Genomic DNA, 115,343 nt, shown 5'->3' with positions numbered 1-115,343 from the left:
ACAGGTCAGGTCGACATTGTCATTGCCAACGCGGGAGTGTCGGGGAGTGCGCCACTGCATAAAACCAGCTTTGAAGACTGGCAAAATACTCTTGCGGTTAATCTGACCGGGACATTTTTAACCTTTCGCGACGGGTTGCTGCAGATGCCGAAACAGGGGGGGCGTCTGATTGCGGTTGCTTCCACTGCTGGCTTGAAGGGATATGCCTATGTTGCCCCCTATGCCGCCGCCAAGCATGGTGTTGTCGGGCTGGTCCGTGCTCTTTCTCTGGAAGTTGCGAAATCAGACACCACGGTCAATGCCATCTGTCCGGGATTTCTGGATACAGAGATGACCGAGCGATCTATCGAGAATATCGTCAAAAAAACCGGGTTAACCCCGGAAAAGGCGAAAGAAAGCCTGGCTGGTTATAATCCGCAAAAACGTTTGATTAAACCTGAAGAGGTTGCTGAGACGGCCCTTTGGTTATGTCGGGATGGCGCAAGTTCGATAAACGGGCAGGCGATCGCCCTTTCCGGAGGAGAGATATGACTTTGTTGTCCAGCAAGAGCGATATGTCGGTGAACAAGCGGCGCTTGCGCATGTGGATACGCATGTTGCGGACAACACGGTTTGTCGAGGCCCGGCTGCGCGAGTTTCTACGAGATAAATACGACACGACCTTGCCAAGATTTGACGTGATGGCTGCACTTTATCGCAGCGCAGACGGCCTGAAGATGAGCGAATTGTCAAAACTTCTGCTCGTCTCGAACGGTAATGTTACCGGTATTATAGAACGTCTGGTTACGGATGCTCTTGTCCTTCGGGTGAATGTTGAAGGGGATCGCCGGGCGATGCTGGTGTGCCTGACTGATCAAGGACGCAAGGTATTTGAAGAGATGGCCCGGGAGCATGAAGCCCTTATCAACGATCTTTTTGCTGATCTTGATGGCGAAGATCTTGATGAACTGGTGCCGGTTCTCAGCCGTTTGAAAGCTATAGAGGACAAAAAATCATGACGACAATGGCAGATCTTAAACCAGTTCATTTTAAGTGGCGCATGGAAGAAAGCGTCGCCGTAATACAGCTTGATCGTCCCGAACGTAAAAACCCGCTGACTTTTGAAAGCTATGCAGAACTCAGGGATACTTTCCGGGATCTGGTTTATGCAGAAGACATCAATGCCGTGGTGTTTGCCTCCAATGGCGGGAATTTCTGCTCTGGCGGGGATGTTCATGACATCATCGGACCGCTGGTCGGTATGGACATGAAGGAGCTTCTTGCCTTTACCCGGATGACCGGAGACCTGGTCAAGGCGATGCTAAACTGCGGTAAACCGATTATTTCGGCTGTGGACGGTGTGTGCGTTGGCGCGGGCGCTATTATTACCATGGCTTCGGATTTGCGGTTGGCAACCCCGGAAGCCAAGACCGCATTCCTGTTTACAAGAGTTGGGCTGGCCGGTTGTGATATGGGGGCTTGTGCCATTTTGCCACGGATTATCGGGCAAGGGAGAGCCGCTGATCTGCTTTATACCGGGCGCAGCATGTCTGCACAAGAAGGCCATGACTGGGGCTATTTCAATGCCCTGCATTCTGCTGAGGAATTGGAAGAACAGGCCTTGATACTGGCAAAGCGTATTGCATCCGGACCTACCTTTGCCAACGGGATTACCAAGACCCAGTTAAATCACGAATGGAACATGTCGCCGGATCAGGCGATCGAAGCAGAAGCTCAAGCCCAGGCAATCTGTATGCAGACGCGGGATTTTGAGCGTGCCTATCATGCCTTTGTCGCCAAGAAAAAACCTGTATTTGAGGGAAATTGATGGCTGATACATCATTTCTAAACTGGCCCTTTTTTGAGAACCGCCACCGAGAACTGGCCGAACAGCTTGAAGTGTGGTGCAAAGGTAACCTCCCTGTTGATCACAGCGATGTTGATGCTGCTTGTCGTGGTCTGGTTTCGGCTTTGGGTGCAGCGGGGTTTCTAACCCATTCTGGAACGACCGGGCAGGAACGCCTGGATGTGCGTTCTCTCTGTCTGATCCGCGAGACTCTGGCCCGGTATGATGGCCTGGCTGATTTCTCTTTCGCCATGCAGGGGCTGGGTATGGGGGCTGTTTCCCTGTTCGGTTCCCAGGAACAGCGCGAATGGCTGAAACAGACCCGGGCAGGCAAGGCGATTTCAGCCTTTGCCCTGACGGAACCGGCCTCGGGATCTGATGTCGCGAATATCCAGATGATGGCAAAAAAAACAGATGATGATTTTGTTCTTGATGGAGAGAAAACCTGGATTTCAAACGGAGGTATTGCGGATCTTTACGTTGTCTTTGCCCGGACAGGGGAGGCGGCTGGCGCCAAAGGCCTGTCAGCTTTTCTGGTGCCTGCCACAACGGCGGGTTTGAGTGTGGAGGAACGGCTGGAGGTTATTGCGCCGCATCCCTTGGCACGTTTGAAGTTCAAGGCGGTTAAACTCCCTCGTGCGGCACTGATTGGGGATGCTGGCAGCGGTTTCAAGATTGCCATGTCTGTTCTGGATGTTTTCCGTTCAACCGTTGGTGCTGCAGCACTGGGTTTTGCCCGTCGTGCGCTGGAGGAAACCCTGACCCGCTGTGCTGATCGCCAGTTGTTTGGTGCACCCATGCATGAATTACAGATGATCCAGGGGCATATTGCTGAAATGGCCGTGGATATTGATGCCTCTGCCTTGCTGGTTTATCGCGCTGCCTGGACCAAGGACACTGGTGCCGCAAGAGTGACCCGAGAAGCTGCGATGGCCAAGCTCTTTGCCACGGATCAGGCCCAGGGTGTTATCGATAAGGCGGTACAGATTCACGGTGGCGACGGTGTAAGGAAGGGCAGCGTCGTGGAAAGCCTTTATCGGGAAATACGCGCCCTCCGTATTTACGAAGGGGCCTCAGATGTTCAGAAAATAGTTATTGCGCGGCAGGAAATCAGCAGAAAACAAGGAGAGAACAAATGATGTTGGGACCATCTGCTCATGTTGATAGCTTTACCCGCGATAATTTGCCGTCTCCGGAAAGCCAGCCGGAATATCTGAGGGAAAACTTCCAGTACCCGGAATATCTCAACGCGGCTGTTTGTCTGACCAATGATATGGTTGATAAAGGATTTGGCGACCATACGGCCCTGATTGGCAACGGACGTCAGCGTACTTACAAGGAACTCACGGACTGGACCAATCGCATTGCTCATGCCCTTGTTGAGGACTTTGGAGTGAAGCCCGGGCACCGCATTTTGATCCGTTCTGCCAACAATCCGGCGATGGTGGCCTGTTGGCTTGCGGCGACCAAGGCAGGTGCTGTCGTCGTTAATACCATGCCTATGTTGCGGATGGGCGAGCTGAGCAAGATTGTCGACAAGGCCGAGATTGCCCTGGCGCTTTGTGATACCCGACTGATGGATGAGCTTGTTCTTTGTGCCAAGGAAAGTCGCTATCTCAAAAAAGTTGTCGGCTTTGATGGCACGGCAAATCATGATGCTGAACTTGACCGGGTTGCTCTTGGAAAATCTGTTCAGTTCTCTGCTGTTCAAACCGGACGAGATGACGTTGCATTGCTGGGGTTTACTTCCGGGACGACTGGAAATCCAAAAGCGACCATGCATTTCCATCGCGATTTGCTGACCATTGCCGATGCTTATGCCAAGGAAGTGTTGCAGGTAACGCCAGAGGATGTTTTTGTTGGATCTCCTCCGCTGGCCTTTACCTTTGGCCTGGGAGGCCTGGCAGTATTTCCGCTTCGTTTCGGTGCTACCGCGACGTTGCTGGAAAATGCTTCACCTCCTGAAATGATCAAGATCATTGAAACCTATCGGGCCACGATCTGTTTTACTGCACCAACAGCTTATCGGGTGATGCTCAAAGCAATGGATGAAGGTGCAGATCTTTCAAGCTTGCGTTGTGCTGTATCCGCCGGGGAAACGTTGCCTGCAGCTGTGTTCGATGAATGGGTTACCAAAACCGGGAAACCTATCCTGGATGGCATAGGGGCGACAGAACTTCTGCATATCTTTATCTCCAATCGGCTGGGGGACGCCAAGGCCAGTAGTACCGGGCGTGTACTGACAGGCTATAAGGCGATGATTGTGGATGAAAACATGGATGAAGTTCCACGCGGGGAAGTTGGCCGCCTTGCCGTCAAAGGTCCGACGGGCTGTAGATATCTGGCAGATAACCGACAGCAGGATTATGTCTGCAAAGGCTGGAATTTAACGGGAGACAGTTTCTATCAGGATGAAACGGGGGAGTTTCATTTTGTTGCCCGCTCCGATGATATGATTGTGTCTTCTGGTTACAACATTGCGGGGCCGGATGTCGAACAGGCCTTGTTGCTTCATCCAAGTGTTCTGGAATGTGCTGTTGTTGGGGCGCCTGATGAAATCAGAGGGATGGTTGTTGAAGCGCACGTCGTATTACGCGAAGGTGTTCGCGAAGATGATGACACAGCGGAAATACTAAAAAACCACGTAAAAAAAACCATTGCACCTTATAAATATCCGCGGGTGGTCAAGTTTCTGAAAGAATTGCCAAAAACCCAAACCGGAAAAATTCAACGGTTTAAATTGAAGCAAAAATCGTAGACGATGCTTCAACAAAAATGAGTACGGAAAGTACCAGTTTATCTCAACAGGAGCTCTTAGGGAGACGAGAATGAAGAAATTTGTGAGTGCGGGGGCTTTTGCCCTTATGGCAGCAACGTCAATGACAGCGCTACCTGCTTTTGCCGAAACCAAAGTTGGTATGATCACGACCTTGTCTGGTGGGGGATCTCATCTTGGTATCGATGTGCGTGATGGTTTTATGCTGGCAATCGAACAGTCAAAAAGTGATGTCGAGGTTATAATCCGTGACGATGCCCGCAAACCTGAACTGGCCAAATCGCTGGCGAATGAAATGCTACAGAAAGAAAAGGTTGATATCCTAACTGGCATTATCTGGTCCAATCTGGCAATGGCGGTTATTCCAGAGGTGGTTCGAGGCGGTACAGTCTATCTTTCTCCCAATGCCGGACCTTCTGCCTTGGCAGGGAAGCTCTGTAATGAGAACTATTTCAACGTAGCCTGGCAGAACAATAATCTGCATGAGGCTATGGGTGCATACATGAAGAAGGAAGGCTTGAAAGCCCCCTTCATTGTTGCCCCGAATTATCCTGCTGGTGTGGATGCCCTGACGGGATTCAAATCTTATTTTGGTGAAGTTGAAGGTGAGCTGTTCACTAAGCTTGGCCAGACAGATTATGCCGCGGAAATTGCCCAGATAAAAGCATCCAAAGCGGATAGTGTTTTCTTCTTCCTGCCTGGCGGGATGGGGATCTCTTTCATGAAACAGTATGGTGGTGCGGAGGTAGGTTTACCTGTGTTCGGTCCTGCTTTCTCGTTTGATGAGGTGATTCTTGGTGCGGTTGGTGATGCCGCCATTGGCGTGAAAAATACGTCCCAGTGGGCTTATGATATGGATAACGCGGCCAATGTGGCCTTCGTTAAGAGTTTCAAAGAGAAATATGGCCGGACACCAACACTCTATGCTTCTCAGGGGTTTGATACAGCAAATTTGATGCTGTCAGCGCTTGCCAAGGCAGCCCCTTCTGATGCGGAAGCATTCCGGGCAGCCATGAAAGCGGCTGAGTTTGAATCAGTACGCGGTGCCTTTAAATTTGGGTCAAACAATCATCCGATCCAGAATATCTATATTCGGGAAGTTGTCGCTGGTGCGGATGGAAAACCGACCAACAAACTGGCCGGAATTGCTATTGAAAACCTTCAGGATGCTTATGTATCCGAGTGCAAAATGTAAGCACTGGTGAGTGCTCTCCCGCTCTGCAAACAGAGCGGGAGAACGCATCCCAAAGGGGAGTTTTATGAATATTGCGCTGGTTTTGGAACAACTCCTGAATGGTGTCCAGCTGGGAGTCATGCTTTTTACAATGGCTTCAGGTCTGACACTGGTTTTTGGAGTAATGGGATTGATCAATCTGTCCCATGGGTCTCTCTATATGATGGGAGCCTTTATCTGTGCTTACGTTGCCGGGATTACAGGATCTTTCTGGATCGGTCTTTTGGCTGGTGCTCTTGGGGCAGGAGTAATGGGCGCTATCATCGAACTGGTGGTGATCCGACGGCTTTATGACAGGGATCATCTCGATCAGGTTCTGGCGACCTTTGCATTGATCCTGATTTTTTCCGAGGGTACCAGCTGGATTTTTGGCGCGTCACCTCTCTGGCTTGATATGCCTGATCTGCTCAGTGGGTCTGTATCTCTTCCGGGAGGGGTAACCTATCCGCTCTATCGTTTGATGATTATCGGTGTCGGCATTGTTATCGCTATTGGACTGTATCTGCTGATCTCCCGTACGCGGATTGGCATGCGGATCCGGGCTGGTGAAAACGACAGGGAGATGATCGGTGCCCTTGGGGTGAATATTTCCGCTCTTTATACGTTTGTGTTTGCGGTTGGGGCTGTCCTTGCCGGATTGGCCGGATCTTTGCTGGGGGTATTACAATCCGTACAGGTTGGAATGGGGGAACCGATGCTGATCCTGGCCTTTGTCGTGATTGTTATCGGAGGCATCGGCTCGATCAAAGGAGCGCTGGTTGGTGCTCTGCTTGTTGGTGTCGTCGATACTCTGGGGCGGATTTTCTTGCCTGGTCTGTTCAGCCTGGTTTTGGATAATGCCGATGCAACCAGTGTCGGTTCTGCCCTGGCATCGATGCTGATCTATCTTCTTATGGCCGTGGTTCTTGCGGTAAAGCCAAAAGGATTGTTCCCTGCAAATGCGTAAACTCACTCGTGAAAGCTGGATCAACTCTTCCCTGGTGTTGTTGCTGGCTCTGGCCCCATTATGCGCCAGCCTGCTTGATGAGCCTTATTATGTAAACCTGGCTTCCCGCGTGGTTATTATTGCCATGGCTGCAGTCGGCCTTAACCTTGCCTTGGGCTTCGGGGGGCTGATCAGTTTTGGCCATGCGGCTTTTTTTGGCCTTGGAGGCTATGTTGCTGGTGTTGCTGCCTATCACGCGTTTGATGGCTCTTACTTCATTGGGGTCATCCCCGGCAGTGACCAGATGCCCGTCATATGGCTGGTCGCTGTTCTTGTCGCAGGACTTGCTGCAACCTTTATTGGTGTGATCAGCCTTCGCACCCAGGGGGTCTACTTCATCATGATCACCTTGGCATTTGCCCAGATGATCTATTATTTTGCCATTTCCTTTCCCACCTATGGTGGAGAGGATGGGCTGTCAATTTACGTTCGCAACAGTTTGTTCTCTCTTGATACTTCTGATCCTCTGATCTTTTTTGGCATCTGTTTCTTTTCTCTCATGCTCTCTATTTTTGTCACCCGGAGAATAATGGGATCACGCTTTGGTGCCGCCCTGACCATGGCACGGCTGAATGATATACGCTTGGCAACTTCTGGGGTGGAACCTTTCCCTATCCGCCTGACGACCTTTGTGCTGTCCGCAATGATTACCAGCGGAGCCGGGGCGTTATTCGCTGATCTGAACGGCTTTGTCAGTCCGAGCATGTTGAGTTGGCACCATTCGGGAGAACTTATGGTCATTGTCATTCTCGGTGGGGTGGGCAGACTCTTTGGCCCCGTGGCTGGTGCTGTCGTTTTTGTGTTGCTTGAGACATTTATTGGCGGATTTACCCAACACTGGCAATTTTTTCTTGGGCTGATCCTGTTAAGTGTCGTGTTGTTTGCCAATGGTGGATTGATCGGACTTCTTGCCGGGAGGCCTCGCCATGACTGAAGCCGTCTTACGGATTGAAAAACTGCAAAAAAACTTTGGTGCATTGAAGGCAACAGATGATGTAACCCTTGATCTCAAACCTGGTGAAATTCATGCGCTAATCGGACCAAACGGAGCAGGTAAATCGACGCTGATTGCACAGATATCCGGTGGATTATCTCCTGATTCCGGTAATATTTACCTCGGTCAGGAAAATGTAACTGGCTTGAGTATTGCTGCCAGGGCAAAGAGAGGACTTGGACGTTGTTTTCAGATCTCTTCCCTGGCTATGCCACTGTCAGTCCGTCGCAATGTGATGATGGCCAGTCAGGCCGTTACGGGGACCAGTTTCAGTTTCTGGAAACAGACAGACAATGATCAGAAGCTACTGGAGGCGGCAGAAAAAGTTCTTGCCCGGGTTGGGCTTGAACCTCGAGCTGATGTTCCGGTTGCAGAGCTCTCACATGGTGAACGGCGCCAGGTCGAGGTGGCCTGTGCTCTGGCTTTAAAGCCGAAAGTACTTCTTCTTGACGAGCCTATGGCGGGAATGGGGGCCGGGGGATCAGAGCGACTGACCGGGTTTTTGGAAGAACTCAAACTGGAAGTACCAATCTTGTTGGTTGAGCATGATATGGATGCTGTATTCCGCCTAGCGGATCGTATTTCGGTTCTGGTTTACGGGCAGATCATTGCCCAGGGCAGTGCAGATATGATCCGTCAGGATCCGCTTGTTCGGGAAGCATATCTGGGGACGGAAGAATGATGTTGAAAGTTTCTCAGATAGAGACTTATTACGGGCCGTCCCAAGCATTGTTTGGTGTGGACCTTTCTGTGGATACCGGCGAGCTGGTTGCCTTGATGGGGCGTAACGGTATGGGGAAATCCACGACTATTCGTTCGATCTGCCGTCTGACGCCTGCGAAAAGAGGGCATATTGTTTTTGATGGACAGGATCTGGCTGGACTTCGCAGTTTTCAGGCTGCCCGCCTAGGAATTGGGCTGGTTCCGGAAGGACGCCGTTGTTTTGCCAGTTTGACTGTTCAAGAAAATCTGATAGCGACGGCACGCCCGGGTGTTTGGGATTATACAAAGGTAGTATCCCTGTTTCCTCGACTGGGGGAGCGTGCAGGGCAGATGGCTGATACGCTTTCTGGCGGGGAACAGCAGATGCTGGCAATCGGTCGGGCATTAATGACCAACCCTAAACTGTTGATCCTGGATGAAGCTACCGAGGGGTTGGCACCTGTTATCCGTCAGGAAATCTGGGCTGCTATCCGTCGTTTGAAGGACGCTGGACAGTCTTTGCTGGTGGTCGACAAGACGCTTTCCGAACTGCTGCCGATTGCAGATGCCTGTGTCATTCTGGAGAAGGGTCGCAGTGTCTGGACCGGGCGTCCTTCTGCACTTTCTGGTGATCTTCGTGATCAGTATCTGGGGGTATAATGACTTTTGAACTTCCGGTTACCATTCGTTTTCAGCATTGTGATCCTGCTGGAATCGTCTTTTATCCCCGCTATTTCGAGATGTTTAACCTGACCATTGAAGAGTGGTTCGAGCAGGTTATTGGCAGCAGTTTTCATCAGTTGCATCTTCATCAGAAGATTGCTGTTCCAACTGTTCGAATGGAGACCGAGTTCCGGGCCATGAGCAGGCTGGAAGATATCGTGGTTTTTAACCTCAGGATTACTGCGATTGGTAAAAGCAGTATGGATTGCACCATAGAGGCTGTTTGTAACAATGAATTACGCTGCACAAGCAATATCACTCTTGTTTGTGTGGATATGACCATCAGCAAGGCCAGAAGCTGGCCTCAGCATATCTTGTCTTCGATGAAAAAGTATTTAGAGGAAACCAAATGACCGGGACTGCACACCGACAACTTCAACCTCCGGGATGGCCGGTGGCCAAAGGCTATAGCAACGGAATTATTGCCGCACGAGGACAAACTGTTTATCTCGCGGGAATTATCGGCTGGAATGAGAAAGAAGAGTTCGAGAGCGATGATTTTGCTGCCCAGTTTCGTCAGGCACTTCTAAATATTGTTGCGATTCTTGAAGAAGCCGAGGCTAAACCTGAGCATATTGTGCGTATGACCTGGTTTATCCGGGACAAGCAGGAGTATCTTTCATCACTGAAGGCCGTAGGAGAGGCTTACCGGGAGATTATCGGTCGCCATTATCCTGTCATGGCGGTGATCGAAGTCAGTGCATTTATGGAAGATCGGGCAAAACTCGAAATCGAAACAACGGCTGTTATTCCCGATTAACCTGTTTTACAAATCAAATTTCCTAAAACCAACAACGGCCTCTGATGAAATCAGAGGCCGTTGTTTTATAAAACAGGTTCTTGTACAGAACTTATTCTACGATGGACAGGTTCTCAGCTGAAGCTTTTCCGTTTCTGCCGGTTTCCAGTTCATAGGAAACTTTCTGACCTTCGTTAAGAGTGCTCAGGCCGGCACGTTCAACTGCGGAAATGTGAACGAATGCATCTTTGGAACCATCTTCTGGTTCGATGAAGCCGTAGCCTTTAGTCGGGTTGAAAAATTTAACGACACCAATAGTCATAGTCATAATTCCTCTAACAGGAGGTTAGTATCTGCGTGCGTGATAGTTTCACCACGCTTTGGGTAGCGCTCACACTGTCAGGGGATAACTCAGCAAATCGGCCTGTCGGCTATTGAAGTAACACATAACAAATGTAAAACGATGAGCCGTATTTAGGTGAATCAATAAAAAAGTCAAGATCCCATGAACAAAAATTCAGAGGGAACTTATATAAAAATCTTCAGGGTTCGGTCGGATTTTTCTTTAAGAACAAACTTGGGAAATACAAACGAAACGGGACCAAGCCACTTCCTGTCGAAGTGGTGGTCCCGCAGAGTATACAAAATAAGTTTACCTTATTTTCGGGAAGAAGGTCGGGTTTTGATCCGACAGGGAATGGGTTCTTTTTGCATAAAAAGCACAAGATAGCTCAAAAGACAGATGATGGGTAAGAGGGCCAGCCATTCCATGATTGTCATTCTCCCGAAGTTAAAATTAACGGGTTAAACTCTTTAGTGTAAATTGGGGCTCTAACACTGTGTGTGAGCTGGGATCAGTTTCTTTCTGATCTGGATTCTATTATTGCATTAAATCCTTTCCAGAAAGTTTCCAGAAATACAGTTGTTGTATTTTATCCCCTTCCGATCAATCGGGCGAGGGGCAGCGTAACAGTTGCGGTGGTTCCTTCATCAATTGTGCTTTGTATCTCCAGAGTACCTTGATGAAATTCCACCAGTTTTCTGGTCAGGGCCAGGCCAATTCCTGTGCCGGAGACTTCTGTCGTCATTGTCTGCCCTACGCGGAAGAAAGGTTCAAAGATTCTGGCAAGGTCATGGGGTTCCATTCCGATTCCTGTGTCGGTTACCTTTATCTGGATACCGGAATTTTCCTGGCTGGCTGAAAGGATGACCTTGCCGCCTGCTGGCGTGAACTTGATGGCATTGGACAAGAGATTTAAAAGAATTTGTTTAAGGGCTCTGGCGTCAGCATAGAGGATAAAGGCAGGGATACGGTTTATATCGAACTCCAGGTTTTTTTCTGCTGCGGTTCCTTTGATAATACGGTTGGTCTGTTCAACCACTTCGGCAAGATTGATGTTTTCTTCTTCGAGGGTATAGCGCCCGGCCTCGATTTTAGAGAGGTCGAGAATATCATTTATGATCTCAAGTAAAAGTGCGCCGCTGCTGTGAATGTCAGAGACATAGCCGAGGTATTTTTTGTTTTCGAGCGGGCCGAGCAACTGCTGTTCCATAATCTCTGAATAGCCCAATATCGCATTCAGGGGGGTTCTTAATTCGTGGCTCATGTTTGCCAGGAATTCAGATTTTGATCTGTTCGCCAGATCGGCATTTTCCAGAGCGGTGATCAGGGCTTCCTGATCAAGATGACGTTGGGTTATGTCACGTATTAAAATGACGACACTGGGGCAGGTATTTTCCTTGTCAATGATCAGCGCTGAACGAGCCTCAAACCATCGTGGAGCCCCATCCATGGGCATAAAATATTCCAGGTTCTGCACCTTCTCAGTCGCGATGGTTTTGCCTATGATATCCATCCAGAGTTCGACTGCCTTGCTGCCAGCCATCTCTTTCAGGTTTCGCCCGATCATCTGTTCTTTGTTGAGGAAGAGCAGTTTTTGATCGCCGTAGATATCAATGACATCTCCCTTGCGCGAATAGATGATTCCCAGATCGGGCATGGCCGTAATATGAGCCCGCAGGTTGGCGTCACTTTTGTTTCGGGCTTCTTCGGTATGAACCAAATGGGTGACATCCAGCATGGTTCCTTCATAAAAAAGTATATTTCCCTCTTCGTCCCTGACAGCACGGGCCGTTTCACTGACCCATTTGTCTTCCCGGTTTTTCAGGCTTTTGATCTGGGAAACAAAACCTTCGACATAACCTTCTTTTTCCATTTTCTTTTTAAATTCAAGGCGTCTGTCATTCTCTTTATACCAGCGGTCGTCATTGAAATTGGCAATAAGAATCAGTTCCTCTTCACTCTCACAGGCATTTAGCCGTACAAGATATGGGTTTGCCTGGAGAAGGCGTCCATCTGGCGTGGTTCGGTATATCCCGATGGCCGCGTTTTCAATCATCTCGCTGTAATTTTTTTCCGCCTTGCTCAGTGCCTGGTCACGCAGGGTTAATTCTGTTTCAAGCTGTTTTGCTGTCCTCCGCAATGAGTAGAGATCTTTTTTAAAAAACAGAGCGGTAATTACCATTAATCCAAAGGCAAGGAGGAGGGCGAGTATAATGGCCTGTTGGCGTAATTTTTCAATCGGGCGGGTAATTTCTGTATCAGGCGCGGAAAGGGCAATGACAAGTCGACGCGTATCGATTTTGATGCTGTGCCAGGAAATTAGTTTTCTGACGGTTTTCTGGCTATCCAGACGTGAAGCAGAAAAATAGTATTCGTCCTGGCCAGATGTTTCAGTAACTAGACGTTGGTCTATGCGTTGAAGATCTGGATAGGATTTGTGCAAATCATCAAAAACACTGCGACCAATGATTTCTGTTTCATGGTCATAAATCACAACCCCTTGTTCATTTAGCATAAATGCTGCGCCATATTCTCCTGAACGTAAGGGTTTTATGTATTGTTGGGACAGATAGGAGAGATCGGCGACCGTTACCGAAACCGCTGTGAAGATACCTGATCGACGTATAGGCCGCAGAATAGCAAAAAACTGTTCGTTTTCTGTGACATGAAAAACGGGAACGATTGATGTGATTTCCGGGGAGGCAAGCGCTACCCAGTTTTGTTGTATCCACGCATTAACTGTTCCATAGATGAGAGAGAGGTTGTTATTTTTTTTCTCATCCAGAGTGCTTAGGAGAAGAGTCTGTTGAGCATTGTAAATCAGGACGCCGAGGATCTCCTGTTGAAAATCTTGTGTCTGTAAAAGGCCTGAGTTGAGCTGCTCAGCTGTTCTGGACTTATCCAGGCGATCGATGTCGAAATGACTTTCGAGTTGAAGAGAGAAGCGGGTGATATCATCCAGAATTTGCTGAAAAGCCCGAGCTGCAATTTGTGTTTGCAGGAATTGCTGTTCATTAAAAATCTGTTCCTGCTGGAGAACTGCACGCTGTTCAAGTTTGAAGGTGATACCGACAAAAAAGAAAACCAGAAGAAAGGCGAGGGTGGCATAAAGCAGAGCCGTACTTCGAGCAAACCTTTTCAAAGAGCTTTGAACCACGATGCTCATGCCTGTTTTTCTGACCTTTGATACGATAATGCGAGGCCCTTCGTAATGAAAAGAAGAGCTTAGGAACCTATTGGAGATATAGATTAGAGAGCCAGTTGTTAATTTTAGCTAAATGAGAAAAATAAATTCAAAGCTCTACTTCCGGTTAGTAATTCCTGCAGGTGAACCTAATCGTCAGGATTGTTAAAGAGCTGTCTGTGATAGCTGGAGCACCTCTTCTTTGAAGTGCTTCCGGCAGACTGGTACATAGCGGTCATTCCCACCAATTTCTACCTGGGTGCCCTCCCGGATCGGCTCTCCCTGTTCATCAACCCTCATAACCATGGTGGCCTTGCGACCACAGTGACAAATCGTTTTGAGTTCGTGAAGAACATCAGCCCAGGCCAGTAAACGTTCGCTTCCTTCGAACAGGTTGCCCTGAAAATCTGTGCGAAGGCCATAAGCCAGGACAGGTATGTCCAGGCAATCGACAATTTCACTGACCTGAAATACCTGTTCCTTGGTCAGGAACTGAGACTCATCTATAAAAACACAGCTGATTTGTCGTTTGGCAACTTCTGTCCGTGCCATTTCAAACAAATTATCCTTTCGGCCATATATAAGTGCTTCTGCCTGAAGGCCAATACGGGATGAAATTTTGCCAATACCGTATCGGTCATCCAGAGCGGCGGTGAAAAGCAACGTTCCCATACCGCGTTCCTGGTAGTTGTAGCTTGATTGGAGCAGGACGGTTGATTTCCCGGCGTTCATGGAGGAGTAATAGAAATAGAGTTTTGCCATTCGCAGGAAACCTGTGTTCGGAATTATTTAAGCACTTTGGACACGAGCCAGCAGTTTTAACTTGGTCTTTTGATCTGCGAAAGAGTTTTCAATTGATGTTCGGGTCAGCTGCAGCAGTTCGTCATCTGAAAGTTTGAAATGCTCGCGTGCTATAAGATATTCTTTCCCGATTGAAGTCGCAAAATAAGGGGCATCGTCAGAATTCAAGGTTACCTTGACCCCTGCAGCCTGGAGTTTAAGAAAAGAGTGTTCGTTAAAACTGGTAAAAACGCCAAGGGCAATATTGCTGCCGGGGCAAACTTCAAGAGTAATTTCCTCATCAATCAGTCTTTTGACCAGATCCGGGTCTTCAATCGACCTTACGCCGTGGCCAATCCGTTTAACGGGTAAATGGTCAAGGGCAGCTATGACACTTTCTGGACCCGCCATTTCTCCTGCGTGGACGTTGCACTGTAACCCTGCTTCATCGGCAATGTGAAAGGCTTTGGCAAAATCAGAGGGATGATGAGCATTCTCATCTCCTCCCATGCCGAAACCAACCACAAGGGGGTGAGGATTGGCAACGGCCTGTAGGGCTACCTTTTCTGCCTGAGCAGGGCCAAGGTGTCGAACGCAGGTAACAATAATCCGGGCTTCTATCCCGAAGTCGTTTGTTGCATCTGTAATGCCCCGGGTAATCCCCTCGAGGTGATCCTGATATGTCATTCCGGCCATAGCAGCATGATCCGGGGAAGACATGACCTCGACATAGAGTGTGTCTTCAGCTGCACAGCGTTTAAGATAATCATAAGTTACATCACGATAATCTTCAGGAACTCTGATCACAGCACTGGCCATGTCATAGGCCTTGAGAAACTCGAGAAAGGTGGTCCAGCGAAAGTTGTCGTCACTGGTGAAAAGGTTGTCCGGAAGTGTCATGCCATGTCGGCTGGCAAGTTTCCTGACCAAAGCAGGAGAGGCCGTACCTTCAAGATGGCTGTGGATTTCTGCTTTTAAAACCATGTTTTTCTCTTGTTCATCTGTTGGGGGGAACTGCTAAAGCCTAAATAAAAGACTGTCCGGCTGTTAGGGGGGGCACGCCCAAGAAGCTGGCGACAGATTGTCCGATGTCAGCAAAAGTGCTGCGTCGCCCGATATTTCCTGTGGGCAAGCCCGGACCAAATGCCAGGACGGGGATATTCTCTCGGGTGTGATCACTTCCTGCCCAAGTCGGATCGCAGCCGTGGTCGGCAGTAAGTACAACCAGATCGCCACTTTTCAGTTCAGGCATCAAAACCGCGAGTTTATGATCAAAATCTTCCAAAGCAGCAGCGTAGCCAATCACATCCCGTCGATGGCCATAGAGGCTGTCAAAGTCGACGAAGTTTGTGAAGGTTAATGACCCTTCGGGAGCTGAACGAACCTGGATCATGGTTTTCTCGAACAATTGATCATGCCCACTGGCTTTGATCACCTGTGTCGGACCTTGATGTGCATAGATATCTCCAACTTTGCCAATGGCGATCATTTCGCGCCCGGCATCCCTGACATGATTTAGCAACGTCGGGGCAGGGGGGAGAACACTAAAGTCCCGGCGATTTCCGGTCCGGACAAAGGGTTTTGAATCATTGCCAATAAAGGGGCGGGCAATGACGCGGCCGATATTCAGATCATCAACCAGATCCCGTATGGTCAGGCAAAGTTCCATCAGACGATCCAGGCCAAAGCTTTCCTCGTGTGCTGCAACCTGAAGAACGCTATCTGCAGAGGTGTAGAGGATCGGTTTGCCACTAACCATATGTTCTGCACCGAATTCTTCGATGATCTCTGTCCCGGAGGCATGGCAGTTCCCCAGAATGCCGGGGAGTTTAGCCCTGGTAATAATGTCGGTGATCAGATCCTGGTCAAAGCAGGGGCGTTTGTTGGGGAAATATCCCCAGTCGAAGGTAACGGGGACGCCAGCTATTTCCCAATGACCACTCGGCGTGTCCTTGCCGTTACTGGTTTCACTGGCACATCCATAAAGAGAGTTGGGAGGAGATATTGTGGAGGAAAAACCCTCCGGCAGAAGACCTGTACTGGTTTGGGCTGCCAGACCAAGCCCGAGAGATTCCATAATAGGTAATGCCAGAGGCCCAGATCTCACGCCTGCCTTGTCTGCTCTGCCCGCCGCGCATTCTTTTGCAATGTGGCCGAGGGTGTCAGCTCCTTCATCACCAAAGTTTCTGGCGTCCGGAGCGCCGCCAATACCAAAGGAGTCGAGTAGAAGGATAAATGCTCTGGCCATTTTTTAACTCTGTATCTTGTTCAAAACAGGTGCTGTTATCGCGGGGCAAGTATCCGATACCGTAATTGAGGAGCAGTAATTACGAGCCGCTGTTTCAGCTGCTTCCCTTGTTTTGGCATGTACCCGGGCCAATGGTTGTCGCGGGTCAATTATTGTTCCGACAGGTTGAATATGGCTGAAGCCAACCGAGTGATCTATCTGTTGCCCAGCTGCGGTTCGACCTCCACCGAGGGAGACGACGGCAAGCCCGATCTTCCGGCTATCCATAGCGCCAAGATAGCCTTCTGCATTCATGAATACATCTATTTCTACGGCTGCTTTGGTCAGATGTTTATCTGCTGTAGCGCAGAAATTTTTGGGACCTCCCAGACCGAGAACCATTTCGTCAAACTTTGCGAGAGCTGCGCCTGTTTCCAGCACTTCCTTGATCTTGTCTTCGGCTTCTTGAGGAGATCGGGCCAAACCACCAATCAGGAGGAGTTCAGCGCAGAGGGCCTTAACAATCTCATGCTGGTGACCATGATGATTTTCTCCGGAAAGGTACGTCACGGCCTCCTGAACTTCGAGGGCATTTCCTGCTGTTGTACCCAGAACCTGGTTCATATCAGTGATCAATGCAGAGGTCGGTAATCCGGCGCCAGCCGCAACATCTGTAATACTCTGGGCAAGGGCTTCTGCCATTTCGAATGACTTGGCAAAGGCACCACTTCCCGTTTTGACATCCATCACCAGTCCCTGCAGACCTGCGGAAAGCTTTTTGGAGAGAATTGAAGCCGTGATAAGGGGAATGGATTCCACTGTGGCAGTGATGTCCCTGATCGCATAGAATCGCTTGTCTGCCGGTGCAAGATTCGCAGTCTGCCCGACAATGGCACAGCCTGCCTTTCGGGTAACTTTCTTGAAGTGCTCGATACTTATGTCGGTTTTGTACCCGGGAATGGAATCCAGTTTGTCCAGTGTTCCACCCGTATGACCAAGTCCACGTCCCGAGATCATGGGAACAAAACCGCCACAGGCAGCAATAATGGGGGCAAGCATCAGGCTTAATTTATCGCCGACCCCACCGGTTGAATGCTTGTCGAGAACGGGTCCCAGATCTGAAAGTTCTTGCCAGGTAATCGTCTGGCCGGACGCGATCATGGCTTTAGTCAGGTCAATGGTTTCCGGAAGAGACATCCCCTTGAAAAAAATTGCCATGCCCAGTGCGGCTATCTGCCCTTCACTGACAGTTTCTGTGGTAATTCCCTGTACAAAGAAAGAGATTTCTTCCGGGGTAAGTTTTTCGCCTTCCCGTTTTTTTCGGATGATCTCTTGGGGAAGATACATCAATATCCGCCTTGTTCAGCCGCCAGTTCCTTGTGGCCAAGGATTGACAACAGATCATTCAGGAGGCCACTGGCACCAAAGCGGAAAGTTTCTGGCGAAATCCAATGTTCCCCCATGATTTTTGATGCCAGTTCCATATATTCTACAGCCTGTGCATGGGTGCGGATGCCGCCAGATGCCTTGAAGCCACAGGCTTTCCCGCTGTCGCGGATGGCCTCAAGCATTGTTTGTGCGGCTTCCAATGTTGCTGATACATCTGTTTTACCCGTCGAGGTTTTGATGAAATCGGCACCGGAAGAAATACTGGCCTGGCTTAGTTCATAAAGCTCGGCTTGGTTGGCAAAAGCCCCGCTTTCGAGAATAACCTTGAGGGAAACATTGGCACCACAAACGTCTTTGCAAGCTTTTACCAGGTCAGGAGAACTGGTTTTGTTTCCGGCAATCCACTCTTGATAAGGCACAACGACATCAACTTCGTTGCCGCCCAATTCGATAATTTTCCGGGTTTGCTGGATTGCGGCTTTCAGCCCTTCGTTTCCGGCGGGGAAGTTTGCGACTGCAGCAAAATTAACGCCGGTATTATCGAGGGTTTCACGGCATAGCGAAAGGAACTGCGGGTAGACACAAACGGCGGCAACATGTGCAAAAGGAGTAACGGCTTTTGCACAGAGTGTACGGATACTCTCTTTTGTGTCGCTCTCAGAGAGGCTGGTGAGATCAAGCAGACTCAGGGCAAGTTTTGCAGTATCAGTCATGTGTGTTTCCTAAATCTTCAAGATAGCAGCGTATCAGCTTGATCAGATTATCTGCTGCGATTTTCGCATTGCGCATTGTCTGCTCGTGGGTCAGCGCCGTGTCGCTCATACCTGCACCATAATTGGTGATAATCGAAAGAGCTGCGGTCGGGATCCCGGCCCGGCGAGCCAAAATGACTTCCGGTACTGTTGACATCCCGACAGCATCGGCGCCCAGAATTCCTGCGGCACGAATTTCTGCCGGAGTTTCAAAGTTAGGACCGGAGAACCACATATAAACCCCTTCATGCAGGGTCAGGTGCTGTTCCCGGGCCGTTTGCTTCAGGCGTTTTCTGATTGCAGGATCATAGGCATCCGTCAGATCGACAAAGCGGTCATTGCCTCTGGCGCCAATCAGGGGTGATAACCCTGAATAATTAATATGATCGGTAATCAGCATCAGACTGCCAGGGCCAGCGTCTTTATTTAAACTGCCTGCGGCGTTGGTCAGTATCAACTGAGGACATTCAAGCGCACGGATCACTTCAATCACGGTCAGCATACCACTTGCGTTACCATTTTCATAATAATGGCTCCGACCTTGAAAAACCAACACATCAACGCCATTGATCTGTCCCAGTGTCAGACTCCCGCTGTGGCCTTCGACTGAAGGGCGCGGGAACCCGGGGAGAGCTTCGTACGACAGAGTCGTCGGGTTCTCAACAGCTTCGACAAGAGGTCCCAAGCCGGATCCAAGGACAATTGCAACCTGGGGCTTGGTTCCCTGCAGGGCTGAGCGGATAATTTCTGTTGATTTTGTAATATCAGTCATGTGTCAGATTATGAGGGCCAAATGAATCAGGAAGCAGGTCGTCCATCGTATAGCTTTTACGAATGCCTTCGGGGCCACAGACATGGATCCGGGTTTGTTGTGTGGCAAACTCCCGGATTTTCTGTCGACAACCGCCGCAAGGCGTCACAAGCGCATCCCCTGATCCCATAACATAAATCTCGTTTATCTCTCTGTCGCCGCCCTGAACCATGGAGGCTATGGCACCAGCTTCAGCACAGGTCCCCAGAGGATAAGCCGCATTTTCGACGTTACAGCCGCTATAGCTTTTCCCGCTTTTGCTGAGGATGACTGACGCGACATGGAATTTTGAGTAGGGAGCGTAAGCCCGCTTCATGGTTTCGGTGAGGGTAGAGAGAATGTCGTCTTTGGTCATTCTATCGTTCCTTGACATAAGGGCGGCCAATGGCTTTGGGCGCAATGGCTTTGCCGATGAAGCCAGCCAGAAGAATCACTGTTAACACATAGGGGAGTGATTGCATCAACTGTACTGGAATTTGGCCAATGCCGGGGACAGAAACACCCTCCAGACGAAAGGCGAGAGCATTAAGAAAGCCAAAGAGAAGACAGGCTAAAAGCCCCGGAACCGGACGCCATTTGCCGAAAATCATCGCTGCCAGGGCGATATAACCTTGTCCGGCAGACATTTCACGGCCAAAAGCAGCGTTGTGAGCCGTGGAGAGATAGGCCCCTGCAATACCGCAGAGAATTCCGGCACAAATTACTGCCCTGTAACGGAGAAACGTCACCGAGATCCCCGCTGTATCAACAGCTTGAGGGTTTTCGCCGACGGCCCGTAGTCGCAAGCCAAATCGTGTCTTGTAGAGTATCCACCAGGTGAGGGGGACAGCAAGGAAGGCAACATAGACCAGAAGATTGTGACCGCTCAGCAATTCCGTGTAGATCGGGCCGAGAAAGGGAACTTCTCTGATGATCTCTGCTCCCGGGAGGGTGACAGGAGAAAAACGGGCGTCACCGCTGAGATTAGGTGTTTGTCCGCCTTGGTGGAACCAGGCAATACCAAAGGTAACAGTCAGTCCAGAGGCCAGTATATTGATGGCTAGTCCACTGACGACCTGGTTGCCTTTATGCGTGATACAGGCAAAGCCATGGAGTAAAGCCATAGCTATAGAAGTGAAAATGGCTGCTGTGAGACCAAGCATTGCCGATCCGCTGTAGGCCGCCGCTGCTGCAGCTGCAAAAGCACCGGCAAGCAGTTTTCCTTCCAGGCCGATGTCGATGATGCCTGATCTCTCTGAAAAAATCCCGGCCATGGCACAGAGGATAAGTGGCGTGGAAAGCCTCAGAGTGGAATCAAGGGTGGAAAGGGAAAGGAGAAAGAAATCGTCCATTATCTTACTCCACTACTGCTGTCTTGTTGTTTTGAGTAAAGTTGCTAAACAGCCGTTCCAGTGTCGGTCTGATCATAAGAGCAAGCGCACCGCAAAAAAGAATAACAAGGCCCTGAATTGTCGTTATCATTTCTTTTTGGATCGTTGGTATTTCAAAGGCCAGTTCTGCGCCTCCTTGATAGAGGGCACCAAACAGAAGACTTGCTATGATGATACCTATCGGATGGTTCCGCCCCATTAGCGAAACGGCAATCCCGGTGAAGCCGTATCCTGCTGTGAATTCAAGCAGGATGCGATGATGCACACCCATGATTTCGTTTATACCGACAAAGCTGGCCAGGGCCCCGGAAAGACACATGGTGCCGATAATAACCCGCTTGGTATCTATGCCGCTATATTGCGCGGCGTTTTCATTGTGTCCGAGCATACGGATGGCGTAACCCCAACGGGTGTGCCAGATAAAAAACCATACAAAAACAGAGGCAATTGCAGCCAGAACAATTGAAAGATTGAGAGGACTCCGAGTAATTTCAGCCCCAAACCAGGCGAAAATCTCGTGCATGAAGGGCAACCAGGCGGTCTCTTCAAAGACACGGCTTTCTGGTGATCCGGATCCGGGAGCGATCAGGATATTGACCAGAAGATAGTTCATCAACGCTGCGGCGATGAAGTTGAACATTATGGTGGTGATAACAATGTGACTGCCACGATAGGCCTGGAGATAGGCCGGGATGTAGGCCCAGGCCGCACCAAAGAGACCAGAGGCAATGATGGCAAGCGGCAAAATCAACCACAAGGGAAAATACTGATCAAGCAAAAGGCATAACAAGCCAACGCCCAGACCACCTATATAGGCCTGCCCTTCGCCACCAATATTGAACAGGCTGGCATGGAAAGCCACGGCAACAGCAAGACCGGTAAAGACAAAGTTTGTGGTGTAATACAGCGTGTAGCCAAGGGCTTCATCGTATCCAAAAGCACCATTAATCATAATTTTGACGGCTTCAATGGGATCTTCCCCAATAAGCCAGATGACAAATCCTGAAACCAGAAAAGCCAGAGAGATATTGATCAGCGGGATCAAGCCAACATCAATCCAGCCAGGCAGGTTCTTGTTTGGGCTGCTCATTCAGAAAGCTCCCCGGTCATTATTGTGTTATTTGAGGAATTTCTTTTTTCTTCCGCGCCAGCATTGCCCATTAACAAACCCAACTGGCAGGCATCAGCATCCTTGGCGGTAACCTCACCAACAATTCGGCCTTCAAACATCACGATAATGCGGTCACTGAGGGAAAGGACTTCTTCCAGTTCGACTGAAACCAGAAGAATGGCGCTGCCAGCATCCCGCATTTTTATCAGATTTTTATGGATGAACTCGATCGCGCCAATATCTACTCCACGGGTGGGCTGACCAACCAGCAAGATTTTGGGGGCGCGGTCCATTTCCCGGGCCAATACCAGCTTCTGTTGATTACCACCAGAGAAGTTGGCTGATTTCAGGTTGGGATCTTCGGGGCGAACATCGTATTCCTGCATTAGCTGGCGACAATGGTTTTCGACTGCTTTCTCGTTCATCAGAAAGGCGCCATTATAGGCGCTGTCTTCATGGTAACCCATGATGGCCACTTCTTTGGCGTCAAAAGCGGTGACCATACCCATTCGATGGCGGTCTTCCGGGACATGCGCGACACCAAACTCTCTGATTTCTTTGGCCGAGCTGGGGGAATCGGGGGTAATCTCACGATCCCCAATGGTAATACTGCCCTGATGGAGGGCACAGATACCACTCAGGGCTGCTAGAAGCTCTGTTTGGCCATTACCGGAAACACCGGCGATCCCGACGATTTCTCCGGCACGCAGGGTAAGTGACACATTGTCCAGTCGCAGAATGCCATCTTCATCCCTGTAACTAATCTCTTTTGCTTCAAGCAGGGTTTCCTGGGGAGTGGCCTCGTCTTTGGTGACCTCAAGCAATACCTTCCGGCCAACCATCAGTTCTGCGAGCTCGTTCTTTGACGTGTCTTTGGTTTCTCTTTCCGAAACCATAGTGCCTGCGCGCATAACGGATACCCGATCCGTGATCGCCATGATTTCCTGCAGTTTATGGGTGATCAGGATAATACTGACCCCACGGCTGCGGAGAATATCCAGGATTTTGAAGAGCTGTTCTGTTTCCTGTGGGGTGAGAACTCCTGTGGGTTCGTCAAGGATAAGAATTTCGGCTCCCCGATAGAGTGCCTTGAGAATTTCTACACGCTGTTGCAGGCCAACAGGAAGTTCACCTATCAATGCGTCAGGATCAACTGCGAGACTATATTCTTGCGAGAGCCTGAGCAGTTCATTTCTGGCTAGAGTACTGCTTTTGTTCAGCAGGCTGCCGCCTTCGGCGCCGAGCATCACATTTTCGAGAACAGTAAACGTTTCCACAAGCATAAAATGCTGGTGAACCATACCGATTCCAGCAGATATTGCGTCTTTAGAAGAACGAATATCCTGTTTTTTTCCGCAAATGAAGATATCCCCGGAATCGGCTTCGTAAAAGCCATAGAGAATGCTCATCAGTGTCGATTTTCCGGCGCCATTTTCGCCGATGATGCCATGGATGGTTCCCGGGAGAACTTTCAGGTCAACATCCTGATTGGCTTTTACCGGACCGAAACTCTTGCTTATACCCTTGAGTTCGATAGCGGGGGTTTTACTTGTGGTTGGGGGGGCTGCTTGCCCCCCCGCCACATCAGACCTGCTGGTCGCGATCTGTTCAACAGTCATGCGAAACCTAATATTATGGTTACGGATAAATCAGCGATTACAAGGAAGGACAGCTATTGTCTTCCATATAATCGTGAACAGAGATTTTACCGGCGACAATTTCTTCGCGTGCCTCTTTCACCTTGGCTGTCATTTCATCGGTGATCAAAGATTTGTTGTTCTCGTCAAGAGCCCAATCCACGCCGTTCTCAGCCAGACCAAGAGAAAGAATTCCCGGTTTCCATGTGCCTTCCATTGCGGTCTTGAAAGTATTATAGGCCGCAACATCAACCTGTTTTGTCATGGAGGTCAGCATCGTGCCGGGTTGAAGGTGGTTCTGGTTTGAATCGACACCGATTGCCAGTTTCCCGGCATCTTTGGCTGCCTGGTAAACACCAATTCCAGTTCCTCCGGCTGCAGCAAAAATGACGTCTGCCCCGCGGTCAAACTGGCTCTTGGCCAGTTCACTGCCTTTACCAGGGTCATTCCAGGCGGAGGGCGTTGTTCCGGTCATATTGCTCAGGACACTGGCATCGCCTTTGACATATTTTGCACCTTGCGCATATCCACAGGCAAATTTTTGGATCAGCGGAATATCCATGCCGCCGATAAAGCCTACTGTATTGGTTTCCGAAGCCATTGCAGCTAGAACACCAACAAGGAAAGATCCTTCGTGTTCCTTAAAGACAACGGACTGCACATTGGGAAGATCGACGACAGCATCGATAATTGTAAAGTGGATATCAGGGTATTCCTGAGCAACCTTTGCAATCGCTGCTTCCTGAGCAAAGCCAACGCCAATAATCGGGTTGGAGCCACGTTGGGCCATTTTACGAATGGCCTGTTCGCGCTGTGAGGGGTTTGTAACCTCAAATTCTTTGTATTCAATACCGGTTTCGGATTTGAATTTTTCAACGCCGTTGTAGACGCCTTCGTTAAAGGATTTGTCGAACTTGCCGCCCATGTCAAAGACAACGGCAGGTTTGATTTCATCTGCGTAAGAGGTTGCCGCAGCCATAGCAATGAGTGACGCAGCAGCCGTCTGGAACAGCTTCTTCATTGTGAGAGTCCCATCCCTGTTATTTTTCATTTCAAAAGTTGTCGTTACCGGATTCACACCGGAGTCCGGCGAATATGTTGATCTAAAAGACCGGAATATTCAACCAATCGTTCTCGTACAGGATAAAAATTTGTTCAGTTGGTCAAAATTTTTATTGGTTTAATTGCACTATTTTGTCGCTATTCAATAAATCATTAAGTTTGTTGATTTAAGGTAAGCAACGATTTTGGGGGTATTTGTTGGAGCCTGAATATGAATAAAATTGAGCCTAAGAAGGAATATGCAGCTGAACGGGGGGTTCGTCTCCGCAGGGGACTGCCACCTGATGCCGCTATTTCGAATATGCACCTTTTTGAGGCGATCAACGAACTTCGCCAGGAAATAACTGCGCTTAAGCAGTCCAATGTGGCCGTGCGTCCAACAGCAGAGACCGCTGCAGCAACAAAAAGTTTCAACGATGCCGAAGATGTGCGTCTTGAAATCGCGCAGATGGTCAGAATGATCGGCAAGACAAAAAAAGAAATTGCGGCAATCAAGCATCCTGATGATGTCGACAATCCTTTTGCCAAGTCAACTAATGAGCTTGATGCAATCGTCATGGCGACAGAGTCGGCGACAAACGCAATCCTGGATGCAAACGAGAAGATTGAACATATTGTCAATGAACTTTCCGGGTTGTTGCACGATGATACTGATGTGCAGACGGCTTGCGAAAAAATTGCCGGTAACGTGATCACGATTCTTGAGGCATCAAACTTTCAGGATATTACCGGTCAAAGGATGACCAAAATCATCAATACCTTGCGTTTTATCGAAGATCGTATCGTTGCCATGATCAATATCTGGGGTGTTGAAGCCTTTGTTGATTTGCCAGTAGGGGTCGAGGATGGACGCGATGGCGATGATCAGCTCATGAATGGTCCGGCTGCAGCCAACGAGGGGATTACCCAGGACGATATTGATGCGTTGTTTGATTAGAGAGATATAAGAAATAGAAGGCCTGGCGGACTGCTTCTGAAGTCAGAGATTTTGTCTGAAATGTCTTCCGGAAACGAGAAAAGCGGCAGAAATGCCGCTTTTCTCGCATCTATAAATCAGGTTTTATCTGTAATTCTGGTTTCCTGGGGCTCGCCCAGTTCTTCATCCAGCTGCTCTTTGATGATGGGCGATGAGCTCAGTTGAACAACAAAACCATCTGCTACATGCCGGATTACCCGACCCTCGAAACGTCCAAGACTGTCGACATGAATCTCGATCATCTTCTCGGTTTCTGGTCGCGCCTTTGTTTTAAAGCGTATTCCGCTTCCGGATATATCTTTGCATTCCGCTGGTTGCCAGGAATCGTCAAGAAGAACAAGAGCCTTCAGTTTCCGGGGATGGCGGGTGTAGTCGCGGCGATCTGCTGCGTTTGGTTCCATCTTCTCCCTCCTGTATGGCTTAAATCTGTTTCTTGCTTGTCCTGCTTATAACCTGATTTTGGTTTGCTACTGGTTAATTTTCTTATTCTGTCCGCTGGATCAGATGAAAGCCAAAAGCAGTTTCTACCAGATCACTTGTTTGGCCAGGTTCCATAGCAAAGGTAGCTTTTTCAAACTCGGGAACCATCATACCTGGGCCAAAATGACCGAGATCTCCGCCTTCCTGGGAAGAGGGGCAATCTGAATTTTCTTTTGCGAGCTCGGCGAAAGCAGCGCCATTATCGATCTGGTTTTTCAGATCAGTCATCAAGCTTTCAGCTTCGGCTTTTGTGCGGGTAGCAGTAGAACGCATTGATCCTTCGTACATGAGGAGGATGTGAGATGCGCGTACCTGGTCAGACATAATTTTTCTCCATAAAAAAAACCGCACGTTAGGCGGGGGACGATGCCCTGAACATAACGTGCGGATCTCAATGATCAATGGTGACTTTAAATTATGTTATATTAAATTTGTGCAGAACATCGGCGAGATCGTCACCAAAAGTGTTCCCCCGACGGATGACTCCGACATTCATGGGCAGGGCCTGCATGTCCGGGTGATCCGGTGTCAGGCTGGTGAGAACCGCAACATGGGTATTCCTGGTTGATGGCATTGCCTTGAGCGCACAAGCCAGATCAGCGCCGCCCAGTCGGGGCATAACCATGGAGGTGATAATCAGATCGGGGCGCGTATCCAGTACCATTGTGATGGCTTCAAGAGGGTCGGTTAGCGAAGTTACACGGTATCCGCAGGCCTCCAGCTCTCTTGCAACGACTTTCCCTGCTGTTTTCTGGGGAATGACCAGAAGGACCTCAGTGTTGGTGATTTCAATGTCTTCAACATTGAATGTACTTTTGTGCGGCATACTCCGCACAACTTCGGCAATGGTTGCCTGCGGGAGATCCTCGCCATCCAGCAGAGCAAGAATCCGGTCGCTATAAGTCTGGAGATCTTTAATGTGCTGTGGCTGGAGTTCCGTAACCCCGCCCAGATACTCATCCAGACGATGGGTTATGGCTGCAAAACCGGGAATACTTACTGACTTTGCTTTAAAGCGCAGGTTCGACGAATCCTGGACCAGTTTTTCAGCCGCCTTCTTGCCATCGATATGACCGGTCCGAACCTGTTGAAGTGTAAGCTCGAGATTGGAGGCGACATCCCTTGCTTCATCAAGCATTTCGCTTTCGGCAAGTTTGTCTGCTTCTTCTTCGCTGATCACTGAACCTGATTTATTACTCATCAATCTACCACCTAAATATTCATAATATTTCCAGCACAAGATAACCCCAATGGGTTAATGCTCTGCTAAAATACCTTGATCTGGCTAGATTTTTTAAGAAGACCGGGCTTCTTTAATTTTTACAACTCCAGGGAAAAGGCGCGTTTGCATATCTGGGGCGGGGAGATACTGATGCTTCGTAAAAAAACAGGCTGCCATACTTCATTGATGCCAGCCTGTTTTTGGGAAACTGTCTTTGCCTTTATTAAGAACTTTATTAAGAACCGGAATAAAGAGTTTCCGGAGAAACCGTGACGCCCATGATTTCTTTAATCGTACCTTTGGCATCTACGGATCTATAAAAACAACTGCGTCTGCCTGTGTGACAAGCAACTCCGTGCTGCCTGACTTTAACCAGAATAGTATCACCGTCGCAGTCAATCAGGAAATTCACCAGATCCTGATGCTGTCCTGATGTCTCCCCTTTTTTCCATAGGTTTTTCCTGGAGCGGGACCAGTAGCAAACTCTGCCACTCTGGAGTGTTTCACGTATGGCCTCGGCATTCATCCAGGCCATCATGACGACATCCCCTTTTTCATGATCTTGTGCAATGGCAGGAACAAGTCCCTGCTCATCAAATTTGATCTGGGCAAGAATTGTTACCAGTGTAGCGTCGTCTATTTTTGTCGGCACAAGTTGTTATCCTTCAGTTTCGGACCTTTGGGTCCAGATCATTCTAACGGGATCTTTGACCAAATCCTTGTTATCTGACCATTCTTTTAAAGCCGGCTTCGAGATCGCGAATAAGATCGTCTGTGTCTTCAAGGCCGATATGAAGCCGGAGCAGGGGGCCTTCTGCTGACCATTTGGTTGCTGTACGAATTGAACTTGGATTACTTGGCAGTATCAGACTTTCGTACCCGCCCCAACTATATCCGATACCGTATAGATCCAGATCATTTACCATGGCATTGACCGCAGCTTTATCTACTGGATTGAGGATAATGCTGAAGAGACCCGAGGCACCGGTCATGTCGCGTGACCAGAGAGCATAACCAGGATCTTCAGGAAGGGCAGGGTGGAGAACGCGGGAAACTTCGGGGCGCTGTTGAAGCCATCTGGCAATCTCAAGCGCGCTTTCCTGATGCTGGCGAAGGCGTACAGCCATTGTTCTCAAGCCGCGTTGTGCCAGATAAACATCATCCGGGCCAGAACATTGGCCGAGATGAAAGGTGGTTTCCTTTATTTTCTGGTAACAGGATTCTGTCGTTACAATCAGCCCAAGCATCGCATCGGAATGGCCGACGATGTATTTGGTTCCCGCGTGAACAGAGATGTCCACGCCGAGATCAAAGGATTTGCAAAACAGAGGTGTCGCCCAGGTGTTGTCCATCATAACAAGGATGCCTTTGTTATGTGCAGCCTGTGAAATTGCAGGAATATCCTGCATTTCAAAGCTGTGCGAACCTGGAGCTTCGGTAAAGATAAGTCGAGTATTTTCTTTGATGAGAGACGATATATTTCCTCCGATCAGCGGATCATAATATGTCGTTTCTACGCCCATTCTTTTAAGTACATCGTTGCAGAAGAAGCGGGTCGGAGCATAAACAGAATCTGTAACCAGTATATGATCGCCAGACTGAACAACACTGAGAATGGCTGTGGTTATTGCCCCAAGGCCTGAGGAAACGGCAAAAGCGCCGTACCCCCCTTCCAGTTCTGCAATTGCATTCTCCAGGGAGAAAATAGTAGGCGTCCCCTGGCGGCCATAATTGAGCGTTCCCTTTTCAAACTTGATTGCCGCCCGTGTCTCCATTTCCTCGACGGTGTCAAAGAGGATGGTCGATGCATGATATACAGGGGGGTTAACCACGCCGTAGTTCTGTTGAGGATCACGTCCAAGCTGTGTCACTCGGGTCGTTTGGGAAAATTTTTTGGAGGGGTCTTTTGATGAAGCTGTACCAGTCATGCGTGCTCTCGGGAGAATATACTAAGGGGAGTCATTTTGATGCAGCATCCTTTCTGGCATCGGTCTTGGCAAGCGTTGTGTCGTTTTTTTGCGCCCCGTTTTGCAAAAATATCAGAGTCTTTATCTCTGAAAAAGTGGCTGATGCGGGAATCCTCAGATGGTGGTGTTAGACATAAAAAGGTCTCTAATAGAAGAAATTAACCATAACTGGGGCGCGAAAAAGATTTTCAGGAAAAGAAAATTTTAAAGATAATTATCTGGTTTTGTCTCTAGTCTTTTGATTTTTAATAAAAAAATGAAATCAAGAAAAAATTGTATCCTGACAAAGCAAAAAAGGCGGTTTTCGGAAAGGCTTGTTTAGGTTACTGGTATGGGTATGTTTATTACGTCGGCGATCAAGTCGTATGCCGGTAACGAACAAAATCGGGGCAACTAGATCCTGACGCATTAAACAAAAATAAACGTGTTAAACAGCAGGGAAGACACAAAAAATGAAATTCGGAAAAGTCCTTTTTGCGGCTGCAGCAGCCACAGCGATGTCCACAGCAGCTCAGGCTGGTACTCTAGATGACGTCAAAGCAAAAGGCTTCCTTCAGTGTGGCGTAGCAACACCATTGCCTGGTTTTGCTGCTCCTAACGCTCAGAACGAGTGGGAAGGTCTTGACGTTGACGTATGCCGCGCCGTTGGAGCAGCTGTCTTTGGTGATGCTTCCAAAGTAAAATATACTCCTACCACTTCTAAAGAGCGTTTCACCGTTCTTCAGGCTGGTGAAGTTGATATGCTTTCCCGTAACACCACCTGGACATTCTCCCGTGATGTCAACCTTGGCTTCGAGTTCACTGGTGTGAACTATTATGACGGTCAGGGCTTCATGGTTAACAAAAGTCTCGGTGTTTCCAGCGCGACTGAACTCGACGGAGCTTCTGTTTGTGTTCAGACCGGTACAACAACCGAGCTGAACCTTGCCGATTACTTCCGCTCCAAAGGCATGAGCTACGAGACTGTTCCTGTAGCTACTGCTGAAGAAGGCGCAAAAGTATATGATGAAGGTCGTTGTGACGTTTACACAACTGATGCTTCCGGCCTTTACTCACTGCGTTCGACGCTGTCAGCACCAGCTGATCAGATCGTTCTTCCAGAAATTATTTCCAAAGAGCCTCTCGGTCCTCTGGTACGTCATGGCGATCAACAGTGGGGCGATATTTCCCGCTGGTCTCTGAACGCAATGATCATTGCTGAAGAACTTGGTGTTACATCTGCGAATGTTGATGAAATGCTTTCTTCCGAGAACCCAGAAATCCTGCGTCTTCTCGGTGCTGAAGGTAACATGGGCGAGCAGCTTGGTCTGGATGCTAAATGGGCATACAACATCGTCAAGCAGGTTGGTAACTATGGTGAATCTTTCAAGAGAAACCTTACCGACTCTCTGAACATCGAGCGTGGTATCAACGCTCAGTGGAAAGATGGTGGTCTGCTTTACGCTCCTCCAATGCGCTAAGTCGAGATATTAAAGCCTGATTATATCTGGATGCAGGGCTGCCTTGTTGCAGCCCTGCTACAGATAGTCAGGCTTTAATTTTATAAAATAAAAATAAGCATTTAGGAGGCAGTATGTCGGCTGAAACTGCACAAAATGCCCGTGGGTCGGGTGGAGCTTCGCTCCTATCGGATCAGCGATTCAGATCGCTTTTCTTTCAGGCTCTTGTAATAGGTCTGTTTGGCGCTTTTCTGTTATTCATCATCCTCAACACTGCAACAAATATTGAAAAACGCGGTATCAGTACCGGTTTTGATTTTCTTGGAGTGCCTGCTGGATACGATATCGCCATTTCCCCATTCTTTGAATTCAAGGCGACAGATACCCATGGCACGGTTTTCTGGGTGGGGCTTTTAAACACACTAATGGTTTCCATTCTGGGGATATTTGCGGCGACGATCCTGGGGGTTATTCTCGGGGTGCTTCGGCTTTCTCCAAACTGGCTTATCAACCGAATTGTCTACTGTTATGTCGAAGTAACACGGAACGTACCGCTGCTGTTGCAGATCCTGCTCTGGTATTCAATCTTTCTTGGGTTGCCATCAGTACGGCAGAGCATCTCTATCTGGGATACCTTTATTCTCAACCAGCGCGGCCTGATTGTACCTGAACCGATCCCAACAGCAGGCTTTATGCTGGTTCCAATTTGTCTGGTCATTGCCATAGTCGGCAGTTTCCTCTTTTCAAAATGGGCTCACAAAAAGCAGGATGAAACAGGTAAAATCTATCCCGTTTTGATGACCAGTATCGTGTCAATCCTTGGGTTGCCAATACTGGCGTTTATTGTTGCCGGCTTTCCTCTCGAGTTTTCCTATCCAGAGCTCAAAGGTTTCAATTTTCAGGGTGGTCTTTCAATCAAGCCTGAATTTACGGCCCTCTGGTTTGCGCTGACGCTTTATACCGCGGCCTTTATTGCAGAGACAGTTCGTTCCGGGATTCAGTCTGTTTCCCATGGGCAGACTGAGGCTTCTGAAGCTCTCGGGCTGAAACCCAGCTGGACTATGCGACTGGTAATACTGCCGCAGGCCTTGCGGGTGATCATTCCACCAATGACCAGCCAGTACCTCAACCTTACAAAAAACTCCTCCTTGGCTGTTGCTATCGGTTATCCCGATATCGTCCAGTCATTTGGTGGGGTGACGTTAAACCAGACAGGGCAGGCTATTGAAGTTATTTTCATTACGATGTTGGTGTACCTGACAATCAGTCTGGTAATCTCGGCATTTATGAACTGGTACAACAGCCGTGTTCGCCTGGTGGAAAGATAGGAGGGGCAGATGAGTAGTTTAACTGACCAAAAATATGCTCCTGGTGAGCATCCGGATCTTCCGCCTCCACCTGGCTCTATCGGCGTGGTTGGATGGTTGAGGCACCGATTGTTTTCAAGTGTTGGCAATACAATCCTCACAATCCTTGCCTTCTTTTTTCTATACAAGGTTGGCAATGCGGTTATCTTCTGGGTTTTCACAGGGGCGACCTTTACGGGTGATACTCAGGATGCCTGTACCCAGGGTGGCGCTTGTTGGCTGGTGATCGGAGATCGCTTCCATCAGTTTATGTATGGACTTTATCCACAAGAAGAATATTGGCGCGCTAATATTGTTTTTGTCCTGATGGTTTTTGCTATCGCACCACTGCTGTTTGATAAACTTCCGCATCGCGGAATGTTTCTGATCTTTTCCGCCCTGTTTCCCTTCGCAGCATTCTATCTGTTGAGTGGTGGCTGGGGACTTGAAACGGTTGATACCGCGAACTGGGGCGGGATGCTCCTGACGCTCGTACTTGGTATTACGGGAATTGTTGCCTCTTTGCCGATCGGTATTTTACTGGCACTGGGGCGTCGGTCAAACATGCCGATTGTCAGAACACTCTGTGTTTGTTTTATCGAATTCATTCGTGGTGTGCCTTTGATCACCATTCTGTTCATGGCATCAAACATGTTGCCGCTGTTCCTGCCCGAAGGTGTGAACTTCGACAAGTTGTTACGTGCCCTGATTGGTGTGGCTTTGTTCTCTTCTGCCTATATGGCAGAGGTTATTCGTGGCGGTTTGCAGGCTATTCCCAAAGGGCAGTACGAAGGTGCTGATGCGATGGGGCTGAGTTACTGGCAGTCCATGCGTCTGATTATCCTTCCTCAAGCCCTGCGCATTGTTATTCCAGGAATCGTGAATACCTTCATCGGTCTTTACAAGGATACAACGCTGGTTTCAATCATTGGTCTTTTCGATCTGCTTGGTATTGCGCAGGTTGCTGTTGCCGATGTCAAATGGCGCGGTCTTGCGCCAGAGACCTATGCCTTTATTGCATTGTTGTTCTTCATTTCCTGTTTCTCAATGTCGCGCTACAGCCTCTGGCTTGAGAATAAACTGCACACTGGCCATAAAAGATAAGGAGCGCGTGTTAACATGAGCAACACGAATGTCCAAACTTCAAAGAAAACAGATGAAGTGGCTATCCAGTTAAAGGGTGTTCACAAGTGGTATGGCCAGTTTCATGTCCTTAAGAACATCAACCTGACTGTTGGTCGCGGGGAACGCATCGTGATTTGTGGACCTTCCGGGTCAGGGAAATCAACGATGATCCGTTGTATTAACCGTCTCGAGGAACACCAGCAGGGCGATATTATTGTTGATAATATCGAACTGACGGGGAACCTTAAAAATATCGAAGCAATCCGTCGCGAAGTGGGAATGTGCTTTCAGCACTTCAATCTTTTCCCGCACCTGACTGTTTTGGAAAACTGCACACTTGCGCCGATTTTTGTGCGCAAGATGCCGAAGAAAGAAGCAGAAGAAATCGCGATGCATTATCTTGAGCGTGTGAAGATTCCGGAGCAGGCAGACAAGTATCCTGGCCAGCTGTCCGGTGGGCAGCAGCAACGCGTTGCAATTGCACGTTCATTGTGTATGAACCCGCGCGTTATGTTGTTTGATGAGCCAACATCTGCACTTGATCCAGAGATGATTGCTGAAGTGCTTGATACAATGATCGAGCTGGCGGATACCGGCATGACCATGATTTGTGTAACCCATGAAATGGGCTTTGCCCGCAAGGTTGCTGACCGGGTCATCTTTATGGACGCAGGCGAGATCATTGAGGAAAACAAACCGGAAGAGTTCTTCAACAATCCGCAATCTGACCGGACGAAAAAGTTCCTGAGCCAGATTTTGGCCCACTAGACAATCTTTCGGTTGTTTCAAGTAGAACGGCTGCCGGTGGCAGCCGTTTTTTTATTCCGATTATCTGTTGCCACATGTTCCTGTAGTATATTCTTGGGCCTTTCTCATTGAAGGATGGCTATAATCTGTATCTTGATCAGGGTTCTATCGTGAAAAATATCCATCTTCCGGGCTTTTGGGCAGCCTTAATCGCTGCTTTTTTCCTTGCTTCTGAAGTTGCATTCGCTGGCGAGATCCGAGATGACGTTGAAGACAGGCGATATCTGCGCTGCGGGTATGAAAAGAAAATACTCCCCTTTTCAAAAAAAGATCATCTGGCTGATTTTGCCCAGGAATTGTGCCAGGCATTTGCACTTGCGCTTTTCAGGGATAAAGATGCCTTGAAAAGCGTGACGATCCCTGCAGGAGAAGGAGAAGCTTATCTGCAGGGGCAACGGGTCGATCTTTTGATGCTGTCCCCGAGCCAGAAAGAAAAACCAGCCCAGCTGATGGCGGCACCACTGATTGGTAACCGGTTGACGGTGATGAGTCTGTTTGGGCAAAAAACAGCAGGAGCCCTTGCCGGTAAACGTATCTGTACCCTGTCTCGGCCAGAGTACCGGAGCGGCTTGGCTGTGTTTAGCCAAAAACAGCAGATTAGTTTTAGTGTTGTTGCCTATAAGACAGCTGCTGAACTTCAAGATTCCATCTTGAAACTCGGTTGTACTGCAGTTGCACTCCCTGCTGTTGAGCTGGCCGATTTGCGCAAAGCTATTCGCAGAACATTTCCCCGTCCCCATGTCTGGGAGACAATTTTATCTGGCGGATCTCTGGGTATTGTCGTTGATACAGAAGATCGGGAGTGGCTCAATATTGCCCGTTCGTTCGGGTATGTCTTATTGCAGGCCGAAGTTCTTGGTCTGACAGCCGACAATGTTGACAATACAGCTGCCGTTACACGGAATTCGGTGCTTCTGACCATGCTGGGGATGGAAGGGGATTTGGGAAGCTCACTTGGACTTGATCGACAATGGGCATATCGGGTCATCCAGAGCCACGGTAATTATGGCGAAATTTATAACCGTTATCTTGGAGACGGCAAAGGGCTTGTCCTGGACAAGAAATCCGAAGAGTTGTTGAATGACGAAAGCCTGTTAACGGCTCCGCGGCTTTAATACAGATTTATCCGTCAGTTCCCGGTTGAAAAGAAGGAAGAGATATCAGTCGGGGATCCGAGATTGATTTTGTTTTTTGCTCAACGGGCGTGAATCCACATCGCTGGTAAAGTCCCAAAGCTTTGGGATGGTCTAACGTACAGGTGTTGACGATCAGTTTTTCCGGCGCATAACTCCAGGCGATATCAATCACGGCAGACAAAAGATAGGGTCCCAGCTTGCAGCCGGTAAATTCCGGGATGAGCCCCATATAGGCAAGTTCAATTACGGGTTCTTTTCTGCGATCAAGTTCTGCATAGCCTGCAGGAACGCCTTCAAAATAGAGCACATATATCTCTACAGCTTCATCGGTGATAATGCGTTTTAATTCCTCGTCTGACATGACGCGGCGTTCCCACCAGAGCCAGGGAGAGCCAACTGTATTATAGAGATAGCGATAAAACGAGGTGGTAGGTTTACAGGCTTTGAGCAGCGATGTCTTGTTGTTGTGGGGGGAATTGAGCATCAATTGCTGTGGGCGAGTATGCATTTCAAGATAGGTGATTGTTACATCAAGAAACCCATCAGCTGTACTTCCTGGGGTGATTTTTTTGGGGGGCATCTTAAACTCGCTTTGCCTGATCAGCTATTGTCACTGTTTATGAAAATGGTATGGCAAAATTATTTGTCACGCTTTTTCTCTTCGGCACGCCAGCGCTCTTCAAGAAACCTTTGCCAGCCAAACTGTGATAATACGGCAGGAAGCATGGCGCCAAAATATTGGGGACCTCTTTCTTTTACGGGGCGGTTAACCACCCGATAGGCCACAATGAAACTTATCGTACCAAAGATCACAGCTCCCATGGCCTGACCGGCAATTATGCCTTTGGCTCCGGCATAATAGTCACCTAACCAGATGAAGGGAACCGTACCAAGTGTTGCTTTCCCCCAATTGGCAAAGGTTGACCAGGTGGCCAAATTTATATTGTTGAAGGTTGCATTGGCAATGAACTGAGCGCCAGTAAAGATGAAGCTCCAGGAAACAAATATACAGAAAAATGTTACCAGTTCAGCGCTTGATCCAGTGAGGCTGAACAGTTCGCCAATCTGACTAGCAGAAAGAGCCATCAGGATCGAGGTGGCAAAAACCACAACTGTGATAACCAACAGAGAGCTTTTGAGAGAGTCCTGCACCCTACTTGTAGCGCCTGCACCTATATTTTGCCCGACGATGGGGCCTATCGCTGCCGAGAGGGCAAATACTGCCCCAAAAGCGAAAGGTATGATCCGGCTTATGATCGCTAGGCCAGCAACGGCATCTGAGCCATGGTGGGCAACAGATGTGGTTACGTAGGAGTTTGCAAAGGGTGTTGCCAGACTGGTGAGAGCGGCGGGGATGGCTATTCTGCTAATGGCAAGGATATCACTATACAATCCTCCCTGTGGCCAGAAAACAGAGGCTCCCATATATCGACTCAGATTTACTGCAGCGATTGCGACCATCACCAAGCGAGCAATCAAGGTGGCGGTGGCCGCACCTTCGATATGCATATCCAATGTAAAGATCAGAAAAGGGTCGAGCAGTGCATTTATAACACCCGCAGCAACCGTGGAGATCATCGAAGCCTTGGCCTCGCCAATAGCGCGGAGCACAGCCCCCATAGACATACCAATGGCGATCACGGGAAGGGATGGCACAATGATCTGCATGTATCTGATGCCGTAGTCGAGGGCCTGGCCTTCTGCCCCGACCAACATCAGAAGTTCTTTGGTATAGAAGAACACGGGCAGGGCGATAAGGCCCATCAGTATAAAAGAAACAGCAAGCCCGTTAAAAACTGTCCGCCTGGCCTGATCGCTCCGGCCTTCACCGATTACACGGGCCACCACGGCCGCCAGACCAATGGAGAGGCCGATGCTGATGGAAAAAACAAAGAAGGTAATGGCCCCGGAAAAACCAACAGCAGCGGCAAGAGCTTCCTCCCCCAGAAGGCTAATAAAATACATGTCTGCCAGCTCGACAAAGAAAATTGACATCAGGCCAATTGATGTTGCTGCGGTCATGGAAATGACATGCCGAAGGATGCTCCCGGAGATAAAACGGGCGCTTAATGTCTGGGGCTGCTGTGGGGAGGCAGGTTTCATAAGTAACCGATAGTGCGGACGGACAAAACGATCGAAGGAGACGTAGAAAAAATCTTACGGTCTGGTTTCGACAGGTGTTTCTCCTTCGAGCCCCCATTCGGACCAGGAGCCGTCATAGAGGGAGACCGCTTTGTGTCCGGTAAGTTCCAGCCCGAGGGAAAGCACCGCTGCGGTGACGCCGGATCCGCAAGAGGTAATGACGGGTTTGCTGTAATCCACACCGGCCTTTTCAAATAACTCTTTCAATTCGCTCACGGCCTTGAGGCTGCCGTCTTCCTGATGGAGACGGGTGAAAGGCAGGTTCAGGCTTCCCGGGATATGGCCAGAGCGCAGACCGACTCTCGGCTCTGCTACTGAGCCGCTAAAGCGTTCAGCTGCGCGGGCGTCTAGAACCTGCTCTCGTCCTGTTGTCAGGTTGCGCAGGATTTGTTCCTTGTCACGGACAAGGAAGTTATTGAATCGGGGGGTGAAATGACGTTCTTCCGGGTAAACTCTGTTGTCGTCGACAGGCCGGAATTCCTTGAGCCATTTGGGGAGGCCACCATCAAGAACCGCGACATCCCGGTGTCCAAACAGTTTGAACATCCACCAGACCCGTGCTGCACTGAAGAGCCCCCGCTGGTCATAAACAATAATCCGGTTGCCGTCACCCAGCCCAAGCTTTCGTACCCTGGAAGCAAATTTTATTTCTGAAGGCAGCATATGGGGCAGAGAACTGTCGTCTGCGCAGATATCATCAATATCGAAGAAGACTGCCTTTTCTATATGACTGGCCTGGTAGAGTTCCCGGGCATTTTTGTTCTCGTTGGGGAGGTAGTAGGTCGCGTCGACAACTCTGACATCCGGGGCAGAGAGGTGATCTTGTAGCCATTGTGTTGAAACCAGGGGCGACAGGCCGTCGTGCATTTTTGTTGTTCCTTATTCTTAATTCGTGCTGGCGAGAGGTTAGTCCGCAAAAGTCAGGTTGATGCGGCGGTTCTGTTTGCCCTTGTTTTCAATTTTGCCGATCTTGATCAGACCTATCTCTCCGGTACTTTTCACATGTGTTCCACCACAGGGCTGAAGATCGACAGATGCACCAATCTTGACCAGACGAATCTTTCCAGACCCTCTTGGTGGGGCAACAGACATGGTTCGTACCAGAGAAGGATTGGCATCAAGCTCCTGATCACTGATCCAGTCCTGGGTGATCGGATGATCTTCTTCTATCAGTCTGTTTACGCTTGCCTCGAGGCTTTCCTTGTCTATCTGTGTATCAGGCAGGTTGAAATCCAGTCGGCCTTTGCTGGCACTGATCTGTCCACCGGTAACATCACCGACAACTGACGCGCAGAGAAGGTGCAGGCAGCTGTGTATTCTCATGTGCCCGTAACGATAGTCCCAGTCCAGCTCTGTTATTACATTTGTTCCGACAGCGGGGAGGGGAGCGTCCTCCTTCAGTATCAGGATGATGTCCTCATGGCTTTCGCCTTTTCTGGCTTCGATGATCTCAATACGATCGCCTGTTTCCGTTTCGATCCAGCCGCGATCACCAGGTTGGCCCCCACCTGTGGGATAAAAAATGGATTTGTCCAGGCGGACAATACCTTCCTGAGCGTAGGTTACTGTGGCGCGGCAGGATTTCAGATAGGCATCCTTGTAAAATAAAAGCTCCATGGATTCCTCGGGTAGGTAAAAAGATATGAGTACATCCGCGAGCCAGAGCTGTTGGATACTGTTGGCAACATAAGAAGCGGAAAAGTTATCATGCGATCTGCTGAAGGTGTAGCGTTAATCCCCAAAAAAATGGTGCGTTTTTATTCTTTCCAGCACCGTAGAAACAACAAAGGCTGCAATGATGCAGCCTTTGTTAAGCGGTGTCGGGTGATGATTTTTTTGATCAGGAGACCCATTTGGGCACTGGAAAGCCGTGTTCCTTCAGGAAGGCTGCATTATAGAGCTTGCTGGTATAGCGGGTTCCCAGATCACAGAGCATCGTAACTATCGTATGGCCGGGTCCCATTTGACGTGCCAGCGCCATGGCCCCGGCAATGTTGATGCCGCTGGAGCCGCCAAGGCAGAGGGCCTCTTCTTCAAAGAGTTTGAAAATCAGAGGAACGGCTTCGGCGTCACTGATGCGGAAGGCTTCGTCAATCACTGCACCTTGCAGGTTGGCGGTAATGCGTCCCTGTCCGATGCCTTCTGTAATAGAGGAGCCTTCGGATTTGAGTTCACCGTGTTTGTAGTAGTTGAACAGGGCTGCGCCATGAGGATCAGCCAGGCCAATCACCACATCCTTGTTGTGCTCTTTCAGACCCATGGAAACGCCAGCAAGTGTACCGCCGGTCCCAACCGCACTGACATAACCATCAATCTTGCCGTCTGTCTGTTTCCAGATTTCCTGTGCGGTGGTTTCGATATGCCCCTGACGGTTCGCCACATTGTCGAACTGATTGGCCCAAATCACCCCATTGGGTTCGCTGCCAGCCAGCTCTTGCGCCAGGCGCTGCGAGTAGTGAACGTAGTTGTTGGGATCCTTATAGGGGGCAGCCGGGACCTCGTAGAGATCTGCGCCACAAAGACGCAACATGTCCTTTTTTTCCTGAGACTGGGTTTCAGGAATAACAATCGCGCAGCGATAGCCACGGGCTCTGGCTACAAGGGCCAGACCAATGCCGGTATTCCCTGCAGTGCCTTCAACGATGACACCGCCTGGTTTGAGTATGCCCTTTTCTTCCGCATCCTTGACGATAGCCCAGGCGGCGCGATCTTTAACGGATCCGCCGGGGTTGAGAAACTCGGCTTTGCCCAGGATTTCACAGCCAGTCTCTTCCGAAGCCCGCTTGAGGCGTATAAGAGGTGTGTTCCCGATGCTTTCGATAAAACCGTTGCGAATGTCCATCTTTGTCATCCATTGGTATGGGTTATTGATTTATTCAAATTGTTATAAACGATTATCGTCTTAACGTCTGTCATGGCTTGGTATTTTTTCATGTGCCATTGCTGTGCAGCTGGTCAAACTCTATTGCCATTCTTTGACGAGCTGTTTTTGGTTGAGTTCGAGCCATTGAAGGGCAATAGCCGTGATGGCGTTGGTAATGGCTCCTTCCCGCATGAGCTGGAACGCATCTTCTGCTTTTATCATGTGGGTGCGAATGTCTTCACCTTCTTCTTCCAGGCCATAGGAACTGCGCTGTTCTTGTCGCAGTGTTTCTCCACAGAACAGGGTAATTGTCTCTGAACTGCCGCCGGGCGTCATCAGGAAAGTTCCGATTTTCTTTAATCTGCCAAGGTCACAGCCAGCTTCTTCCTGAGCCTCACGGTGGCTCATGTTTTCGGGCGTTTCGTTCTCCTCGATAATCCCGGCAATGACTTCAAGCAACCAGGGGGGCATGGAGGCAGCCAGCGCGCCAGCCCGAAACTGTTCGATCAGAATAATCTCACCGGTTTTGGGATCAAAAGGCAAAACCGCCGCAGCATGACCGCGTTCAAAAACTTCGCGGGTGATTTCCCCGGATAACCCGCCGTTAAACAGGCTGTGACGGAATCGATAGCGGTCAATACGAAAATACCCCTGGAAAGGGGTGGTTTTCTCGATGACCTCTATTGTTCCCGTTGTATTCATTGTTCCGGTTTCAATAACATTCGTTTTCACATTCGTTTTCATGGGATGAAACTATGGCCTAGCAGATTAAATTACAAGATGTAGTGTGAAAATAAATTATTAACACAAAATTAGTGTTGTTATTGGTTTATGGTAAAATTAATCCTTTGCATCCGCGCAAGTCAGCGCCTGAGAGATTGGCCGTGCGCAGATCTGCTCCGGTGAAGTCAACATCCAGGCATCTGGTGTGAGAGAGATCGGTATCGGTGAGGTTCGCAAGGCGAAGACGGGCACCAGAAAGATCCGCATGGCTGAGGTCGGCGTTTTCCAGGTCTGCCTGATCAAGGCATGCGTTTTTCAGATTAGCAGCAACCTTTTGCCCCTGCGTCCCAAGAATGACCATGGGGGAAAGACGGGCATGGCGCAGGCTGGCCCCGGTCAGATTGGCATTTTCAAGTTTGATGCCCCGCATGTCAGTGTCGCTGAAATCGCTGTTCAGGGCCATGGCATGGGTCAGGTTGGCCATATTGAGGCGACTGGCAAGAAAGGTACAGTTTGACAGGTTGCTAAAGGACAGTTCTGCGGCCTGCAGGTTAATGCCGGCAAAGTCAGTTGCTTGCAGATCATATTTGGTCAAATCAGCCTGTCGGCCCTTTTGCCCAAGCGAATTGATCCAGAGCAGATGACTTTCAAGCAGTTCCCGCAAGGTATGGTCGAGTGTCTCCAGGCTGCGGGGGAGGCTTGTATTGGTCGTGTTCGCATAGCCCAGGTCATTGTTGCTGAAATGGGCGGCAGTAAGATCTGCCCCTTCCAGATTGGTGTTGTTCAGCATTGCACCACTCAAATTGGCGCCATGAAAGACACAACCACTGAAATCTGCATTGGTCAGGTTGGCGCCAATAAAGATCGAACCGCTTACATCTGAATTAGACATGACAGCATCAGTCAGATCAGCGTTGCGAAAATTAACGTTGGTCAGGTTGGTTCTTCGACCGATTACGCGTCCCAGCTTTGCATCGCTCAGATCTGCGTCTTTAAGGTTTATCCCATCGAAACTGGTTGCCTCGTCATTCTTGACCGGCAGGTAGGTTCCATCAGGTTTGCGGATAAGGATAAAGCCATTTCTTACATCTGCCGCAGCAAGTGACGCATTCTCGAGATCCGCATTCTCCAGGCAAACGCCGCGCAGGTCACTTTTGACCAGAGAGCAGCCTTTCATGTTTGCATTCGCAAGATTGGCACCAAAAAGGTTGACACGCGCCAGGCTGGTTTTTTGGAAATTGGCTTCTACGAGTTCAGCCCCGACCATTTCGGCTGTATCCAGGATCTGTTCGGAAAACTTTAATTTCCGGGCATTTTTGAAAGAAAGAAAAAGGCGGGTGCCGCCATTTCTGCCATCCAGGTATTTACGGTGGAGCGCAATGGCATCGTCAACCCAGATCTGGTTGACCCGCTCATGTGTGCCTTTCTGCTCATCCTTCATTCAATAATCCGTTCACTTGGCTTGTCGTGAAGCCGTCCCACTGGCAAGTGTAAGGCTATTAGAGGCGCTGAGGAAGTGTTAAGCTGTTGGCTGGTCAGTAATTCAACTGATTTTGAACTATTTTTGCTGTTTACATAATCTTAGGTTTGTCGTGATATCATCAGCTACCATGCGGAAGTTGTCTTTTTCATATTCCGGCACGTTGTGCCTGCTGTCGCTTTCGATTCTAATGTTGAATCAGGTGAACAGTGCTTTTGCGACTGAAGCAGAGGCAAAGGTCGAAGCCCCGGCAGCGGTTTGGGCTGATGCTGCAAGGCTTCAGCACTGGGATCAATGCGGAGCGGACTATACACCCCCGGCCTGGTGCTCGGATTTGCCTGTTCAGGTAGACGTTGCGAATTCGTTTTCTGAATACAGGGATACGCTTACCCAAAACAAGCAAGCCGAAGCCCAGCGGTTGCTTGAGGCAGCTAAGCTTTTGGAAAAGAAAATCGGGGCCTCAAAAAATATCAAAAGTGGTGTCTTGTACAAACAGGACCTGGAGGCGATTTCCAGGCAAGCCGATTCCGGTGACAAGGATGCTATGGAACTGATGGCCTGGATGTATGTTCAGGGGATGATGCCCAAAACGACGCAGGATATGGATCCCAAGGAAGCTGCCTATATCTGGTACGGGCGTGCTTATCTTTCCGGCGCGAAGGAAGCCAAGGAAAATATGGACAAGATTTGGCCGACTCTGAATGTCACCCAGCAAAGGCGCATTACTGCACTGTTTGATAAAAAGTGATTCCTGAACAGCTGCCAGAAATTCCCAGAAGAGACCCAAGTAAAATAACCGGGATTCTTAGGGCCGAGTGGCCTGAGGCCGTTATTTGATCAGGCCGAGATCCTGCAGTTCTTTTCTATAACGCGGGTCTTGGCGGTTGATGCTGAAAGCCATCTGAAAATCAAACGAAGCGTTGTTGTTGTCACCCAGACCTTTGTAAAGTTTTCCGCGAAGGTAAAAGATCTCCGGGTCGTTTGGAGCGAGGCGCTGTGCATTGTCAAAGGCCCTGATGGCTTTGTCATAGGCCCCTTGGCTGTATAGGATAATCCCTTTTGTTGTATAGGCCTTGAACGAGCGTGGCTCCAGTTCAATGACATATTCCGTGTCAGTCAGTGCCAGATCCAGAAACCCTGTACAGAGATACGCATGTGCCCGTTTTACATAGGCATCAAGGCTGTCGGGTTCTTCCGAAAGAATGGTGATAAAATGGTCAATTGTCGCGGGTTCAATATAATTTCCCAGATATACATTATCTGGCTGAATTAAACTCTCCCCGATTGAAGGCTGTATCAATATAGATTGCGAGATGTCCTGTAAGGCCGCTGCTGTTTCCTGCTTTTCCTTGAATATCAAACCCCGATTCAGGAGCAGGTCCGGATTTTCCGGAGTCTGTAAAAGTGCCTGATTAAGGATATTCAAGGCTTCATCAAAGTTATTCTGTGCTGCATAGAGATTTGTCAGATTGAGATAGGCATCGGCATAAGCGGGGAGGAGTGTGACAGCTTCTCTGAAGTCTGCTTCGGCCTCGGCGCTGTTCCCCAGTTCAAGATGCAATAGACCCAGATTATTGTGGACGTAAGCCTGGAGCTTTGCGGAGAGATCTCCTTCAGCCAGGGCCTGGTTATAATATTTTATTGCAAGAGAGGAGTCGCCGTTATCTTCGGCTTCTTGTGCAGCCCGCGCATAGACGATTCCGTCTGCTGCGGCAGAAAAATTATGCAGGGTCACACAGGCTGTAAGGCTGAGTACAAAAAATAATCTTGTAAATTGCATGTTGATGCCCCTGTCAGGGCTGAAATTCTATGGTTAATTTGTCGGCAGAGTTTATCCAAGGCAGCAGGGAAATGCAAAGCCTCTGATCTGGGGAAGGTGTTTTATCAATAGGTCTCGGGAGAAACAGGATCGACAAAAACAAAACCCTGACCAGTTTCCCGGTCAGGGTTTTTTAAATGGCTCCGCGAGCAGGACTCGAACCTGCGACAAGGTGATTAACAGTCACCTGCTCTACCAACTGAGCTATCGCGGATCAGTGTTTTCGGCCGCCTCGTTGGCGACGGGTTGGGTTATAACAGCGGTCTCTTAACGTGGCAATGGCTTTTATGTATTTTTTTTGATTTTTTTTTATTCTTTTAAAAACAGTGTCTTGTCTGGTGAATTTGTCAAAGGGTTATGGTTGTTTATTCTGTCTCAAGTTTTGGAATCGCTCAAACATCCGGGAAGGATAAGAAGGGGACTTCTTATGGAAGCAGGACAGCCAATCCGAAGATTATGTAATTTTTAGTTCTGCTTTTTTGTCGGGGGGATTTGATGTTTGGAGGCCCGGGCCGGAATCGAACCGACGTTCAAGGATTTGCAGTCCTCTGCATAACCACTCTGCCACCGGGCCGTCCGGACGAACTCTGTTCGCTGGCAGTGCCGGGATGTATAGTGATCAGTGGGCAGGAGGTCAAGTGGGCAATGTCGATTCCAGCCGCAATAATACGGGCCGGGAACTGCCTCATTTCACCGGTAGAAGTTGCTGGATAAAAAAAAACCGCTTTCTCGTAACAAAATGAACTACTTTATCTGGAAAGCATCCGTACTCTTGGGTATGATCCCCGAAATTTATTCTTAATGATCGGTTGTTTCTATGATGGTCAATTTCCAACAAGCTCGCGTGAATATGGTCAACAGCCAGCTGCGCACCAATAAAGTCACCCACGCTGGTGTTCTGGATGCATTTGAAACTGTGGCACGTGAAGAGTTCGTTCCTGAGGCTTCAAGAAGTGTAGCCTATGTTGATGAAGATCTTGCCGTCGGTCAGGGGCGCTATTTAATGGAACCAATGGTTCTTGCAAGAATGCTCCAGATAATCGAGCCACAGGCGCATGAAACGGCATTGGTGGTTGGTGCTGCAACGGGATATGCGGCTACAGTGCTTTCAAAGCTGGTGAATGCGGTTATTGCCCTGGAATCAGAAGAGAGCCTGGTTACGGGCATGAATGAGACCTTCTCACAGCTGGGAGTCGAAAACGCGGTAGCTGTTGCAGGAGCATTAAACGAAGGCTACGCCAAGCAAGCCGCTTATGATCTGATCGTCCTTGGGGGGGCTGTTGCTGAAATTTCTCCCCAGCTATTTGATCAACTTGCAGAAAAAGGCCGTTTGATCGCCGTGGTTCAGGACAACAAAGCCCGTAACAAGCAGGACCTTGGTCATGTAACTGTGTTTGAAAAACATGCAGGGAAAGTGTCCAGCCGTATTGTGTTTGATGCAAATACTCCGCTGTTACCTGGTTTTGAACCCAAAGCTGTTTTCAGTTTCTGAAGCGGGGCTGAACCGGTTTTTTGACTGTTGGGGCTTGTTCTTCAGGAGCTTGCGCCTACCTATCGTTGATATCTGTTGGAATAATTCGGACTTGCTGTGGTTTCGTATATCCAGTGAAATTGTCTCTGGGATTACCTGTCGCGACTCTGTTTGATTTACAACGAAATTTCTCTGGTTCCTGAGTTTGGCGAACCTCTTTTTTTGAACCTGGTCGGACTAAAATTGGAAATAAAATGAACTGTAAGACAAAAAAAACCAAAAAGAGTCTCTTGAATAGAAGTGCACTTGTTGGTCTTGCCGCTTTTGGTGGGGTAAGTGTCTTTGCATTCAGTGCTCATGCCCAAAGTCTGAATGATGCTCTGGTTAAAGCTTATGAAACGAATCCAACCCTTTCCAGTGCACAGACCGGTTTGAAGTCGGTGAATGAATCTGTTCCCCAGGCACTTTCCAATTGGCGACCCCAGGTTACTCTATCCGGCTCTGCGGGTGTTCGGCGAACAGATACTGATGCTCCGTCAGGGGATTCGACTGATACAACCCAGCCTCTCAATGCGACGCTTCAGGTTACGCAATCTCTTTACCGTGGTGGCCGTACTGTTGCTGCAACCGAGCAGGCAGAAAACCTTGTTCTTGCCCAGCGGGCAAATGTTGTTGCTGTTGAGCAGGATGTTCTGTTGAAAGCCGTATCTGCCTATGCCTCTGTCTGGCGGGATCAGGCCGTACTTGAACTTAATGTTAATAACGAAAAGGTTCTCGCACGTCAGCTTGAAGCGACAAAAGATCGTTTTGAAGTCGGCGAATTGACCAGAACCGACGTTGCCCAATCCGAGTCGAGACTGGCGACAGCGACAGCGAAACGAATAGCCTCGGAAGGGACATTGAACACTTCCAAGGCTGCTTATATCGAGATTGTGGGCGCTGAGCCAATTCAGCTTGAACGGCCAAATCCTTTTGGTACACCACCTGCATCCCAGTCTGAGTTGCTTGGTGTTGCTCTTGAGAACAATCCTTCTGTTCTTGCTGCCAAATACAATGAGCTGGCAGCGATTAAGCAGGTAAGGGAAGTGACAGGTGAACTCTATCCCGAAGTTGCTCTGGTCGGGAGTGTCAGTCGTTCAGATGAAACCTCTTCCAAGGATGTGGACAGTACATCGGGCGAGATTATTGCTCAGGTTACTGTCCCGCTTTACCAGCAAGGTCTGGTGAGCAGCCGCGTGCGTCAGGCAAAGCAGGATGCCAATCAGCGCAGAATTCAAATTGCCGAGCAATCTCGTTCGATTGAACAGCAGGGCGTGTCTTCCTGGGAGAATCTTGTAACTGCGCAAGCCCAGATCCAGTCGTTCACCTCAGCAGTGGAAGCAGCTGAAATTGCTCTTGAGGGAGTTAGGCAGGAAGAGGAAGTTGGAGAGCGGACGATTCTTGATGTTCTGGATGCCGAACAGGAACTGCTTGATGCCCAGGTAAATCTTGTCAGTGCCGAACGAGATGAAGTTATTGCGACCTATCAGGTTTTGGGGGCCATGGGGCAGTTGACGGCCCAATATCTGGGCTTGCCGGTCAATCTGTTTGATCCTGCAGCGGATTATAACAAGGTCCGCGATAAGTGGTTTGGACTTGAAATTGAAAAATAGGGGTGCAAAACCCTTTCTCTTTCAATAATATCTAGCGATCAGTCTGTCTTGAATGTCAGCTGAATAGTGTGTTGGCAGAGAAAGAAGCGGTGGGACAACATTTCAATGAGTAATCAAGAAACCCAGGGCGAACCGTCGATGGAAGAAATTCTGGCGTCTATACGCCGGATAATATCTGAGGATGGTCCCGAGGGTGAAGATGCCCCGAAAGCTGCGGTTGCTGCAGAGGAAGAATCCGAGGCTGAGGCAGAAGATGATATTCTTGACCTGACCGAAGAGGTTGTCGAGGAAGAGGAAGTGCTTGCCGCTGATGAGGCTGATGAACCTGAAGAGGAAACAGCCGAAGAGCCCGTGCCCGAAGAAGACTCAATTGAAGAAGATTTCCGCAATACCTTTGAAAACCCAGAACCTGAAGAAGAGATAGAGGAAGAGGATCCCTTTGAGGCGGTTGAAGAGGACCTGTCTCTCGAAGAGGAAAGCCAGCCTGAAGCAGAGCCCGAGCCAGAAGAAGACCTGTCATTTGAAGAAGAAGCTCCTGTTGAGGAATCGGTAGAAGTCGACTTTGACGAAGAAGGCGATGATCTGGATCTCGACCTGGATGTATCTGATGCGGTGAGCATTCTTCAGGAGGAAACCCAGGATAAGGCGGCTTCTGCTCTATCCGAGATTGCGCGTGCAGCGGTTGTCCAACGATCACTGGCGATTGGTACTGGAAAAACGCTTGAAGACATCGTGCGCGAAGCACTGGTACCAGAGCTTAAAGCCTGGCTCGATGTGCGGCTTGGCCCTATGGTCGAACGCATTGTCCGGGAAGAAATAAAGAAAATGGTGCGCCGGGCCGAAGATTTATAAGGCCCGGTCTTTTCTTTTTTCTTTTGAACTGCTAGCAACAACTAGCATTATTTCACATTGAATTATTGAGTAAGAGGAACCCAGCAATGCTGGAGAAAACCTATTGCCCCGACCAGGTTGAGGCGAAGCAGTACGCACGTTGGGAAAAATCTGGTGCTTTTGCGGCCGATCCAAATTCCCAGGCGACCCCCTATACCATCATGATGCCGCCTCCAAATGTGACGGGCAGTCTGCATATGGGACATGCTCTGACCTTTACGCTTCAGGATGTCCTGATCCGGTACAAACGGATGCGCGGCCATGATGTGCTTTGGCAGCCGGGGACAGACCACGCAGGCATTGCCACGCAGATGGTTGTCGAACGTCAGCTGGCTGAAAAAGGTATTTCTCGGCATGATCTGGGGCGCGACAAGTTCCTTGAGAGTGTCTGGGACTGGAAAGAAAAATCCGGCGGGACAATTGTCAAGCAGCTCCGTCATCTTGGGGCCTCAGCTGACTGGCCACGCGAACGCTTTACCATGGACGAAGGTCTGTCGGCTGCGGTGCGCAAGGTTTTTGTCCAGCTGCATAAAGAAGGCCTGATTTATAAAGACAAGCGTCTGGTAAATTGGGACCCCAAGTTGTTGACGGCGATTTCCGATCTGGAAGTCCAGCAGAACGAGGTCAATGGTAATCTCTGGCACTTCCGCTATCCTCTTGAAGGTCAGGACGGTAAATATATTGTTGTGGCAACAACACGTCCGGAAACCATGCTGGGCGACAGTGGTGTTGCGGTTCATCCTGAAGATGAGCGTTATAAGGATCTGATTGGCAAAAATGTCGTTTTGCCGATTGTTGGCAGGCTGATCCCGATTGTCGCAGACGAATACGCTGATCCTGAAACAGGATCAGGCGCGGTGAAGATTACGCCAGCTCATGATTTTAACGATTTTGAGGTTGGCCGGCGTTGTAATCTGGAAATGATCAACGTTTTTGATAAACATGCCCGTATTAACGAGAATGCACCTGAAGCCTATCAGGGCATGGATCGTTTCGAAGCGCGCAAGAAAATTGTCGCTGAATTTGAAGCACAGGGTTTACTGGAAAAAATTGATGACCATCTGCATACGGTCCCACATGGAGATCGTTCCGGGGTTCCGATTGAGCCCTGGTTGACGGACCAGTGGTACGTAGACGCTGCCACGCTGGCCAAGCCGGCGCTTGAGGCTGTCGAGACGGGGAAAACCCAGATCGTGCCCAAACAGTGGGAAAACACCTATTACGAATGGATGCGTAACATACAGCCATGGTGTGTCTCACGACAGTTGTGGTGGGGGCATCAGATTCCGGCATGGTACGGCCCCGATGGCGAGATCTTCGTTGAAGAGACTGAAGAAGAAGCCCAGGCCGCCGCATTGGCTCAGCTCGGTCAGGCTGTTGAATTAACCCGGGATCCCGACGTTCTTGATACATGGTTCTCTTCTGCCCTCTGGCCGTTTTCTACCATCGGCTGGCCCGAACAGACCGCAGAGCTGAAGCGGTATTATCCAGGTGATGTTCTGGTGACCGGCTTTGACATCATCTTCTTCTGGGTTGCCCGGATGATGATGATGGGCATGCACTTTATGGACGATGTTCCTTTCAAAACCGTTTATATCCACGCGCTGGTGCGTGACGAGAATGGCCAGAAAATGTCCAAGTCCAAGGGCAATGTAATTGATCCGCTTGAAACAATTGCAGAATACAGCTGTGATGCGTTGCGATTTACCCTGTCTGCGATGGCAGCGCCGGGGCGGGATATCAAGCTGGCGTCTTCGCGTGTTGAAGGGTATCGCAACTTTGGGACCAAGCTTTGGAATGCAGCACGTTTCAGTCTGATGAATGGCGCTGTCCTGGATCCCAACTTTGACCCCTTGACCTGTAAACAACCTGTTAACCGCTGGATTGTTGGGAAAGTTGCTGCTGCAACAGCTGCAGTTGACAAGGCCCTTGACGACTATCGTTTTAACGATGCGGCAAATGCGCTCTACAAGTTTGTCTGGAATGAATTTTGCGACTGGTATCTCGAATTTACCAAGCCGGTTCTCGCCAGCGGCGATAGCGAAGTCGAAAAAGAGACGAAAGCAACGATTGCCTGGACTCTTTCCCAGATTTTGCATCTGTTGCATCCGATTATGCCTTATATCACGGAAGAACTTTGGGAGACCATTGGCGGAGAGGGGGCTGGCCCCTTGATCTCTGCGGTCTGGCCGACTTTCGACGAGCGGTATATTGATGCCGCGGTTGAAAAAGAGATGGATTGGGTCATTCGCCTGATTACAGATATCCGGGCAACCCGTGCTGAGTTGAACACCCCGCCAGCCCTGAAAGCTCCCTTGTTGCTCAAGGATGGTACCGAGGAGATCAAGGCGCGGATTGCAAGCTATGAGAATGTGATCAGTTGGCTTGCCCGTCTTTCATCGCTTGATGCCATTGAAGGGGATCTGCCGAAAGGGGCGATCCAGATTGTTCTGGATGATGCGACGTTTGCCCTGCCTCTGGAAGGGATTGTCGATGTTACCCAGGAAAAAGCCCGCCTGAGTAAGGAAATTGAAAAGACTCTTTCGGAAATTGAAAAAATCGACAAGAAGCTGGCCAATGAACAGTTCATTTCGAAAGCACCGGAAGCTGTGGTTAAAGAACAGCACAGTCGCCGTGATGATTTTCAGGCGACATTGAACGAGTTGAATGCTGCAGTAGAGCGTTTGGCTGATCTGTAAAATTCTGACTTCTGTGTGATGAAAAAGCCGCTTCTGAAGCGGCTTTTTCTTTTGGCCTTCACAGCCTTTTTGTTGCTGTTTCACTGAAATCGAGGGAGGCGTACCGGAAAATCCGCGTTGTATACGTTTTATTACGTATTTTATCTATCAACAGTCAGCGCTAACCTGCTGTTATGATGACAGAGTTGAAAACGAGCTTCGTTAAGCAAAAAAAACTGGTCAAGAGACGCCTGCCAACTCAGCAGCGCTCGAGAGAAAGTGTTCGGCGTATTCTGGATGCGGGCGCAAGCCTTCTGACCTCGATTAGCCTGGACCGACTGACGACACGTCGAATTGCAGAAGTCGCCGAAGTCAATATTGCCTCGCTCTATCAATTTTTCCCAAACAAGGAAGCAATTATTCTGGCGCTCTACGAGCAGTGGCTTGATGAGGTTGGAGCTGCTCTAGATGAGATTGAAGGTTCTTTTCCACCTGACAAAACGGATATAGCTCTTTTCTGGGGAAATATCTTCAAGGCTTTAGCGAACACAAAGACCAGCGCAATCGTTAAGGATCGCTTGCAAAAGGCTATGGGAACCAACAAGGACCTGGCACAGCTTGATTTGATTCATAGCCAGGTTCTGACCGAACGTATGGCTGGATATATGAAGCAGCAGGGAGCTTCGATACCTGACAGGGAACTGAATGATCTGGCGTTGTTGCTTTTCCATTTTGAGCGGGCACAGGTGGCACCGCTTTCTCAGGTATCCGGTGACGTTCGTTCCAGAATGCTTGATGCAGGACAGGAGGCTTTACTCCGGATTGTGCGCGGTGCTTTCCCAACTCCAGACTAAACCCTGCCGACTATAAAGAATTCAAATCAAAAGGGCCGATGCTATCAAGCACCGGCCCTTTTTAACGTCATTCTGCGTGACGGTTATTCTTCGTCATGCTGGTTTACATCACGATATGCACCCCGATCAGCCGAAGTGGTAAAGTGTGCATAGGCCTTGAGGGCACCACTGACTTTTCTGGGACGAGGTTTGGCTGGCTTCCAGGCGGCTTTGCCCCGCGCATTCATGGCATCCCGGCGGCGTTGTAGTTCCTCGTCACTGAGGAGCACATTGATGGTCCGATTGGGGATATCGATTTCAATGGCATCCCCAGCCTCCACCAGGGCAATCGCGCCACCCTGGGCTGCTTCCGGAGAGACGTGCCCGATGGAAAGACCGGAAGTTCCGCCAGAGAAGCGCCCATCGGTCAGAAGGGCACAGGCTTTGCCAAGTCCCATGGATTTGAGATAGCTGGTCGGATAGAGCATCTCCTGCATGCCTGGGCCGCCTTTGGGGCCTTCATAGCGGATGACGACAACATCGCCCTCGACAACTTCTCCACCAAGTACACCGGCAACTGCAGCTTCCTGGGATTCAAAGATTTTCACCGTGCCTTTGAATTTGAGAATGGAATCATCAACACCAGCGGTTTTAACGACGCAGCCATCCACAGCAATATTGCCAAATAGAACAGCAAGACCGCCTTCCTGACTGAAGGCGTGTTCGCCATTACGAATACAGCCGTTAGCGCGATCATCATCAAGTGAGGAATAGTATCTGTCCTGACTGAAGGCCTGGGTTGTTCTGACGCCGCCAGGTGCTGCGGAATAAAAGGTTTTGGTTGCGGGGTCATCTGAGCGGACAATGTCCCACTTGTCGATGGCCTCGCCGAGAGTTTTTGCATGTACAGTTGGTCGGTCCCGATGGATCAGGCCAAGGCGATCCAGTTCACCGAGAAGGCCCATAATCCCACCAGCCCGGTGGACGTCTTCCATGTGATATTTGGCTGTCGATGGAGCAACCTTTGCCAGCTGTGGTACCTTGCGCGAAAGATTGTCTATATCAGACATTTTGAAATCAACACCACCTTCCTGGGCCATGGCCAGAATATGTAGGATCGTGTTGGTGGAGCCGCCCATGGCAATGTCGAGTACCATCGCGTTCTGATAGGTTTCAAAAGTCGCAATCCCGCGGGGGAGGACGCTTTCATCACCCTGTTCATAATAGCGTTTGGTAATGTCGACAATCCGGCGACCGGCTTCCTTGAACAGTTCACCGCGCAGTTTATGGGTTGCGAGCAAAGAGCCATTGCCAGGAAGGGACAAGCCCATGGCTTCGCTGAGACAGTTCATGGAGTTGGCTGTAAACATACCGGAACAGGAACCACAGGTGGGGCAGGCGGAGCGTTCGATCGCTGCGACATCCTCATCGCTGACGTTAGGGTCAGCAGCATCAACCATGGCATCAACCAGATCAAGCTTGCGTTCTTTGTTGTTGAGAATGATCTTTCCGGCTTCCATCGGCCCGCCAGAGACAAAAATTGCCGGAATGTTGAGGCGCATGGCAGCCATCAGCATGCCGGGTGTGATCTTGTCGCAGTTGGAGATACAGACGACCGCATCAGCGCAGTGGGCGTTGCACATATATTCGACAGCATCGGCAATAACTTCACGGGAAGGCAGACTGTAGAGCATGCCATCGTGGCCCATGGCAATGCCGTCATCCACCGCGATGGTGTTGAATTCCTTGGCAACACCGCCAGCCTTTTGGATCTCTTCAGCAACCAGTCCACCAAGGTCCTTCAGGTGGACATGTCCGGGAACGAACTGGGTGAAAGAGTTGGCAATTGCGATGATCGGCTTACCAAAGTCGTCATCCTGCATGCCGGTTGCGCGCCACAGGCCACGGGCTCCTGCCATGTTGCGGCCATGTGTGGAGGTTCTGGAACGATACTCTGGCACGGCTTTATCCTAACGTTACGTCGTAGATGAGTTTATGGTTGTTGTAAGATAATTAGGAAATCCATGGCTATACGTCCATGGTTATTTCATAAAATAGCGATAAATTTTGCATCCCTTATCTTACACCGGTGATACAGATCCAGAATCATTTCTGCCTGTATCCAGTTTTTCTGATACTTAACCCGCGAGGGAGTTCCTCGGGACTGAGCAGGGGCAAACTGCTGTGTCTGAAAAGAGGGATCAGAGCCATGCCGCTGAAAAAGCCAATAATATGCGCCCACCAGGCAACACCGGATTCATGATTTTCAACGGCGATCAGAGCAGACACAACCTGAAATCCGATCCAGAAGATCAGTAACAGATAGGCCCGAATAAATACAGGAATCGTAAAGATCGGCACCAAAACCTTGGCGCGGGGGTATTGTATCAGATAAGCCCCCAGAATACCCGAAATTGCACCGCTGGCACCAATGATCGGCAATTGGGAACCAGGAGAAAGGACGGCCTGCCCCAGACCTGCTGCAGCACCGCAGGTTGCGAGAAAAAGCAAATACCGGCGGTGACCCATGGCGTCTTCAATATTATCCCCGAAAACCCAGAGGAAAATCATGTTCCCGGCAAGGTGCATGAAGTCGGCATGGAGAAAGTTGTATGTCACAAGGTTGAGATAGGGCGAAACCCAGTTGATGGCATCTGCGCGTTCGGCATTCCCCATAAGAACATCGGGGATTAAGCCAAGGGCAAAAATCATCTGTCCCATTGTCTCTTCCGGCAGAAAAAACTCCAGGGCAAAAATAATGACACAAAGAGCAATACCTGCCCAGTTAACCCAGGGTTTCTCAATCAATATGCGGGGGAGATTGTCAAAAAGCGGGATAAACATCCCCTATCTCACGCTGCTGCTTTGTGGTGGATATCGAGTTCGCAATAAACCGGTGTATGATCAGAGGGAGATTCTTTTCCACGGGGTGTCTTGTCAATTGCTGAAGCTGTCAGGAGATCAGCAGCCTGGGGAGAGAGCATCATCAGGTCAATGCGGATGCCGTTATTATGCTGGTAGGCCTCTTTCTGGTAATCCCAGTAACTGTAGACATGGGCTTCCTTGTTCAGGCTGCGCCAGGCCTCGTTGTACCCCAGATGCTCCAGCGCCCGGTATCGATCACGAGAGGCGGCATGCGTGTGTGCGCTGCCATCAAAGCGGCGGGGATCAAACACATCATCGTCTGTCGGGATCAGGTTGAAGTCCCCGGCAAGGATGGTCGGTTGTTCCGTTTTCAGCAATGCTGCTGCATGCGCATTGAGGCGCTCCATCCATTTTAGCTTGTAAGGGAATTTTGTCGCGTCAGTCTTGTTATAATTGTTATTGCCGTTGGGCAGATAAATCGAGGCAACACGCACCCCAAAGGTTGTTCCTTCGACATAGCGGGCATGATCATCCTCGCTATCCCCGGGCAGTTCCCGAATGACATCGGTAATCGGGGCCTTGGAAATCAGGGCAACACCGTTGTAGCTTTTTTGACCGACAACCTCGACGTGATAACCGAGCTCTTCAAATTCCAGATAGGGGAACTTTTCTGCAACGGTCTTGAGTTCCTGCAGCAGCAGGACATCAGGGGATGCTTCCCGGATCCATTCAAGTACGTTCGGCAGGCGCTTGTTGATGGAGTTTACATTCCAGGTTGCGATCTTGATCATTGGTGTCAGAAACTCCGGGGTCGGGACAGATGTTCTAATTTACAGAATGTTTTACTCAGATGGCGAAGGAGGTACCGCAGCCGCAGGACGCCGTGGCATTGGGGTTGGTGATCCGGAAAGAGGAGCCCATCAGGTCTTCGACAAAATCAATTTCGGAACCATTGAGCAAATCGAGGGACATCTGATCAATAACGGCCGATGTGCCATCAGTAGCGAAGGTCAGGTCGTCGTCATTGACTGTGCTGTCAAAGGAAAAGCCGTATTGGAAACCAGAACATCCGCCGCCTGAGACCGTAATGCGCAGCATCAACCCGGGGTTCCCTTCCTGTTCTGCCAGCCAGGCAACACGTTTGGCTGCACTGGGTGAAAGAGTAATAAAAGGAGATTGTTCTTCTGTACTCATACTTGCTCCGCCGACCTATGAGACGCTGTTGATCCAGATCCTATCCTAATCGTCCAGGCGGATCATGAAAACCGTTATTCACGGATGATCAAAGTCCGACTGTAAAACAAGGATATTATCTATACCTATGTAAGCTGCTTTCAGGGTCTGTCAATCCTTCAGGGTGAAGTCTTGAGAAAAGCCTTTGACGGGATGACTTCCAACAGAGGGACTCCAAGGCGTGTTTTCAATAGAAATCCCTTTGACTAAGTTACGCATACCGCTAGTCTTTGCCGATGCAAAACAGCGATTCGATCAGGCCTTACGCCTCCTTGCCGGAAAACTCAAGAGGCCGTCTTCTCAAGGAGCCGGAGAGCAAAAACCGTACGGCATTTCAAAGAGACCGGGATCGCATTATTCATTCCGTGGCTTTTCGACGTCTTCAGTACAAAACCCAGGTTTTTGTCTATCATGAAGGGGATCATTTCAGAACTCGTCTGACCCATTCACTTGAAGTGGCACAGATCGCCCGGAGCCTGAGCCGAACCCTTGGCGTGAACGAGGACCTGGCAGAGACGATAGCCCTGGCACATGATCTGGGGCACACTCCTTTTGGGCATGCGGGTGAAGATGCTTTGCACGAGATGATGCTGCCTTTCGACGGTTTCGACCATAATGAACAAACCTTTCGGGTGGTGACACAGCTGGAGCGGCGCTATGCAGACTTTAATGGCCTGAATCTTTCCTGGGAAAGTCTGGAAGGAATTGCCAAGCATAATGGCCCAGTTGCAGGGCCGCTCAGTAAAGAAGCGATCGTTCCGGAAAGCATGCGAAAGTACTGCACAAACGCAATCGATCTGGAATTGGCATCATTTGCAGGATTGGAAGCGCAGATCGCCGCAATCTCAGATGATATCGCCTATAATAATCACGATATTGATGACGGGATCCGGGCAGGACTTTTTAAAGTTGGGGATTTGCTGGATTTACCGGTTGTCGGTGATATCTTTCGCGAAGTTGAGCAACGGTATCCGAATGTTGGACAGGAAAGTCTGGTCCATGAAGCGGTCAGGCGTCTTGTTGATCATATGATCAGTGATGTGCTGGCTGAGACAGGGCGTCGGCTTGAGCAGGCGATGCCGCAGTCTGTTATTGACGTTCGGGCGCAGCCACAGGCGCTGGTGGCTTTTTCCGATCAGTTCAAGCTTGCTGAAAAAGAGCTGCGGGCTTTTTTATTCGGGCGTATGTACCGCCATGAAAAAGTCAAAGAGATGCGCGAACGTGTAAAGCAGGTTGTGAGAAACCTCTTTTCACATTATTCAGAGCATCCAGAGGGGCTTCCTGACTATTGGCGTCTGGAAGCTGGAACAAAATTGACAAAGCGCAGCGCACGTTTGATCGCGGATTACATCGCTGGTATGACTGACCGCTATGCTTTTGAACAACACAGACAGATTTTTAATCTGGATTTTGAGATAAAATGAACGTTTTCAAAGACCTGAGAAATAAGATTGTAGCACAGCTTGAAGAGATGGCTGTTTCTGGCGAAATTCCTTCTGGCCTGGATTTTTCCCGGGTTTCTGCCGAGCCGCCACGAGACTCTTCTCATGGAGATATCTCGACCAATGCCGCGATGGTTCTGGCCAAACCTGCTGCGATGAAACCTCGGGATCTGGCCGCTCTGCTGGCAGCGCGTCTTGAGAATCTTGATGTTGTAAATTCTGTCGAGATTGCTGGACCCGGCTTTATCAACCTGCGCCTGGAGGAAAAACTCTGGCTGGAGCAGATCGGAACCATCCTCAAGTCTGGTCTTGCTTATGGTAATTCCGATATGGGGCAGGGCGAGAAGGTCAACGTTGAATATGTCTCTGCTAACCCGACAGGTCCTCTGACGGTCGGACACGCCCGTGGGGCTATTGTTGGTGATGCCCTGGCATCGTTGCTTGCCAAAGTCGGCTATAATGTTTGTCGGGAATACTACATCAATGATGCAGGGAACCAGGTTAACGTTCTTGCTGGCTCAGCCTATCTCAGATACCGCGAGGCACTTGGTGAGGATATCGGGGAAATCCCGGCTGGATTTTATCCGGGTGAATATCTGATTGATGTTGGCAAGGCACTGGTTGCGCGTGACGGGGACAAATGGCTGGGCAAGGAAGAAAGTGTCTGGTTGCCGGAAGTCAGAAAGTTCGCCATTGCCGAGCTGATTGATCTGATCAAACGGGATCTGGCAGCTTTGGGTGTTGTGATGGATCTCTATTCTTCCGAACGTGAACTGGTTGAAGCCGGAGGCGTTGAAGAAGTCGCCAAATTCCTCAAGGAACACAATCTGGTCTATACGGGGGTTCTGGAGCCACCAAAAGGCAAAACACCGGATGATTGGGAACCCCGTCCACAGACGCTGTTCCGTTCAACTGATTTTGGGGACGATGTTGATCGTCCGATCCAGAAATCTGATGGCAGCTGGACCTACTTTGCTGGTGACATGGCCTATCACCTTGATAAATATCGCCGCGGTTTCAAAAACATGATCAACGTCTGGGGCGCGGATCATGGTGGCTATATCAAGCGGATGCAGGCTGCGGTCACCGCCCTTACCGAGGGGCAGGGATCGCTTGATGTCAAAGTCTGTCAGCTGGTCAACCTCTTGCGCGATGGCGAAATGGTCCGGATGTCCAAGCGTTCGGGGAATTTTGTGACCTTGCGGGATGTGATTGATGAAGTTGGGAAAGATGTTGTCCGCTTTATCATGCTGACCCGCAAAAATGATGCTTCGCTTGATTTCGATCTGGTCAAGGTGCTGGAGCAGAGCCGTGACAACCCTGTGTTCTATGTTCAGTACGCACATGCGCGGGCTTGTTCTGTGTTAAAGAACGCCAAGTTGGAAATTCCGACGCTGGATCTGACGCAGGAAAAACTCTCCGGAATTGATTGCTCCTTGTTGAATAGTGATGGGGAACTGGCGCTGGTTCGCAAGTTGTGTGAATGGCCCCGCCTGCTTGAAAGTGCGGGGGAAGCCCACGAGCCGCACCGTATCGCCTTCTATCTTTACGAGTTGGCTGGAGAACTGCACGGCCTTTGGACCAAAGGTAAAGATGATGCAAGCTTGCGGTTTATCCTGGTTGATAACCCTGCCTTGACTGAAGCCAGAATGGCTCTGGTAAAGGCAACATCACTGGTAATTGCGTCGGGACTTGATGTGTTTGGCATTGAACCTGTTGAGGAAATGCGCTGATGTCTTTTAATGATTCTGGTAACTCGTCCAGAGGAACTGGTGACGGTCTTCGCGAGTTTGAAAAAGTCCGCGAAAAAGAAAGCCTGCGTGCGACGACCGATCGCGATGATAGTGGGCGATCTTTTGAAACGGATAGCTTTCCCGATGATGAATATTGGGAAGATGATGTTGATTCTGATCCCGGTGAAGGTTTGTTTCGAAAGCTGATTCCTGTCGGGTTGGGGCTGATTGTTGTCTCCGTCATTGGCGGTGGTATCTTTTTCATCCTTGGGGATAGTAATGGACCTGACCAAACAGTTCCAAATACGATCCCGCTGATCGAAGCTGAAACCACCCCTGAAAAGACCAAGCCGGAAGAACCCGGAGGGATGGCGGTGCCTCATCAGGACAAGCTGGTCCTGAATGAAGAGGACGCTGCAGTGAATTCCGGACAGGTGGAAAAGCTATTGCCGCCCCCAGAGGTTCCCCTGTCGCCAGTTGTGACCGATGTTCCTGTTGAAGCTGAAACGGCTCCGGTGTCTGAGGGAGAAGCGACAGCTGTTGCAGAAATACCCGAAAACCCTGTTGCACTTCCTCCGGAAACACCGGTGGAAGAAGCGCCTGTGGTCTTGGCGCCCCCGCCTGTGGTCGAGGGCACAAAAGAAGTTGAATCTGTTCTGGCACCACCACCAGTTCCAGAAGCAAGTCAGCCTGTTGCCGAGCCGGCTAGTCCAGAAAAACCTGTTCAAAACGCTGCAACGGGTGATTATGTTCTTCAGCTGGCCTCGCTCAAGAGCGAAGCGGATGCGATGACAGAATGGAAAAATATCCAGCGCAAGCTGTCTGACCTTCTTGGTGATAAACAGGCCATTGTTGAAAAGGCCGATATTTCCGGAGTAGGTGTTCGTTATCGCCTTCAAACCGGTCCTTTCGCGGACAAGCAGGCCGCCAGCGATTTTTGTGAAAAGCTGAAGGCAGCCAAGAGAGATTGTCTGGTCAAGAAGGTCAAATAGCATGATAGGGCGGGGGTATTTCTGTGGCACAGAATTCGGTAATCTTCGGATGCGAAGGACATTGTCTGACGGCCTGGGAAAAAGGTTTTTTTTCAGAGACCAAGCCTTATGGCTTTGTCCTTTTTGGCCGAAACTGTGATACCCCCGAGCAGATCAAACGTCTGATCGACGAATTGAAGACGCTGAGCGGGCAGGATGATTTGCCCGTTCTTGTCGATCAGGAAGGCGGACGTGTTGCCCGGTTACGCCCTCCACACTGGCGCAAGACGCCAGCTGCTGCTGTGTTTGGAAAGCTGTACGAGGTGGATGCAGACAAAGCGCGACGTGCGGCTTACCTGAATGCCTGCCTGATTTCCAGTGAACTTACCCAACTTGGCTTTACCGTTGACTGTGCCCCTGTGCTGGATCTGACAATCCCCGGCGCTCACGAGATTGTTGGGGATCGTTCCTATGGGGCTACACCAGAACAGGTCGCTGAACTTGCCCGGTCTGTGAGTAACGGCTTCCTTGATTGTGGCATAATGCCTGTGATCAAGCATTTGCCAGGGCATGGGCGGGCACTGGTGGACAGTCACAAGGAATTGCCTCGTGTCAGTACACCCAAAAGCGAACTTGTCCGCAGCGACTTCGAAGCCTTCAGGCTGATGAAGGATTCTCCCTGGGGCATGACAGCTCATGTTATATATGAGGATATCGATCCGGATCATATTGCAACTGTTTCCCCAAAGATTATCGGCGAGATTATCCGCAAGGAGATCGGTTTTGAGGGGATTTTGCTTTCTGACGATCTTTCGATGAAGGCGATGCAGGGCAGTTACGAGGAAAAGGCACGTTCTTGTCTTGCAGCGGGATGTGACATTGTCCTGCACTGTAATGGCGATCAGGGCGAGATGTCTGGCGTGGCTGCGGGGCTGGCCGAAATAGACGACCAGAAACGATTACGACTGGACCGGGCTTGGAAATTGCGCAGAAGCCCCCCATGTGACAGTCTGCATGCTTCTGCAGAGTTGAACGACCTTCTTTCTCCCTATTGGGTGTGATCTTTTTACATAACCGGAATTTTATCGATGATGGATATTAGTACGTTCCTCTTCGGAGCGTCCGTTTGGGCCTTGCCTGTGTTGTTTGCAGTTACCCTGCACGAGGCGGCGCATGCTTATGTCGCCTACCGTCTGGGTGATGATACGGCCTATAAACTGGGCCGCGTGACCCTTAATCCACTCAAACACACAGATCCTTTTGGTACAATTCTGCTGCCAGCGGTTCTGATTTTCTCAGGGTCGCCCTTTATTCTTGGCTGGGCCAAGCCAGTTCCTGTTAGATTTGGACGACTGGGAAACCCCAAACGAGATATGATCTTTGTTGCCCTGGCTGGGCCCCTGAGTAACCTCTTTATCGCTCTCGTTGCTGCGATTGGTATTGCTATCATCGGCATCATTCCGGATATCGCGACAGCATGGGTTCTTCAAAATTTAAGAAATGCTATCGTTATCAATTTGATACTAGCAGTCTTTAACATGCTGCCGATCCTCCCTCTTGATGGTGGACGTGTTTTGACAGGTCTTCTGCCAATACCACTTGCAATCAAGTTTTCACAGACTGAACGTTTTGGTATGGTGATCCTATTGGTTCTGATTTTTGCACTTCCATTCGTCGGAAGGGAGTTTGGTATGAACCTGAATATTATTGGATATATTATTGGAACAGCTATCGATGGCGCGAGACCTTTTTTTGAGGCGATAGCTGGTCGTAATCTTTTCTAACTATCTTGGAATTCTGTGACAGACACATCGCTTTTCGAAGAAGACAATCTGGATGATAAAGGTGTGGCGCTCTCTGCGTTACACCCGCTTATTCTCGATCTTGAGGGTTTCGAAGGGCCGATTGATATCTTGTTGCAGCTGGCCCGGGATCAGAAGGTTGACCTGACCCAGATTTCCATTCTGGCACTGGCGAACCAGTATATCTCCTTCATCCAGCAGGCACATGAACTAAGGCTTGAGCTGGCCGCGGATTATCTGGTGATGGCGGCCTGGCTGGCCTATCTGAAATCGAGGCTTCTGTTACCTGAACCGCAAAGTGGTGAGGAACCTTCCGGGGCAGAACTGGCCGCGGCGCTGAAGTTCCAGCTCCAGCGACTTCAGGCGATGCAGGATGCCGGGAAACGTCTGATGGCCCGGCCCCAGCTGGGGGTCGATTTTTTTGCCCGTGGCAACCCTGAACAGAGCGGGATTGTCGAACGGACAGATTACGAAGTCTCGCTCTTCGATATTCTGAAAGCCTATGCAAACAACCGGGCAAAAGCAGAACCCTCCAGTCTGTTGATCGAACATATGGAGCTGCATTCGGTTGAGGAGGCGATCAAGCGCCTTTCAGCTTTTCTTGGAACTCTGCCTGAATGGCAGGAACTGAACCGTTTTTTGCCGACACATTTGGGACGTGGCATTATCAGCCGCTCGGCTGTCGCCTCTATCTTTGCCGCAAGCCTGGAAATGTGCCGGGAAGGAAAGATCGAGCTGCAACAGGAGGGGGCTTTTGCACCAATCTATATTCGCGATGGCAAAGGTCACATCACACAGGACTAAGTGGTTTGTTATACAACAAAAGGGGAAACAGGGGATTATGGCGTTAGAAACCAGATATGACTTTCTACGCTTGCTGGAGGCGGTGCTGTTTGCGGCAACGGAACCTCTGTCCATTAAAGATCTGATGCGACATTTCCCGTCGGATAGTGAACTGCCGCTTTTGCTGGAAGAACTCAGGGAGCTCTACCAGAACAGAGGGGTGAACCTGATCCGTATTGAGGAAAAATGGGCTTTTCGGACCGCGCCGGATATGGCGCCGCTGCTTCGGGTCGAGCAGAGTAATGTTAAACGTCTGACGCGCGCTGCAATCGAAACCCTGTCGATTATCGCGTACCACCAGCCGGTAACCCGGGCTGAGGTCGAGGAAATAAGAGGCGTCGCACTTTCGAAGGGGACACTCGACACCTTGCTGGAGATCGGTTGGGTCCGTCCCAAAGGCCGCCGTCGTACACCGGGACGGCCAGTAACCTGGGCGACCAGCGAATCCTTTCTGGATCATTTCGGCCTGGAGAGCCTTGATCATTTGCCGGGGCTTGATGAACTGAAAGCTGCCGGATTGCTTGATCGCCGTCCTGCAATTACGGCGCTTGGGGATCACGGTGATCTTCTGAGCCTCTCCCGGGAAGGAATTGATCTCGCTGCAGAGGTTTCTGATGAGAACCAGGAACCGGAGTTGCTCAGATCCGACTTTGGCGAGGATCTGGATGAAGGAGAAGAGGGGGAGCAGCAGGGGTTTCGGATCTGAACATTTTTTCCTCCATGGGGAATAGTTGAAGGAAACCGGATTTCCTGGAGAGTTTGAGGTCTGGGCGAACTGGTTTGTCCTTGCTGTACAGCTGTCGCTTATGGCCTGTGACGTTGTGTATCAGGGATTATCTGGTTTTTCATGGCCAGTTGATATTGATTTTTAACTGCAGTTCTGCGTACTTTGCAGCATGTATACTCAAGGCTCAGGAACCCGGTTGGTTGATGTCAGCACTCAGTTTGGAAAATGTAAGCCATAATTTTGGCAATCTGGCGGCAGTGAATGATGTCAGCCTCTCTATTGAGGCTGGGGAGTTCGTCTGTCTGTTGGGGCCGTCCGGTTGTGGCAAGACAACGGCTCTGCGTATAGCAGCAGGTCTGGAGATGCTGCAAAGCGGACGCGTGTCCATGGCTGGGAAAGTCGTGTCTGATGGAAAGGTGGATTTGCCGCCTGAGGAACGCAGTGTTGGCCTCGTCTTTCAGGACTATGCGCTGTTTCCCCATTTGAGTGTTGGTAAAAACGTGGCTTTCGGCCTGAAACATCTGGGACGTGCCGAACGCCGGACACGGGTTCTGGAAACTCTTGATCAGGTCGGTATGGCCGATTATCTGGATGCCTATCCGCATACACTTTCCGGTGGCCAACAACAACGTGTCGCTCTTGCCCGGGCTATTGCCCCGCGCCCACGAGTGGTCTTGCTGGATGAGCCCTTTTCAGGGCTGGATGTTCGGCTGCGTAATCAGATTCGCGATGAAACTGTCAGGGTGCTGAAGGAAAACGGTGCTGCGACACTGATGGTGACACACGATCCTGAAGAAGCCATGTTCATGGCCGACAGGATTGCGATAATGCGGGATGGCAGGATTGTTCAGGCGGGACCTCCTTTTGAACTTTACTCTCGCCCGGCAGATTCGTTTGTTGCCCATTTTTTTGGCGATGTGAACGAGTTTGCCTCTGTTTGTAATCAGGGAAACGTTGAAACCCCTTTTGGCCGTTTTGCAACACCGGATCTGATCGACGGGGCCGCTGTTAATGTTCTGGTCAGGCCAGAAGCCGTTGTTGTCGGAGAGAAAATCAACGGCACAGGCGTTGAGGCAGAGGTTCTTCGTACCCGGATGCTGGGACGGACCAGCCTGGTTGATTTTCGGGTTTCTAACGGCAGTAAACATGATCTTTTGATAAAAGCGCGTATGGGCAACCAGTTCTCAGCTGAAGCCGGGAAAAAGATTATTCTTGATCTTGATCGACGTTTTACCTTCGTTTTTCCGGCAGCTCACCCGAAGAATTGAATGTCAGGTCCCTTTCAAGGGGGCATCTGTTGCATGAATCGTTGCTAGAGGGGTTGGTTTTTGCCATAGTCCCTAGCAGATTAAGGGTAAATTGTCTCCAAGGAGCTTGAGTAATGGGTACGTTCAGCATCTGGCATTGGCTGATTGTTTTGGTTGTAGTTTTGGTTCTCTTTGGCGGCGGCGGCAAGCTCAGCAAGCTCATGGGCGATGCGGGCTCTGGTATCAAGGCCTTTAAAAAAGGTCTGAAAGACGAAAAGTCTGATCCGTCAACAGCATCCGTTGCAGAAGAAAACAAGACCATTTCCGAAGAGAAAGACAAGGTCTGATTTCTTTCGAATTCCCTTTGAGGGATTTTTGGACAGATCGGATCTTGTTCCAGGGAGCTGTAGCCAATGTTCGACATCGGTTGGTCGGAGATGATGATTATCGCAGTTCTGGCCCTGCTAATTATGGGCCCGAAAGAGCTGCCTGAAACCCTGCGTACAGTTTCGAAATGGGTGAAGAAAGCCAAGGGACTGGCGCGGGAATTCCAATCCGGCGTCGATGATGTCATTCGTGAAGCTGATCTGCAGGATGCCCGCAAGGCTCTGGAAGGGACGAATAGTGCGTCTATTCGTAAAACTGTCGAGGACGTTATTGATCCAACCCGATCATTGTCCAAGGTACAGCGCGAAGTTAAGGACGCTGCAGATAGCCTTGACGATGATGAGGCGGGGACGATTGAAAAACAGATTACGCCCGAGCCAATTACTCCGGGACAAGCTGCATCAAAGGTTTTTCCCCAATCCGACAGCCCAAAATCGGAAACCAAAGCTTCTGCTTCCAAAAGCAGCATTGAGGTAACGCCTCCCGTGGTGGAAACGGTTACCCCTGCCAATGAAGCCGCAGAACATAAAAGCAGTTAAATATCGTGGCCAATACCTCCGAAGAACAAAAGATGCCCTTGCTCGAACATTTGATCGAGCTGAGAAAACGCATGCTCTGGAGTGTCGTGACGCTTCTGGTCGCGTTTCTGATCTGTTTTGCTTTTGCAGAACAGCTTTTTGAATACCTTGCAGCACCACTTGCTGATGTCATGCGGGAAAATGCGGTGAGCGAACGACAGCAGCGTCTGATCTTTACCGATTTGACCGAGGTGTTTTTCACCTATGTCAAAGTAGCTTTTTTCTTTGGTGCTTTTATCAGTTGCCCTATTTTTCTGACCCAGATCTGGTTGTTTGTCGCGCCGGGGCTGTACAATAACGAAAAATCTGCTTTTGCTCCCTTCCTGATTGCATCGCCGATCCTGTTTTTTATCGGTGGCGCCTTGGTGTATTTTGTTATCTTTCCGATGGCAGCCCAGTTTTTTCTTGGTTTCCAGGTCCAGGGAACAGAAAGCACTATTGCGATTGAACTCGAAGCAAAGGTCAATGAATACTTCTCGTTGATGATGAAACTGATTTTTGCCTTTGGCATCTGTTTCCAGTTACCCGTGCTGATGACACTCTTGGCCCGTGTCGGTCTTGCATCAGCCAAGGGCATGGCGGAAAAACGTAAATACGCCATCGTTGGTGTCTTTATTGTTGCGGCAATCTTTACGCCGCCAGATCCCCTGAGCCAGCTGGCTTTGGCGATCCCGATTGTGCTGCTTTATGAAATTTCAATCCTTATGGCAAAGATGGTCGAACGTAAGCGTACCGAAGCGGAAAATGCCGAGTCCGGTGACCAGACCGACGAATAGCGCAATTTCTTTATCTGCATTTTGTGAACAAGATGTAGACTGTAACAAACGTGAGCCGAACTTTGTCTCTACTGATATGTCTCTACTGATATAAGGACAGAGATACCTATGTATGATCTAAAATGGATCCGTGATACGCCTGAGCTTCTTGATGAAGGGCTGGGACGCCGAAATCTGGAGCCCCTTTCTGCCAAAATACTGGAGCTGGATAAACAGCACAGGGCGGTCCAGTCTGAATTGCAGGACTTGCAGGCCCGGCGGAATGAGGCATCCAAGCTGATAGGTGTGGCCAAACGCAACGGTGAAGCCGCAGATGATCTGATGGCTGAAGTCGCGACAATCAAAGCGGGGATGGCGGAACGCGAAGCAGCGGATAACGAGCTGGCAGCACAGATCCAGGAGATTCTTGCCAGCATTCCGAACCGTCCGAAAGATGACGTTCCTGTTGGCAAGGATGAAGCGGACAATGTTCTGGTTCGCCTGGGTGGGAACAAGCCGTCACTTTCCTTTGCTGCCAAACAGCACTTCGAACTGGGTGAGCAGTTAGAACAGATGGATTTCGAGACGGCGGCCAAACTGTCCGGAGCACGGTTTGTTTTGCTGCGCGGCAGTGTGGCACGGCTCTACCGTGCGCTGTCCCAGTTCATGCTGGATCTTCATATAGACGAACACGGTTACACCGAAGTCATCCCACCTGTTCTGGTGCGCGATCATGTAATGTACGGTACGGGACAGTTGCCCAAGTTTGCCGAGGATTCCTTTCGGACTGAAGATGGTTTCTGGTTGATCCCGACAGCAGAAGTGCCGCTGACCAATACAGTTGCCGGGGAAATTTTGAACGAAAGTGACCTGCCGAAACGGATGACAGCCTTGACTCCCTGTTTCCGTTCGGAAGCAGGATCTGCGGGTCGGGATACCCGTGGCATGTTGCGCCAGCATCAGTTTGATAAGGTCGAGATGGTCTCGATTGTCCATCCCGAAAAATCCGATGCCGAACTTGAGCGTATGGTCGGCTGTGCGGAAGATGTGTTGGACAAACTGGGTCTGCATTATCGTGTTGTCACGCTTTGTACCGGCGATATGGGCTTTGGTGCTCGCAAGACCTATGACATTGAAGTCTGGCTTCCCGGTCAGGATGCCTATCGCGAAATTTCAAGCTGTTCGACCTGTGGGGATTTTCAGGCCCGGCGTATGAATGGCCGTTTCCGTCCTGCTGAAGGGAAAAAACCGGAGTTTGTTCATACGCTTAATGGTTCAGGCGTTGCAGTTGGACGTTGCCTGATTGCGGTGATGGAAAACTATCAGCAGGAAGATGGCTCCATCGTGGTTCCCGAAGTGTTGAAACCCTATATGGGCGGCACTGACATTATTCGCCCGGATGCTTAAAGTGGCCGATGATCTTTCCAGAGCGTGTATGCTGTTGTCAAATGACGACGGCATACATGCGGAAGGTCTGGCTGTTCTGGAAGAAATTGCGCGAACTTTATCTGATAATGTCTGGGTTGTTGCACCGGAAGTGGAGCAGAGCGCTGCCAGCCATTCCCTGACGTTGCGGCGCCCGTTACGTGAACGCAAGCTCGGTGATCAACGATACAGTATTGATGGTACGCCAACAGACTGTGTGCTGATGGCGATCAAGTATCTGATGCAGGATAAGCAGCCTGACCTTGTTCTTTCCGGTGTGAATATCGGGGCGAATCTGGGAGAGGATGTCATCTATTCCGGTACGGTTGCAGCGGCTATGGAGGGGGCAATTCTCGGGGTGCGCTCTGTCGCCTTCAGTCTGCGGCCCGATGAGGAAAGTGAAGGCCGGTTTCATTGGGACACTGTTCGAAAGTTTGGACCTGAAATCATTCAAAAACTGGCCAGATGGACCGAACCGGGAAATTTGCTTTTCAATGTGAATTTTCCTGGCATTCCCCCGGAAAAGGTTCAGGGGATCAGGGTTTGCCGACAGGGGCACCGCGACGAGGGGACGACAGTTGTCGAAGGCAAGGACCCGGGAGGGCGCCCCTATCTTTGGGTGGGGCAGTTCGTCAGCCATCACACTTCGGTCCCCAATGCCGATCTGACGTCTATTGCTGAAAATTATATTACGGTTACCCCCTTGAAGTATGATCTGACCGATCATGCCGTGTTGTCGAGAATGGACGGGCTGTTTTCATGAGTTTACATGCCCGGAAAATACGGCTGATTATGGAGCTGCGCAAAGGAGGGATTTCTGATACCGGCGTTCTCTCTGCCATTGAGCGTGTCCCGCGCGAGGTTTTTGTTCCGGGACCTTTTCAGGATCAGGCCTATGAGAATATGGCCCTGCCGATCGGACGCGGACAGACCCTGAGCCAACCACGCGTGGTTGCAATGATGACGCAGGCGTTGACCCTGAGCAAACGGATGAAGGTGCTGGAAGTCGGCACGGGGTCGGGATATCAGGCTTCTATTCTTTCACGGCTCTGCCGTCGTGTTTATACCATAGAGCGCCACAAGGAACTATTGGATGAGGCTGAAGAACGCTTTGCCACCTTGCGGCTTCATAATGTGACCACAAAGTTCGGCGATGGTTACAAGGGTTGGAAAGAGCAGGCGCCGTTTGAACGTATTATTGTCACAGCTGCCCCCCCAGAAATTCCACCAGCTCTACTTGAGCAATTGGCAATTGGTGGTATTTTGGTCTTACCGCTCGGGGCGCAGGGCAATCATCAGGAACTGTTGAGAATTACGCGCACTGAAACGGGGTATGAGCAGGAAACATTGGGGGGAGTACGTTTTGTTCCTCTTGTACATGGGATGCCACGAGAAAACGGGGGGGCCAGTGCATTGTCCAAACGGGGATAGGCTGGCCGTACGTTATTATGTCTAAGAAAAGTGTTCCCATTCCGGTACAGTTATCGGTTTTCTTCTTGTCAGTCGCTCTTGCAGGTTGCGGCCTTGTTCCTTCTTCTTTCCCCAATCTGTCCAATCCTCCTGCTCCAAAAGTCCGGACTGATACTATTTACGCCTATCCTCCGACACTGCCCAAACGGAAGCCGACGCCCCCACCGCGCCCCTCCACAAGCACGCAGAACCTGATTGCCCCTGAACCCTATCAGCCTCAAAGCGTGCCGGTAGAAGGTACTGTTGCCGGGAGTGTTATTCCGGCCTTGTTACCAAGCAATATTCCATACCCCAGAAGAAATCCACGCCGAAGTCAGCAAGGTCTGGATACTGCCAGCCAGCAGACTGTTTCTCCCTCCTCAGAGCAGGATGACCAGGTGAATGCGGAGGAGAACCGGTATCAAGCCCTGACCACAGGAGAATACCGTGTGGCTCGCGGGGACACCGTCTATTCCATATCGCGTACCAAAGGGGTCTCTATCAGAGAACTGATCCTGTTGAATGATCTTTCGGCGCCCTACATTCTCAAGGTTGGTCAGGTCATGCGTTTACCTGTCAGCAACGACCACGTTGTTGTCGCAGGGGATACACTTTACAGTGTGTCGCGTAAATACGGCGTTGATACCACAGAACTGGTGCGCTTAAACCAGATACAACCTCCCTATGCCCTGCTGGTCGGGCAGCGGCTTTCGTTGCCTGCTGCGCAACCAGGAGCCAATACAACCGCGACGACAACACCGCAGACCGCTGCCGTTCAACCTGCTCCTGCCCAACCCCGGATTCAAAACCAGACTGGTCCGATACCGCAACCACCCCCGCGTTCTGCAAGTACTTTTCTCTTACCCGTCAAAGGCAAAGTGATTTCAGGTTTTGGTCCGAAAGAGGGGGGGATACATAATGACGGGATCAATATTTCTGCGCAAAAAGGCACTCCAGTCATGGCCGCAGAGAACGGGGTGGTTGTCTATGCCGGCAGTGAGCTGAAAGGCTTTGGCCAGATGCTGTTGATCAAACATTCAGGTGGCTGGGTTACCGCCTATGCCCATGCTGATCAGCTTCTGGTGGGACGTGGTCAAAAGGTTTCCAGAGGACAGGAAATTGCCAGAGTTGGCAGCACCGGCAATGTTTCCCAACCACAGTTGCATTTTGAGATTCGTAAAGGTTCTGAAGCCGTTAATCCCGAAAAACTTGTGGTTAATTGATAACGCCATATATTATTTATTGAGCCGCTTTGTATAGCTTCGAAAGTTCGATAATTAATTTTTCTCGGTCATATCCTCGATAAACATCCTGAGGAGGATCTCGTCTTGTTTCCACCTGAATTGGATCAAGGTTGGCGGCAAAACGTCCTTCAGAGTTTACTGTAAAAATAAATGGGATTGCATCGTCAAAATATTGATCTGCTCCTGTTTGATTAAGGACTTTATCTCCATTCGGGGCAAAGTCACCTTCAAGATTCAACACGACGAACGAATCTGCAACGTAAGCGTTTAACGCGGCTGCTTCAGCAGCCACATCTCTCTGAGGACGTTCCAGAAGTATTGCTGTTATCTCTGTATCCGGATCTTCAGGAGAGCCAAAAGTATATTTGAAGAATGAACGCTCACCATGGATATATTTGTCAAAGACGTGACACCATATACACCATTCTGCTCCATAGGAGATCAGTAGAACTTTTCTTTCCTCTCTCGCTTTCTCTAGCGCGCTTTGGAACAAGAGATACTGATCCCCGCATTGGTCGTAGAGTTTTGCCCGTCCGTTACGGCATGTTATATCCAATTTTTCAGGGAATGTGGAAATCTGGGGCTTGGAATTCTTTATATCAGCAGCGATTGCTTGGTTTTGATCTTTCCAAAACTCTATACTGAATGCCGAGAAAAGGAAGATATAGAGCAAACAATGAGGAATTCTGGAAGTAGTCATCTTTTTGCCAAGGCCTTGTTTGTAGGGAAAGAATAGTTTTTCTATGATATTCTGACGCTCATTCGCCCCGCAAGATCCTGAATAAATTGCCAGGCAACTCTGCCGGATCGAGAGCCACGGGTAACTGACCATTCCTTGGCTTCAGCCCGTAATTTTTCTTGTGATATCTTGATGCCATAGCGTTTTGTATAGCTTTCGATCATGGCAAAATAGGTATCCTGATCGCAATTATGAAAGCCGAGCCAGAGACCAAAGCGATCAGAGAGGCTGACGTTTTCTTCGGTTGCTTCCGAGGTATGGATCGCCGAGGAACGCTCGTTCTCGATCATGTCCCTTGCCATGAGATGACGGCGGTTGGAAGTGGCATAGAAAATCACATTGGCCGGGCGTCCCTCAATCCCACCTTCAAGAACAGCCTTGAGAGACTTGTAGCTGTCATCCTGGGTATCAAAGCTCAGATCGTCGCAGAAAAGAATGCAGGGGCGGCCGGAATTTTTCAGAATTTTCAGTAAAGCTGGCAGAGAAGGGATATCTTCCCGGTGAATTTCCACCAGGGCAAGCCGGGGGAAGTTCTCGGTTTCAGCCAACTCGTTCACCTTGTCATGAACAGCCTTGACGATTGAACTCTTTCCGGTGCCTCTTGCTCCCCAGAGAAGGGCGTTATTCGCGGGAAATCCTTGAACAAACCGCAGTGTATTTGACAGAAGCGACTCTCGCTGGCGATCGATCCCTTTCAGAAGATCAAACTCGATGCGGTTGACTTCTTCAACGGGTTCGAGTTTTTCCGGTTTGGTTTGCCAGACGAAAGCATCGGCTGCGGAGAGATCTGATTGAGAAACCACGGGGGGAGCAAGACGCTCCAGCGCTTCTGCAATCCGGGACAATACGGGCAGAAGAGGTTGAGATTCAATCATTGTCTAACTCCACAAGGAAACAGATACCATCAATAAAGTCTGGTAAGAAAGTCTGGAACCCTACCGCCGGGACCAGCAGGCGTCAATTCCACGATCATGCTATTTAAGAACTGATCCTGGCCTGATTTTGCTGTTCGTTTGCATTTCCGGGCGAGACGGTTATAGTCCGCGGGTAATTTTCCGTGAAGGGTTGCCTGGCAACCGATTCCTAGTTTGATATCCTGGAGGGATTGATGTTGATTTCCACTGCTTATGCACAGGCCGCTGGTGGCGCTGGTGCAACTGGCGATTTGTTGCAGACCTTTCTTCCTCTTATTCTGATTTTTGCGGTGTTCTATTTTCTGATTATCCGCCCTCAGAGCAAAAAGATGAAACAGCAGCGTGCCATGATCGACGCGATCCGTCGGGGTGATAAGGTGATTACTGCTGGCGGTATTATCGGAACAGTTGCCAAGGTTAAAGAAGGCGGCGAAGTTCAGATCGATATTGCTGAAAATGTAAGAATCACTGTTATTCAAAGCACAATCGCCAACGTACTCAGCCGGACCGAACCTGCTGATAAAGCGTCTAACGATTCCAAAAAAGACGACAAAAAGACGTCTGAATAACGTTTCTTCCCAGGATTTTATATCTCGGGGGTGATATTAGCCTGCTCTGGTGACTATATACCCGGGCAGGCGTTCCCTTTTTTAACAGATAATTGCGGGCCGATTTATGGTTCAGTTTCCCAAGTGGCAAGTTTTCGCGATAGTCGGTGTTCTCGTTCTGGGCTTGTATTATGCCCTGCCGAATGTCTTCAAGGAACAAACAGTTGAAGCTTTCCCTTCCTGGTTAGCTTCAGACCAAATCAATCTGGGGCTGGATCTCCGCGGCGGATCATACATGCTGCTGGAAGTTGATCTGGAAGCTGTTGAAAAAGAGCAGATGACAGATCTGGTCGAGAACATCAGGTCAATCCTGCGTTCCGCCAGCATTGGCTATCAGAACCTTGGCGTACAGGAAGGGGGCGCAAGCTTTACCCTTCGAGATACCACGGATGAAATGGTGTCGCGGGTACGTTCGATGATTGCCCAGATTGATGGTGGTCTTCTGGTAACCAGCAGTGATGGGACTTTTTCTGTTGTCTACAATGATCAGGTCAGGCAACAGCGCCGAATTTCGGTGGTTAACCAGTCAATCGAAGTGTTGCGCCGCCGTCTGGATGAAACCGGCACCAAGGAAATCAGCCTGCAGCGGCAGGGTGAAAACCGGATCCTGATCCAGGTGCCAGGGGTTACTGATCCAGAAGAAATCAAGGTTCTGATTGGTAAAACAGCCAAACTGACCTTCCATCTTGTTGACCAGAATGCTGACCCCTATAGCAATAGTGCTCCGGTTGGTTCTCAGATCATGCTGTCTCTTGATGAACAGGCAAACGGGCAACCCCGCCGCTATGTGATCAACAAGCGGATCATGGTCAGTGGTGAGAACCTTGTTGATGCACAGTCCACTTTTCAGGATGGGCAGCCTGTTATTTCCTTTACATTTGACAGTTCTGGTGCCCAGAGATTTGCGCGGGTTACCCAAGACAATGTCAATAAACCTTTCGCCATTGTTCTGGATGGTAAGGTAATCTCGGCCCCCGTCATTCGCTCACCGATCCTGACCGGAAGTGGAATTATTTCCGGAAATTTCACCACACAATCGGCGGAAGAACTGGCTGTGCTCCTTCGCGCAGGGGCTCTGCCCGCACCTCTGGTTATTCTTGAAGAACGGACGATCGGTGCTGGTCTGGGAGAGGACTCTGTTAACGCCGGGAAAATTGCCAGTGTAATCGGTATGGTCCTTGTCGTGGGCTTTATGGCTCTGGCCTATGGTTTCTTTGGCCTGATGGCCAATGTTGCCCTGATTGCCAACCTGGTTTTGATTGTTGCTGTTCTCTCGTTGTTCCAGGCAACCCTGACCTTGCCCGGTATTGCCGGGATCGTTCTGACCATTGGGATGGCGGTTGACGCCAATGTTCTGATTTTCGAGCGTATCCGCGAAGAAATCCGAAATGGGCGCGGGCCTGTGATGGCAGTGGAGGCCGGCTACAAGCGGGCGATGAGTACCATCCTGGATTCCAATATCACGACATTGATAGCAGCGGTTATCTTGTTCCAGTTTGGCTCCGGTCCGATCAAGGGATTTGCCGTGACCCTGATCATCGGGATTATCACCTCGATGTTTACTGCGATCATGGTCACCCGTTTGTTAATTGTAACCTGGTTGCGCCGTCGTCGGCCGCAGACCCTTGGCATCTGATAGGGAATTCGAGTTATGGCGTTAATCAAAATGCTGCCAGCGGAACTCAAAATCGACTTTATGGGGCGCCGCAAGATCTTTATGGCGTTTTCTATTCTGTTGCTTGTCATGTCTGTCGTTCTGGCTGTTACGCGGGGTTTGAACTTCGGCGTAGACTTCCGTGGCGGAATTCTGATCGAAATCCGGACGACTGCACCAGCAGATCTTTCTTCATTGCGGAGCAGAATGGGCGCCCTGGGCCTAGGGGAAGTCAGCCTGCAGGAGTTCGGCTCACCGACAGATGTGCTGATTAATATTCAGAAGCAGGACGGCGAAGAAAAAGAACAAATGGCGGCAATTGAGCTTGTTAAATCAGCTCTTGGTGCTGAAGTTGCTGAATATCGCAGGGTTGAATTTGTGGGACCAAAAGTCGGCAGTGAATTGATGAAAGACGGGATCTATGCAACCGTTTTTGCATTGCTGGGGATCGCAATCTACATCTGGCTCAGATACGAGTGGCAATTCTCTGTCGCGGCGCTATTGGCTCTGACACATGATGTTATCGCGACGATTGGTTTTTTCGCTGTTACCCAGTTTGAATTCAATCTTGCGACATTGGCAGCAATTCTGATGATTGCAGGGTACTCTATTAACGATACCGTGGTGGTCTTTGACCGGGTGCGGGATGAATTGCGCCGCTTTAAGTCCTGGGAAGTTTACGACGTGCTCAACATGTCGATCAATGTGACCTTGTCCCGGACGATCTTGACTTCCTTTACAACGTTGCTGGCGTTGATTGCCCTGTTCCTTTTCGGGGGCGAGGTTATTCGCGGACTCAGTCTCGGGCTGATCTGGGGAATTGTGATCGGGACCTATTCTTCTATCGCAATTGCGGTTCCGTTGCTCTTTACCACCGGTGTTCGGTCTCCTGTGCCGGAAGAGGAAGAAGGGAACGGAGAAGAAACTGCCGAGTTGATCGAGAACTAGATATGGAAGTGTCCCTGCAAATCCCGGAAGGCTCTCAGATCATCGAAAAATATGGGGATGGCCGCTTTCAGATTAACGGTCAGTATCATGATGGTTCTGTATTTGTGATGCCTGAGAAAACTCGGAAATGGCAGGTTTCGGATTTTTCGGAGCTAACAGAAGAGAGCTTTGACAGCTTTGTCGAACTGGCCGGAGAAATTGAGGTGCTTCTGGTTGGTTGTGGTGGCAAGGTGGAGTTTCTTTCTCCTGCTTTCCGACAGAGGCTCAGGGACAAGGGACTGGTAATCGAAGCCATGGCGACGGGTGCTGCTTGCCGGACCTACAACGTATTACTGTCAGAGGGCCGCAAGGTTGCTGCTGCCCTGATCGCTATTTCCTGAGTTGTGTCCCGATTATGAACAGCTCAGGCCTCTCCTATTGCGGAAGTGAAGTCAAAAAGCACGATTATGATCGTTATCTGACTTCACTTTTTGCCCCTGAATTTTGTCGGGAAGGTCTGTTCGCCCTTTACGCTTTCAACTATGAAATTGCCAAAACGGCAGAGGTCGTCAGTGAACCCTTGACGGGTATGATACGCCTGCAGTGGTGGCGGGAATCTCTAGATGGTATCTACGCGGGAACACCTCGCAATCATGAAGTGGTTCTTGCGCTCGCCAGAGTGATCGAGCAATTCTCGCTGTCGCGTGAGGCTTTCGACCGTCTGATTGATGCGCGTGAAGTTGATCTCGAGGATGAAGGCCCAGCAAGTAAAGCCCAGCTGTTGCAATATCTACGCGATACCTCGGCAGCTTTGTTTGAAGTAGCCTGTGAGGTTTCTTGTGAAATTTCCCTGGCTGGCGAAAAAACTGATCGCCGGGATGCCATCTTGAAGGCCGGGTCTCATATGGGAATGGCCTGGGGATTGTTGGGGCTGATCAGGGCGATCCCTTTTCATGCCCAACGAAAACGTCTCTACCTCCCGAAAGATCTGGTCGCGTCATCAGGGATTTCGACAGGAAGGTTGTTTGAACTGGAGAGTTCACCGGAGCTCTGTGGTCTTTGTGAAGATCTGGCCAAAGACATCCGGGAAAGTTTAAGGCAGGCACGGGCGGAACGGTCGTCCCTTCCTGCTTCTGTCCGACCTGTATTGATGGTGGGGATTCTTGCCGATCAGTATCTGAAGCGTTTGGAAAGCAGGGGATATGATCCCTTTGATCCTGCCCTTCAGGGGGCTAAGCCTTCAGCGTCCTGGCGTCTGATGTGGGCCAATTTTGTCGGCAGCTATTAAGGCGCTTCTGTTAAGGGCTGTGTCTCAGAGCTAAACCGGAGGAAATCCGGTTTAGCTCTTGTTGCGTTCTGTTACTTGTTTGCTTCAAGCCAGGCCTGCAAATCTTCCAATGCCCGTTTTGAATAGAGAGGTTTGCGGTCTTTTTTCTTTGGTTTTTTACCCGGGGCTTTCGGCAGGTTGGGGAAGATACCAAAGTTCACATTCATAGGCTGGAAGGTTTTGGCATCAGCCCCTCCAGTCACGTGATTGATCAAGGCGCCATGTGCTGTCGTAATCGGTGGCGCAGGCAATTCTTTTCCCAGGCGTTCAGCAGCAGCAAATCGACCAGCCATAAGCCCCATCGAGGCTGATTCAACATAGCCTTCAACGCCGGTGATCTGTCCGGCAAAACGCAAACGGGGCTGGGGCTTCATGCGTAGAGAACTGTCAAGTAACTGCGGAGACTTCAAAAAGGTATTTCTGTGCAAGCCACCGAGGCGGGCAAATTCAGCTTCTTCCAGTCCGGGGATGGCTCTGAAAATCTCGACCTGTGCGGCATATTTCATTTTGGTCTGGAAGCCGACGATGTTGTAAATCGTGCCAAGCTTGTTGTCCTGACGGAGCTGGACAACGGCATAGGGTTCTTCGTCGCTGTGAGGGTTTGTCAGGCCGACCGGTTTCATCGGCCCGAAACGCAGGGTCTCGACACCACGGCTTGCCATGACCTCGATCGGCAGGCAGCCTTCAAAATAGGGAGTATTTTCTTCCCATTCCTTGAAGTCGGTTTTTTCGCTGGTGATCAGGGCTTCAATGAAGGTTTCATACTGCTCTCTGTTCAAAGGGCAGTTGATGTAATCTGCCCCATCTCCGCCCGGCCCAACCTTGTCATAGCGGGACTGGAACCAGGCCTTGTCAAAATTGATGGATTCCTTGTAAACGATTGGCGCTATCGCATCGAAGAAAGCGAGATATTCTTCTCCGGTAATGCTGGCGATAATCTGGCTCATGCTCTCCGAGGTGAGGGGGCCAGTGGCAATGATCACTGAGTCCCAGTCTTCCGGGGGAAGTTCGGTGATCTCTTCGCGTATAATCGTTACAAGCGGATGAGATTCCAGCCGTCGGGTTACCTCGTCGGAAAAATCGTTTCGGTCAACGGCGAGTGCCCCGCCAGCAGGAACCATATGCAGTGAGGCAGCCAGCATGATCAGCGAGTCCATCCGGCGCATTTCTTCATGCAGAAGGCCTACAGCATTGTTCTCGTAATCGTCTGAACGAAACGAGTTGGAACAGACCAGCTCGGCCAGCCCCTCACCTTGATGAGCATCGGTTTTCTGTACCGGGCGCATTTCATGGAGAATAACCGGAACACCAGCCTGGGCAATTTGCCAGGTTGCTTCTGATCCAGCCATTCCGCCCCCGATAACGTGGATTGGTTTTAGATCGCTGTTGCTCATTCGTTCTCTCGCATGTTCTGATAAAATTTTTCGTGTTATATCTACTAATCACGAAGATTGCACTTATATGTTTTTCTGTATTCAAAAAAGAATTTCCAGAAAAATATATCATAAAACCAGGAGCACATTACAGGATGCAACGCATTGAGGATCGCATCGGTCGCAGCAACGAAGATGATAGCCTGATCGGGTCTGTTGTTGACTGGGTTATGGCCCAGGCTTTGCGCGGGACAACGATTGAGGAACTGTTTGAAGGCTGTTGCCTGAGGTTGCGCTCTGCCGGGCTACCGATTGCCAGAGGTTACATTGCTTTCCGTACGCTCCACCCGCTCTATCGAGCTATGGGCCTGACCTGGGAGCTGGGGAACGGGGTCAAAACAGTTGGTCATACCCACGATTCTTCCCTTGATGAGGAGTGGCGTCGCAGTCCCTTCTATTTCATGCTGAGTAAAGATATCGCGCTGTTACGCCGTCGACTTTGCGGTGAGGGCGCCCTGCATGATTTCAAACTGATGCAGGATCTGCGTGATGACGGTTACACAGATCTTTTTTGTTATGCAATTCCCTTTGAGGAAGCGGCACCAGGAGATACGGAAGCGCGTGGAATTCTGGGGACCTGGGCCTGTGATATCAAGGCAGGGTTCAGTGATCGTGACATTAAATCCCTTATCCGGGTCCAGAACAGGCTGGCCGTGGCCTGCAAGGTTATTATCAAATCCCAAATTGCCCAGAACATTTCGACCACCTACCTTGGTCGTAATGCTGGCGAACGGGTGCTGACAGGGCAGATAAAACGTGGTGATGGTGACAAGATCAATGCGGTCATCTGGTATAGTGATCTGCGGAATTCAACTTCGATGGCTGATACCATGCCAGAGGAAATCTATCTGGATATCCTGAACGGCTATTTTGAAAGCACGGCCGGGGCGATTATCGATAGCGGGGGGGATGTCCTGTTATTGATCGGCGATGCTGTGTTGGGAATCTTTCCCTTTACCGAAGACAAAACCCAACAGGAAACCTGCGAGATGGCTGTGAAGGCAGCGCATGATGCCGTTAAACGTATTCAAACGCTGAATACCTGTGCCTGCGAAAATGGCAAGTGCGAGGTTTCTTTTGGTCTCGGGCTCCATGTTGGTACTGTGATGTTTGGAAATATCGGGTTACCGGACCGCCTGCAGTTTACCACTGTAGGACCTGCAGTGAACGAGGTCGCGCGCCTTGAAGACCTGACCAAGAAACTGGGAAAACAGATTCTTGTGAGTAAGGAGTTCGCTGAAATTGTCGGGCATGCCTGTGAGACCATCGGCAAACACAGCCTCAGGGGAATTGAAGCAAAGCGTGAGGTTTTCTGTCTCGCGGACTAGTGGCCAGTCTATGTGAAGCTGAATAAAAAAAGCGTCAGGGAGATCTGCTCTCGCTGACGCTTTTTTTCACTTGATCCTGGCTATTCCAGATAAGCCTTTAGATATTCACCTGTATAGCTTCCTTTGGTTTTAGCAACGTCTTCCGGTGTGCCCTTGGCAACAACCTTGCCTCCCTTGTCGCCACCTTCGGGTCCCATGTCGATCACCCAGTCAGCAACTTTGATGACTTCCAGATTGTGTTCGATACAGAGAATGGTATTCCCCTGATCGACCAGGGTCTGCAGGACTTCCAGCAGTTTCTTAACATCATCAAAATGTAGTCCTGTTGTCGGTTCATCGAGGATATAAAGTGTTTTCCCTGTTGCGCGTCTCGAAAGCTCTTTAGCGAGCTTGACCCGCTGTGCTTCGCCTCCGGAAAGGGTGGTGGCCGCCTGGCCTACCTGGACATAGCCAAGACCAACCCGTTGCAGGGTTTCCAGCTTGTTACGTATTGACGGGACAGCCTTGAAAAACTCGCAACCTTCATCAACTGTCATGGCCAGTACGTCGGCAATGCTTTTACCCTTGAAATGAATTTCAAGGGTTTCGCGGTTGTAGCGTTTGCCCTTGCAGACGTCACATTCAACATAGACATCGGGCAGGAAGTGCATTTCAATTTTGATCAGGCCATCACCCTGACAGGATTCACACCGACCACCCTTGACGTTGAAGGAAAAGCGCCCGGGTTTATAACCTCGGGTTTTTGCTTCTGGCAGACCGGTGAACCAGTCGCGGATCGGCGAGAAGGCCCCTGTGTAGGTCGCCGGGTTGGATCTTGGAGTCCTGCCAATCGGGGACTGGTCGATATCGATCACTTTGTCTATGAACTCCAGACCTTCTATAGATTCATGGTTGCCCGGTTGTCCCTTGGCGTTGTGCAAACGTCGTGAAACGGCCTTGTAGAGAGTTTCCAGGATCAATGTCGACTTGCCGCTTCCCGATACACCGGTGATGCAGGTGAAGGTTCCCAGCGGTACCTCGATAGAAACGTTCTTGAGGTTGTTTCCATTGGCGTTGAGTACCTTTATTGACTGTCCCTTGTGACCTTTGCGGCGTTCCTCCGGAAGGGCTATCGACAGTTCGCCCGTCAGATACTTGGCGGTGAGACTTTCCTTGTTCGCCATGACATCTTCGGGAGATCCGCAGGCAACAACCTGACCGCCATGCGTACCGGCTCTTGGTCCCATATCGACAAGATAGTCAGCTGTACGGATTGCATCTTCATCATGCTCGACAACAACAACAGTGTTTCCCAGGTCACGCAAGCGGCGCAGGGTTTCCAAAAGTCTGGCGTTGTCCCGTTGGTGCAGGCCAATTGAGGGCTCATCCAGCACATAAAGCACACCGGTCAGGCCGGAACCAATTTGCGATGCGAGGCGAATGCGCTGGCTTTCACCACCGGATAAAGTCGCGGATGAGCGCGAGAGTGTGAGATAATCCAGGCCAACATTGACCAGAAAATAAAGACGTTCGTTTGTTTCCTTGAGAATACGAACAGCAATTTCGTTTTCTTTTGTTGATAACGCCGCTGGAATGCTGCGGAACCATTTCTCTGCCTCGGCGATAGACAGGCTGGCGATTTCGCCCACGTGACGATCTGCTATTTTTACGGCAAGGGCTTCCGGTTTCAGACGGTGGCCACCACAGCTGGTACAGGGTTGTTTGGACTGATATTTTGAAAGCTCTTCGCGCACCCAGTCACTGTCGGTTTCCCTGAACCGTCGCTCCATATTGGGAATGATGCCTTCAAAGGGCTTTTTCGTCTGATAGCTTCTGTTGCCATCTGTATAGGTCATGGCAATACTTTCCTTGCCAGATCCGTTCAACAGCAGGGTCTGGGTTTCTATGGAAAGCTCATTCCAGGGGACATCCAGTGGGAAGTTATAGTGTTCTGCCAAACTCTTGAGGGTCTGGAGATAATATTTTGATGTCGAGTTGGCCCAGGGAAGTATTGCGCCTTTCTTTAGAGTAACCCGCTGATCAGGAATGATGAGATCCGGAGAGAAAAACAGGGTAAGCCCCAGACCATCACAGGTCGGGCAGGCACCAAAGGGATTGTTGAACGAGAACAGTCGCGGTTCGATTTCATCAATGGTAAAGCCGGAAACAGGACAGGCGTAACGGGCAGAAAAAATGGTTCTTTCGCCTGATTTGGCATCTTCGGTAAAGGCAATTCCATCGGCGAGATTCAATGCGGTTTCAAAACTGTCAGCCAGGCGGGTCTGGATGTCATCGCGGACGACCACACGATCAACGACAATTTCAATGTCATGTTTTTTCTTTTTATCGAGGGCAGGAACCTCGGCAATTTCATAGAGCTCACCGTCGACCTTGACCCTCTGAAAACCTTTTTTCTGAAGATCAGCCAATTCTTTGCGGTATTCCCCCTTCCGTCCACGGACAATGGGCGCAAGCAGATATAGCCTGGTGCCTTCGGGCATTTCCATTACCTTGTCGACCATCTGACTGACAGATTGGCTCTGGATCGGCAGGCCGGTTGCGGGGGAATAGGGCACGCCGACACGGGCAAAAAGCAGACGCAGATAGTCGTAAATCTCGGTTACGGTGCCGACAGTAGAGCGAGGATTTTTGGACGTGGTTTTCTGCTCGATTGAAATTGCCGGAGACAAACCCTCGATAGAATCGACGTCAGGTTTTTGCATCAGCTCAAGAAACTGGCGTGCATAGGCCGAAAGGGATTCGACATAGCGGCGCTGGCCTTCAGCATAGATCGTGTCAAAAGCGAGGGATGATTTGCCTGATCCGCTGAGGCCAGTAATCACAACGAGCTGATTGCGGGGTAAATCTACCGAGATGTTTTTCAGGTTATGTTCTCTGGCCCCACGAACTGAAATCGTACGGGATTCCTGTATCAAACTCATTTTTCTACCTGTATCTTTTGGTGCCGATGTTTTGCAAATGTTCTCATTTGCGTTATATATGGACGAACAGTGAACAAAATGCATCCTTTTTCCTGCCTGTGATCACTTCACTTGCAGAAAAGTGATTGATCCCCTATTAGGCGTTGGCTCTGATCAACCCGACTGATAGGGTTTCAGAATTGATTTACAGATTCTCTACAAGACGAGGAAACGAGCCATGGCTGGTAGTGTTAACAAGGTAATCCTGATTGGTAATCTGGGTCGAGATCCTGAGATCCGTTCCATGCAATCCGGACAGCGTGTGGCTAATTTGAACATTGCGACTTCTGAAAGCTGGAAAGATCGTACCTCAGGCGAGCGCCGGGATAAAACCGAATGGCACCGTGTGGTTATCTTTAATGATCGGCTTGTTGATGTTGCTGAAAAATTTCTGCGCAAGGGATCAAAGGTTTATCTCGAAGGACAGCTGCAAACCCGCAAATGGACTGATCCATCAGGTGTTGAGAAATACACCACCGAGATTGTTTTGCAGAACTTCCGTGGCGAACTGACCATGCTTGATGGCCGAAATGACGGCCAGGGTGGTATGGGCGATTCCGCTGGTGGTGGTTATGGCGGGGATAGTGACAGCAACTTTGGCGGTGGCGGATATGGCGGCGGCTTTGGTGGTGGGGCTTCTTCCCCGTCCCAGGGTGGGGGCGCCAGCTCTGGCGGAAGCGGCATGTCGGCTGATGATCTGGATGATGAAATCCCGTTCTGATTCATTCCGTACATTACATTGTTTCAAGAAAACGGCCTTTACGGGCCGTTTTCTGTTTTGTAGCCTTGTTTTCCCCGATCCTGTGGCTGACGAACATGACTTTGCAAATTGATCTCTTGTCCTATCCCGAGCTCTCCAAAGATCAGCTGTATGGCCTTTTGCATCTGCGTGCTGATGTCTTTGTGATTGAACAGCAGTCTTTGTTTCAGGATATCGATGGTCGCGACATAGAGGCCTGGCATGTACTTGTTTCCGAGGGAGAGAAGATCATTGCTGTGAGCCGTATTCTTCAAGTTCCGGATCAGACGGGGAGATACCAGATCGGACGGGTTGCTGTTGCAAGGGAAGTACGGGGAAGGGGGCTTGCCCGACAGATGATGGAAAAGGCCTGGGCATTTATATCCCTGCAAGACAAGGCATTCCGGATTGAGCTCTCAGCCCAGGAACACCTGGTCGGATTTTACCAGTCACTTGGGTATCACCTGGTTTCTGATGTTCCCTATGACGATGCCGGTATCCCGCACGTTGATATGGTCCTGGATCTGTAGAGGCGAAAATTATCGCCAGAACGTAATGGGGATGAGGCGCGTGTACCGGTTGTTTCCAGCAGCAAAAGGAGGGAACAGGCCGATTCGAATTTGGCTATTTTCCGATCCGGATTTCTTCTTGAAAAAATTATTGTATATCAAATTGATAGAGCGTTAGTTTTCGGCGGTTTTTTCCGTACATTTTGTTGTGAGGCGGGGATGAATTTGCTACATTTTCGGTGCAATAATCTATGCCTGAAAATCTGTGCGCCGAAGCGTTCTGCTCTCGACGTTTTTTTAGTGCATTTCTGTTTAACGGAAACGGGATAATTACGTGGCCTCGAATATTGATTCACCGTCCGATCACCAGGATATCTTTCCGGTAACAATTGAAGATGAAATGAAGCGCTCTTATCTCGATTACGCCATGAGCGTGATCGTATCGCGTGCGCTTCCTGACGTCCGGGATGGTTTGAAGCCCGTCCATCGTCGCATTCTCTATGCGATGAAGGAATCCGGCTATGACTGGAACCGCGCCTATCGTAAATCTGCCCGTGTAGTCGGGGATGTGATGGGGCAATACCACCCACACGGCGATAGCGCGATTTATGATGCGATGGTTCGTATGGCGCAGGATTTCTCCATGCGCCTGCCTCTGATTGATGGTCAGGGTAACTTTGGCTCCATGGATGGTGATCCTCCTGCGGCCATGCGTTATACTGAAGCCCGCCTACAGCGGGTCGCCAGTGAAGCTCTGCTTGAAGATATTGACCGTGACACGGTTGATTTTCAGGACAACTATGACGAATCGACCAAAGAGCCGACAGTTCTGCCTGCCCGTTATCCCAACCTGCTGGTCAATGGTGCGGGCGGGATTGCTGTGGGGATGGCAACCAACATTCCTCCGCACAATCTGGGAGAAGTGCTGGATGGCTGTTGTGCCTATGTGGATGATCCCGAAATCTCGATTGATGAACTGAACCAGATCATCACCGGGCCGGATTTCCCGACGGGTGGTATCATTCTGGGACGTACGACGATCCGTGATGCCTACCATACCGGACGTGGCTCGATTGTCATGCGCGGCAGGGCCGAGATTCAAGAAGTGCGCAAGGACAAGATGGCCGTTGTGGTGACCGAGGTGCCTTACCAGGTCAACAAGGCCCGCATGCTTGAGAAAATTGCCGAAATTGTTCGCGATAAAACCATTGATGGTATTACCGATATTCGTGACGAGAGTGATCGCCAGGGTGTGCGTGTGGTGATTGAGTTGCGTCGGGATGTGGAACCGGAAGTCGTTCTGAACCAGCTGTATCGTTTCTCGCCGCTGCAGACTTCGTTTGGTGCGAATATGCTGGCGCTAAACTCTGGTCGCCCCGAGTTGCTGGATCTCAAATCGATCATTTCAGCCTTTGTCGCATTCCGCGAAGAAGTTATTACCCGACGGACCATCTATGAACTGGGTAAAGCGCGTGACAGGGCTCATGTTCTGGTCGGTCTGGCTATTGCTGTTGCCAATATTGACGAAATCATCCGGCTTATCAGGGCTGCTTCTGATCCTGTGATCGCCCGTGAACAGCTGATGGAAAAAGCCTGGCCGGCACGGGATGTTGAAACGCTGATCAAGCTGATTGACGAGCCCGGTCGTTCTGTTGATGAAAACGGAAACTATTATCTTTCGGAAGTCCAGGCCCGGGCCATTCTTGAGCTGCGCCTGCAGAGGCTGACAGGCCTTGAGAGAGACAAGATTGCTGGCGAATTGGGCGAGATTGCCGCCCAGATCCGTTATTACCTCGAGATCCTGGCTTCGAGAGAGAAGCTTATGGGAATCTTGCGCGAAGAACTGGTCGAGATGAAAACCAAGTACGCGACACCAAGGCGTACTGAAATCCTCGACGGCGTGTTTGGCTATGATGATGAAGATCTGATCCAGCGTGAAGAGATGGTCGTGACGGTCAGTCATGGCGGGTACATCAAACGTGTTCCTTTGAGTACCTATCGTGCCCAGCGCCGTGGCGGCAAGGGACGTTCAGGTATGGCAACAAGAGATGAAGATTTTGTTTCCCAGATCTTTGTCTGTAATACCCATACACCTGTATTGTTCTTCTCTTCCTTTGGCATGGTCTACAAGATGAAAGTCTATCGCCTGCCACCGGGGACACCGACTTCACGGGGCAAGGCGCTGATCAACCTTCTGCCGCTTAAGGAAGGCGAGACAATATCCACGATGATGCCTTTGCCGGAAGACGAGGAAACATGGTCGGATATGTATGTGATGTTTGCCACCTCGACCGGTGGTATCCGTCGCAACAAGCTGTCTGATTTCACCCATGTGATGTCGAACGGCAAAATTGCCATGAAGCTGGAAGACGACAGTCATCTTATTGGCGTGCGGACCTGTACCGAGCATGAAGATATCATGTTGGCGACGGCTCGGGGCAAGTGCATCCGTTTCGCTGTTTCTGCGGTACGTGTCTTCTCTGGCCGTACGTCCACGGGGGTTCGCGGTATATCTCTGGCTGAAGGCGATAAAGTCATTTCCATGGCGATCATCAATCACATGGATGCGGATTCAGAAACCCGTGATCAGTACATGCGTTACGCCAGTGCCAAGCGCAGAAGCGACAATGCAGACGAGGGCGATTTTGATCCGACAGCTCTGGAGACAAGTTTGTCCCAGGAAGTGCTTGATGCCATGGAAGCTGACGAACAGTTTATTCTCTCGATTTCCCAGGATGGTCTAGGCAAGCGATCCTCATCATATGAGTATCGCGTGACCAGCCGCGGCGGTAAAGGTATTGGGAACCTTGATCTGAGCCGCGCTGGCGATCGGACAACCGAGGTCATCGGGGTGTTCCCGATTGACCAGACCGATCACATTATGTTGGTGACCGATGCCGGGAAACTGATCCGCTGTCCTGTGCATGACGTGCGGATTGCCGGGCGGTCTACCCGTGGTGTCAAACTGTTTGATGTGGCTTCGGATGAGAAAATTGTCTCGGTTTCACGTCTGGCAGATGATGGTGAGGAGGATGAGGTTGAATCCGAAACCGATCTGACTGCTGAAGGTGAAAACGGGACAGAAAGCCTGGAAACTGCAGGTGATCGTCCAGAACAGGAATAATCCAAGAGCAAAGGCGGGGAGACATCCCCGCCTTTTGTTCGAAGAAAAGGTCTGAAACCATGACGACAAAACACGTCGGGCTGTATCCGGGAACATTTGATCCGATCACCAAAGGGCATATCGATATAATCACCCGGGGCTGCCGTGTGTTGGATAAGCTGGTGATTGCTGTTGCAAAAAACGATCGCAAAGGTCCCTTGTTCAACACGCAGGAGCGGGTTGATATGGTTTTGCATGATACCGCTCCCCTGCGTGAACAGGGGCATGAGATCGAAGTCCTTCCCTTTGATAATCTGCTGGTGCATTTTGCCCGCGAGGTTGGTGCCAGTGTTATTATTCGTGGACTGAGGGCGGTTTCTGATTTTGAGTACGAGTTTCAGATGACGGGGATGAACGCTCGCTTGGATGCTGAAATCGAGACTGTTTTTCTGATGGCCTCAGAAAAACAACAGTTCATTTCCTCTCGTTTTGTAAAGGAAATTGGATATTTGGGCGGGGACATCGCCTCTTTTGTTAGCCCGGAGACAAAAATAAAGCTTGAGAAAAAATTCAAGCTGATGCGTGACAAGAAAATCTAACCTGCTTTTCTACTGCTAAGTCCTTTTCAAATAATATATTTTCGTTTTTTTACCCACTTGGAGAAAAAGGCGGTTGACCGAATCAATAAGGGGTTCTATCTTCCGCCTCGCTTACCGCATTACAGTTTGATGTCGGGAGCGAGAGAAGACGGGGCCCGTAGCTCAGCTGGTAGAGCGTCCGACTTTTAATCGGCAGGTCACAGGTTCGAATCCTGTCGGGCCCACCATTCTCTTTCCGGCCTGTTCAAAACACCCCGCACTTGTTGCGGGGTTTTGTTTTCCGCCTTCTTCTTCTTGTTCGTTCCTTTATTCTGTTTCTGACAGGGCTTGGCATGAGTGTTTTTTTGCACTTTACTGCCTTTGGGGCCGTCTGGTCTGAATATATACAGTACTCTGGAGTGAATAGTTATGGCTGGGCAGCCTCTTGGTCTGATATGTGCAATTCCGAACGAAATTCAGCATTTTGGGCAAGCTTTTCAGCTTGGTTCCGAGAAATCTGTTGCTGGTTTTTCATTTTTGATCGGCAAGCTGGAAGGTGTTGAAACGGTTCTGGTCGAGGCAGGCATGGGCAAGGTTAATGCCGCCGTTGTGACAACTCTGTTGATGGAGCATTTTAACTGCAGGGCAATCCTGTTTTCAGGTGTTGCTGGCGGTCTGGACCAAGGGCTGGGCGTAGGAGATGTCGTGATCGGCAGCAAGTTGATCCAGCATGATTATGGCATGGTTGTTGATGAGCAACTCACAACCTATCAGCCAGGACATCTCCCGATCCACCTGCCAACCTCGACGCTTGGGTATGACGTGGCCCCGGCATTGATCGAAAGGGTTATGACGGCATTAGTTGATTTTGAGTTGCCGGAAATATCTGCCGCCGCCGCTGGAGGACTTGCCAGAACACCGGTAATAACTTCTGGGGTGATCCTGACCGGAGATCAATTCATTGGCTGTACGACAGCCAGAGACAGATTGTGTGCGGTTTTGGGTGGACTTGCCGTTGAAATGGAAGGCGCTGCTATTGCCCAGGTGGCCGAACGTTACAGGGTGCCCTGTCTGATTGTACGTTCTCTGAGTGATCTGGCCGGAGAAGAGAGTACAATTGATTTCATGCAGTTCCTTGAGGAAACGGCGGGTGGAGCCGCATTGGTCTTGCGCCGTATTATTTCCCTGATCTGAAAGTTTTGTCTTGAAGCCGCTTTTCGGACCTGTGCCCTGGAAATTTTTGCTTGGAGCCTTTGGGGGGCTGCTTTGTTTTCAGGGCGCAGCCGTTGCAGGTGAGGGAGCTTTCAAGCTGGATCTGCCAATAGCGTGTCACATTCCACAGCACTGCATTATCCAGAATTACATGGATGTCTCGCCCGGAGCTGGATATCGGGATTACACCTGCGGAACTTTAAGTTACCCACGTCATAAAGGGACAGATTTTCGGGTGATCGACTATGCCGCCTATCGCAAGGGTGTTGTCGTGAAGGCTGCAGGTGATGGCGAGGTTATACGTCTTCGTGAGGGGGAGGACGAGGGGCTTTTTCTGGAGGATCCCAAAAAGATACCTTCCGGCCGTGAAGCCGGCAATGCTGTTGTGCTTCGACATGGTGGAGGCTGGGAAACGCTCTATGCCCATCTGCGTCCAGGCTCAATTACCGTAACAGTTGGCCAGCAGGTCAAGGCGGGAGACAAACTTGGACTGGTTGGCCTGAGTGGCAATACGGAATTTGCCCATCTCCATTTTCATGTCACCCGCAATGCACAGTTTTATGATCCATTTACCGGTGTTCAGCCGAAAGATTGTAGCCCTGAAAGCAAACCCGCAGGCTTGTGGAGTCCAGAGGCAAGATTGAGTTTGGCTTACCGCGAAACAGGATTGGTCGAGACAGGGTTCTCCTCCTCAGCCCCTGTCGTCAGAAGGCTTCCGTTGTCAGAGGAAAGAGAGCGGATTTCCTTGCAAAAAGAAACGGAACGTATGTTTTACTGGATGGAAGCCTGGGGTGTTCACCCTGCCGATCGCCTAACCTTGAGCATTACTGATCCCTCCGGGAAAAGAAGGGTTGATCAGACGGTTCTGACCAAAAGTCAAGCTTCCTATTTCAGGTATTTGGGTTTGAAAAAACCGCAAGAGGGATGGTCGTCGGGACAGTATCTGGGGGAGGTGCGGCTGGAACGGCTGGTCGAGGGAAACTGGCAAACGATTTTCGCGGACAGCCGAAGGGTAGATTTGTTTTAAACCAGGCGCAGAAAAGCACCTGTGCCTACAGGTGCTTGGGCAAAGACCATATTCGCTTAAACCTGAATATCCAGATTCTGTCCCCGGTTCTCATCTGCCTTGAATTTGCGTGCTTCGTTTGAAGGGTCGGCATTTTCAACGGGCCGTTTTGTCTCGACGGCAGCTTGTGAGTTCCGGCGGGCAGCATCTTCCTGAGCAGTTGTTATTGCTGCGGCTGGTTCGGAAAAGCGAACTGTACTCTGGAATGATGGTGCATTTATGTTCATAATGGCATCCTGACACAGCCTGGTTAAATATCAATTAATATGTGGGGCGTTGTATTCTGTTTTAAAGATAGTTTTGTAAGAAAATACTTTCAGAGCAGAAGATCATCCTTTAATCAGGGCCAAACAACATTAATGTCAGAGAGTGAATAACGTGAACAGCAACGAAATTGCCAGTGTAGAAAAATACCTCCGCAAAGTTTTTGGGAATGAGTCTCTTGGTCTGGATCGTAAAACCAGCAAGGCCGATTCCGTTGAAGTTACACTGGGTGGCGAGTTCATTGGTGTGATCTATCGCGATGATGAAGAGGGTGAGCTTTCTTACTCTTTCAATATGGCCATTCTTGCTGACGACCTTCCAGCCTGATTTTTTGCTCGAATCAAATGTCGTTGGTTAAATATCTTTGCCGGGACCTGAGAAGAGGTATGCTGTTCTTTTTGAGGTCTTTGGCAGGGAAATTGGGGTTGTTTTGATTGCCTTGTCGGCTTTGATTCCGACTGGCGTGCTGTCTTAACTGACCTTTTGGGGCTGCACTGGCACAGGCAACGCACAGGGTTGTCGTCGGGTCGAGTTCCAGCCGTTTGAGCTGAATTTCCTCGTCACATTTCAGGCAATAACCGAATTGGCCGCTTTCAAGTCGGGCAAGGGTCGCGGTAATCCTTTCAAGTTCGGCTTGTCTTCTGCGCTCTGATTCCAGCGACATTTCCTGTGATTGTAACGCGTCCATTCTTGACAGCCGTCCGACGCGCGTCTGGTCAAGCTCGACAACATCCCGTGCTTCGCTTGATGAAAGTCGGAGTTGATTGATTTCTATTTCCCGGCTTTTGAGTCGCTGAATGATTTTTTCCAGGTCAATCCCGATTGGCATATCGTTCATGCGGTAATTCCCTCTCGCTGAGAGGGCAGCATATCAAAGAAATGCCATAAACGATATCTTCAAGAGAAACGCTCCGGAGTATGACAGGGGGACGGCCGAATGGGGGTTGCCATGGATTAATATGGCATAGCCTGTGTCTCACTCCGAAGCGTTGAACTCCTTTTACCAAATTCTGTGCTGGATGAGTTGTGATGTTTTTGTGATTAGCGTGTCGGGGCTGTGAACGTGTTTGGAATAACCCGAAAACAGGGTTACTAGACCCAAACGTGAACAATAAGAAAAATCCTGACCTGCAGCGGGGGCGAAAGCTTAAAGCCATGTCGGCAGATCAAACGCTTTCTTCATTAATCAACCCCCTGTGCTTTCGCGATATTTTATAGATTGATCAAGGGAGTTATTGTTTGCGAAGAATAATTTTAACTCTGCTAAGAGAATCTATTGACGCAACAATTTCACCCCTATATATACCCTTTCATCACGGAGCGGTCGTGGTGGAATTGGTAGACACGCAGCGTTGAGGTCGCTGTCCTGTTAATTCGGGGTGGAGGTTCAAGTCCTCTCGACCGCACCAACTTACTTCTTAGATGTAGGTTGATGTGACGGCGTCTGGTTGGTGACCCCAAACAGACAAGCCTGTGGGTGCATTGGAAAATGCGGCAATGGCGGAATTGGTAGACGCGCTAGCTTCAGGTGCTAGTTCTCGCAAGGGAGTGGAGGTTCAAGTCCTCTTTGCCGCACCATCCCACAGAAGGATGATATAAGAATAATAGCAGGGTGCATATTCATCCCAGGCGGGATATCATCATAAATATGCGCATTCTTCCCTTGAAAATAACAAGCATTACATCAATCTTTACGAAATGACGTGTCGGTTTAGTTCCGGGTGCGTAGGGTCGTCTGTTTATAACGGAATCTCGATAGATGAAAGATAAAGGCCGGAAGGCCAAAAAAAAGCTGAAACTGTCTGTGGCGCAGCGGCTTAGTAACTATCTTCTTGCGGGAGTTCTGATTACAGCCCCTGTTACCATCACTCTCTGGCTTGCCTGGAAGGCGATCACCTTTGTTGATCGTCAGGTGACGCCTTACATACCTTCACAATGGAATCCTGAAAGTTATCTGCCTTTTGGTGTCCCCGGGCTGGGATTGCTGGTTATTGTCGTCGGGCTTACGCTGATCGGTTTTTTAACGGCTGGTTACATCGGCCGCCTTTTGATGATGGTCAGTGAAAACCTGGTCAAGCGGTTGCCTGTGGTGCGCAGCATCTACAGCTGGACCAAGCAGGTCTTCGAGACGGTTCTCTCTCAAAAATCCGGGGCGTTTCGGGAAGTGGTCCTGGTGGAATATCCTTGTAAAGGTTCGTGGGCTGTAGGGTTTATTACCGGCAGAACCAAAGGTGAGGTTCAAGGCGTTACCGAAGAATCTGTGATCAATGTGTTTGTCCCGGCAACGCCGAACCCGACGACAGGTTTTCTGCTGTTTATACCCGAGCAGGATGTCCATCATCTGGATATGACAGTTGAAGAGGGGATCAAGCTGGTTATTTCCGGCGGTATTCTGACACCCTCTGATATCAAGAAAATGAGTGCAGAAAACAAGGAAGCGAAACCAGCAACAGAAGAAACCCATGGTCACCGCCCCGGTTTATTGATGCGATTGCGTAACTATTTTTTCGCAGGCATGCTGGTGACGGCACCAATTGGCCTGACGTTCTGGCTTGCCTGGGAAATTGTTGTGCTGATTGACAGCTGGGTCCGGCCCTATATTCCTGCGCAGTGGAACCCAGAGACTTATGTTTCTTTTGCCGTACCGGGATTTGGTCTTTTCTTTATTTTTCTTGGTTTGACCCTGATTGGATTTTTGACGGCTGGAATCGTCGGCAAGACTCTTTTGCGAATCAGTGAGCGGATGCTGGACCAGATGCCGGTAATCCGGACGCTCTATGGGGCGATCAAGCAGATCATTGAAACCATTTTCCAGAAACATTCAAATGCCTTTCGCGAGGTTGTGTTGATAGAATATCCTCGCCCCGGTTCATGGGCTCTTGGTTTCTATACAGGGGACTCTCATCCACAAATCCGCGATATTTCAGAAGACGAGTCGATCAATGTCTTCCTTCCGACAACACCGAACCCGACGTCCGGTTTTCTTCTTTTTGTGCCGCGTGGCAAGACCAAGTCTTTGACCATGACAGTTGAAGAAGGAATCAAGATGGTTGTCTCTGGTGGTATTGTCACCCCTGAAGATCGCAGGAAAAAAGAAGGGCAACAGGTCTCTGCTTCAGGAAAACCCGGCAAGGGCATGAAAAGTCAAAAGCCTGATGATATCAGAAAAGTTGCTTCCTGAGTCTGACGAGATCCCGTGAAGGGGAAGTGCTGTTGTCGGATGAGCAGGAGCAAGTTATGCGCAGGGGCAAGTGGAATAGATTGTCCTTGCGTTAATGCGTTTTCGCTCTGAGGTCATGTCAGAGGATTTCCCGTTTGGTACAGTATCACAGCAACTGATATTCTTTGCACTCTGGTATCCTGCGGGGCACCAGAGTTTTTTCTGTTTTAGCGGACCAGAACAACGCTCCTGATTTCAGCAATCAGGTCGATATTTTTGACCTGATTGTTCTTCCTTTCAGCTTTTGTACTGGCAGTCATAGTTGAATTCTATCCGTGTTGAGTAATTTAATTTGCACCCAAGAAGTGTGCTGATCTAAAAAACAGTAAAATATATAGGATTTTTTTCTTTAGTGAATACTTCCTGTTTATTTTTGATTTTTTTTCTTATGGATGTATAGAGGATTTGTGAAATATATCTATATATAACAAATGGATATACTATTATATTCTTGGGATTTTAAAATCTGATGATTTTATCAAAAGTAGAGAAAGTATGTGGGGTATAATTGAAATACGTGGATATCTGAGGATAAAAAACCTTATTGAAAACAATTGATAAGTATATGAATGTTAATGTTAAATTAATAAATGCAATAAAAATCATATATATGTATGTATTTTTTGTTGATAAATGTGTGCCTAAGAATGTAAAAAAATCATAAAATTTTACTTGAATGTTATTGAAGTCCTCGTGACAGACAACAGCTGAAGGGTAAGATCATGGCAAGTGAATTCCCCCCAAATACTTCAGGTTTATTTGAAGGTTCAGATCAGGTTGATTCTCAAGACAATTCTTTGGCGGGAGGCCAGGAACAGGATGTCTTGATCGGGCAGGCGATTTTAACAATTCCGGCTCCTGCGTCCGGACAGGAAATAGAACAGACCCTTGAGAGCGGACAGACCGTTGTTCTTGATTTTAACGCGGCACAGGCGACACCCTCTGTGGAAGGCGCCAATTTTGTTCTCTCCTATGATAGTGATGGTGACGGCGCACCAGACAGCCGGATTGTCTTTCTGAATCTTGTCAATCAGGCACAAGCAGGCGACCCGCCTGTTTTGGTGGTTAATGGTGTCGAGATTGCCTCAGACCAGTTGATCGGGCAGGCGCTGGCGCTTGCAGGTGGTGATAATACACTTGAAACCGCAGCCGGTGGTACAGCGGCAGGGGCAGGTCCTGCCGGTGGTGGTGGCAGTCGTTACAGCGATGACACCGGGAGTGTGATTGATCTGCTGATTGCCCAGGGCGTAATCGACCCAACCGAACTGAATTTCGGACTGTTTGAAGGTATTGATGAAAATACAGATCCGGCCGAGGGTACCTTTTCAGTTGATTTTGTCACCACGATTACAGAAGTCGATGGCGGCGAAATCGGTGGAATTTCTGGGGTGTATGATGGTGGTTTTGAGGACTGGCTGCCAAACCAGAATCTCCCTGGTGGGGATGATGGTCTGAATGACGATCCCCATGATGGCGGTGGCGGAGCACTGGAAACCTTTGCTGCTCCGATGCAGGTGATCTTTACTTTTGTCCCTGCTGATAATGAGGTTCTGAACTTTGTTGTCATGAACGCTCTGCCCGCCGGAGTTAAGCTGTTTATTGGCGGTTCCGAGGCAGGGGACGAATATCTTGGAACTTTCCCGGTATCGATCGACCCGGCTGATCTCGGCCAGGTTTATATTCTGCCTTCTCCAGACTCAGATGAAGATATTGCGGTGAGCGGGGTTGCGATTATCACGGACCCTGATTCCGGCCTGTCCGCTGCTTTGCCATACAGTGTTGAGGCCATTATTGATGCGGCAGCTGATATTCCAGAACTGATGCTCGGTGTTATCCCCGATGATTATCCTGACGATTCCGAAGGTGGCGAGAGCTTTGACCTTCGTGTGCTTGACCAGGGCGGGGAAGGCGAGCCACAACCCGATGATGGCATCTATCTGAGCGGCGGGAAAAACAAGACCATTGGTGAGGAAAGCGTTATCAAGCTTCCGATCAATGCCGCGCTCAGGGATCTTGATGGCTCAGAAACCCTGACATTAAAACTCTCCGGCGTACCTGCTGATTTCACCGTTAATGAATCCTGTACCACTTTGCCTGCGGGCTGGGAGCTTTTTGGCCCCGTAGCTGATGAAGAGAACGAAGGTTTTGTAACCTATACCCTGCAATATACGGGTGAGCTTCCGGATCCTGATGATCCCGATCTCGATCCTTCGGAAACGGTGGCCTTTACAACTTTTAACGGGATTGTTGCCTTTAACACCAATGACTACACCACTACCGGAGTTGACGTCGACAGTGGTGGCGAGGGCGGCGAAGGTGATGCTTTATCCGCACTGAGTTTTTATGATGGCGGGGAAAACCAGGGCAATACCGAGGATGGTGGGCGTTATAATGAAGGACCAACGCATACCAACGGGCCAGTTGTCATCACTGTTCAGGCGATTGCCGAGGAACAGGAAACTGATATCGGCACGGATGAACTGACGCTGGAAAACAACGTTGCCTTTGCCGAAGGCCAGTTTGTTTTCGATATCAAGGAAGATATCCCCGATCTTGTGCGCCGCGCTAAAATCTATCTGGATGAAACCGAAGGGGATCAGACCTCTGCGGAACAGGCTGTGACAAATAATGTTGCAGGTGTTTCGGAAGCCCAAAGTCTTCTTGCCGCCGCGATGCTAGCAGATGGTGTCTCAGGTGGCGGTATCGTAAGCCGGGGTTTCATGTCGATTGATGGCGGGTTGGATCTTCACACCGATGGATCCGATGATGAAGAAGATGGTTCGGACGGTCCGACGGACACGGACGCACCTTCTGCCCCAAGCCTATCTCCGCCTGATGATCTCGAAGATATCCGCTTTATTGATTATAGCGGTCAGTATAGTGGGGTTCGGACTACTGATGGGTCCCAGATTAATCTCTACTCCTCAGCATCTGATCCTTCTGTTGTCTATGGTCGGGTTGGTGGCTCGGATGGCGAACTGGCTTTTGTTGTGACAATTGGATCAGAGCTTAAGAATGATTCCAACGACGTGGATATCTACGTTGAACAGTATATGTCCCTCAAGCATCCAAACCCCTATAATCACGACGAAGACATCAACACGATGAATTTGAAATTCTTCGCTGTGGATGATGAAGGTGACCGGAGTAACATCGGGCGTCTGAAAATCAATTTTGATGATGATGGCCCGAAAATTGGCGGTCATGAATTCCTCTGTGTTGATGAAACCGATTTTAATAACGGTGCTGTCATTTCAGATTTCGGCCAGTTTGATGTCTTTGATTTTGGTGCAGATGGTCCAGCGGCAGATGATATCCGCATTGATATGTTCTCTCTTGGTACAATTCGAACAGCCCAAGGCAATCATGCTGTAAGTACCAGCCAGTCAGGTGATACCCTGATCGGGACGGCGAATGGCGAGGAGGTTTTCCGTTTCACCGTCAATCCTGATGGCACTTATAACTATGAACAATATAAAGCCCTGGAACACTGGAATTCACATGACCATAACGAGCCGCTAGGGATGCTTTTCTCTGTCCGGATCAAAGATGGTGATGGAGATAAGGCCTATGGTAAAGTCTTCCTCAAAGTGCTTGATGACGGCCCGGATATAGATGGGCAGGAAATGCTGATGGTCGATGAAACCGACCTGAATACTTCAGCATCTATCAAGGCTGATGGAACATTCGATATCTTTGATTTTGGTGCCGATGGTCCACAGGCAGACCTTCCCTGGACCCCTCATAATGATGCGATCAGAATCTATGTTAACACAGCTGGGATAACAACTTCTGAAACTGACACTCCGATTTCAACATCTCAGACAGGTAACGTTTTGACCGGTTGGGCAGCAGGCGATGTTGCCTTCACCTTTACAGTGAATCCTGATGGAACATATGAGTATGAGCAGTTTATTGCTCTGGAGCATCCGGATACCAACGATCATAACGATCCGCTGCCTATGAAATTCCATGTTAAAATTGTCGATGGCGACTGGGATTTCGACTGGGGATCCGTGGATGTTGTCGTCAAGGATGATGGCCCGTCTATTTCAGTTAACCCACCGGATGAGTTTGTTCTTAATGGCAGCTTTGAAGATGGCCATACCCTGAGTGGCGCAAGCTGGAGTGTATTCGAAAACCTCAGTGATGGCTCCTGGAGCAATGGGGGCGAAGGCCAGCCTGGTTTTGAAATCCAGCATGGCGGAGTTGCTGGTGCGGCACAGCATGGTGATGCTTTGCTTGAACTTGATGCACACCAGAATTCTGTAGCGCAACAGGATATTTCCGGTATGACCGCCGGGGAAGATTATGTTCTGACTTTCCATTATCGCCCTCGTGTGGATAACGGCACCGACACCGATGATGTCATCGTCAAGTGGAATGGTGTCGTGGTCGAAGATGTAACCTCGACAGACGCGCCTGGTGGTTGGACCAAATTCACGGTTGTTGTAACCGCCGGAGCCGGAACCAATAACTTGGCCTTTGAAGGAGCCGGAACCAACGAAAGTCTGGGGGGATATATTGATAATATCTCGATCAATCAGGCACTCTGTGTTGATGAAACGGATCTGGACCAGGATGACAGTCTTGATTTCTCTGGCCGTTTCGCCAGCAGCTTTGGCGCTGATGGTCCTGGTAGCTTGAGCTATACCGTTTCTGCAACTGATGGAACAGACTCAGGTCTGGTGGATATGGCAACGGGAGATCCCGTACTGCTTTATGCCCAGGGTGGGGATGTTTACGGGCGAATTGGCGGCCCGGGTGGCGATGTTGTTTTCAAGGTATCAGTTAATGGTAGCGGGGTTGTGACGCTTGATCAGCAACGGGCGCTTGAACATCCTGATGCTGATAACCCGAATGATGCGGTTAGCCTTGCACCAGGCTTGATTAGCCTTACTGGAACGATTGTTGACAGTGATGGCGACCATGCCGATGCTTCTCTTGACTTGGGGACTTCACTTTACTTCAAGGATGATGGTCCTGCTGCAGAAAATGATGAAGCCTGTGTCACCGAAGTGGAAACCCGGACGCAACCCCAGAATATTGGGATCGTCATGGATTTCAGCGGTTCGGTCAGCAATGCTGATCTTGCAACTGAAATTGCCAGCGTCAAAACCTTTATCCAGACGCTGTTTGGTTCTGGAGCTGCCGTATCAGTTACGTTGGTGGCTTTCGGGGCTGATGCTGCCAATCTGGGGACCTTTACCGATCTAGCATCGGCAGAAGCGGCATTGGATGGAACAAGCCGGGCGATCATTAATTCAGGGGCAACAGACTTTGAAGCTGCAATTGAGATGCTTTTCTCTGATACGGGAGGCAACTTCGAACATATTCCGGGCCATAACAACCAGGTTTTCTTCCTGAGTGACGGTAACCGGAATGATGGAGCTTCTCCGCTGAGCAATGCTTCTGTTGTTCTGGATAGTGGCGGTAAAGCAGATTTGCTGGATGGCGATATCGGCTTTACAGCAATCGGTATCGGCAGTTCAATCTCACCTTCTACCTTTGTTAACTTCTTCGATGGTGGTGTTGTTGCAGATACCGGTGAAGTGCTGAATGCTGCTTCGTTTGAAGATCTCGCCGATGTACTGGTTGGTACGATCGGGCTGGGCAACAGCGTTAGCGGCAATGTTGTCGCCAATGATGATGCCGGGGCTGATGGTCTCGACCGGATCTGTGGTGTGGAGGTTGACGGTACCAGCTTCAGTGTTGATGAAAGCGGGGTTTTGACCGGTCCAACGGTGGGCACACCTTCAGCCAGTTATGATGACTCTACCAAACTTCTGACCATCACCACGGACAAGGGCACGCTGGAGATCTATCTGGATGACCAGGGTGGCAATGCCGCTGGTGATTATATCTATACCAGCCTGCCATCGGTGATGCATGGTGCGCCTGGGTCGGCGACGGATGATGAGGTCGAGGATATCTTTACCTATTCGATCCTCGATAATGATGGCGATAAAACTTCAGCAGACCTTAAAATCTGTATCAAGGATGATGAGCCGGTTGCTGTTAATGACGAGATCTGTCTTGTCGCCATACCCGGGGATTCACCACCGCTCAATATCGCCTTTGTTATTGATGAAAGTGGATCAATCGGTCTGTCGAACTACCAGACCCAGATCGACGGTGTCCGCACCTTTATCGATAGTCTGGTGGCGAAGGGGTCTCCTGAAACCCTGGCTTTCTCGCTGGTGACTTTCGGGACAAATGCTGAGGACTATGGAACCTTTGTCTTTGACGGTTTTGCTGGTGGGACTCTGGATCTGGACGATTTTGTCCGGTTGAACAATGATGGCACGTTGTCATCGACAACGCTGGATGATCAGCTTACGGCAATTCGCGGGGATTACGATGGGTCAGGTTCGACCAATTACGATGCTGGAATGGCATCCCTGTTCGGGTTGAATTCTGAATATCTGAATAATCCTGTTACGGGGCTGCCCGCTTTTGAAAATCATCTCTATTTCATCAGTGATGGTTCACCAAACGATACCAGCACCAGTAACAGTGACGAAATCGACAGCGATATTGCAACAGCAATCGTCAATAACAATGTTCAGGTGACCGGCATTGGTATTGGTACCTCAACTTCGGTTGAAGACGGGCTGGAGGATTATTTCCTTAATACTGGCGGTGGGGATGCAAGTAATCCTTATATCCCGGCCAGCCTATACAGCTTTGTCAGTGTACCGGATTTTGCCGATCTGGCCGATGCTTTGGGCGGGACAATCGGTGGTGCTGAAGCCAACGGTAACCTTCTGGCAAATGATCTGCCGGGTGCAGATGGATTTGGGACTGTCGCGATCACCGAGGTTCTCCACGATGGTGTTGTCTATACCGATGCCGGAGACGGTAGCAATGATGGTGTTATTACCATTGCGACAACTGCAGAGGGCGGCAAGCTTGTGGTTGATACCGCCACAGGTGCCTATACCTACACCGCACCAGGTTCGGTGAGCAGCGATTTTGAAGAGACTTTCACCTACACCATGGTTGATGGCGACGGTGATCCTTCTTCGGCGGATCTGAAGGTTTGTGTGACCCTGCCAGAGCCCATTGACGCAATTAACGATGTGGTTCTGACCAATATCACTTCAGGGGATATTGATATTCCTGAGTGGGCATTGCTGCTTAATGATGTTGTCAACCCTGACACAGATGTATCCGGTGTCAGTAACCCGATGGAAGGGGCTGTCAGCCAGGCTGGTGGTGTGGTTACCTTTGTGCCAGACGGCCTGGATGTTTCCAGCCTTGGTTTCGGGTCGGGCAGTACGGTGCAGACTATCACCGAGCGGGCATATGGTAGCGACGGTTATGACTATATTAATTATGGTTTCGGTGACTATATCGACGGTTCAGAACGGAATGATAATTTTGATACATCAGGTTCAAATCAGGCCACCAATCTGAGTCGTAATCTCTGGGTTCGGGATGGATCAACACCTGCAAGTGAGGTTGTTCATCTGATCAACTTTACTGGCCGCGTTAAAGACGCACGTGATATTGATTACAATTGGCAAGGAAGAGTTACCAAGGATGAGAAAAGATGGGACCAAGATAACTATCTGGTTGTTCTGCTCGCAGGGGAAACCCTAACCTTGGAAGGTTTCTCTGGTCACAGTAATCTGAAGTTGATCCTCTATAAAGGCAACTCTGTAGTTGATTCAGATTTTAATGTTGGCGAAAGTTTTACCGCAACATCGGATGGTAACTATTTCATCCGGGTTGAATCGACTGATGGCATTAGTGGAAACAGTGATCGTTCACGGGGCTATACCGCTGAACTGTCGATCGAAAGCACGGATATTGTCCAGCCGGAAGATGGCAGCTTTGATTACACGGCAGCAGATGGTTTCAGTACCGATCTTGCCAGTGTAAGTGTCGCGTATCAGGAGGGGGCGACTGTAACCGGAACCGGGGATGGGGAAATCCTGATCGGCGGGGATGGAGATGACATCCTTATCGGGAATGGTGGAAACGATGTTCTGATTGGCGGTGCCGGATCAGATACCCTGACCGGGGGAACCGGAGCTGATACCTTTGGTTTCTTTGGTCAGAATGTCGGGGTCGATGTGGATACCATCACGGATTACAATCAGAGTGGTGGTGGTTATAACATGGCTGAAGGTGATATCCTCAACATCAGTGATCTGGTGAGCTTTGACGATAATACCGATGCTGTCGCAAGCTTTGTCCGTGCAACCCAGAACGGCGGAGGTGCCGATCTGGAAATCTCGACCAACGGCGGGGCGACCTATACCCAGATCGCCTATCTGGAAGGGGTTAGCGCCACTGATATCCTGACCGTGATCCTGGATAATGATGAACACAATGTAACAGTGGTGTAATCACGATCCAGTCCGTCTGGACTTGACAGCGAAATGAAAAGCCCCTGCCCGTCGGCGGGGGCTTTTTTTGTCAGTGCGGAATGCTTTTGAAGCGATCCGTCGGTATTTATCCTGATTTGAGGTAGGTGACGGCGGTATCGCGTTCAAACAGATAGAGCAGTACGCGCAGGGCTTTGCCCCGCTCTGATTGCAGGGTCGGGTCTTTTTCCATGATCAGGCTGGCATCATCGCGGGCGGTGGCGAGCAGATCGCCGTGACAGGCAAGATCGGCGACCCGGAATTCAGGCAGGCCGCTTTGCCGGGTGCCGAGTATTTCCCCGGCACCGCGCAGGCGCAGGTCTTCTTCGGCAATGACAAAGCCGTCGTCACTCTCGCGCATGATCTTGAGCCGCGCCTTGCTGGTTTCCCCCAGCGGTCCCTGATATAGCAGGATACAGGTGGATTTTTCGCTGCCCCGGCCAATGCGACCACGCAGCTGGTGCAACTGGGCCAGGCCAAAGCGTTCGGCGTGTTCGATGATCATGATGGTGGCCTGTGGGACATCGACCCCCACTTCGATCACCGTGGTGGCGATCAACAGGTCTATGCTTCCCTTGGCGAACTGTTCCATCACGGCGTCTTTTTCCGGGCCTTTCATCCGGCCGTGAATCAGGCCGACCCGCGCGCCAAAGCGTTCTTCCAGTTCTCGAAAGCGGGCTTCTGCGGCGGCGAGATCCGATTTATCGGACTCTTCAACCAGCGGACAGACCCAATAAACCTTGGTGCCCTGATCGAGCGAGCGGGCCACGCCATTGATTACGTCGGCGATCTTGTCCAGCGGAACGGTGCGGGTATCAACGGGTTGACGTCCGGCGGGTTTTTCGGTCAGGCGAGAGACTGCCATATCGCCATAGGCGGTCAGCATCAGGGTGCGGGGGATTGGTGTGGCCGTCATGACCAGCATGTCCACACCTGCGCCTTTCTTGGCCAACGACAGGCGTTGGTGCACGCCAAAGCGGTGCTGTTCATCAATCACGGCAAGTGCGAGGTTGTGAAACACAATCTCGTCCTGAAACAGGGCGTGGGTACCTATGACCATCTGGGCCTTGCCCTGGGCAATGCTGTCCAGGATGGCGGTTCTGGCTTTGCCCTTGTCGCGTCCGGTGAGGATGGTGATCGCTATGCCCAGTTTCTCTGCAAAGGGCTGTAGAGTGTTATAGTGTTGGCGGGTCAGGATTTCTGTCGGGGCCATAATGGCAGCCTGCGCCCCGGTTTCAATCGCAGCAAGCATGGGAAAGAGCGCCACGGCGGTCTTGCCGCTGCCGACGTCGCCCTGAACCAGCCGCAACATGCGATCCGGGCTTTCCATATCGGTAATGACTTCTTTGATGGCCCTGTCCTGTGATCCGGTAAGGGTAAAGGGCAGAATATCGAGCATCTGTTCACGCAGATGGCCGTTGCCTTTGATTACCCGACCTTTGGCCGCGGTCTGTTGCTGGCGAACCAGAGAGATCGCCAGTTGATTGGCGAGCAGTTCGTCATAAGCCAGCCGTTTTCTGATCAGGGAAAAAGGCGTGAGTTCGTCATCTGATCCGGGATGGTGAGCCTGTTCGAGGCAGTCCCGCCAGCTCTGCCACTGTTCGCGGGCCTGATGCGCCGGGTCCAGCCATTCCGGCAGCTGTGGGGTCAGTGCAAGAGCCCCGCGGATTGCCTTGGTCAGGGGTTTCAGCGTGACACCGGCAGACAAGGGATAGACTGGCTCGACAGTCTTGACCTCGGCTTCTTCCTCCACAGGGACTATGTGATCAGGGTGGGCCATCTGCAAGGTCTCGCCAAAGCGTTCCAGCTTGCCACTGATAATACGGATTTCGCCGGGGGGGAGGAGTTTCATCAGATAATCGGCGCGGGCATGGAAGAACACCAGCTGGATTTCGCCTGTAGCATCGTGACAGAACACCCGGTAAGGGCTGCGTCGATTGGGGCCCGGGCTGTGACGGGTGACGGATACCTTAAGGGTGGCAACCCGATCGGGCAGGGCGTCGGCAAGTGTCGGCGCATAGCGTCGATCAATCAACCCGACGGGCAGGTGCCAGCAGAGATCAAGAACACGGGAGCCTGCGAGTTTTTCATAAAGAACACTCAGGCGAGGGCCGACCCCCTGAAGAGTGGAGACAGGTGTAAAAAGCGGAAAGAGAATCTCTGGTCGCACGGGCTTTGACTTGCAGAAAATGGGCAGGATGTTTATTAAATGTTCTAGTAATGTTTCATAACACAGCTTTCCCTGCAAACGAAACACCACAAGCAAGGCTATGGTCAAATATATCAGGCGCGCTGTGCCTGGACCGGGTTAATGGATGACGGGGTGTTGACTGAAAGGCCGGGGAATATAAAACAGGTACAGGATCTATGACTGCCGAGGTGGAGAAAAGACGCAAACAGCTCCGGTTCAGAAGCTGGCATCGCGGAACACAGGAAGCCGATCTTCTGGTCGGATCTTTTGCCGATCAGCATGTCGGCACGATGGAAGCAGGGGATCTGGATCTGTTTGAAGAGATCCTCAATATTCCTGATCCTGTATTGTATGACTGGATAATCGGCAATTCACAGCCACCGGAAAGCAGCTGTAACCCTGTTCTGACTGCTCTGCTGGCATTCGAGTACAAGCCGCAGGACAGGTAGACCTGTCAGGCCTGTTTCTGCTTATGAATATTCTGTCTATGAATATACAGGCTATGAAAACACAGGTCGAACCGATCCATTTCAGATAAAGACCTGATAAAAAGATTACTCCAGATAATAAAGATTACTATTGTGAAAACACTCGCCACCCGGCTTCAGGCCGCTGATCGTTACCAGATTTCCGCGGCACCCGAAGGATATGATGCCCAGATCCTCGCTGAGCTTGCCACCGATCTGGCACCGATGCCGGTTTTGCATATTGCCCTGGATGACAACCGGATGGCTGCCCTGGCTGAACTGGTACAGTTTTTTGCCCCGGATCTTGAAATTATCCAGATCCCGGCTTGGGACTGTCTGCCCTATGACCGGGTAAGTCCGCATCGGGATATTCTCGCGGCGCGGATTGATGCCTTTGCCCGCTTGCTGGAAACACAAAGTCCTGTAGGGGGGCGTCTGGTCCTGACAACCATCAGTGCGGCTTTGCAACGGGTGCCACCCCGGGGCGTTTTCAAAGACCGGACGCTGATTGCCAAAGCCGGATCGGTGATGCCGCTTGATCGCCTGACCCGTTTCTTTGCCACAAACGGCTATAGCAGGTCCGAAACCGTGAGCGAGCCGGGCGAATATGCCATTCGCGGGGGGATTCTGGATGTTTATCCACCAGGTCAGGAAAACCCGCTGCGGCTGGATTTCTTCGGTGATGAACTGGACAGTCTGCGCCATTTTGATCCCATGAGCCAGCTCACCACGGGCGAGGCCGAGAGTCTGGAGTTGAGGCCGGTTGGTGAAGTCATTCTTGATGAGAAAACCATTGAGGCTTTCAGGCTGGGCTATCGGGAAAGCTTTGGTACCGTTGGTAAAGATGACCCGTTGTACGAAGCGATTTCAGAAGGGCGGCAGTATCCAGGAATGGAACACTGGTTACCCTTGTTTTACGGCGAGTTGGAAACTGTTTTTGATTATTTGCCTGAAGTTCGGGTGACGCTGGATGCCCAGTCTGAAGAGGCGCGGGATGCCCGGATTGAATCGATCACTGATTTTTATCAGGCCCGCCAATCCATGGGGAAGGTCAGCGAGAAATCATCCGACAGCGGTACGACCTATAAGCCTGTTGCCATGGAGCGGCTGTTCCTGTCGGTAGCTGACTGGGATGCGCAGCTGACTATCCGGGGCGTTGCCCAGTTCTCTCCTTTTGAGCTGCCGGACCATCAGGAAAATGTGCTCGATGCAGAAGGCAAGCTCGGCAAGGATTTTTCTGAATCGCGGAACCGCGAAGGCGTGAATGTCTTTGACGAGGTTCGCGACTATATCCGCCTGCAACAGAACGCAGGTAAAAAGATCGTTGTCACAGGCTATACCGATGGATCACGTGACCGTCTGATTTCGATGTTTCATGAGCACGAGATTACCAACACGGATATCCTGAAAAACTGGAAAATTCTGCGCAAAACCATGCGCAAGCAGGTACAGTTCCTGACCATGGGGCTGGAACGCGGCGTCGTAACCCCCGATGTGGTTTTCATCACCGAGCAGGATATTCTTGGGGAGAGGATTGCCCGGGCGCAGAAAAAACGCCGCAAGTCCGATAATTTCCTGCGCGAGGCTTCTTCGCTGCAGGACAATGACTTCGTTGTCCATATGGAGCACGGGATCGGCCAGTATATCGGCCTGGAGACTGTTGATGTTGGTGGCGCACCACATGATTGTCTCAAGGTGCTGTATCACGGGGGCGACAAGCTTTTTGTTCCGGTCGAGAATATCGAAGTCCTGTCGCGCTATGGCTCCGAGGATTCCGGGGCAGAGCTGGATCGGCTTGGTGGCGTGGGCTGGCAGGCGCGTAAGGCACGGGTCAAGGAGCGCATCCGCGAGATTGCCCATCAGCTGATCGGTATTGCGGCCAACCGCCTGTTGCGCAAAGCCGAGACCATTGATGTGCCTGAAGGGCTTTATGACGAGTTCGCTGCGCGCTTCCCCTATCCGGAAACTGAAGATCAACTGAACGCCATCGAAGATGTCTTTACAGATCTGAGGTCGGGTCGCCCCATGGATCGGCTGATCTGTGGCGATGTCGGCTTTGGTAAAACCGAGGTGGCTTTGCGGGCTGCCTTTGTCGCGGTGATGAGTGGCAAGCAGGTGGCGATTGTTGTGCCGACAACCCTGCTGGCACGTCAGCACTACCTGACCTTTGTTGAGCGATTCAAGGGGTTGCCTGTTCGGATTGGTCAGCTGTCTCGCCTGGCAAACAGCAAGCAGCAGACAGAAACCAAAAAGGGACTGGCAGCTGGAACGGTTGAGATCGTCGTCGGAACTCATGCTGTTTTTTCCAAGAATATCAAGTTCTCGGACCTTGGTCTTCTGATTGTGGATGAAGAACAGCATTTTGGAGTGAAGCAGAAAGAGCGCCTGAAAGAGTTGCGCACGGACGTCCATGTTCTGACCCTGACGGCAACACCGATCCCCCGCACCTTGCAGATGGCCATGTCGGGTGTGAAGGAAATGAGTCTGATCGCGACACCGCCAGTAGACCGTCTGGCGGCACGCACCTTTATCCTGCCTTTTGACCCGGTGATTGTCCGCGAAGCGATCTTGCGTGAACACTATCGCGGTGGACAGACATTCTATGTTTGTCCACGCTTGTCCGATATCAAGGAAATGAAAGAGAAACTGACCAAGCTGGTGCCGGAAGTAAAACTTTGCGTTGCCCATGGTCAGTTGGCACCAACCGAACTTGAAGAGGTGATGACCGCTTTTTGTGATCATCAGTATGATGTCCTGCTTTCGACCAATATCATTGAGTCAGGGCTGGATATTCCTTCGGCCAATACCATGATTGTACACCGGGCGGATATGTTTGGTCTGGCACAGCTATACCAGATACGCGGTCGTATCGGCCGTTCCAAGATCCGCGGTTATTGTTATCTGACACTGCCTGTCGGCAAGCTGCTGAGCAAGACTGCTGAACGCCGTCTGGAGGTTATGCAGACCCTCGACAGTCTGGGCGCGGGCTTTACCCTCGCCAGTCACGATATGGATATTCGCGGGGCCGGAAACCTGGTTGGCGACGAGCAGTCGGGTCATATCAAGGAAGTCGGGGTCGAGCTGTATCAGCAGATGCTGGAAGAGGCGATTGCTACACTGCGCAGTGATGAGGTCAACGATGTGTCAGAAGACGTCTGGTCGCCCCAGATCAATATCGGTTCCTCGGTCCTGATCCCGGACCATTATGTTGCAGACCTGAATGTCAGGCTGGGGCTCTATCGCCGGCTTTCCGGGCTGACGGAACGGGCCGAGATTGATGGGTTTGCTGCCGAGCTGATTGACCGTTTCGGGGACATTCCTGTCGAGGTGGAAAACCTGCTGCAGGTGATGATGATCAAGGGGCTTTGTAAAGAGTGCGGCGTCGAGAAAGTTGATGCAGGCCCGAAAGGGGCTGTGATCTCTTTCCGTAATGACAGCTTTGCCAACCCGTCAGCTCTTATTATCTTCATACAGGAACAGGTGGGGACAGTTAAAATCCGCCCGGATCACAAGCTGGTTTACCGCCGGGCCTGGGATGATCCGGCATCCCGCCTCAAGGGCGTTCGCAGTATGATGGAAGAGCTTGTATCGATATCAAAAAAGTAGGAATTACAATTTATTGAAGTTAGTTTATGTGTTTATGGATTAGGGTTTTCTGTCAGGTGATTAATAGACCTGAGCCCAGGAGGGATAGCCGTTTTCACGGGCACGGGCTGCGACCTTGCCCCAGTCGTAATCCAGCGCGATGAGCTCTACCGACCAGCGCTTCTCTGTTTTCGTTGCAATGGCAAAGCGAGCATGTGCCGAACCGCTCTCCGCTTCAAGGGGCGCGTCGCTGTCGGCATAACGGGGACAGCCGACGCTGCCGGGATTGATAATGGTGCTTCCCTTTGGTCCTGTGGCGATATGGGCCAGATGGCTGTGTCCGCAAAGATAAAGGCTGGCGTTGAACTGATCGCCGATCCGGGCATGAACATCGCGGCCTCTGGCCAGAGCCAGGCGCCCTTCGACATTATCTTCCAGCAGGTACTTTGTGTCATCGAGCGGTGTGCCGTGAAAGGCGAGAATATCCTGTTCGATCATGAGGCGTGCTGGCAACGCCCCAAGGATCTTGCGGTGTCCGGCGTCCAGAGAACGATGGCCAAAGTCATACCCGGGATTGATCTGTTCCGCTGTGCGTTCGTCAAGCCAGCGGTCATGATTGCCCCGGACGGTCGGTATGTCGAGATCTTGCAGGTATTCAAAAGTTTCCTTTGGCCAGAAAGGCCCGGAAACACAATCTCCGAGATTGAGTACAAAGTCCGGTTTGCGTTGGTTGATTTCCCGCATGACTGTTTCCAGAGCGAGAAGGTTGCCGTGTATATCAGAGATGATTGCGACTTGCATTGCTCTTGTGTTCCTGCCAGCGGTTATGATTGTTCAAGCTGTTGCTGATAGCCGATATCGAGCATCTGGGCCAATGTATCTGCGTTCTGGGCGCCGGGAAGGATGTGTTGGCGATTGACGATAAAACAGGGAACGCCATTTAATCCCAGTGACCGGGCATTCTGGTCTGTAAAGAGCACCTCTTCATGGCCTTGATCGCTGTCGAGGTATTTCTCTGCATCTGTCAATCCGCTTGCTTTTGCAATTTCCAGCAAGACATTTCGGTCACCAATATTTTGTCCTTCAAGGAAATAGTATTCGAACAGGCGTTCCATAAGGGCATCCTGTCTGTTCTGGCTGCGGGCAAAAATGGACAGGCGATGGGCATCGACCGTGTTGGGCGTTTTTTTGATTAGGTCGAATTTGAAATCGATGCCTTCCTCATACCCTGTGGCGGCGATTTGATCGTAAAACTGCGTTGCGTTGTCCCGCCCGCCAAATTTGTTGTCCAGATAGCTCTGGCGTTCCATTCCCTCCAGTGGCATGTCAGGATTGAGTTGAAAGGTAAGCCAGCGGGTTTTGACCTCAAAATCTGGCCGCATGGTCTGGGCCTTGCGAAAGCGTTTCAGTCCGATGTAGCACCAGGGACAGATCGGGTCGGAATAGATATCAATTTCAATGGTCGCTTTTGTCATCGTGGTCGGCTGCTTTCAAAATGAAGTGCTGAGTGTGCATTATCCGGCTTTGTTGTCGAGCTTCTCTTTGCTATGTCTGCGTCAGGGAAACAGATCGGGTTGAGGCAGATAATTGCTGGAAGATGTGAACAAGGTAACCGCGCTGGCTGATTTTGTGGGGCAGACACTGGCGCGTCAAGGGCTGGTGATTGAGAGAATCATCACAATGTCCGGAGGGGCGATTCAGGAAAATCTGCGCCTGGACTATTCTTGTGCTGATGGAAAAACAGGAAGTCTGGTTTTGCGTACCGACGCAGCAACCCTGGTTGCTGGCAGTCACAAGAAGGCCGATGAATATGCTGTTTTGTCTTATGTTCATGCTGCCGGCATAAAGACCCCAAGGCCGATTGCCCTGTGTCAGGACACAGAGATCATTGGCAAGCCGTTTATTCTGATGGAGTATCTGCCAGGAACGACGGATTTTGCCAGAATACGTGCCGGAGCAAGGCGAGAAGAGCTGGCGGTTGAGCTTGGGCGAGAACTGGCAGCTATACATCGCTTGTCTCCCGTAAATTTACCTTTTTTGAAGCGCCTCGCTCCTGATCCGGTCAGCTCTCTTATTCGGCAGTACCGGGCATTCTTCGATCAGCCGGGCATGGTTCGCCCCGTGGCTGAATGGGCCATGCGCTGGTGTTTGAGCCAGACGGATTATTGTCGTTCGTCAGTTCAGGTTTTGGTTCACGGAGATTTCCGGACAGCGAACTATCTGGTTGATCAGGAAAGGCTGACGGGACTTCTCGATTGGGAGTTTTCTGGCTGGGGAGATCCGTATAGTGACCTCGGCTGGTTTTGTGCCCGTTGCTGGCGCTATGGTTATGAGGGGACGCCAGCAGGTGGGATTGCCAGCAGAGACAGCTTTTATCAGGGATACAGGGCTGTCAGCGGCGAGGACGTCGATCCGGAGCGTGTCAAATTCTGGGAAGTGATGGCGCTGTTGCGATGGCTGGTGATTGCCATGCAGCAGGGGGAGCGAAACTATAGCGGTGGTGAGAAGGATCTGGAATTGGGGTTGACCGGTTTGATCCGCCCGCTGGAAATCGAAGATATGCTGCTGGAGATGACAGCGCCCTTTTCCTGGAAGGGCAAAACACAAAATAATGCTGTAACCCGTGATAAAGAAATTACAGTATCTGCATTGGTATCAGAGCTGTTGTCAGGTTCCTGGGCGAGGGAGAAAGATATTTTGCAACATCTGATGCAGCAGATCGACTCACTCCCTTTATGGGGAGAGGCGCAAGAGGCTCTGGTTGATCAAGGCACTGATATGGACAATAGAGCGCTGAAAAAAATCATCCGGATTGCAGCAGCTCTAAACCAGAGGGTTTTCACGAGTACCAGTCATGGAAGCTCTTTACCGGAAAGCTTCGAAGAAAGCGTAAAAACTTCAGAGCTGATAACCTTGCGGGACCAGATACGCAGTGGTTGTTACGACCGAGAAGAGCAGCTGTATCAACTTCTTCTTCGGGTGAACCGTAGCAAGCTTGAGATAATAAGCCCGGCAAGCCTGGCTGGTTATGTGGCTTTGTTGGGGGACGAACGTCATAACTTGTAATGGCTGTTTCTGTAAATTATCAATGTTGCTAATAGGTTGAAATAAAATGAAAAATTTCAAGGTATAGTTATTTTGTTCGCTTTGTTCTCTTTTTGTTCTTGACTCGGTGGTGTGATTTTTGGCATAAAGTTCATGAAATGTTCCTATGTGAGATCGACTTCAGGAGATTGAGATGAGAGAAGATACAACGATGCTGGATTATTTTCTGAGCAGTCTAGTGGCTTTTGGTAGTTTTGGTTTTTTTCTGTTTGTTCTGTCTTATGGCTGGTTTACAGCCTTTCAGGTTATGGCGCAGTGATTTCCCCCGGGTTAAACGATGGTGTTCCAGAGTTTTTTTTCCAGAGGAAACCCTGTGGGGATAATTATGGGGGCAGCTGGAGCGTCAGATGTAACATCTGTTACGAAGAGGGAGCTTCTACAGCCAGTAAAAGCTCCCTCTATTTTGATGGGAATTATTCCGCGTCAGCGGCTTCTGCCAGATCGATAGAGGCCTTGCCAAGGGTTTTGGCCATCTCGAGCAGGCGCCGGCGAACCGAGGGATCCCCGATTTTGTAGTAGGCGCGCACAAGCTCCAGGGTCTCGCGTCGGGCCATTGGATCTTTTTCAAATGGGAGTTCTTCGCCTTCTTCTGCCATTCCCCGAATTTGTCCTGGAGAACGGTGAGATACTTCTTCGGACATATCGTCGAAAAAATATCCTATTTCAATGTCCAGGACTCTGGCCAGGTCATACAGCCTGCTGGCACCAATGCGGTTGGTGCCCCGTTCATATTTCTGGACCTGTTGGAAGGTTAGTCCCAGGGCTTCGCCAAGTTTCTCCTGACTAAGGCCCAGTAAGGTGCGGCGCAACCGAAGCCGTTGTCCCACGTGGACGTCCACGGCATTTGGTACACCTGTGATCCGTTTTGGTAGTGGTTTTTTGTTTCTCATTATCTGCCTTGCTAGGTTGCTTGGGTAAAACTACCATAACGCGCAAATTTTCTCAAGTTAAAATTAGTATTCAATATTCAACCGTGGGTTAAAATGAGTTGTTTTCAATCTTATCTTGATTTCGAGTAGTGGTATGGTTCGTTTTTTACTTTTGAAATGATGTATTCGGTCGATGGTAATTCTGGTTATCTGTTGATGCTGTTTTGTTTTTATGGTGCTTATCTGTCGTTTTGTGGGGGTGTGGATGAATTTGAAGGAATAAATTCTTTTGAGTGTGATTAGTCTCTTCCCAAAAATATCAGTCTAAAGTTACAATAGCGGGAAATTATCACAGACCTTCTTTCGTGGTGGTACATGGGTAAACAGACTCGTTTGATCAATGAGTTCGGTAAAGTTTTTGACGATGCGATCGTCAGATTCCATCGGTTTGGCAGCTTTTCATCCCGTTATGGCGATGAGAAGAATGCTCTCTGTGTCGAGGAACTTGGCTGGGTTTCGGCGATTTCAGACCAGAAACTGATGCATATCACGCTCTCTTTTGACCCAAGGTTTGTTTCTGATGAAGCCTTGTCGACGGCTGGTTCGCTGTTGCTGGAAGCCCCCTATATAAAGCTGGGTCTTCGATATGGACCAGACGGAAGATTTTATGAAGAATACAAGGAGCCTCTGCTTGCTTGTATGCGTTTGATGTCTGTTGCCGCCCTCGAAAAAGGAACAGGGCGAAAGGATCGTTATGTTGCTGTCGCAAAAGACCCCTTTTCTCTTTCTTTTGATGCGTCAGAAGCTTCAGCAAGATTTCTGCCAATTCTGGAAAGCTGGCGTGAAAGTTCAGGTCTCTTTACCGAGACCGCGACAGATGTTATGCGGCGTCAGGGGTTGCTTGACCGGGCTGTCTTTATAGAGCCCGATGTTGGTTATACAGAACCAAAATTTACTCATATTGGCTCGGATATTGGCGTCTACGGGCCTGATTGGCCGCATGTGGCGGTTGGAAGCCGTATTCATCAGCAACCTGATCCTGATTACGGTGAGTGGATCCGTAAGGCGTACGAAGTTATTCTCCATTCCGGCTTGCCGCAGTACGAGCATGTTGATGCCTGTATGACGCTTGATAGTGGATCCCGATGCCGAAACAGGTACCGTTGTCTGCGTTTACCCTGGCGAACCCCGGATGGACAAAAGCTGCTCACGGGAATGTCAATTATGACCCCTGATGTAGAAATCGCTTTGAGCTGCCCGGAAGGCTTTAGTATCTGATCTGGGAACTGGCGTCGGCGGGTTTTTAAATCTGTATCGACAGGTTTTCAGAAGAAGTACCCCCGCGCTTTCATACGAAAGCCCGGGGTTCGTCGGGTTATTTGCCTGTTTCAAGGAAGCTGGCCGCTTCCCCCAGAAGACACCCCTCGAGTGATAACTCAAGAAACCGGATATAGTCATCAGAAACATTTATTTTCTGCCTGGCGACAGGGATGACCTCAAGCGGATCTTCGGCATCAAGCTGATATTCTTGAATAAGTGCAATCAACTCCTGGCTGATCAGATCCAGTCGGGCCTGGATTTCAGGAATATTTCTGGGTTTGGACATCTGTATGCTGCTTCTTTCATTTTTATCTACCGGGCTGTGAAGGTACCGGGGCCTGCTTCTGTCTTTTGCTTCTGTAGTGAATAGTGCGAGAAGCCGTGGTTTTCAAGTTTTCTGCCGGGGTTCTTTCCTCAATTTGGCTGTAACAAGAATCCTGATCTTCAGCTCATCTGCGCAAAAAACACTCCTGCGATTCTTCTGTTCACGTTGTTATTGGTAAAAAGAATAGGGAGTAGGGGCTCTAGTGCTGCTTATTAATCTTTTGCACCGCTAAAATGAATCTTTATTATTTTTCAACGATCCTGCTTGAATTCGTCGGTTAATTCCCCCCGTTATTATTTATCCATAGCCTCGATTATTTTTATGTCACGACATTTTATAAAAAAATATCTTGAAATTTCAGTACGATATTTGTGAAACTTGTCACATAATAAAAAAACAGGGTGGCTCGAAATAGAGCGAGCTTCAGTGAATAAAAAAACTAACCGCCAAACTCATCTGATATTGGCTTGCAAGTAGGGAGAACTTCATGTCTGAAATTGAGTATTACAAATCTCTTGTTGCGACCGGGAAAATGACCCGTCGTGATTTTATGGCCAAGTCTTCGGCTCTGGGCCTGAGCATTGCTGCTGCGACGACGCTTCTTTCCAGCAGTGCCAACGCGACACCGATTAAAGGTGGCCACCTCAAAGTGGGGATGGCTGGAGGACAGACGACTGACAGTCTCGACCCAGCTACCATTACACAGTACATGCCACAGGTTATGACCTTTGCTTCACGCAACTGCCTTGTTGAGGTGAATGTCAAAGGTGAAGCGACCCCGGAACTGGCTGAAGGATGGGAAGCCAAGCCAGGAGCCCAGGAGTGGGTATTCAACCTTCGTAAGGGGGTGGAGTTCCACAATGGTAAAACAATGGACGCCGATGATGTGGTCTGGTCAATCCAGCATCATCTGGGTGAGAAATCGGAATCTGGTGCCAAGGGAATTCTTGGCGGTGTGGCAGAGATCAAGGCAGACGGTAAAGACAAGGTTATTGTATCCCTGACTTCCGGTAATGCGGATTTGCCGTTTTTGCTGTCGGACTATCATCTCCAGATCATGCCTGTAGGTGAAGACCCTGCCAGTGGTATTGGTACCGGCGGGTATCAGATCGAAAGCTTTGAGCCGGGAGTTCGCTTCCTGGCCAAGAAAAACCCGAACTATTTCAAGTCTGATCGTGCTCATGTCGATTCAGTGGAAATTCTGGCGATCGAAGATGTCGCAGCACGTACATCCGCACTGCAAACAGGTGAGGTGCATCTGATCAACCGGGTGGATCCCAAGACCCTCTCGCTGCTCAAGCGTGCCAAGAATGTTCAGATTCTCTCAACATCCGGCGCTCAGCACTACACGATGCCGATGATGGGAGACCGTGCACCGTTCGATAATAATGATCTGCGCCTGGCAATGAAATACGCAATCGACCGTGAGCAGCTGTTGAACACAGTCTTGCGTGGCTATGGTCGTGTGGGGAATGATCATCCAATCGCTGCTACTGATCAATATTTTGCCGCTGATCTTGAGCAACGGACCTACGATCCCGATAAAGCTGCTTTCCACTTTAAGAAAGCCGGATTTGAGGGACAGACTATTCCATTGCACACTTCTGATGCTGCCTTTGCCGGAGCGGTGGACACAGCAGTTCTCTTCAAGGAGAGTGCCTCAAAAGCAGGAATTACGATCGATTTGGTCCGGGAGCCAAACGATGGTTACTGGTCCAATGTCTGGATGCAGAAAAATTTCTGTTTCTCCTATTGGGGTGGACGTATTACGCCGGACCTTATGTTCTCGACCGCGTTCTCTTCCGATGCAGCCTGGAATGAAGGCTTCTGGAAGAACGAGAAGTTTGATAAATTGCTCGTAGAAGCACGAGCCGAGCTCGATCAGACCAAACGTCGGGCACTTTATACTGAAATGCAGACCATGGTGAGTAATGAAGGTAGTGTCATTATCCCAATGTTTGCTGATTACCTCGATGCAGCCACCAAAAATATCAAGGGCTTTGAGCATGTTGCCACTTACGGTATGAGTGGTTTCCGCGCCCCTGAACAGGTCTGGATTGATGGGTGATTTGATAGGTCTGATTGCCAAGCGGTTATCGTTTGGTGTTCTGACGTTGCTGGTGATCTCCG

General features: G+C 50.1%; 101 protein-coding genes and 5 tRNA genes (1 of these 106 running past the window's edge). 63 read left to right on the top strand and 43 right to left on the bottom strand.

All coding sequences use genetic code 11. The features are described 5' to 3' along the window. From O4H49_RS18020 to O4H49_RS17965, 12 genes are all read left to right on the top strand, one after another. On the top strand, positions 1 to 531 hold the 3' portion of the coding sequence (locus O4H49_RS18020) for an SDR family NAD(P)-dependent oxidoreductase (protein ID WP_269424835.1). 216 nt of this gene lie to the left of the window's left edge; only the last 531 of its 747 coding nucleotides appear in the window; the start codon falls outside the window, past its left edge; its stop codon occupies positions 529 to 531. Continuing rightward, complete coding sequence (locus O4H49_RS18015; protein ID WP_269424834.1) at positions 528 to 998, top strand: MarR family winged helix-turn-helix transcriptional regulator; 471 nt, start codon at positions 528 to 530, stop codon at positions 996 to 998. Before O4H49_RS18020 ends, O4H49_RS18015 begins: the two co-directional genes overlap by 4 nt. Then, positions 995 to 1,807: an enoyl-CoA hydratase family protein gene (locus O4H49_RS18010; protein ID WP_419715239.1), complete on the top strand. Its 813-nt coding sequence runs from the start codon at positions 995 to 997 to the stop codon at positions 1,805 to 1,807. The genes O4H49_RS18015 and O4H49_RS18010 overlap by 4 nt, the downstream gene beginning before the upstream one ends. Continuing rightward, positions 1,807 to 2,964: an acyl-CoA dehydrogenase family protein gene (locus O4H49_RS18005; protein ID WP_269424833.1), complete on the top strand. Its 1,158-nt coding sequence runs from the start codon at positions 1,807 to 1,809 to the stop codon at positions 2,962 to 2,964. Before O4H49_RS18010 ends, O4H49_RS18005 begins: the two co-directional genes overlap by 1 nt. After that, entirely contained in the window at positions 2,961 to 4,583 is a 1,623-nt protein-coding gene (locus O4H49_RS18000) for an AMP-binding protein (protein WP_269424832.1), read from the top strand. Before O4H49_RS18005 ends, O4H49_RS18000 begins: the two co-directional genes overlap by 4 nt. A gap of 70 nt (positions 4,584 to 4,653) precedes the next feature. Then, on the top strand, positions 4,654 to 5,796 hold the full coding sequence (locus tag O4H49_RS17995) for an ABC transporter substrate-binding protein (protein ID WP_269424831.1): 1,143 nt from the start codon (positions 4,654 to 4,656) through the stop codon (positions 5,794 to 5,796). 64 nt (positions 5,797 to 5,860) lie between these two features. Continuing rightward, positions 5,861 to 6,781, top strand: coding sequence for a branched-chain amino acid ABC transporter permease (locus O4H49_RS17990; RefSeq protein ID WP_269424830.1), 921 nt, complete (start codon positions 5,861 to 5,863; stop codon positions 6,779 to 6,781). Next, positions 6,774 to 7,754: a branched-chain amino acid ABC transporter permease gene (locus O4H49_RS17985; RefSeq protein ID WP_269424829.1), complete on the top strand. Its 981-nt coding sequence runs from the start codon at positions 6,774 to 6,776 to the stop codon at positions 7,752 to 7,754. The genes O4H49_RS17990 and O4H49_RS17985 overlap by 8 nt, the downstream gene beginning before the upstream one ends. Further along, positions 7,747 to 8,496, top strand: coding sequence for an ABC transporter ATP-binding protein (locus O4H49_RS17980; protein ID WP_269424828.1), 750 nt, complete (start codon positions 7,747 to 7,749; stop codon positions 8,494 to 8,496). The genes O4H49_RS17985 and O4H49_RS17980 overlap by 8 nt, the downstream gene beginning before the upstream one ends. Next, a complete protein-coding gene (locus O4H49_RS17975) occupies positions 8,493 to 9,176 on the top strand; it encodes an ABC transporter ATP-binding protein (protein ID WP_419715238.1) in 684 nt (227 codons plus the stop codon). Before O4H49_RS17980 ends, O4H49_RS17975 begins: the two co-directional genes overlap by 4 nt. Then, on the top strand, positions 9,176 to 9,592 hold the full coding sequence (locus tag O4H49_RS17970; protein ID WP_269424827.1) for an acyl-CoA thioesterase: 417 nt from the start codon (positions 9,176 to 9,178) through the stop codon (positions 9,590 to 9,592). Before O4H49_RS17975 ends, O4H49_RS17970 begins: the two co-directional genes overlap by 1 nt. Further along, positions 9,589 to 9,999, top strand: a complete 411-nt coding sequence (locus tag O4H49_RS17965) for a RidA family protein (protein ID WP_269424826.1) — start codon at positions 9,589 to 9,591, stop codon at positions 9,997 to 9,999. The genes O4H49_RS17970 and O4H49_RS17965 overlap by 4 nt, the downstream gene beginning before the upstream one ends. Before the next feature lie 91 nt (positions 10,000 to 10,090). On the opposite strand, the gene O4H49_RS17960 is transcribed toward O4H49_RS17965, so the two are convergent. The 13 genes from O4H49_RS17960 to O4H49_RS17900 all read right to left on the bottom strand — a co-directional run bounded on the left by O4H49_RS17960 (position 10,091) and on the right by O4H49_RS17900 (position 24,603). Continuing rightward, positions 10,091 to 10,300, bottom strand: a complete 210-nt coding sequence (locus O4H49_RS17960) for a cold-shock protein (RefSeq protein WP_269424825.1) — start codon at positions 10,298 to 10,300, stop codon at positions 10,091 to 10,093. A 610-nt stretch (positions 10,301 to 10,910) separates the two neighbouring features. Beyond that, positions 10,911 to 13,487 (bottom strand): ATP-binding protein, encoded by a 2,577-nt coding sequence (locus O4H49_RS17955; RefSeq protein WP_269424824.1) that lies wholly within the window; start codon positions 13,485 to 13,487, stop codon positions 10,911 to 10,913. 183 nt (positions 13,488 to 13,670) lie between these two features. After that, positions 13,671 to 14,267 carry a thymidine kinase gene (locus tag O4H49_RS17950; RefSeq protein ID WP_269424823.1) on the bottom strand — a complete coding sequence of 199 codons (597 nt, stop codon included), beginning with the start codon at positions 14,265 to 14,267 and terminating at the stop codon, positions 13,671 to 13,673. Between the two features lie 27 nt (positions 14,268 to 14,294). After that, positions 14,295 to 15,269 carry an adenosine deaminase gene (gene add / locus O4H49_RS17945; RefSeq protein WP_269424822.1) on the bottom strand — a complete coding sequence of 325 codons (975 nt, stop codon included), beginning with the start codon at positions 15,267 to 15,269 and terminating at the stop codon, positions 14,295 to 14,297. 40 nt (positions 15,270 to 15,309) lie between these two features. Next, positions 15,310 to 16,533 (bottom strand): phosphopentomutase, encoded by a 1,224-nt coding sequence (locus tag O4H49_RS17940; protein ID WP_269424821.1) that lies wholly within the window; start codon positions 16,531 to 16,533, stop codon positions 15,310 to 15,312. A gap of 3 nt (positions 16,534 to 16,536) precedes the next feature. Beyond that, the gene (gene deoA / locus O4H49_RS17935) at positions 16,537 to 17,859 is read right to left on the bottom strand and encodes a thymidine phosphorylase (protein ID WP_269424820.1); all 1,323 of its coding nucleotides are present in this window, start codon (positions 17,857 to 17,859) and stop codon (positions 16,537 to 16,539) included. Continuing rightward, positions 17,859 to 18,614: a deoxyribose-phosphate aldolase gene (gene deoC, locus O4H49_RS17930; protein ID WP_269424819.1), complete on the bottom strand. Its 756-nt coding sequence runs from the start codon at positions 18,612 to 18,614 to the stop codon at positions 17,859 to 17,861. The genes deoA and deoC overlap by 1 nt, the downstream gene beginning before the upstream one ends. Continuing rightward, positions 18,607 to 19,425 (bottom strand): purine-nucleoside phosphorylase, encoded by an 819-nt coding sequence (locus O4H49_RS17925; RefSeq protein ID WP_269424818.1) that lies wholly within the window; start codon positions 19,423 to 19,425, stop codon positions 18,607 to 18,609. Before O4H49_RS17925 ends, deoC begins: the two co-directional genes overlap by 8 nt. Continuing rightward, positions 19,418 to 19,819 (bottom strand): cytidine deaminase, encoded by a 402-nt coding sequence (cdd, locus tag O4H49_RS17920; protein ID WP_269424817.1) that lies wholly within the window; start codon positions 19,817 to 19,819, stop codon positions 19,418 to 19,420. The genes O4H49_RS17925 and cdd overlap by 8 nt, the downstream gene beginning before the upstream one ends. 1 nt (position 19,820) lies before the next feature. Continuing rightward, positions 19,821 to 20,795, bottom strand: a complete 975-nt coding sequence (locus O4H49_RS17915) for an ABC transporter permease (RefSeq protein ID WP_269424816.1) — start codon at positions 20,793 to 20,795, stop codon at positions 19,821 to 19,823. A gap of 4 nt (positions 20,796 to 20,799) precedes the next feature. Next, entirely contained in the window at positions 20,800 to 21,924 is a 1,125-nt protein-coding gene (locus O4H49_RS17910; protein WP_269424815.1) for an ABC transporter permease, read from the bottom strand. Beyond that, positions 21,921 to 23,564: an ABC transporter ATP-binding protein gene (locus O4H49_RS17905; protein ID WP_269424814.1), complete on the bottom strand. Its 1,644-nt coding sequence runs from the start codon at positions 23,562 to 23,564 to the stop codon at positions 21,921 to 21,923. Before O4H49_RS17905 ends, O4H49_RS17910 begins: the two co-directional genes overlap by 4 nt. A gap of 37 nt (positions 23,565 to 23,601) precedes the next feature. Then, the gene (locus O4H49_RS17900) at positions 23,602 to 24,603 is read right to left on the bottom strand and encodes a BMP family lipoprotein (protein WP_269424813.1); all 1,002 of its coding nucleotides are present in this window, start codon (positions 24,601 to 24,603) and stop codon (positions 23,602 to 23,604) included. A 252-nt stretch (positions 24,604 to 24,855) separates the two neighbouring features. Between O4H49_RS17900 and O4H49_RS17895 the strand changes: the two genes are divergently transcribed. Then, positions 24,856 to 25,581, top strand: a complete 726-nt coding sequence (locus O4H49_RS17895) for a protein phosphatase CheZ (RefSeq protein ID WP_269424812.1) — start codon at positions 24,856 to 24,858, stop codon at positions 25,579 to 25,581. A gap of 116 nt (positions 25,582 to 25,697) precedes the next feature. Here the strand turns inward: O4H49_RS17895 and O4H49_RS17890 are convergent, their stop codons facing one another. The 5 genes from O4H49_RS17890 to metC form a co-directional block, all read right to left on the bottom strand. Next, positions 25,698 to 26,021, bottom strand: coding sequence for a PilZ domain-containing protein (locus O4H49_RS17890; protein ID WP_269424811.1), 324 nt, complete (start codon positions 26,019 to 26,021; stop codon positions 25,698 to 25,700). Between the two features lie 82 nt (positions 26,022 to 26,103). Then, entirely contained in the window at positions 26,104 to 26,424 is a 321-nt protein-coding gene (locus tag O4H49_RS17885) for a peptidylprolyl isomerase (RefSeq protein ID WP_269424810.1), read from the bottom strand. Between the two features lie 91 nt (positions 26,425 to 26,515). Beyond that, positions 26,516 to 27,301, bottom strand: coding sequence for a response regulator (locus O4H49_RS17880; protein WP_269424809.1), 786 nt, complete (start codon positions 27,299 to 27,301; stop codon positions 26,516 to 26,518). Positions 27,302 to 27,557: 256 nt separating this feature from the next. Next, a complete protein-coding gene (hisI, locus tag O4H49_RS17875) occupies positions 27,558 to 27,974 on the bottom strand; it encodes a phosphoribosyl-AMP cyclohydrolase (protein ID WP_269424808.1) in 417 nt (138 codons plus the stop codon). Positions 27,975 to 28,044: 70 nt separating this feature from the next. Further along, positions 28,045 to 29,250 carry a cystathionine beta-lyase gene (gene metC, locus O4H49_RS17870; RefSeq protein ID WP_269424807.1) on the bottom strand — a complete coding sequence of 402 codons (1,206 nt, stop codon included), beginning with the start codon at positions 29,248 to 29,250 and terminating at the stop codon, positions 28,045 to 28,047. A gap of 491 nt (positions 29,251 to 29,741) precedes the next feature. Between metC and O4H49_RS17865 the strand changes: the two genes are divergently transcribed. The 5 genes from O4H49_RS17865 (at position 29,742) to O4H49_RS17845 (ending at position 35,121) form a co-directional block, all read left to right on the top strand. Further along, positions 29,742 to 30,749, top strand: coding sequence for an amino acid ABC transporter substrate-binding protein (locus tag O4H49_RS17865; RefSeq protein ID WP_269424806.1), 1,008 nt, complete (start codon positions 29,742 to 29,744; stop codon positions 30,747 to 30,749). Positions 30,750 to 30,862: 113 nt separating this feature from the next. Next, positions 30,863 to 32,056 carry an amino acid ABC transporter permease gene (locus O4H49_RS17860; RefSeq protein ID WP_269424805.1) on the top strand — a complete coding sequence of 398 codons (1,194 nt, stop codon included), beginning with the start codon at positions 30,863 to 30,865 and terminating at the stop codon, positions 32,054 to 32,056. A 9-nt stretch (positions 32,057 to 32,065) separates the two neighbouring features. Continuing rightward, entirely contained in the window at positions 32,066 to 33,178 is a 1,113-nt protein-coding gene (locus tag O4H49_RS17855) for an amino acid ABC transporter permease (RefSeq protein WP_269424804.1), read from the top strand. A gap of 15 nt (positions 33,179 to 33,193) precedes the next feature. Beyond that, a complete protein-coding gene (locus tag O4H49_RS17850; RefSeq protein WP_269424803.1) occupies positions 33,194 to 33,967 on the top strand; it encodes an amino acid ABC transporter ATP-binding protein in 774 nt (257 codons plus the stop codon). A 149-nt stretch (positions 33,968 to 34,116) separates the two neighbouring features. Next, positions 34,117 to 35,121, top strand: a complete 1,005-nt coding sequence (locus O4H49_RS17845; protein ID WP_269424802.1) for a hypothetical protein — start codon at positions 34,117 to 34,119, stop codon at positions 35,119 to 35,121. A 7-nt stretch (positions 35,122 to 35,128) separates the two neighbouring features. On the opposite strand, the gene O4H49_RS17840 is transcribed toward O4H49_RS17845, so the two are convergent. The 7 genes from O4H49_RS17840 to O4H49_RS17810 form a co-directional block, all read right to left on the bottom strand. Then, on the bottom strand, positions 35,129 to 35,722 hold the full coding sequence (locus tag O4H49_RS17840; protein ID WP_269424801.1) for a GNAT family N-acetyltransferase: 594 nt from the start codon (positions 35,720 to 35,722) through the stop codon (positions 35,129 to 35,131). 59 nt (positions 35,723 to 35,781) lie between these two features. Beyond that, positions 35,782 to 37,245 carry an MATE family efflux transporter gene (locus tag O4H49_RS17835; RefSeq protein ID WP_269424800.1) on the bottom strand — a complete coding sequence of 488 codons (1,464 nt, stop codon included), beginning with the start codon at positions 37,243 to 37,245 and terminating at the stop codon, positions 35,782 to 35,784. 54 nt (positions 37,246 to 37,299) lie between these two features. Continuing rightward, complete coding sequence (sseA, locus tag O4H49_RS17830; protein WP_269424799.1) at positions 37,300 to 38,151, bottom strand: 3-mercaptopyruvate sulfurtransferase; 852 nt, start codon at positions 38,149 to 38,151, stop codon at positions 37,300 to 37,302. Between the two features lie 39 nt (positions 38,152 to 38,190). Next, positions 38,191 to 38,901 carry an alanyl-tRNA editing protein gene (locus O4H49_RS17825; protein WP_269424798.1) on the bottom strand — a complete coding sequence of 237 codons (711 nt, stop codon included), beginning with the start codon at positions 38,899 to 38,901 and terminating at the stop codon, positions 38,191 to 38,193. 223 nt (positions 38,902 to 39,124) lie between these two features. Further along, entirely contained in the window at positions 39,125 to 40,126 is a 1,002-nt protein-coding gene (locus O4H49_RS17820) for a cysteine synthase A (protein ID WP_269424797.1), read from the bottom strand. A gap of 120 nt (positions 40,127 to 40,246) precedes the next feature. Next, positions 40,247 to 40,879: an NUDIX domain-containing protein gene (locus O4H49_RS17815; protein WP_269424796.1), complete on the bottom strand. Its 633-nt coding sequence runs from the start codon at positions 40,877 to 40,879 to the stop codon at positions 40,247 to 40,249. Positions 40,880 to 40,976: 97 nt separating this feature from the next. After that, on the bottom strand, positions 40,977 to 42,311 hold the full coding sequence (locus O4H49_RS17810; RefSeq protein ID WP_269424795.1) for a pentapeptide repeat-containing protein: 1,335 nt from the start codon (positions 42,309 to 42,311) through the stop codon (positions 40,977 to 40,979). A 241-nt stretch (positions 42,312 to 42,552) separates the two neighbouring features. Between O4H49_RS17810 and O4H49_RS17805 the strand changes: the two genes are divergently transcribed. Then, entirely contained in the window at positions 42,553 to 43,098 is a 546-nt protein-coding gene (locus tag O4H49_RS17805) for a hypothetical protein (RefSeq protein WP_269424794.1), read from the top strand. 81 nt (positions 43,099 to 43,179) lie between these two features. On the opposite strand, the gene O4H49_RS17800 is transcribed toward O4H49_RS17805, so the two are convergent. From O4H49_RS17800 to O4H49_RS17790, 3 genes are all read right to left on the bottom strand, one after another. Further along, positions 43,180 to 44,130 (bottom strand): tetratricopeptide repeat protein, encoded by a 951-nt coding sequence (locus O4H49_RS17800; RefSeq protein ID WP_269424793.1) that lies wholly within the window; start codon positions 44,128 to 44,130, stop codon positions 43,180 to 43,182. A 177-nt stretch (positions 44,131 to 44,307) separates the two neighbouring features. Next, positions 44,308 to 44,383: transfer RNA gene (locus O4H49_RS17795), tRNA-Asn, on the bottom strand. A 286-nt stretch (positions 44,384 to 44,669) separates the two neighbouring features. After that, positions 44,670 to 44,743 (bottom strand) — tRNA-Cys (locus tag O4H49_RS17790). A 243-nt stretch (positions 44,744 to 44,986) separates the two neighbouring features. Between O4H49_RS17790 and O4H49_RS17785 the strand changes: the two genes are divergently transcribed. From O4H49_RS17785 to O4H49_RS17765, 5 genes are all read left to right on the top strand, one after another. Next, positions 44,987 to 45,661: a protein-L-isoaspartate O-methyltransferase family protein gene (locus O4H49_RS17785; RefSeq protein ID WP_269424792.1), complete on the top strand. Its 675-nt coding sequence runs from the start codon at positions 44,987 to 44,989 to the stop codon at positions 45,659 to 45,661. A 269-nt stretch (positions 45,662 to 45,930) separates the two neighbouring features. Further along, positions 45,931 to 47,292: a TolC family outer membrane protein gene (locus O4H49_RS17780; RefSeq protein WP_269424791.1), complete on the top strand. Its 1,362-nt coding sequence runs from the start codon at positions 45,931 to 45,933 to the stop codon at positions 47,290 to 47,292. A 105-nt stretch (positions 47,293 to 47,397) separates the two neighbouring features. Then, positions 47,398 to 48,144: a DUF2497 domain-containing protein gene (locus O4H49_RS17775; protein WP_269424790.1), complete on the top strand. Its 747-nt coding sequence runs from the start codon at positions 47,398 to 47,400 to the stop codon at positions 48,142 to 48,144. An 86-nt stretch (positions 48,145 to 48,230) separates the two neighbouring features. Next, on the top strand, positions 48,231 to 50,882 hold the full coding sequence (locus O4H49_RS17770; RefSeq protein WP_269424789.1) for a valine--tRNA ligase: 2,652 nt from the start codon (positions 48,231 to 48,233) through the stop codon (positions 50,880 to 50,882). Positions 50,883 to 51,067: 185 nt separating this feature from the next. Beyond that, positions 51,068 to 51,715 (top strand): TetR/AcrR family transcriptional regulator, encoded by a 648-nt coding sequence (locus O4H49_RS17765; protein WP_269424788.1) that lies wholly within the window; start codon positions 51,068 to 51,070, stop codon positions 51,713 to 51,715. 83 nt (positions 51,716 to 51,798) lie between these two features. Here O4H49_RS17765 and ilvD read toward each other — a convergent pair whose 3' ends face one another. The 4 genes from ilvD to erpA form a co-directional block, all read right to left on the bottom strand. After that, positions 51,799 to 53,655, bottom strand: a complete 1,857-nt coding sequence (gene ilvD / locus O4H49_RS17760) for a dihydroxy-acid dehydratase (protein WP_269424787.1) — start codon at positions 53,653 to 53,655, stop codon at positions 51,799 to 51,801. 145 nt (positions 53,656 to 53,800) lie between these two features. Further along, positions 53,801 to 54,538: a rhomboid family intramembrane serine protease gene (locus tag O4H49_RS17755; RefSeq protein ID WP_269424786.1), complete on the bottom strand. Its 738-nt coding sequence runs from the start codon at positions 54,536 to 54,538 to the stop codon at positions 53,801 to 53,803. A gap of 8 nt (positions 54,539 to 54,546) precedes the next feature. Then, positions 54,547 to 55,350, bottom strand: coding sequence for an exodeoxyribonuclease III (gene xth, locus O4H49_RS17750; RefSeq protein WP_269424785.1), 804 nt, complete (start codon positions 55,348 to 55,350; stop codon positions 54,547 to 54,549). Between the two features lie 55 nt (positions 55,351 to 55,405). Then, positions 55,406 to 55,753 carry an iron-sulfur cluster insertion protein ErpA gene (erpA, locus tag O4H49_RS17745; protein WP_269424784.1) on the bottom strand — a complete coding sequence of 116 codons (348 nt, stop codon included), beginning with the start codon at positions 55,751 to 55,753 and terminating at the stop codon, positions 55,406 to 55,408. 275 nt (positions 55,754 to 56,028) lie between these two features. Between erpA and O4H49_RS17740 the strand changes: the two genes are divergently transcribed. The 15 genes from O4H49_RS17740 to O4H49_RS17670 all read left to right on the top strand — a co-directional run bounded on the left by O4H49_RS17740 (position 56,029) and on the right by O4H49_RS17670 (position 70,374). Next, entirely contained in the window at positions 56,029 to 57,216 is a 1,188-nt protein-coding gene (locus O4H49_RS17740; protein WP_269424783.1) for a deoxyguanosinetriphosphate triphosphohydrolase, read from the top strand. Continuing rightward, positions 57,213 to 58,967: an arginine--tRNA ligase gene (gene argS / locus O4H49_RS17735; protein ID WP_269424782.1), complete on the top strand. Its 1,755-nt coding sequence runs from the start codon at positions 57,213 to 57,215 to the stop codon at positions 58,965 to 58,967. The genes O4H49_RS17740 and argS overlap by 4 nt, the downstream gene beginning before the upstream one ends. Beyond that, positions 58,967 to 59,959: an SPOR domain-containing protein gene (locus O4H49_RS17730; RefSeq protein WP_269424781.1), complete on the top strand. Its 993-nt coding sequence runs from the start codon at positions 58,967 to 58,969 to the stop codon at positions 59,957 to 59,959. Before argS ends, O4H49_RS17730 begins: the two co-directional genes overlap by 1 nt. Positions 59,960 to 59,982: 23 nt before the next feature. Beyond that, entirely contained in the window at positions 59,983 to 60,999 is a 1,017-nt protein-coding gene (nagZ, locus tag O4H49_RS17725; protein WP_269424780.1) for a beta-N-acetylhexosaminidase, read from the top strand. Positions 61,000 to 61,026: 27 nt separating this feature from the next. Beyond that, entirely contained in the window at positions 61,027 to 61,722 is a 696-nt protein-coding gene (locus O4H49_RS17720) for a site-2 protease family protein (protein WP_269424779.1), read from the top strand. 15 nt (positions 61,723 to 61,737) lie between these two features. After that, complete coding sequence (locus O4H49_RS17715; RefSeq protein WP_269424778.1) at positions 61,738 to 62,544, top strand: segregation and condensation protein A; 807 nt, start codon at positions 61,738 to 61,740, stop codon at positions 62,542 to 62,544. 37 nt (positions 62,545 to 62,581) lie between these two features. After that, complete coding sequence (gene scpB, locus O4H49_RS17710; protein WP_269424777.1) at positions 62,582 to 63,289, top strand: SMC-Scp complex subunit ScpB; 708 nt, start codon at positions 62,582 to 62,584, stop codon at positions 63,287 to 63,289. Positions 63,290 to 63,513: 224 nt separating this feature from the next. After that, a complete protein-coding gene (locus tag O4H49_RS17705) occupies positions 63,514 to 64,578 on the top strand; it encodes an ABC transporter ATP-binding protein (RefSeq protein ID WP_269424776.1) in 1,065 nt (354 codons plus the stop codon). Positions 64,579 to 64,691: 113 nt separating this feature from the next. Beyond that, complete coding sequence (locus tag O4H49_RS17700; RefSeq protein WP_269424775.1) at positions 64,692 to 64,904, top strand: twin-arginine translocase TatA/TatE family subunit; 213 nt, start codon at positions 64,692 to 64,694, stop codon at positions 64,902 to 64,904. Positions 64,905 to 64,970: 66 nt separating this feature from the next. Beyond that, positions 64,971 to 65,483, top strand: coding sequence for a Sec-independent protein translocase protein TatB (gene tatB, locus O4H49_RS17695; RefSeq protein ID WP_269424774.1), 513 nt, complete (start codon positions 64,971 to 64,973; stop codon positions 65,481 to 65,483). A gap of 5 nt (positions 65,484 to 65,488) precedes the next feature. Then, a complete protein-coding gene (tatC, locus tag O4H49_RS17690) occupies positions 65,489 to 66,298 on the top strand; it encodes a twin-arginine translocase subunit TatC (protein WP_269424773.1) in 810 nt (269 codons plus the stop codon). A gap of 108 nt (positions 66,299 to 66,406) precedes the next feature. Then, a complete protein-coding gene (serS, locus tag O4H49_RS17685) occupies positions 66,407 to 67,684 on the top strand; it encodes a serine--tRNA ligase (protein WP_269424772.1) in 1,278 nt (425 codons plus the stop codon). Further along, the gene (gene surE, locus O4H49_RS17680) at positions 67,677 to 68,465 is read left to right on the top strand and encodes a 5'/3'-nucleotidase SurE (RefSeq protein ID WP_331283773.1); all 789 of its coding nucleotides are present in this window, start codon (positions 67,677 to 67,679) and stop codon (positions 68,463 to 68,465) included. Before serS ends, surE begins: the two co-directional genes overlap by 8 nt. Then, entirely contained in the window at positions 68,462 to 69,133 is a 672-nt protein-coding gene (locus O4H49_RS17675) for a protein-L-isoaspartate(D-aspartate) O-methyltransferase (protein ID WP_269424770.1), read from the top strand. Before surE ends, O4H49_RS17675 begins: the two co-directional genes overlap by 4 nt. A 17-nt stretch (positions 69,134 to 69,150) precedes the next feature. Next, entirely contained in the window at positions 69,151 to 70,374 is a 1,224-nt protein-coding gene (locus tag O4H49_RS17670) for a M23 family metallopeptidase (RefSeq protein WP_269424769.1), read from the top strand. Between the two features lie 16 nt (positions 70,375 to 70,390). Here O4H49_RS17670 and O4H49_RS17665 read toward each other — a convergent pair whose 3' ends face one another. Then, positions 70,391 to 71,095 (bottom strand): DUF255 domain-containing protein, encoded by a 705-nt coding sequence (locus O4H49_RS17665; RefSeq protein WP_269424768.1) that lies wholly within the window; start codon positions 71,093 to 71,095, stop codon positions 70,391 to 70,393. 41 nt (positions 71,096 to 71,136) lie between these two features. Then, positions 71,137 to 72,009: an ATP-binding protein gene (locus tag O4H49_RS17660; RefSeq protein WP_269424767.1), complete on the bottom strand. Its 873-nt coding sequence runs from the start codon at positions 72,007 to 72,009 to the stop codon at positions 71,137 to 71,139. A 233-nt stretch (positions 72,010 to 72,242) separates the two neighbouring features. On the opposite strand from O4H49_RS17660, the gene yajC reads away from it, so the two are divergent. From yajC to O4H49_RS17635, 5 genes are all read left to right on the top strand, one after another. Next, a complete protein-coding gene (yajC, locus tag O4H49_RS17655; protein WP_269424766.1) occupies positions 72,243 to 72,617 on the top strand; it encodes a preprotein translocase subunit YajC in 375 nt (124 codons plus the stop codon). Between the two features lie 106 nt (positions 72,618 to 72,723). Further along, the gene (secD, locus tag O4H49_RS17650; RefSeq protein ID WP_269424765.1) at positions 72,724 to 74,292 is read left to right on the top strand and encodes a protein translocase subunit SecD; all 1,569 of its coding nucleotides are present in this window, start codon (positions 72,724 to 72,726) and stop codon (positions 74,290 to 74,292) included. Between the two features lie 15 nt (positions 74,293 to 74,307). Continuing rightward, a complete protein-coding gene (gene secF, locus O4H49_RS17645) occupies positions 74,308 to 75,258 on the top strand; it encodes a protein translocase subunit SecF (RefSeq protein WP_269424764.1) in 951 nt (316 codons plus the stop codon). A gap of 2 nt (positions 75,259 to 75,260) precedes the next feature. After that, positions 75,261 to 75,638 (top strand): Mth938-like domain-containing protein, encoded by a 378-nt coding sequence (locus tag O4H49_RS17640; RefSeq protein ID WP_269424763.1) that lies wholly within the window; start codon positions 75,261 to 75,263, stop codon positions 75,636 to 75,638. Positions 75,639 to 75,652: 14 nt separating this feature from the next. Next, on the top strand, positions 75,653 to 76,525 hold the full coding sequence (locus tag O4H49_RS17635; protein WP_269424762.1) for a phytoene/squalene synthase family protein: 873 nt from the start codon (positions 75,653 to 75,655) through the stop codon (positions 76,523 to 76,525). 71 nt (positions 76,526 to 76,596) lie between these two features. Here the strand turns inward: O4H49_RS17635 and trmFO are convergent, their stop codons facing one another. Further along, the gene (gene trmFO / locus O4H49_RS17630; RefSeq protein WP_269424761.1) at positions 76,597 to 77,958 is read right to left on the bottom strand and encodes a methylenetetrahydrofolate--tRNA-(uracil(54)-C(5))-methyltransferase (FADH(2)-oxidizing) TrmFO; all 1,362 of its coding nucleotides are present in this window, start codon (positions 77,956 to 77,958) and stop codon (positions 76,597 to 76,599) included. Positions 77,959 to 78,092: 134 nt separating this feature from the next. Here trmFO and O4H49_RS17625 point away from each other — a divergent pair, with 134 nt between their 5' ends. Next, on the top strand, positions 78,093 to 79,325 hold the full coding sequence (locus O4H49_RS17625) for an adenylate/guanylate cyclase domain-containing protein (protein ID WP_269424760.1): 1,233 nt from the start codon (positions 78,093 to 78,095) through the stop codon (positions 79,323 to 79,325). A gap of 80 nt (positions 79,326 to 79,405) precedes the next feature. Here O4H49_RS17625 and uvrA read toward each other — a convergent pair whose 3' ends face one another. Then, a complete protein-coding gene (gene uvrA / locus O4H49_RS17620; RefSeq protein WP_269424759.1) occupies positions 79,406 to 82,246 on the bottom strand; it encodes an excinuclease ABC subunit UvrA in 2,841 nt (946 codons plus the stop codon). A gap of 217 nt (positions 82,247 to 82,463) precedes the next feature. Here uvrA and ssb point away from each other — a divergent pair, with 217 nt between their 5' ends. The 7 genes from ssb to O4H49_RS17585 all read left to right on the top strand — a co-directional run bounded on the left by ssb (position 82,464) and on the right by O4H49_RS17585 (position 89,453). Next, positions 82,464 to 83,006: a single-stranded DNA-binding protein gene (ssb, locus tag O4H49_RS17615; RefSeq protein ID WP_269424758.1), complete on the top strand. Its 543-nt coding sequence runs from the start codon at positions 82,464 to 82,466 to the stop codon at positions 83,004 to 83,006. 95 nt (positions 83,007 to 83,101) lie between these two features. Next, positions 83,102 to 83,554, top strand: a complete 453-nt coding sequence (locus O4H49_RS17610; RefSeq protein WP_269424757.1) for a GNAT family N-acetyltransferase — start codon at positions 83,102 to 83,104, stop codon at positions 83,552 to 83,554. Positions 83,555 to 83,867: 313 nt separating this feature from the next. Beyond that, positions 83,868 to 86,657 carry a DNA gyrase subunit A gene (gene gyrA / locus O4H49_RS17605; RefSeq protein WP_269424756.1) on the top strand — a complete coding sequence of 930 codons (2,790 nt, stop codon included), beginning with the start codon at positions 83,868 to 83,870 and terminating at the stop codon, positions 86,655 to 86,657. A 59-nt stretch (positions 86,658 to 86,716) separates the two neighbouring features. Next, positions 86,717 to 87,235 (top strand): pantetheine-phosphate adenylyltransferase, encoded by a 519-nt coding sequence (coaD, locus tag O4H49_RS17600; RefSeq protein ID WP_269424755.1) that lies wholly within the window; start codon positions 86,717 to 86,719, stop codon positions 87,233 to 87,235. Between the two features lie 151 nt (positions 87,236 to 87,386). After that, positions 87,387 to 87,462: transfer RNA gene (locus O4H49_RS17595), tRNA-Lys, on the top strand. A gap of 181 nt (positions 87,463 to 87,643) precedes the next feature. Beyond that, positions 87,644 to 88,408: a 5'-methylthioadenosine/adenosylhomocysteine nucleosidase gene (locus O4H49_RS17590; RefSeq protein ID WP_269424754.1), complete on the top strand. Its 765-nt coding sequence runs from the start codon at positions 87,644 to 87,646 to the stop codon at positions 88,406 to 88,408. A gap of 31 nt (positions 88,409 to 88,439) precedes the next feature. Next, the gene (locus O4H49_RS17585) at positions 88,440 to 89,453 is read left to right on the top strand and encodes a M23 family metallopeptidase (protein ID WP_269424753.1); all 1,014 of its coding nucleotides are present in this window, start codon (positions 88,440 to 88,442) and stop codon (positions 89,451 to 89,453) included. A 56-nt stretch (positions 89,454 to 89,509) separates the two neighbouring features. Here the strand turns inward: O4H49_RS17585 and O4H49_RS17580 are convergent, their stop codons facing one another. Then, entirely contained in the window at positions 89,510 to 89,719 is a 210-nt protein-coding gene (locus O4H49_RS17580) for a hypothetical protein (protein ID WP_020591804.1), read from the bottom strand. Positions 89,720 to 89,870: 151 nt separating this feature from the next. On the opposite strand from O4H49_RS17580, the gene O4H49_RS17575 reads away from it, so the two are divergent. Then, positions 89,871 to 90,083: a DUF3126 family protein gene (locus tag O4H49_RS17575; RefSeq protein ID WP_269424752.1), complete on the top strand. Its 213-nt coding sequence runs from the start codon at positions 89,871 to 89,873 to the stop codon at positions 90,081 to 90,083. Positions 90,084 to 90,096: 13 nt separating this feature from the next. Here the strand turns inward: O4H49_RS17575 and O4H49_RS17570 are convergent, their stop codons facing one another. Further along, the gene (locus O4H49_RS17570) at positions 90,097 to 90,594 is read right to left on the bottom strand and encodes a TraR/DksA family transcriptional regulator (protein ID WP_269424751.1); all 498 of its coding nucleotides are present in this window, start codon (positions 90,592 to 90,594) and stop codon (positions 90,097 to 90,099) included. Between the two features lie 482 nt (positions 90,595 to 91,076). Between O4H49_RS17570 and O4H49_RS17565 the strand changes: the two genes are divergently transcribed. The 4 genes from O4H49_RS17565 (at position 91,077) to O4H49_RS17550 (ending at position 101,333) form a co-directional block, all read left to right on the top strand. Next, positions 91,077 to 91,165 (top strand) — tRNA-Leu (locus tag O4H49_RS17565). An 82-nt stretch (positions 91,166 to 91,247) separates the two neighbouring features. After that, a tRNA-Leu gene (locus tag O4H49_RS17560) sits at positions 91,248 to 91,334 on the top strand. 181 nt (positions 91,335 to 91,515) lie between these two features. Continuing rightward, on the top strand, positions 91,516 to 92,937 hold the full coding sequence (locus tag O4H49_RS17555; RefSeq protein WP_269424750.1) for a DUF502 domain-containing protein: 1,422 nt from the start codon (positions 91,516 to 91,518) through the stop codon (positions 92,935 to 92,937). Between the two features lie 761 nt (positions 92,938 to 93,698). Then, positions 93,699 to 101,333: a DUF5801 repeats-in-toxin domain-containing protein gene (locus O4H49_RS17550; protein ID WP_269424749.1), complete on the top strand. Its 7,635-nt coding sequence runs from the start codon at positions 93,699 to 93,701 to the stop codon at positions 101,331 to 101,333. A gap of 106 nt (positions 101,334 to 101,439) precedes the next feature. Here O4H49_RS17550 and recG read toward each other — a convergent pair whose 3' ends face one another. After that, positions 101,440 to 103,521, bottom strand: coding sequence for an ATP-dependent DNA helicase RecG (recG, locus tag O4H49_RS17545; RefSeq protein ID WP_269424748.1), 2,082 nt, complete (start codon positions 103,519 to 103,521; stop codon positions 101,440 to 101,442). Between the two features lie 197 nt (positions 103,522 to 103,718). On the opposite strand from recG, the gene O4H49_RS17540 reads away from it, so the two are divergent. Both O4H49_RS17540 and mfd read left to right on the top strand, forming a co-directional pair. Next, on the top strand, positions 103,719 to 103,991 hold the full coding sequence (locus O4H49_RS17540) for a succinate dehydrogenase assembly factor 2 (RefSeq protein WP_269424747.1): 273 nt from the start codon (positions 103,719 to 103,721) through the stop codon (positions 103,989 to 103,991). Positions 103,992 to 104,123: 132 nt separating this feature from the next. Then, positions 104,124 to 107,615, top strand: a complete 3,492-nt coding sequence (gene mfd / locus O4H49_RS17535) for a transcription-repair coupling factor (protein WP_269424746.1) — start codon at positions 104,124 to 104,126, stop codon at positions 107,613 to 107,615. Positions 107,616 to 107,675: 60 nt separating this feature from the next. Here mfd and O4H49_RS17530 read toward each other — a convergent pair whose 3' ends face one another. Beyond that, entirely contained in the window at positions 107,676 to 108,395 is a 720-nt protein-coding gene (locus O4H49_RS17530; protein WP_269424745.1) for a metallophosphoesterase family protein, read from the bottom strand. A 23-nt stretch (positions 108,396 to 108,418) separates the two neighbouring features. Next, complete coding sequence (locus O4H49_RS17525; protein WP_269424744.1) at positions 108,419 to 109,069, bottom strand: DsbA family oxidoreductase; 651 nt, start codon at positions 109,067 to 109,069, stop codon at positions 108,419 to 108,421. 124 nt (positions 109,070 to 109,193) lie between these two features. Between O4H49_RS17525 and O4H49_RS17520 the strand changes: the two genes are divergently transcribed. Together O4H49_RS17520 and O4H49_RS17515 are read left to right on the top strand one after the other, a co-directional pair. Continuing rightward, complete coding sequence (locus O4H49_RS17520) at positions 109,194 to 110,660, top strand: phosphotransferase family protein (protein WP_269424743.1); 1,467 nt, start codon at positions 109,194 to 109,196, stop codon at positions 110,658 to 110,660. Positions 110,661 to 110,832: 172 nt separating this feature from the next. Then, positions 110,833 to 110,958, top strand: a complete 126-nt coding sequence (locus O4H49_RS17515) for a hypothetical protein (RefSeq protein ID WP_269424742.1) — start codon at positions 110,833 to 110,835, stop codon at positions 110,956 to 110,958. Between the two features lie 154 nt (positions 110,959 to 111,112). On the opposite strand, the gene O4H49_RS17510 is transcribed toward O4H49_RS17515, so the two are convergent. Then, the gene (locus O4H49_RS17510; protein WP_269424741.1) at positions 111,113 to 111,589 is read right to left on the bottom strand and encodes a helix-turn-helix domain-containing protein; all 477 of its coding nucleotides are present in this window, start codon (positions 111,587 to 111,589) and stop codon (positions 111,113 to 111,115) included. Between the two features lie 354 nt (positions 111,590 to 111,943). On the opposite strand from O4H49_RS17510, the gene O4H49_RS17505 reads away from it, so the two are divergent. Then, positions 111,944 to 112,846, top strand: coding sequence for a hypothetical protein (locus O4H49_RS17505; RefSeq protein ID WP_269424740.1), 903 nt, complete (start codon positions 111,944 to 111,946; stop codon positions 112,844 to 112,846). A gap of 97 nt (positions 112,847 to 112,943) precedes the next feature. Here the strand turns inward: O4H49_RS17505 and O4H49_RS17500 are convergent, their stop codons facing one another. Beyond that, complete coding sequence (locus O4H49_RS17500) at positions 112,944 to 113,174, bottom strand: hypothetical protein (protein ID WP_269424739.1); 231 nt, start codon at positions 113,172 to 113,174, stop codon at positions 112,944 to 112,946. 526 nt (positions 113,175 to 113,700) lie between these two features. Between O4H49_RS17500 and O4H49_RS17495 the strand changes: the two genes are divergently transcribed. Continuing rightward, positions 113,701 to 115,281 (top strand): ABC transporter substrate-binding protein, encoded by a 1,581-nt coding sequence (locus tag O4H49_RS17495; protein WP_269424738.1) that lies wholly within the window; start codon positions 113,701 to 113,703, stop codon positions 115,279 to 115,281. Positions 115,282 to 115,343 lie beyond the last annotated feature (62 nt).

Origin of the sequence: Kiloniella laminariae (genome assembly GCF_027214005.1) — a bacterium.
Taxonomy (GTDB): Bacteria; Pseudomonadota; Alphaproteobacteria; order Kiloniellales; family Kiloniellaceae; genus Kiloniella; species Kiloniella laminariae_A.
This window is presented reverse-complemented; position numbering and strand designations above follow the sequence as displayed.

Excerpts from the sequence above, each read along its gene's own strand:
- scpB (WP_269424777.1), top strand. The coding sequence starts at position 62,582 with ATGGCGTTAGAAACCAGATATGACTTTCTACGCTTGCTGGAGGCGGTG.
- add (WP_269424822.1), bottom strand. The coding sequence starts at position 15,269 with ATGGTTTTAAAAGCAGAAATCCACAGCCATCTTGAAGGTACGGCCTCT.
- uvrA (WP_269424759.1), bottom strand. The coding sequence starts at position 82,246 with ATGAGTTTGATACAGGAATCCCGTACGATTTCAGTTCGTGGGGCCAGA.
- O4H49_RS17860 (WP_269424805.1), top strand. The coding sequence starts at position 30,863 with ATGTCGGCTGAAACTGCACAAAATGCCCGTGGGTCGGGTGGAGCTTCG.
- O4H49_RS17975 (WP_419715238.1), top strand. The coding sequence starts at position 8,493 with ATGATGTTGAAAGTTTCTCAGATAGAGACTTATTACGGGCCGTCCCAA.
- O4H49_RS17855 (WP_269424804.1), top strand. The coding sequence starts at position 32,066 with ATGAGTAGTTTAACTGACCAAAAATATGCTCCTGGTGAGCATCCGGAT.
- O4H49_RS17965 (WP_269424826.1), top strand. The coding sequence starts at position 9,589 with ATGACCGGGACTGCACACCGACAACTTCAACCTCCGGGATGGCCGGTG.
- O4H49_RS18000 (WP_269424832.1), top strand. The coding sequence starts at position 2,961 with ATGATGTTGGGACCATCTGCTCATGTTGATAGCTTTACCCGCGATAAT.
- trmFO (WP_269424761.1), bottom strand. The coding sequence starts at position 77,958 with ATGAGCAACAGCGATCTAAAACCAATCCACGTTATCGGGGGCGGAATG.
- O4H49_RS17720 (WP_269424779.1), top strand. The coding sequence starts at position 61,027 with ATGATGGATATTAGTACGTTCCTCTTCGGAGCGTCCGTTTGGGCCTTG.
- coaD (WP_269424755.1), top strand. The coding sequence starts at position 86,717 with ATGACGACAAAACACGTCGGGCTGTATCCGGGAACATTTGATCCGATC.
- sseA (WP_269424799.1), bottom strand. The coding sequence starts at position 38,151 with ATGCACGACGGCCTGTCGCCCCTGGTTTCAACACAATGGCTACAAGAT.
- O4H49_RS17580 (WP_020591804.1), bottom strand. The coding sequence starts at position 89,719 with ATGAACATAAATGCACCATCATTCCAGAGTACAGTTCGCTTTTCCGAA.
- O4H49_RS17970 (WP_269424827.1), top strand. The coding sequence starts at position 9,176 with ATGACTTTTGAACTTCCGGTTACCATTCGTTTTCAGCATTGTGATCCT.
- O4H49_RS17530 (WP_269424745.1), bottom strand. The coding sequence starts at position 108,395 with ATGCAAGTCGCAATCATCTCTGATATACACGGCAACCTTCTCGCTCTG.
- xth (WP_269424785.1), bottom strand. The coding sequence starts at position 55,350 with ATGATCAAGATCGCAACCTGGAATGTAAACTCCATCAACAAGCGCCTG.
- O4H49_RS17730 (WP_269424781.1), top strand. The coding sequence starts at position 58,967 with ATGTCTTTTAATGATTCTGGTAACTCGTCCAGAGGAACTGGTGACGGT.
- O4H49_RS17775 (WP_269424790.1), top strand. The coding sequence starts at position 47,398 with ATGAGTAATCAAGAAACCCAGGGCGAACCGTCGATGGAAGAAATTCTG.
- O4H49_RS17785 (WP_269424792.1), top strand. The coding sequence starts at position 44,987 with ATGATGGTCAATTTCCAACAAGCTCGCGTGAATATGGTCAACAGCCAG.
- cdd (WP_269424817.1), bottom strand. The coding sequence starts at position 19,819 with ATGACCAAAGACGACATTCTCTCTACCCTCACCGAAACCATGAAGCGG.
- O4H49_RS18005 (WP_269424833.1), top strand. The coding sequence starts at position 1,807 with ATGGCTGATACATCATTTCTAAACTGGCCCTTTTTTGAGAACCGCCAC.
- O4H49_RS17905 (WP_269424814.1), bottom strand. The coding sequence starts at position 23,564 with ATGACTGTTGAACAGATCGCGACCAGCAGGTCTGATGTGGCGGGGGGG.
- O4H49_RS17950 (WP_269424823.1), bottom strand. The coding sequence starts at position 14,267 with ATGGCAAAACTCTATTTCTATTACTCCTCCATGAACGCCGGGAAATCA.
- tatB (WP_269424774.1), top strand. The coding sequence starts at position 64,971 with ATGTTCGACATCGGTTGGTCGGAGATGATGATTATCGCAGTTCTGGCC.
- O4H49_RS18015 (WP_269424834.1), top strand. The coding sequence starts at position 528 with ATGACTTTGTTGTCCAGCAAGAGCGATATGTCGGTGAACAAGCGGCGC.
- O4H49_RS17915 (WP_269424816.1), bottom strand. The coding sequence starts at position 20,795 with ATGGACGATTTCTTTCTCCTTTCCCTTTCCACCCTTGATTCCACTCTG.
- O4H49_RS17505 (WP_269424740.1), top strand. The coding sequence starts at position 111,944 with ATGGGTAAACAGACTCGTTTGATCAATGAGTTCGGTAAAGTTTTTGAC.
- O4H49_RS17880 (WP_269424809.1), bottom strand. The coding sequence starts at position 27,301 with ATGAGTAATAAATCAGGTTCAGTGATCAGCGAAGAAGAAGCAGACAAA.
- O4H49_RS17540 (WP_269424747.1), top strand. The coding sequence starts at position 103,719 with ATGACTGCCGAGGTGGAGAAAAGACGCAAACAGCTCCGGTTCAGAAGC.
- O4H49_RS17925 (WP_269424818.1), bottom strand. The coding sequence starts at position 19,425 with ATGACTGATATTACAAAATCAACAGAAATTATCCGCTCAGCCCTGCAG.
- O4H49_RS17840 (WP_269424801.1), bottom strand. The coding sequence starts at position 35,722 with ATGCCCCCCAAAAAAATCACCCCAGGAAGTACAGCTGATGGGTTTCTT.
- O4H49_RS17495 (WP_269424738.1), top strand. The coding sequence starts at position 113,701 with ATGTCTGAAATTGAGTATTACAAATCTCTTGTTGCGACCGGGAAAATG.
- O4H49_RS17670 (WP_269424769.1), top strand. The coding sequence starts at position 69,151 with ATGTCTAAGAAAAGTGTTCCCATTCCGGTACAGTTATCGGTTTTCTTC.
- O4H49_RS17510 (WP_269424741.1), bottom strand. The coding sequence starts at position 111,589 with ATGAGAAACAAAAAACCACTACCAAAACGGATCACAGGTGTACCAAAT.
- O4H49_RS17835 (WP_269424800.1), bottom strand. The coding sequence starts at position 37,245 with ATGAAACCTGCCTCCCCACAGCAGCCCCAGACATTAAGCGCCCGTTTT.
- O4H49_RS17940 (WP_269424821.1), bottom strand. The coding sequence starts at position 16,533 with ATGGCCAGAGCATTTATCCTTCTACTCGACTCCTTTGGTATTGGCGGC.
- erpA (WP_269424784.1), bottom strand. The coding sequence starts at position 55,753 with ATGAGTACAGAAGAACAATCTCCTTTTATTACTCTTTCACCCAGTGCA.
- O4H49_RS17770 (WP_269424789.1), top strand. The coding sequence starts at position 48,231 with ATGCTGGAGAAAACCTATTGCCCCGACCAGGTTGAGGCGAAGCAGTAC.
- O4H49_RS18010 (WP_419715239.1), top strand. The coding sequence starts at position 995 with ATGACGACAATGGCAGATCTTAAACCAGTTCATTTTAAGTGGCGCATG.
- O4H49_RS17960 (WP_269424825.1), bottom strand. The coding sequence starts at position 10,300 with ATGACTATTGGTGTCGTTAAATTTTTCAACCCGACTAAAGGCTACGGC.
- O4H49_RS17550 (WP_269424749.1), top strand. The coding sequence starts at position 93,699 with ATGGCAAGTGAATTCCCCCCAAATACTTCAGGTTTATTTGAAGGTTCA.
- O4H49_RS17865 (WP_269424806.1), top strand. The coding sequence starts at position 29,742 with ATGAAATTCGGAAAAGTCCTTTTTGCGGCTGCAGCAGCCACAGCGATG.
- O4H49_RS17590 (WP_269424754.1), top strand. The coding sequence starts at position 87,644 with ATGGCTGGGCAGCCTCTTGGTCTGATATGTGCAATTCCGAACGAAATT.
- O4H49_RS17990 (WP_269424830.1), top strand. The coding sequence starts at position 5,861 with ATGAATATTGCGCTGGTTTTGGAACAACTCCTGAATGGTGTCCAGCTG.
- O4H49_RS17980 (WP_269424828.1), top strand. The coding sequence starts at position 7,747 with ATGACTGAAGCCGTCTTACGGATTGAAAAACTGCAAAAAAACTTTGGT.
- O4H49_RS17890 (WP_269424811.1), bottom strand. The coding sequence starts at position 26,021 with ATGGAACCAAACGCAGCAGATCGCCGCGACTACACCCGCCATCCCCGG.
- O4H49_RS17705 (WP_269424776.1), top strand. The coding sequence starts at position 63,514 with ATGTCAGCACTCAGTTTGGAAAATGTAAGCCATAATTTTGGCAATCTG.
- O4H49_RS17515 (WP_269424742.1), top strand. The coding sequence starts at position 110,833 with ATGAGAGAAGATACAACGATGCTGGATTATTTTCTGAGCAGTCTAGTG.
- O4H49_RS17635 (WP_269424762.1), top strand. The coding sequence starts at position 75,653 with ATGAACAGCTCAGGCCTCTCCTATTGCGGAAGTGAAGTCAAAAAGCAC.
- ssb (WP_269424758.1), top strand. The coding sequence starts at position 82,464 with ATGGCTGGTAGTGTTAACAAGGTAATCCTGATTGGTAATCTGGGTCGA.
- O4H49_RS17740 (WP_269424783.1), top strand. The coding sequence starts at position 56,029 with ATGCAAAACAGCGATTCGATCAGGCCTTACGCCTCCTTGCCGGAAAAC.
- deoC (WP_269424819.1), bottom strand. The coding sequence starts at position 18,614 with ATGACTGATACTGCAAAACTTGCCCTGAGTCTGCTTGATCTCACCAGC.
- O4H49_RS17800 (WP_269424793.1), bottom strand. The coding sequence starts at position 44,130 with ATGCAATTTACAAGATTATTTTTTGTACTCAGCCTTACAGCCTGTGTG.
- O4H49_RS17555 (WP_269424750.1), top strand. The coding sequence starts at position 91,516 with ATGAAAGATAAAGGCCGGAAGGCCAAAAAAAAGCTGAAACTGTCTGTG.
- yajC (WP_269424766.1), top strand. The coding sequence starts at position 72,243 with ATGTTGATTTCCACTGCTTATGCACAGGCCGCTGGTGGCGCTGGTGCA.
- O4H49_RS17895 (WP_269424812.1), top strand. The coding sequence starts at position 24,856 with ATGAATAAAATTGAGCCTAAGAAGGAATATGCAGCTGAACGGGGGGTT.
- secD (WP_269424765.1), top strand. The coding sequence starts at position 72,724 with ATGGTTCAGTTTCCCAAGTGGCAAGTTTTCGCGATAGTCGGTGTTCTC.
- O4H49_RS17985 (WP_269424829.1), top strand. The coding sequence starts at position 6,774 with ATGCGTAAACTCACTCGTGAAAGCTGGATCAACTCTTCCCTGGTGTTG.
- O4H49_RS17810 (WP_269424795.1), bottom strand. The coding sequence starts at position 42,311 with ATGAAGGATGAGCAGAAAGGCACACATGAGCGGGTCAACCAGATCTGG.
- O4H49_RS17640 (WP_269424763.1), top strand. The coding sequence starts at position 75,261 with ATGGAAGTGTCCCTGCAAATCCCGGAAGGCTCTCAGATCATCGAAAAA.
- O4H49_RS17910 (WP_269424815.1), bottom strand. The coding sequence starts at position 21,924 with ATGAGCAGCCCAAACAAGAACCTGCCTGGCTGGATTGATGTTGGCTTG.
- O4H49_RS17995 (WP_269424831.1), top strand. The coding sequence starts at position 4,654 with ATGAAGAAATTTGTGAGTGCGGGGGCTTTTGCCCTTATGGCAGCAACG.
- O4H49_RS17500 (WP_269424739.1), bottom strand. The coding sequence starts at position 113,174 with ATGTCCAAACCCAGAAATATTCCTGAAATCCAGGCCCGACTGGATCTG.
- O4H49_RS17900 (WP_269424813.1), bottom strand. The coding sequence starts at position 24,603 with ATGAAGAAGCTGTTCCAGACGGCTGCTGCGTCACTCATTGCTATGGCT.
- secF (WP_269424764.1), top strand. The coding sequence starts at position 74,308 with ATGGCGTTAATCAAAATGCTGCCAGCGGAACTCAAAATCGACTTTATG.
- O4H49_RS17675 (WP_269424770.1), top strand. The coding sequence starts at position 68,462 with ATGAGTTTACATGCCCGGAAAATACGGCTGATTATGGAGCTGCGCAAA.
- O4H49_RS17885 (WP_269424810.1), bottom strand. The coding sequence starts at position 26,424 with ATGTCTGACCAGGTACGCGCATCTCACATCCTCCTCATGTACGAAGGA.
- O4H49_RS17700 (WP_269424775.1), top strand. The coding sequence starts at position 64,692 with ATGGGTACGTTCAGCATCTGGCATTGGCTGATTGTTTTGGTTGTAGTT.
- O4H49_RS17660 (WP_269424767.1), bottom strand. The coding sequence starts at position 72,009 with ATGATTGAATCTCAACCTCTTCTGCCCGTATTGTCCCGGATTGCAGAA.
- surE (WP_331283773.1), top strand. The coding sequence starts at position 67,677 with ATGCTTAAAGTGGCCGATGATCTTTCCAGAGCGTGTATGCTGTTGTCA.
- O4H49_RS17755 (WP_269424786.1), bottom strand. The coding sequence starts at position 54,538 with ATGTTTATCCCGCTTTTTGACAATCTCCCCCGCATATTGATTGAGAAA.
- O4H49_RS17665 (WP_269424768.1), bottom strand. The coding sequence starts at position 71,095 with ATGACTACTTCCAGAATTCCTCATTGTTTGCTCTATATCTTCCTTTTC.
- argS (WP_269424782.1), top strand. The coding sequence starts at position 57,213 with ATGAACGTTTTCAAAGACCTGAGAAATAAGATTGTAGCACAGCTTGAA.
- O4H49_RS17955 (WP_269424824.1), bottom strand. The coding sequence starts at position 13,487 with ATGAGCATCGTGGTTCAAAGCTCTTTGAAAAGGTTTGCTCGAAGTACG.
- O4H49_RS17850 (WP_269424803.1), top strand. The coding sequence starts at position 33,194 with ATGAGCAACACGAATGTCCAAACTTCAAAGAAAACAGATGAAGTGGCT.
- deoA (WP_269424820.1), bottom strand. The coding sequence starts at position 17,859 with ATGTATCTTCCCCAAGAGATCATCCGAAAAAAACGGGAAGGCGAAAAA.
- serS (WP_269424772.1), top strand. The coding sequence starts at position 66,407 with ATGTATGATCTAAAATGGATCCGTGATACGCCTGAGCTTCTTGATGAA.
- O4H49_RS17820 (WP_269424797.1), bottom strand. The coding sequence starts at position 40,126 with ATGGACATTCGCAACGGTTTTATCGAAAGCATCGGGAACACACCTCTT.
- O4H49_RS17570 (WP_269424751.1), bottom strand. The coding sequence starts at position 90,594 with ATGAACGATATGCCAATCGGGATTGACCTGGAAAAAATCATTCAGCGA.
- O4H49_RS17525 (WP_269424744.1), bottom strand. The coding sequence starts at position 109,069 with ATGACAAAAGCGACCATTGAAATTGATATCTATTCCGACCCGATCTGT.
- metC (WP_269424807.1), bottom strand. The coding sequence starts at position 29,250 with ATGACTGGTACAGCTTCATCAAAAGACCCCTCCAAAAAATTTTCCCAA.
- O4H49_RS17610 (WP_269424757.1), top strand. The coding sequence starts at position 83,102 with ATGACTTTGCAAATTGATCTCTTGTCCTATCCCGAGCTCTCCAAAGAT.
- O4H49_RS17625 (WP_269424760.1), top strand. The coding sequence starts at position 78,093 with ATGCAACGCATTGAGGATCGCATCGGTCGCAGCAACGAAGATGATAGC.
- O4H49_RS17825 (WP_269424798.1), bottom strand. The coding sequence starts at position 38,901 with ATGGAGCTTTTATTTTACAAGGATGCCTATCTGAAATCCTGCCGCGCC.